Raw genomic sequence first — 84003 nt, forward strand, 5'->3', positions numbered from 1 at the left:
AACCAATTTCGCCATGCTGATCCCGCCCGCTGGTTTTGAGGGCTGGAAGGTCACCACCATTGGCGACGACATCGCCTGGATCAAGCCCAGCGCCGATGGCCGCCTGCGCGCCATCAACCCCGAGGCCGGCTACTTTGGCGTGGCCCCCGGCACCAACACCTTGACCAACCCCAATTGCATGGCCAGCTTGGACAAAGACGTGATCTTCACCAATGTGGCGCTGACCGACGACGGCGACGTATGGTGGGAGGGCATGAGTCAAGCCCCCGCCCACTGCATCGATTGGCAAGGCAAAGACTGGACACCTGCCATTGCCCGCGACACCGGCGCCAAAGCCGCCCACCCCAACGCCCGCTTCACCGTGGCCGCGACCAACAACCCCGCCCTGGACAGCGCTTGGGACGATCCCGCAGGTGTGGTGATTGACGCCTTTATCTTTGGTGGCCGCCGCTCGACCACCGTTCCCTTGGTGACCGAAGCGCGCAACTGGACCGAAGGCGTGTACATGGCTGCCACCATGGGCTCTGAGACCACTGCCGCCGCCGCCGGCCAACAAGGCGTGGTGCGGCGCGACCCGTTTGCCATGTTGCCCTTCATGGGCTACAACATGAGCGACTATTTCCAACATTGGCTGCAACTGGGAAAAAAGCTTTCAGCCAGCGGCGCCAAACTGCCAGCCATTTACTGCGTCAACTGGTTCCGCAAGGGCGAAGACGGCAAGTTTGTCTGGCCTGGTTATGGCGAGAACATGCGTGTCTTGAAGTGGATGATTGACCGCATCGAGGGCGGCGCCAAGGGCGCAGAAAACGTGTTTGGTATCAGCCCCAACTTCAATGAACTAAATTGGACAGGTCTGGCCTTTACACCCGAGCAGTTCCACACTGTTACCCACATCGACAAAGCCGCTTGGCAAACCGAGTTGGGTTTGCACGAGGCGTTGTTCCAGCAACTGGCTCACCACTTGCCACCTGAGTTACCCGCCACCAAGGCCGCGATTGCCAAGCGTCTAGGCGCTTAAGGCTTATGACCTGCTGGCGCTCACCTGCTGCGCCAATTGCACATACTCTGCCACCGACACTTCTTCGGCGCGCCGCTGCACATCAAAGTCAGCGGCCACACCGCGCTCTTGCAACCACTTGCCCAAGGTATGCCTTAGCAATTTGCGCCGCTGGCTGAATGCCACTTGCACCAATTCGCTCAGCAACGCCAAAGGCAGTGGCGCTGGCTGGGGGTGCGGGATCATGCGCACGACCGCGCTGTCCACGCGTGGGGGCGGCTCAAAGGCCATGGGGCCTACTTGCAGCACCATTTCCATGGCATAACGCCATTGCAGCATCACGCTCAAGCGCCCATAAGCTGCGCTTGAAGGCTTGGCCACCATGCGCTCGACCACCTCTTTTTGCAACATGAAGTGCTGGTCTTGAATGACTGCCACATGGTCGAGCAAGTGAAACAAAATAGGGGTGGAGATGTTGTAAGGCAAATTGCCCACCACCCGAAGACGCTGGGTACCCAGCGCAGCGGCCAAAGCTGAGATGTCCACCTTGAGCACATCCGCCTCGTGCACCGTCAGTTGAGCGTGTTGGCGCAAGCGTGCTGCCAAGTCACGGTCTAGCTCAATCACATGCAAATGCCCCACTCGCTCGACCAAGGGCTGGGTCATGGCCGCCAAGCCGGGGCCGATTTCCACCATCTCTTGCCCAGGATGCGGGTCGATGGTGTCGACAATTTCGCTGATCACGCCTTGATCGGTCAAAAAGTGCTGACCAAAACGCTTGCGTGCTTGGTGTTTCACTTATTGCGGGGTTTCGCGGTATTCGACAAAGGCGCGCCCACGTACTTCGCGTTCCCAGTTTTTATAGGCTTCCTCAAACTTTTTTTCACGCAAGATGTTGCGAGCCAAGTCTTGTTGTTCACGCAAACTCAGAGGCGCTTCTCGTCTCTCCAGCACCTCTATCAGGTGCACACCAAAGCGCGAAACAAGGGGGTCTCCGACTTGACCAGGGGCCAGCTTGGCCATGGCCTCTTCAAATTCGAGCACCATCATGCCGGGGTTGGCCCAGCCCAAGTCACCGCCTTGGTTAGCGCTACCGTCTTGCGAATGCTCTTTGGCGAGCGCTGCAAACTCTGCTTTGCCGAGTTCGATCTGGCGCTTAAAGCTGGCCAACTGAGCCCGCGCAGCGTCTTGGCTGAGGTTGCCGCCAGGGCGCAACAAAATATGCCGAGCATGGGTTTGCGTCACGGTGGCAGGCAGCGCGTCTGCGCTGCGCCTTTCCAACAGCTTTAAGACATGAAAGCCTGCAGCCGAGCGCAAAGGCCCTGCCAACTGACCTACAACGGTGTCTTTGGTGGCCTCGACAAACAAACTTGGGTAGCGACTGGGGGGGCGCAAGCCCAAGACGCCGCCATTGCTGCGGTCAGCTGCACTGGAAAACTGCGCAGCCAATTTTGAAAAATCTTCACCCGCCTTGAGTTTTCGCATCACCTCGTCGGCTTTTGTCATCTGCTTGGCGACTTCGTCGGCGCTGGCATTTTCTGCTAGGGCAAACAAAATATGAGCGATATTGATATCTGAATTAGGGTTGACAGCGTTATTTCGCTCTTGCAAAAAAGCATCGACTTCAAAATCTTGAATCTTGATGCGTGAATTGACCTCGCGCTCGCGCACCCTTTGGAGCAACATTTGTCGACGTACTTGGGTGCGGTATTGTTCCCAAGACAGACCTTGCTCTTGCAAGCGCTCCTGCAGCTGCTGGATGTTCAATTGATTGCGTTGCGCAGTTTTTTCGATGGCCTTGTCCAGCTCATCTGTGCTGATTTGCATTCCGTAGAGCTTGGAAACGCCTATTTGCGCCGCCTCGTCAATCAAGGTCTCCATGGCCTCTATTAACAAATTGCTGCGACCCAGCTTCGCCGCAGCTGGGTCGGCCATGGCGGCAAGACGAGTTACCTCTTGGTTGGTGATGGGCTCGTTATCGACCACCGCCACAATAAAGTCTGAAGCGCGCGAGACCTCCTTGGGGGCCAAGGATGGGGGCGGGGTTCGCACACTCAAACCAGCGCCGGCCCCTCCTGGCGAGGGCTTGAGGGTTTGTGACATGGCCACATAAGCGCCAGCACAGCAAAGGCCCACTGCCAGACTTCGCAAAATATTCGAAAAACGGGTCATAGAAATGTCAGTCATATTGGCCAAATCGGCTGGGTGTTTGATGCTGGTTTTCACGCAAGTTTTGGTAGCGCGGAATATTGTTTTTCAACGAGGACAAGGGGTTTATGCCTACGCGCGAAAAGTCATTGAACTCCAATTGAAACATCAAGCGACTGTTGGGACTGTCGATCAGGGACACCTGACTGCGCGAGACGACCACGCGCCCCACCCAACAACCAGCGTCGTACTCTAGGCCGGTCAGGGCTTCGATGAAACGCTTCTCTAGCATGCTGTAGTTACCCCGCCCCACGGTAAACCAGCGCTGCTCGCCCAAACCGCGTCCGCGTCTATCGTCGACACCACGGTCACCCCATAAGTCGTTAAGCGGCCACTGCCAAGCCACGTCCATGGAGGTGGCGACCGAGCGCTGGTATCGGTACGACGCTGTCACAACACGGTAGCTGCTGGGGGTGTAGCGCGTGCCCACCGATGAACGCTCGGAAATGGCAGTCTCGGGGTTGTACTGAACGATGCTGTCAAGCGTCCAGCGCGGCGTTAAATAGGTGCTGGCGCCGAGCAAGATGTCGCTGTAGCTGTCTGTCAAAGGGGTGTCGGTAGGTGTGAGCAAGACCTGTTGGTCTTTAAAGCGAAAACGCTGGGCCAGCGCAAACTTGGCGCCCTCTCCCCCGGTCTGCGGATTAATCAAGCGAGAGGTGGCACCCACGGTCAACGTCCGACTGTCTGAAACGCGGTCTTGTCCAGAAAAAGCGTTTTCAGAAAATATCGTGGCAAAGTTAAAGTCATTAAAGCCAGTGTCGTAATTGGGCAGGTCACTTTGTGCGCGATAGGGTGTGTTGACAAAATAGGCTCGCGGCTCCAAGGTCTGCGTCCAATCCGATCCAAACCATTGGCTGGGTCGCTCAAACACCACGCCACTGTCAATGCTAAAGGTGGGTACAGTGACGCTGGCGTTGTCACTGGCCGAACTCTTGCCATAAATGCCTTTATAGGTTTCGTCATACTGGTAATTGCGGGTTTGCAGCATCAGCTTAGGCGTGACGTAGCCATATGGCAGGTATTGGGGGGCGCTGACTTGGGTAAGCAAGACCAAGCGCTGCGCGTTAGGCTGTTTACAGACCGATGATGTCGAGTTCCCACTTTGAGCGCAATACCAAACCCTGTCGGCGCTAAAACGCGTCGCCTCAGCACCCACGGACATATCTAGACCACCCACATCGGCGCGCAAATAGTTGGCATTGATTTGTGGCAAGCGGTTAAAGGGCGGCGCAATCGGGGAAGTCACGTCTTGCAACGTCTGGTATTGGTTCACACTGGTAGACGTGGTGAATGTGCCGCGGCCCCATCCGAGCGAGGCTGAAGACGGCAACAAACGTTGCGTTAAAGGTCCACCCGATACGGTGGAGAAGTCTTTCCAATAATCAGCATCACTGACTCGGTTGATACTGAATCCAAACCCAATGGGCTGGCGAGTATCCGCCCAGCCATTGTGTTGGTGCGAATAGCCCCAGCGGTAATTGCTGCGCAAAGAGTCATAAGGCATCACATTGAGCCTGGCCACGCCATCAAAGGGGGGGTTGGGGGTTTTGCGCTCAAGGTAACGAAACTCACTGTCAAATCGCGTGCCGCGCTTGGCCATGGAGGTGGTTGTCACCGTCAAGTCGCGGTTGGGCGCCAAATTAGCGTAATAAGGCAAGCTCGCCTCGACACCACCTTTGTTGTCAATCGCAAAAGCCGGCGGCAAAAACCCTGATTTACGCTGCGCACTCAAAGGAAAACTGAAAGAGGGTATGGGAAGCAAAGGGACATTCATGAAGCGCAATACCCCATCTTCGGCCAAACCCTCATTCAAGTCATTGTCAAAATTGATTTTTTCAGCCTCGACCATCCAGTCAGGCAACCACGAGGGGCCGGGTTTACGGGTACAGGTGGTGTAGGTGGCTTTTTTCGCCACAGCGTGCTTGTCGTCGATGAAGTCTATGCGCTCGGCTTTCCCGTGGCCTTCTGAGCGCAAAAAAGTGTAAGACGGGTTGAGAAAAAATCCGCTGAAGGCGTCCACTTGTAAATCGAGCAAGCTTCCTTGGTAGCGATTGCCGCCACGGTTCATATACACGTTGCCACTGGCGCGTGCTCGGTCGTCAGGTTGGTAATAGTCAATACTGTCAGCCTGTATCAGGGTGTCTGCTTTACGCAGCACGCTATTGCCCTGCAAGGTCGTGTCCAGATCGGTTCGACCCGTTATAAAGTCGCTTTGCACATAAGTGGGCAATTGGTTGCGAATATGTGGCGCCAAGCGATCCATCAAACCCGTGCTGGGCTTGAGTTTGAGCGAGGGCTCCCCTTCTTGCGCAAAAACAGGCGAGCACAACAAGGCAGTGCAGAACCATAGGCTGGTGAACACTGACAATAGAAAATTCTGACGCATGAAAGAAGACCGGGCCGCCCGAGAGCGCTGTTTGTAGAATTTGGATTATCCATGAGCCCATCTCCCCTAGACTTTCCCGCCGATCAAAGCCTGAAATCGGCCATTCAACTGCTCGGTTGGCAAGAAGCTTCTCGTGCCCAAGCTTTCGCCCAATGGCTGGCGTCGGTGTCTTTGGCACACAAGCTCCATCCTGAAACCGTGCGCCCAGCCAGTGCAGACGCTAGTTTTCGGCGTTACTTTAGGGTTGACGCCCTTGCGGCAAGCTTGATCATCATGGACGCGCCCCCCGACAAGGAAAACAGCCAGCCATTTGTGGCCATTGCGTCTTTGATGCAAAAGGCGGGCTTGCTGGTGCCTGAGGTTTTGGCTTGGGACTCGGCCCAAGGCTTTATGCTGCTTGATGATCTAGGTCAAGACACCATGATGCAAGTGCTTGACGCCGCAAACCCCGATCACAATGCAGGCTTGTTTGGCAGGGCACTTGATGCTTTGCTGACTTGGCAGCAAGCCTCACGTCCTGAGGTATTGCCGCCATATAGCTCCTCATTGCTGCAACGTGAGTTGCAATTGTTTCCCGAATGGTATGTCGGTCAACACCGCGGCAAGACCTTGGACGCGGCCCAAGCGCAAGTTCTTCAAAGCAGCTTCTCCCTGCTGGTAGCGCACAACGTGTCCGCACCCATGGTGTTTGTGCACCGCGACTTTATGCCGCGCAACCTGATGATGCCGTGGGATGTCAATGAATCGCGCTTAGGTGTTTTAGATTTTCAAGATGCGGTCTACGGCCCAATTACCTACGACATTGCCAGTCTGATGCGCGACGCCTTTATCAGTTGGGAAGAAGACGTTTGTCTTGATGTAACGGTGCGCTACTGGGAAAAAGTGCGCGCCCTTGGGTTGCTCGACCATGAAAACTGGCACAGCGACTTTGGCGCTTTTTACAAAGCGGTGGAATGGATGGGTTTGCAAAGGCATTTGAAGGTGGCAGGTATTTTCGCTCGCTTAGGTTTGCGCGACGCAAAACCCAAGTACCTGGCCGATACACCCCGCTTCATCAACTATATACGCGCTACTTGCAGTCGCTACCGTGAACTCACCCCGCTGTTGCGCTTGATCGATGACATCGAAGAGCACCAAGCTGTCAGTGGTTTCGCCTACGGTCGGGTATAGCCTAGGTGCCACGCTTTTTCTGCGCAGACCCCTTGCATGCAGGCTTGTCTTTGGACTTACCTGCCGATACCAGCCGACACATCCAAGTCTTGCGCTTACAACCTGGTGCGGTCATCACCTTGTTCGATGGGCGCGGCGGTGAGTACGAGGCCTGCATTCTTCAAATGGGGCGTCACACGGTTACTGCACGCATAGACACGCACCGCGCAATTGAGCGCGAAAGTGCTGTCTTGAGCCATGTGGTGATAGGCATGCCTGCCAATGAGCGCATGGATTGGTTGGTTGAAAAAGCCACCGAACTCGGTGTTGCGCGTATCACCCCGCTGATGACAGCCCATGGCGTAGTGCGCCTGAGCGCTGATCGTGCCCTCAAACGCCAACATCACTGGCAAGGCATCGCACAAGCAGCTTGCGCTCAATCGGGGCGAAACACCCTGCCGCAAATCGATATCCCGCAAAGCTGGTCTGATTGGCTCCACACATTGGCAACAGATGATGGTCTATCTCGCTGGATACTGTCCTTGTCTGCGGCTTCTACACCTTTGGATGCCGTTGTTCAAAACCGACGTGTGCTTTTGCTCAGTGGCCCCGAAGGCGGCTTAAGCCGCGAAGAAGAGACACAAGCACTTGAGCAGGGTTTTGTAGCTGTGAGCTTAGGAGGGCGGGTGTTACGCGCAGAAACCGCACCGCTGGCGGTGCTGTCACGCTGGCTTTAGAGAGCGTAACGGTTGTCAAGCCAAGCCAACAGTTTGGCCAACACCATGGCTTTTTCAGGATCATTAAAGATCTCGTGGTACATCACATTGAAACAGTGCGACTGAACCACGTGTGCGGGAGCTAAACGAGCAAACTCTGCACTCGCTTGCGGCAGTACTAACTGATCTTGCCCTGCATACAGGAGCAAGGTAGGCATGGACCACGCACTGGCCTGGGCCACCGTTTGAGCACCTTCTTTCAATATCCAAGCCGCTAAGCCTGCTGAGATGTGTCGATGAACCAAGGGGTCTTCCACATAGGCGCGAACCACCTGTGCGTCACGCGCAACCCAAGTGGTCTTCACGCCATTGTCAACCCTGATATGGGGGAACAATTTGGGTAAGGTTGCGAGCAGAAATTTTTGAATCAAATTGGTTTGCGCGCCCAAAGCCGGCGAACTCATCACCAAAGCATCGATGTGCGGGAGGGAATTCGCTACTGCACGCGCGGCAATCAAGCCCCCCATGCTGTGGCCTAGCAGTACCAAGGGTGCGGATGACAGCGTACGAACATGTTCAATCACAAAACGCACATCGTCAAGCAACTGAGACGGGGAGAGTAAGTTGCCGCGCAACCCGCTGGACATGCCATGGCCATGGTGGTCATAGCCAAACACCCCATAGCCAGCGCTTTGCAAAGCGCTGGCTATGTGTCCGTAACGGCCCATATGTTCACCCAAACCATGTAACAGCAAAACGGTAGCGCGTGCGTTTTGGGGCGGCTGCGGCCACTCGTAAAAAGCCAGCGTTTGCTCGCCGTGGTCGAGCATGGAAACTTGAGGTTTTTGAGCCGCTTGGTCGGCAATTGAGGACATGGGAGCTTAGAGAGTGGGAGCGGCTAATTTGAACACAGCAGTTGCTGCTCTGGCGTTCGGCCACCAACGCACCATGCCTTCGTCTTGCAAACCAAACGCATCTTTGATGTTCATCTGATTTTTCTTTGCAAGCGCTAAAAAATCTGCAAAGGTGGCGACCCGAATATTGGGCGTGTCATACCACTGATAAGGCAACTTACGGGTCACTGGCATATAGCCCTGCAAAACACTTAAGCGGTTGGGCCAATGTGCAAAATTGGGGAAGGTGACAATTCCTAATCGACCCACACGCACCGTTTCTTGCAACATGGTTTGCGCGTTTCGCAGGTGTTGCAAGGTGTCAATTTGCAGCACCACATCAAAACTTTGATCGCCAAACATGGCCAAGCCTTGTTCTAGGTTCAGCTGAATAACGTTGACCCCTTGTTTGACACAGGCCAGTACATTGGCGTCATCTATTTCTACGCCATAGCCCGAGCAACCATGGTGCCGCTGTAAAAATGCCAGCATGGCGCCATCTCCACATCCCAGATCCAACACTCGACTGCCAAAGGGCACCATGCGTTGTATGGCGTCACGCAAGACAGGGTTCATACATTCCCCCCCAACTCAATGCGTTCAAAATAAGCTCTCACCAGCGATAAATAACGCGTGTCGTCCAACAAAAATGCATCGTGCCCGTGTGGCGCATCAATTTCGGCATAACTGACTTGGCGCTTGTTGGCGACCAAGGCTTGCACCATTTCTTGGCTGCGCGCGGGTGCAAAACGCCAATCGGTGGTGAAGCTGACCAATAGGAATTGAGCGCTGGCTCTAGCCAATGCCTGCGTGAGTTGACCATTAAAAGCGCTTGCTGGATCAAAATAATCCAAGGCCCGCGTGATCAGTAAATAGGTGTTGGCGTCAAAATATTCGCTGAACTTGTCGCCTTGGTAACGCAAATAACTTTCTATTTGAAATTCAATCTCTTGCGTGCTGTACTTGAATGTGTCTCCGGATTGCAACATGCGACCAAATTTGGTGTTCATCACATCATCACTGAGGTAAGTGATATGGCCCAGCATACGGGCAATGCGCAGACCCCGCCTAGGTACCACACCATGGGCATAAAAATGTCCGCCGTGAAAGTCGGGGTCGGTGGTGATGGCGCGACGCGCTACTTCATTAAATGCAATATTTTCTGCATTCAAATTGGGGGCGCTGGCAACGACGACGGCGTGCCTGACGCGCTCGGGGTACTGCAAACTCCAGCTCAAGGCTTGCATGCCGCCGAGACTGCCCCCCATCACCGCGGCCAATTGTGTAATGCCCAGATGATCCAGCAACCTGGCTTGTGAGGTAACCCAGTCTTCAACCGTTACCACCGGAAAATCCGCCCCGTAGATGCGATCGGTTTCTGGGTTGATGTGCATAGGCCCGGTCGAACCAAAACAAGAACCTAGGTTGTTTACACCAATCACAAAAAATGTGTTGGTGTCTACAGGCTTTCCTGGCCCAATCATGTTGTCCCACCAGCCTTCGCTTTTGTCTTGCCCCGCATAGCGACCTGCGACATGGTGAGAAGCGTTCAATGCATGACAGATCAAAACCGCGTTGCTGCGCTGGGCGTTGAGTTCGCCATAGGTTTCGTAGGTTAGTTCGTATTGTTGCAACACTCCTCCACTCTGCAGCTGCAGAGGCTGTTCAAACAACAGGGACTGAGGTGTGGCTATCAACGTCATCACAAAAAATCCGGCTACGCTAAAAACGAAGCCGGATACGCAGACGTCTTTAGCTGAACTTGTTAAAGCGCCCGCAAGCTGTGGCAAATCGGCGCAGTAAAAGTATAACCAAGCTTGCACGCCCTTCTTTTTTCTTTTGTTCTTTTGGGCTTTTCTTGATGCTGGGGCATGAACGTCCCCAAAAGCAAGAATATACATTGGTGTGAGTTTTGCTTTCTTTTGGTGCAAATCTGTTTTTTTCTTCTTTTTTGCACCTTCTTAGAACATAAAGCCCCTGGAGACATCATGGACGCACCCAAACAGGGCATAGACGCCTTGTTCATTCTTCTTGGCGCCATCATGGTTTTGGCCATGCATGCTGGTTTTGCTTTTTTAGAGCTTGGCACCGTTCGCAAAAAAAACCAAGTCAATGCTTTGGTGAAAATTTTGGTGGACTTCAGCATTTCCACCGTGGTTTATTTTGTTATCGGTTACAGCGTTGCTTACGGCACCTCGTTTTTCGTGGGGGCCGATGTCTTGGCTCAACACAACGGGTATGAGCTTGTGAAGTTTTTCTTCTTGCTCACCTTTGCCGCGGCCATTCCCGCGATTGTTTCTGGCGGAATTGCCGAACGTGCTCGCTTCTATCCTCAATTGATTGCAACGGCTGTTATCGTTGGGTTTATTTATCCCTTTTACGAAGGTATTGTTTGGAATCAGCATTTCGGTTTACAAGCTTGGCTCAAAGCCCTGACAGGCGAGGAATTTCATGATTTCGCTGGCTCGGTGGTGGTGCATGCTGTGGGTGGCTGGATAGCCTTGCCGGCTGTTCTTTTGCTTGGTGCGCGCAGCAACCGATACAAAAAAGATGGCGCCATTTCTGCACATCCGCCTTCAAGCATTCCATTTTTGGCTTTGGGTGCCTGGGTTTTGTGCGTGGGTTGGTTTGGCTTTAATGTCATGAGCGCTCAAACCATTGACAAAATTTCTGGCTTGGTTGCTGTCAACAGCCTCATGGCCATGGTGGGCGGCACCTTAACCGCTTTATGGCTTGGCAAAAACGACCCTGGTTTTGTTCACAACGGGCCTTTGGCGGGGTTGGTGGCCGTCTGCGCTGGATCAGACGTTATGCACCCCTTTGGGGCGTTGCTGGTGGGTGCTGTGGCAGGCGGTTTGTTTGTTGCCATGTTCACACTGACCCAAAACCGCTGGAAAATTGATGATGTTTTGGGTGTTTGGCCTTTGCATGGTATTTGTGGCACTTGGGGCGGTATTGCGGCTGGCGTTTTTGGCCTGCCATCCTTAGGCGGGTTAGGGGGCGTGAATGTCTGGGCTCAGCTTATGGGCACTCTCACTGGGGTCGTTTGGGCGGTTTGTTGTTCATTTCTTTTGTATGGCCTGCTCAAGGTCACCATGGGCTTGCGACTAAGCCAAGAAGAGGAGTTTGAAGGGGCAGACTTGACTATTCACAAGATCAATTCCAGCCCAGATCGTGAGGTAAGTTGGTAGTTTTTGTGGTTTTTTGATCTTTAAAATCGCAAATTGAGGATAAACACTTGGTTTTCTTCATGATATTTGTCTCATAATGGTTCGGACTGTGTTTTGCACTTGGGTGCGCGCGCAGCTTTCTGGTGATAGGTTAGTTTCGCTTCTTGACTTTCGTGGACAGGTGCAATCGGGACTCCGTCGCTTTTTTATATGTTTTTATGGAGTCCCTGAATGGGCAACAAACTGTACGTCGGCAATCTGCCATATTCCGTTCGCGATGGCGATTTGGAACAATCTTTTGGTCAATTTGGCACTGTCACCAGCGCCAAAGTCATGATGGAACGCGATACAGGTCGCTCCAAAGGCTTTGGTTTTGTTGAAATGGGCAGCGATGCTGAAGCCCAAGCAGCCATCAACGGTATGAACGGCCAACCACTTGGCGGTAGAAGCTTGGTGGTTAATGAAGCGCGTCCCATGGAGCCCCGCCCACCTCGTAGCGGTGGTGGAGGTTATGGCGGCGGCGGTGGCGGCGGTTATGGTGGCGGCGGTCGCGAAGGCGGCGGCGGTGGCGGTTATGGTGGCGGCGGTCGCGAAGGCGGCGGTGGTGGCTATGGCGGCGGCGGTGGTGGTGGTCGTCGCGAAGGCGGCGGCGGTTACGGTGGTGGCGGTCGTCGCGAAGGTGCAGCTGGCGGTAACGACGGCAATTTCCGCAGCCCCTATGGCGGCGGCGCACGCAACAGCAGCGGCTCTTCTGGCCGCAACGAGTATTGATCGCAGGCTCTAGAGCGTCTTGCTAAATCTAAGGGCTTGGAAATTCCAAGCCCTTTTTTATTGCTGCTTGCTTGGCACTAGCAACACCTTCACCTGGCCTTGTAATAAAAACCGCTGATTAAGGTTGTCAGCCTTCATACTGTTGGCTTGAAAACGGTTGTCCCCGCGCTCAATTTTGACTGGCGCATAAGTCACCAAACTGTCGGTGTTGGCAAACAAATGAATGAACTCGCTGCGCAGCGTCATGGCGGAATCTTGGTTACCCACGCCTTGCTTGTGCACCACGGCTTGACCCAACAGCTGTATTTCCGACCCGTCTTCATTGGACAAAGAGCGCTTAGCAACTGCTGTCGTCAAACGACCCGAACGGGAGACCGAATGCACCACAGGCCGCTCTATCAAATTGGTCAAGGTATCGGGAAAGTGCACAGAAGAAACGCCCTGCAAGTATGACTTCATGTCGCCTTGCAATGAATACGTCTTCAATATGAAATCGCGGGCAAAGTAATCTGGCTCATGCGAGGCCTTTGCCGAAACCGCCACCGAGAGCGCTTTAGGCGCATTGCGCACCAGCCACACACTGCCCCACAAAAGCATGGCCAATAAGACCATGGGCAATAAAGCCAAAAGCGTTTCTAATCGCTTGCGCCAACCCGATATTGGAACATGTGAAGGGAGTCTGGGCAGGCTGTTCATTTAAGTGCTTCTTGTAAAGCTGATTCATACAAACCCCTGCCAAGCAACAACAGATCGCACAAATCGCGCACAGCTCCGTTTCCGCCTGCCCGTGAACTAACCCAGTCGACGCGGGTAAGAACGTCTTCATGCGCATCGGGCGGTGCGGCCGAAAGACCTGCTGACATCAGCATGGGCAAGTCAGGCCAATCGTCGCCCATGGCCGCTACTTGAGGCCATTGCAACCCCAAAGAAGCCAGAAGTTCTTGTGCTGCCTTTTTTTTATCATGCACACCTGCATAAACACGGCTAATACCCAAGTCGGACAAACGCTTTCTTAAAGCCAAGCCATCACGCCCTGAGATGATGGCAACATGGACGTCATGTGCTTGCAATAGTTTCAAACCATGGCCATCAAGGGTATTGAAGGTTTTGGTTTGCTCGCCTTGGTCACTGTAATGCAAACCACCGTTGGTCAATACGCCGTCAACATCGAGCAGTAGCAGCTTGATGCGCTGCGCTTTTTCCAAAATTTCAGGGGAGTGCTGCATGGGTTTTGACATCAAATCACCTTGGCGCGCATCAAGTCGTTGCTGTTGAGAGCGCCACACAAGTGGTTCTCTTTATTCACCACCAACAATGAAGTGATGCGCAACTGCTCCATCAACTGCGCGGCCTCAGCCGCTAAAGCGTCTTGGGCAATGGTGGTAGGTTGCGCTCTCATCACGTCTTGCGCTTTTAAGGGCAGCACATTGATACCCTTTTCAATCAAGCGTCGCAAATCACCATCGGTGAATATGCCCAAAATATTTCCATCTTCATCAACCACAGCCGAAACCCCTAAGCCCTTTTGGCTCATCTCACGCATCAAGTCGGAAAAGTCGGTATCGGGCAAAACTTGGGGAACATCTTTGCCGCTTCTCATGACATCAGCGACATGGGTGAGAAGCCTTCTCCCCAAACTGCCCCCTGGGTGAGACAAGGCGAAGTCGCTAGACTTAAACCCGCGGGCGTCGAGTACCGCAACAGCCAAAGCGTCGCCCAGCGCCAACTGCGCGGTGGTGCTGGCGGTGGGTGCCAAGTTCATTGGGCAGGCTTCTTTTTCGACAGCACTGTCGAGCACAATCAACGCATGCTTTGCCAAAGTTGATTGAGCGTTTCCTGTCATTGCAATAAGCACAATGCCTTGACGCTTGATGATGGGCAGTATGGCTGACAACTCTTGACTTTCGCCACTGTTGGACAAAGCCAAAACCACGTCCTCTTTGGTGACCATGCCTAAGTCGCCATGGCTGGCTTCTGCAGGGTGTACAAAAAAGGCTGGCGTGCCTGTGGAGGCCAAAGTGGCCGCAATTTTTCGGCCTATGTGCCCGCTTTTGCCCATGCCCATGACAACTACGCGACCTTTAACGGCCAAGATGGCTTGCACCGCGGCGATGAAGTCTGCCCCCAGTCTTGATCGCAAGGCCAGCAACGCTTGGGCTTCCGTCGTCAGCACTTGCGCTGCAAGGTCTATCATTTTCTGGGTTTGGTGTATCAGGGCTTCTTTCATGGTGTTGATTATGCGGCGGCTTATTTGCCTATACAAAACCGTGAAAATATTTCACCCAGCAAGTCATCTGCGCTCATGTTGCCTGTCAAGCAAGAGAGTTGATGCTGTGCACAACGCAACTCTTCGGCTAACAAATCCAGCGCTGGGTTAGCTGCTTGCAGTACACCTAGCGCTTGTCCTAGATGTGTTTGTGCCTGTTCTAGGGCGTGTACATGCCTTTGCCGTGCTGAAAACACCCCCTCTTGATGCTCTGCTTGCCACCCTACACTTTTTAACAAATGAGCACGCAGCTCTTGCAGACCTTGGCCGGTTTTGGCAGAAATATAAAAAGCTGCTCGGTCTGACACAGATTGACTTTGCTTGGCGAGCAAATCCGTTTTGTTGAACACCTGCAGCAAAGGACTTTGGCTGTTTTTTTGCAGCATGATTTGATTTATCAAAGCTGTTTGGTCTTCTTCATAATTTGCGTCTTGTGTGCGGCTTAAATCATGTAACAGCACCACCACGTCGGCATCTGCTACCTGTGCCCATGCGCGTTCTATGCCAATTTTTTCAACCTCGTCTACGTAATTCGTGTCGCGCAATCCTGCCGTATCCACCACATGCACGGGAACGCCCTCCATAGAAATGGTTTGCGTCAGTACATCCCGCGTGGTACCGGCCACAGGTGTGACAATGGATGTGTCTTGCCCCGTCAACGCGTTTAGCAAAGAGCTCTTACCTGCATTGGGTTGACCTGCAATCACCATCTTCATACCGTCGCGCAACAAGGCGCCTTGGCGCGTTTTGGCGCACAACACATCGACTTCTTGCTGCATGGTTTGCACAAGTCCCGCGACATCGGCTTGGGTCACAAAATCGATGTCCTCTTCTGGAAAATCTAGACTGGCTTCGACCAACATACGTGCCCGTAAAAGCTGTTCTTGAAGCGTTTTAACGTGTTTGGAAAAGGCCCCCACCATAGAGCGGCCAGCGCTGCGAACCGCAGCTTGCGTTTGGGCATCAATCACATCGGACACCGCCTCGGCTTGGGCCAAGTCCATTTTGTGATTGAGGTAGGCGCGCTGTGTAAACTCCCCTGGTTGGGCTAGTCGCAGGCCTGCTAAGCCTACGTTTTTCTTTTGGGCAAACGCTAAGCAGCGCTCTACCAACATAGACATGACCACGGGTCCACCATGGCCTTGCAGCTCCAGAACATCTTCACCTGTATAGCTGTGTGGAGCTGGAAAAAACAGCGCCAAGACTTGGTCTACCATTTGCCCATTGTCATCACGAATATCAACCAAATATGCACGTCTAGGCTCTAAGCTTTGTTGACACAAGGCATTTGCAAACACATATAAACCTTTTGCGCTGATGCGCACCATGCCGACCGCGCCTTTGCCTGGTGGCGTGGCCACCGCGATGATGGGGGCATCGCGTTCACTGAGCATGGTTTAAGACTTGAAGCGCCGCTTGTCCGCGCTCATTATTGATGGAGAACGCCAAGCTGCTTGTTAATCATCCATTGCTGAGCGATGGACAAAATATTGTTAGACAACCAGTACAACACCAAGCCCGAAGGGAAAAAGAAAAACATGACACTAAAGGCCAAAGGCATGATCCACATCATCTTGGCTTGGATCGGGTCTGGCGGTGTAGGGTTGAGCCAGGTTTGTAAAAGCGAAGTAAGTGTCATCAATAAAGGCAATACAAACCAGGGGTCTGGTGCTGCCAAATCATGCACCCATCCAACCCAAGGCGCATTGCGCATTTCTACTGAAGACAACAGCACCCAATACAAGGCAATGAAGAAAGGAATTTGCACCGCAATGGGTAAGCACCCGCCTAGAGGGTTGACTTTTTCCTCGCGGTAAATTTTCATCATCTCCATTTGCATTTGCTGAGGGTTGTCTTTCAAACGCTCACGCATTTCCATGATTTTGGGATTGATGGCTTTCATCTTGCCCATGCTTTTATAAGCTTGTGAATTCAACCAGTAAAAGGCGATTTTTAAGACCACGACCAAGGCGACGATAGACCATCCCCAGTTACCAATAAAGCCAAATAGCTTGTCTAGCAACCAATACAAAGGCTTGGCCAATATGGTGAGCCAGCCGTAGTCCTTCACCAATTCCAATCCCGGGTAAAGGCCCTCCAAAAGCTTTTCCTCTTGAGGGCCGACAAACAACCGTGTTTGATGAATTTGTCTGCTTTCATTGGCCAATGCTGGCAGGGGTGCAACCATGCCGACCGAGTACAGGTTTGTATCAATTTTGCGTGCATACACATCACGCGCTTGGGCATCGTCCATCAACCACGCTGAAGCAAAATAATGCTGGACCATGGCCACATAACCTATGTCTGATTTTTTTTCAAAATCAATTTTATCCTTTTCAATGTCGGAGAACTCAATTTTTTGGTATTTTTTAGCGTTGGTAAACACCGCTGGTCCAGTGAAAGTTGAGTAGAAAGCTGACTCACCTTCTGGTTTGTTGCCATCTCTGACCAGCTGAACATAAATTTGGGGGGATACGGTTTCGCCTGATTGGTTCAGTATTTCGTGTTGAACCGCAATAACATAACTGTTTTTATTCACGGTATAGGTTTTGATGAGCTTAACGCCGCCCAATGTTTGCGACTCAAATCGTAAGACCAAGCTGTCTTCACCATCTTTAAAGCTACTTGGCGTGGTCAGACGCATGGGGCTTTTATGCGTGGGCCAACTCGCACCTGTAGGGCCGCCCACCAAGCCTGTTTGCGCCAAATAAACACGCTCTTTGGAGTTGTCCATCAAGGTGACATTGCTGCCGGGGCGATGCACGTCTTTGTGTTTGAGCAATTCCACATAGATCAAACTTGCGCCTTGCGTATCAAAACGCAGTTTTAAAAGCTTGGTCTGAACCTCAATTATTTCGGTTTTCGCTTGATTCGTGTCTGGTGCGCCTTCGCCTGGCACGGCGACTACCGCTTGTCTGGCAACAGGACTTGGCGCATCGTTTGTTAGTGTTGGCTCTATGGCCGCGACAGGTGGCGTTGTTGTTGGAAAAAATGTGGGTTTTTTCCCGTTATGTATTTGCCATTGGTCCCACAGCATGACCAAAGAAAAACCAAAAACAACCCAAAGTATGGTGCGGCGAATATCGTTCATGGTGTGTCTGCAATCGAAGGCGGTGTGGGTGAAAGAGTGGTGGTGCTGTACGGTTTGGGAACTGGGTCGTGTCCCCCGTCACACCATGGATGGCAACGACCCAAGCGACGCAAGGTTAAGTAACTTCCTTTTGCTGCACCGTGTAGATCTAGCGCGTCTAAAGCATAGGCGGAGCAGCTTGGGGTGAAGCGGCATGAAGAGCCCAGCCAGGGGCTGAGCACTAAGCGATAGCCTTTGACCAAGAAAACCAACAGTTTTTGCATCATGCTGCACTACCCTGTCGTATTAAAAGGTGCAATTCAGCTCTGACGGCATGACGAAGTTTTTCAGAACCAGCGCTGATGAAGCGCTTGGTGTCAAACGTTTTGCGCAAGCGAATGACGCGGTCCGCATCGGGCAAGTCTGTTGTCCAAGCTTCACGCCCCAAAGCGTGAATTTGTCTCTTGATCAGGTTTCTTGTCACTGCTTTACGCGCCCAGCGTTTGGGCACGACGGCGCCTAAGCGGCTTGTCGCGGCGCTGGTTTGCTGGTGCAAGGCAAAATGCGAGGTCACCGCTACGATGCCCGCAGACATGACCGCTTCAAAGTCTGCGCGCAGTGTCAGTTTGTCCACGTGGCGGGGCAAGCGACTCGCAAGCCTAGACGCAATCGCTTAAACAGCCAAACGTTTGCGGCCTTTGGCGCGACGTGCATTGATAACTGCACGCCCCCCGCGGGTTTTCATGCGCACCAAAAAACCATGGGTGCGAGCGCGGCGAGTTTTAGAGGGTTGGTATGTACGTTTCATGTGAGGTAGCCAAAAGCATATGGGAAATCTAAGATTATCCCTCAATTAAAGGCTATCACCAAGCTTTCTTCATGCATTGCTTGAAGTCAGGGATTTTTCTTTAACTTTTTTAATGGTCTGTGGATAAATTTTTGATAAACCAGCCTTAGCGGCCCTTAAAATGAAGCTTATCCACAGAATGGTCATGTTTTGAATAAGCTCACACCTACCCACGGTACGAACACGCCAAGTGCTGACGCAGGCCAGGCTTTGTGGCAAGCCTGTGTAGACCAATTGGCCCAAGAACTTCCTGAGCAGCAGTTCAATACCTGGATAAAACCACTGACCGCTTCGCTCTCGGACGATTTTTCCCGCATCCATATTGAAGTGGCAAACCGGTTCAAGCTTGACTGGATTCGAGCCCAATACGCCGGCCGTTTATCTGCACTGCTTCAGCAACTCTATGGCCAGGCCATTCACATCGATTTTCTTTTGGCGCCCAAAGAAGCGCCTTCTCGCCCCGTTGTAACTCGCGTTCTTAGCGAACCTGAAGATTTATCCCCTGCGCTAGGCGCTTCAGCAGACGCTGGCTTGCAAGGTTTTAAAAACCGCATCAATACCAGTCTGTGCTTTGATAATTTGGTTGAGGGCACGGCCAACCGTATGGCGCGTGCTGCGGCCATGCATGTGGCCAATGTGCCAGGTCAACTCTATAACCCTTTGTTTATTTATGGCGGTGTTGGCTTGGGCAAAACCCATTTGATGCACGCCGTGGGCAACCAACTGCTGGTTAACCGTCCCGACGCCAAGGTTTTATACATACACGCGGAGCAATTTGTCTCGGATGTGGTCAAAGCCTATCAGCGCAAGACATTCGATGAATTCAAACAGTATTACCACTCACTGGACTTGCTCTTGATCGACGATGTGCAGTTTTTTGCCAATAAAGACCGCACACAAGAAGAATTTTTCAACGCTTTTGAGGCCTTGCTCACAAAAAAGTCGCATATTGTGATGACCAGCGACACCTATCCCAAAGGTTTGACGGACATTCACGAGCGTTTAGTTTCGCGTTTTGACTCGGGCTTAACGGTGGCGATTGAACCCCCTGAACTCGAAATGCGAGTGGCCATTTTGATTGCCAAAGCGCGTAATGAAGGCGCCGAGATGCCTGAAGAAGTGGCTTTTTTTGTGGCTAAAAATGTGCGCTCCAACGTTCGGGAGTTGGAGGGGGCTTTGCGCAAAATATTGGCATATTCCCGATTTAACCAAAAAGATGTGTCAATTCAACTCGCCAGAGACGCACTTCGCGACTTGCTTTCCATTCAGAATCGGCAAATTTCTGTCGAAAACATTCAAAAAACCGTGGCAGACTATTACAAAATCAAAGTCGCGGACATGTATTCCAAGAAACGCCCCGCCTCGATTGCAAGACCTCGACAAATTGCCATGTATTTGGCCAAAGAGTTGACTCAAAAAAGCCTGCCTGAGATTGGTGAATTGTTTGGGGGCCGAGACCACACCACGGTTTTGCATGCGGTTAGGAAAATTTCTGCTGAAAGACAAACACTAAGCGACCTTAATCAGCAGCTGCATGTGCTTGAACAAACACTCAAAGGATAAAACCATTGACTTACCTTGCAAACCCTGTGCACAGTTTTGGCATAAACCATAGGTTATCCACAAGCTGGCTTCATTTCCAAAAGTTATCCCTTTCGGACGGTAAGAATTGGAAAGGGTTTCACACATGGTTTTATAATCATCAAGTCGTTGAAATAAAAGTGGAAAATACGCTTTTCCACAGAAACTGATGACCCTTATCTACTACTACTATTGAAATATAAAGAATTTAAAGAAGAGGATGACATGATTGTTTTGAAAGCGAGTCAAGAAAACATTGTTGCAGCTTTGCAATCGGTAGTGGGTATTGTTGAACGTCGTCACACCTTGCCTATCTTGGCCAATGTGATGATTCAAAAAACGCCGCAATCGGTTCAACTCACCAGCAGCGATTTGGAAATTCAAATCCGAACCGAAGCAGATTTGGGCGGCGACAATGCAAATTTCACCACCACGGTTGGTGCGCGCAAGTTGATGGACATTTTGCGCTCCATGCCCAGCGATCAAACGGTGAGTCTCGAGTCGCAACAAAACAAATTGATTCTCAAAAGTGGCAAGAGTCGTTTCACTTTACAAACTCTGCCTGCAGAAGACTTTCCTTTGGTACAAGAGTCGCCAAGTTTTGGTCCCTTGTTCAGTATTCCACAAAAGACATTGAAAGAGTTGTTGCATCAGGTGTCTTTTGCGATGGCTGTCCACGATATTCGCTACTATCTCAACGGCATTTTGTTCGTTGCTGAGGGCAAGCAACTGAGTCTGGTGGCAACTGACGGCCACCGCTTGGCTTATACCTCTGCCACACTTGAAACAGAAGTGCCTAAGCAAGAAGTGATTCTGCCGCGCAAAACAGTGCTGGAGTTGCTGCGTTTGCTCAGCGACAAAGAGGGCCTAATAGATATGCAGTTTGCCAACAACCAGGCAAAGTTCAAATTTGAAGGCAAGGAATTTGTAACGAAGTTGGTTGAAGGAAAGTTTCCCGACTACAACCGTGTTATTCCAAAAAATCACAAAAATGCAGTTTCCCTGGGCCGAGTGACTTTGCTCAACACACTTCAACGAACAGCTATTTTGACCAGCGATAAATTCAAGGGTGTGCGCATTAATCTTGAAACCGGTTTGTTACGCGTGGCTGCCAGCAATGCGGAGCAAGAGGAGGCTGTTGATGAAATTGAAGTGGACTACAACGGTGACAGCATAGAAATTGGTTTTAATGTCACCTACTTGATCGATGTTTTGACGAATATGTCACAAGACATGGTTCGCATGGATTTAGCTGACTCCAACAGCTCAGTTCTGGTCACCATGGCTGAAAACCCCAATTTCAAGTACGTTGTTATGCCCATGCGCATTTAATGCCTTATCCCTTTTGTGCTTTGTGCACAGTGAATTGAGTTATGAATCCCTCACAAGAATTACCAGAAGACGGCGTTAAGCCAGAGCAAGTCATGGGAGATCAATCCTATGGTGAAAGTTCAATCCAAATCCTCGAAGGTTTAGAAGCCGTACGCAAGCGCCCTGGCATGTACATCGGCGACACGTCGGACGGCACGGGTTTACACCATTTGGTGTTTGAGGTGGTCGACAACTCCATCGACGAGGCCTTGGCGGGTCATTGCGACGATATCGTGGTCACTATCCATTCGGACAACTCCATCAGCGTGACCGACAACGGCCGCGGCATCCCCACGGGCGTGAAGATGGACGACAAACACGAACCTAAACGCAGTGCCTCAGAAATTGCCCTCACCGAGCTGCATGCGGGTGGCAAGTTCAACCAAAACAGCTACAAGGTGTCTGGTGGTTTGCACGGCGTGGGTGTGTCGTGCGTGAACGCACTGTCCAAATGGCTTCGCTTGGTGGTGCGCCGCGAAGGCAAGGTCCACACCATTGAGTTTGCCAAAGGCTTTGTGCAAAACCGTTTACTGGAAATGGTCGATGGCGTGGAAGTCTCTCCCATGCGCATCACCGGCGAGACAGACAAGCGCGGCACAGAAGTGCATTTTTTGCCCGATACCGACATCTTTATCCAAAACCACGAGTTCCATTACGAGATTTTGAGCAAGCGCTTGCGCGAACTCAGCTACTTGAACAACGGTGTGCGCATCCGCTTGATGGACGAGCGCACCGGCAAAAACGATGACTACTCGGGCGCTGGTGGCGTGGCCGGTTTTGTGCAGTTCATCAATGCGGGTAAAAAAATTCTGCACCCCAATGCGTTTTATGCCGAGGGCGAGCGCCCTGCGGAAACCTATGGTGGTATCCCTGGCACCCACATTGGTGTGGAAGTGGCCATGCAATGGAACGAAAGCTACAACGAGAGCGTGCTGTGTTTCACCAACAACATTCCCCAGCGCGACGGAGGCACCCACCTCACTGGCTTGCGTGCGGCCATGACGCGGGTGATCAACAAATACATTGAAGAGCATGAGCTGGCCAAAAAAGCCAAGGTTGAGGTGACGGGTGACGACATGCGCGAAGGCCTGTGCTGTGTGCTGTCGGTCAAAGTGCCCGAGCCCAAATTCAGCAGCCAAACCAAAGACAAACTGGTGTCGAGCGAAGTGCGCGCACCCGTAGAAGACATTGTCGGCAAGGTGTTGGGCGACTATTTACAAGAGCGCCCCAACGACGCCAAGATGATTTGCGGCAAGATCATCGATGCCGCCCGCGCCCGCGAAGCGGCTCGCAAAGCACGTGAAATGACACGCCGCAAAGGCGTGCTCGACGGTATGGGCTTGCCCGGTAAGCTGGCCGACTGCCAAGAAAAAGACCCGGCGCTGTGTGAAATTTACATCGTCGAGGGCGACTCCGCGGGCGGTTCGGCCAAGCAAGGCCGCGACAGAAAGTTTCAAGCCATATTGCCCCTGCGCGGCAAAATTTTGAATGTGGAAAAAGCGCGTTACGAAAAGCTGCTCACCAGCAATGAAATTTTGACGCTGATCACCGCTTTAGGCACCGGCATTGGCAAGGTGAGCGCCGAGTCGGGCAAGTCAGGGACCGACGACTTCAACATCGACAAACTGCGTTACCACCGCATCATCATCATGACCGATGCCGACGTGGACGGCGCGCACATCCGCACGTTGCTTTTGACCTTCTTCTATCGCCAAATGCCCGAGTTGGTCGAGCGCGGCCACATCTATATTGCCCAACCGCCTTTGTACAAAGTGAAAGTAGGCAAGGAAGAGCAGTACTTGAAGGATCAGTTGGCTTTAGATCTGTTTTTGCTAAAGGTTGCTTTGAAGGACGCCAGTTTGCTGACGGGTGGCAACAACCCACAAACGCTTTCGGGGGACACCTTGGCCGAGTTGGCGCGCAAGCACCAAGTGGCAGAGGCTGTTATTGCCCGCTTGAGTAGCATCATGGACGCTGAGGCCTTGCGCGGCATGGCCGATGGCGTTGCTTTGAATTTGGACAGTTTGGACCAAGCCCAAGTGTCGGCGGCTGCCTTGCAAATCAAGTTGCGAGAACTCGGTAGCGGCTCTGAAGTTGCCGCAGAGTTTGATGTGCGCACCGACAAACCTATTCTGCGCTTAAGCCGCCATCACCATGGCAATGTGAAAAGCAGCGTCATCACCCAAGATTTTGTTCATGGTGCTGACTATGCAGCCTTGGCCGAAGCCGCGTCTACGTTTCGCGATTTGATCGGCGAGGGTGCGCGTATTGAGCGAGGCGATGGCGAGCGGCGCAAGGAAGAAAAAATTGGCGATTTCCGACAAGCCATGAAATGGTTGATTGGGCAAGCTGAAAACGCAACCTCACGCCAGCGTTACAAAGGTCTTGGTGAGATGAACCCAGCGCAACTGTGGGAAACCACCATGGATCCTACGGTGCGCCGTTTGTTGCGCGTGCAAATTGACGACGCCATCGAAGCCGATCGCGTCTTCACCATGTTGATGGGTGACGAGGTAGAGCCGCGACGTGTCTTTATTGAAACCAATGCGCTACGGGCGGGCAATATTGACGTTTAAGCGGCGCTGACGCCACGCATGCCGTGCCTGGCAATGCTTGTCTTAATGTCTGTTGCCTGCGCATCTAGAAATGTTTGAAGCCCTTCTTTGACAACGCTGCTGTGGCTGGGGTGACAGCCCATGGCTTGCGCAATGGCCATGAAAGGTGGGGAGAGCATTTGCAGTTGCGGGTGTTTCTTCACTTCTTCTGACATGGCGTGTTGGAGTCCTGCCGCCACCTCGTAGCCATTGGCTAAAAACACGGACATCACTTCTTGTGTGGATGCGGCTCGTATCAACTCGGCCTTTTGGATCTGCCGAGTCAAGAATAAATCGTAGGCGCTGCCAAGCCCCACGACGATGCGGTTGTTTCCTTGATCGATCTCTTGAGCGGTTTCTATGCCCTTGTTTTTTCTGACGACGTAACACGCATCGATATGCAAATAGGCTTGGGTGAATGCGATATCTTTGGCGCGTGTTGGGTCGATGGCAAAAAATCCGATGTCTGCGCGTTTGTTTGCGATAGCAGCAACCGATTCTTTTGCTGTTTGAACCATTTGCATTTCAAGTTCAACCCCAAGTTGTTTTGCCAATGCTTTCGCTATTTCCACGCTGATGCCCTGCGGTGCTTGGCTCTTTGGGTTGAGTTGTGCGAGCAAGGCGTTGCCTAGGTTGATGCAGACGCGCAGCGCGCCTGTGGGAGTAAGTTGCTGTGTCCAGACCATGGTGTTTGTGGATTTAAAAGCCCTTTTTGCCGTTGCCGACATTGGGCACGCATTGTGTCATTGAAGGCGGGCGCATAAAATCATTCGTTTTGTGCAAGGTGGCCATGGTTTATCCAGACAGTTTCGATGTGTTGGTGGTGGGTGGCGGACACGCAGGCACCGAAGCGGCGCTGGCGGCTGCACGCATGGGTTGCCGTACCTTGCTGCTTACCCACAAGATTGAAACCTTGGGTCAAATGAGTTGCAACCCCTCTATTGGCGGCATAGGCAAAGGCCATTTGGTGAAAGAGCTCGATGCCATGGGTGGTGCCATGGCTTTGGCGACTGACATGGCGGGCATTCAGTTTCGAGTCTTGAATCGCTCCAAAGGTCCTGCGGTTCGTGCCACCCGAGCCCAAGCAGACCGCATTCTTTACAAGGCCGCGATTCGCCACCGCTTGGAAAACCAACCCAATTTATGGCTTTTTCAACAAGCGGTAGATGACCTGATGCTAGAGGGCTCGAGGGTTGTTGGTGCAATCACGCAAGTGGGCATATGCTTTCGCGCAAAGTCAGTGGTTCTAACAGCGGGTACGTTTTTGGATGGGAAAATCCATGTGGGCTTGGACAACTATGCGGCTGGCCGCGCAGGAGACCCGCCTGCTGGCCGGCTTTCGGCGCGCTTGAAAGAGCTTCGCCTGCCACAAGGTCGCTTGAAGACCGGTACGCCACCCCGCATCGATGGTCGAAGCATTGATTTTTCCAAATGCAGCGAACAAGCTGGCGATGGAATGCTGGGCGGTGAGTCAGAGCAAATACCGGTTTTCAGTTTCATGGGTCGTGCTGAGATGCACCCCGAACAAAGGCCTTGTTGGATCACGCACACCAATGAGCGAACCCATGAGATCATTCGTTCCGGCTTTGACAGAAGTCCAATGTTCACCGGCAAGATTGACGGCGTTGGCCCCAGATATTGTCCCAGTGTGGAGGACAAGGTCAACCGTTTTGCCGATAAAGCCAGCCACCAAATTTTCCTTGAGCCCGAGGGCTTGACGACCGACGAGTACTACCCCAACGGCATATCCACCAGTTTGCCTTTTGATATTCAGCTCTCGTTGGTTCGCTCAATCGCTGGTTTAGAAAATGCCCATATCTTGCGCCCTGGGTATGCGATTGAATATGACTTTTTTGATCCGCGTGAACTCAAGCGCAGCTTTGAAACCAAGGCAATTGAGGGCCTGTTTTTCGCCGGACAAATCAATGGCACCACGGGTTATGAAGAGGCTGCAGCACAAGGCTTGTATGCGGGCGCGAATGCGGCCTTGCAATGCAAGGGGCTGCCCGCTTTGACGCTTGGTCGTGAAGAGGCTTACTTGGGTGTGTTGGTCGATGACTTGGTGAATCAAGGCGTCGTGGAGCCCTATCGGATGTTCACCAGCCGCGCAGAGTACCGCCTACGGCTAAGAGAAGACAACGCCGATATGCGCCTCACCGAGGCTGGGCGCAAAATCGGCCTGGTCGCTGACGAGCAATGGGATAAATTTAACCGCAAGCGGGACGCTGTTTCACGTGAAACAGAGCGCCTTCGCTCTTTGTGGGTGAGCCCCGCCAACCTTGCTGCGGCTGAGTCGGAGCGAGTTTTGGGCAAGGCCATCGACCATGAGTACAGCTTGGCCGACTTGCTGCGCAGGCCAGAAATTGCGTATGAAGACCTGATGGGGCTGGATGGCGGGCGCTTTGTCTCGGCCGATATTCTTGCCCTGGACGCTGTTTCACGTGAAACAGTGATCGAGCAAATCGACATTGCCGCCAAATACGCTGGTTATATCGACCGCCAGAACGATGAGGTAGAGCGAGCGGCGCATTACGAAAACATGGCATTACCCGAGAATCTCGATTATTTGGCTATTTCAGCGCTAAGTGTTGAGGTTAGGCAAAAGCTAGACAAGCACCGGCCAGAAACCTTGGGCCAAGCATCGCGACTTTCTGGCGTCACGCCAGCGGCTATCTCTTTGCTGTTGGTGTATTTGCGTCGCGCACGCATGGGCCAATTTGCAGGCGCTGGCAAGGCGGCGGCTTGAGTCTTGGCCTAGAGCCGCGCCTTCGTCAGGGGGCAGAGATTCTGGGTTTGCGCTTGACGGATGGCCAGTACCACCACCTCTTGCGCTATATGGACTTGTTGCAGAAATGGAATCGGGTCTACAACCTGACAGCCGTCAAGAACCCTGAAGATATGTTGACGCAGCATGTTTTGGACTGTTTGGCGGTGGTACGTCCCTTGAAAGAGGCCACGCCCATAGCCAAAAGCCTGTTAGACGTAGGCGCAGGCGGCGGCCTGCCCTCGGTGATTTTGGCCATTGCCTGTCCCGACCTCATGGTGTTGGCGGTCGACGCCGTTGCCAAAAAAACCGCCTTTATTCAAAGCACGGCCCATGCTTTGGGTTTGGCGAATCTTCAAGCGCAACACACAAGGGTTGAGTCATTGAGCCAGACATTTGATGTGGTGAGCTCCCGCGCTTATGCCTCCTTGAAGGACTTTGTTACAAGTTCGGGGGCGTGTTTGGCGCCCAATGGGCGCTGGATGGCCATGAAAGGCATTGTTCCAACGGAAGAAATCGCCCATTTACCAAGTGATGTCGAGGTGGTTCAAACACAGCTTTTGTCTGTTCCAGGCCTTGACGCGCAACGCTGCTTGGTCTGGATGCGCCCAAAACAAGGCGTCTAAATCCTCGCGGTTGGCGATTGTTTCACGTGAAACAGTCACATTCCGGCGCAAATCGGCAGGGCGTGCCTTACACTCTGCCCTCCCCGCAAAAGGATTCACCATGTTTGGTATTGCAGACTACCCCGCCTTTGTGCTGGCAGTCATTGTTTTCTTGGCTATTCCAGGCCCTGGTAATTTGGCCTTGTTGACTTCGACCGCCAAGGGCGGTTTGCGTGGCGGCTTGGCGGCCACCTTGGGCGTGATGGCTGGGGACCAAGTGTTGATGTGGGCGGCGGTGGCGGGCGTGGCAGCTGTTTTGGTCACCCAGCCTGAGTTTTTTCAGGCCCTACAATTGTTGGGCGCGGCCTATTTGTCTTACATAGGCTACAAAATGTGGACGGCCAAAGCGGGTGACGCGCCCATTATTAACATCACTGTTGGTCAATATTTTCGACAATCCCTTTGGATCACTTTACTCAACCCCAAGGCCATCATGTTTTACATGGCCTTTTTTCCCTTGTTCATAGACCCGCAGGCACACGCTGGCCTGAAGACCTTTGGCGTGATGGCTTTGACGGTGGCGGCATTGACGTTTTTGTATGGCCTGATCATCTGCGTATTGGCCCAACGCCTGTCAACCCGCCTTCAGCAGCGACCATGGATTGCCCGTGCTTTGCAAAAAATCGGCGGTGGCTTGTTGGTGGCTTTTGGTTTGAAACTAGTCTTGAGTAAATAAACATGGCCAAAATCTTTTGTATTGCCAACCAAAAAGGTGGCGTAGGCAAGACCACTACCACTGTGAATTTGTCAGCTGCGTTGGCCGCCATTGGTCAGCGTGTCCTGATGGTTGACTTGGACCCGCAAGGCAATGCCACCATGGGCTCGGGTGTCGATAAGCGACAGTTGACACACTCTGTTTACGATGTGTTGTTGGGTGAGAGCACCATTGCCCAAGCCCGCGTCAGCAGCCATTGGGGCGAGGCCGCCGCCAAGCCCAATGCAGCCAAATACCATGTCTTGGGCGCCAACCGCGAATTGGCCGGCGCTGAGGTGGAATTGGTCAGCTTAGAGCAGCGAGAGATGAGACTCAAACTTGCGTTGCAAGAAGTGGCGCAAGAGTACGACATTGTGCTTATAGACTGCCCGCCATCCCTGTCTTTGCTGACCCTTAATGGCCTGTGTTCTGCGCACGGCGTGATCGTGCCCATGCAGTGCGAATACTTTGCCCTCGAGGGACTTACCGATTTGGTCAACACCATTAAACAAGTACACGCCAACCTCAACCATGATTTGAAAATCATTGGTCTGTTGCGCGTGATGTTTGACCCACGTATCACTTTGCAAATGCAGGTAAGCGATCAACTCAAAGCGCATTTTGGCGACAAGGTGTTCAACACCTTGATACCTCGCAACGTGCGCTTGGCTGAAGCACCCAGCTATGGCTTGCCTTGCGTGGTGTTTGACCCCAGCGCCAAAGGCAGCCAAGCCTTTATCGACTTTGCCAAAGAGCTGGTCGTGCGTTTCGAAACTTTTTGACTCACAGGATAAGCATGGCGACCAAAAAAATCAAAGGACTGGGACGAGGACTGGAGGCCTTGTTGGGCCCCACTGCCACTGAAGCTGCAACTGCTTTAGACGATCGCCCACCTTCTTCCTTGGCATTGGACGTCATGGTGGCTGGCGTCTACCAGCCACGCACCCGCATGGATGAAGGCAGCTTGTACGAGCTGGCCGAGAGCATCAAAGCCCAAGGCATCATGCAGCCGATTTTGGTACGTATGGTTCATGTGGGCGCGAATGCGGGCAAGTACGAAATCATCGCAGGGGAGAGGCGTTTTCGCGCCGCCAAACTGGCCGGCTTAAGCGAGGTGCCGGTGTTGGTGCGTGACGTGCCAGACCAAGCCGCCGCCGCCATGGCCTTGATTGAAAACATGCAACGCGAAGACCTCAACCCTTTGGAAGAGGCGCAAGGTTTGCAGCGCCTGATCAAAGAGTTTGGCTTGACCCATGAGGATGCCGCTCAATCCGTGGGCCGCTCACGCAGTGCCGCCAGCAACCTGCTGCGCCTTTTGAATTTGGCCGATCCCGTGCAAACCATGTTGATGGCGGGGGACTTGGACATGGGCCACGCCAGAGCCTTGTTGTCCCTCGACAAGGCGGCTCAAATCACCGCGGCCAATCAAATCAGTGCTAAAAAACTCTCGGTCCGAGAGGCTGAAAGCTTGGCCAAAAAAATTGGCGCCGAGTTCTCTTTGGTATCCCAAAAACCCAAAAAAGAAAAGTCGCGAGACTTAAAGCGAGTGGAGGAGGAGTTGGCCGATTTGCTTACCGCCCAAGTGGAAATTCGCATCAAAAAAACCGTCAAACGCCATGGGCGGATGGAGGACATGGGCGAAGTCGCCATCTCATTTGGTTCTTTGGATGCGCTCAATGGCATCATCGACAAATTGCGTGTCACTTGAGTGCCAAAGAGGTTCAGCGTTTACCTCAGCAGACATGCCACGCTATTTCTAGAATAATCAACCTTGTTCCCAGTTGGAGAAGATAACCATGATGACCACCCTTGCTCGCCGCGCATTCACCGCCTGCGTGTTGGCCTTGCTCACACACAGCGTATTAGCCCAAGAAACTTTCAAAATCGGCATCGTCAGTTTTTTGTCTGGCCAAGCCGCTGAAAGCTTTGGCATACCCGCAGTCAATGGCGCCAAACTCTTGGTCGATGCCTTTAACAAAGGCCAAGCGCCCGCACCCTACAACAAGCCTGGTATTGGTGGCATGCCCATCGAGGTCATTTACGTTGACGAAGCCGGAGGAGCTACCAAGCAGGTGCAAGAGTTGCGCAACCTGTATGAGCGTGACAAAGTCGACGTGGTGGTGGGTTATGTGGGCTCTGGCGACTGCTTGGCGGTTGCCCCCGTCGCAGAAGAACTGAAGAAGTTTTTGATTTTGTACGACTGCGGCACCCCCCGCATTTTTGAAGACAACACTTTCCGTTACGTGTTTCGCACCGCCGCGCATGCCACCATGGACAACGTGTCCATGGCGCGGTATTTGAAGGCCCGCAATATCCCCGTCAAAACCTACAACCTCATCAACCAAGATTACGCTTGGGGCCAAGACTCACGCAAAGACTTTATGTTGTCGATGGCGAATTTATACCCCGAGGCCAAAGCTGGCGTTGACCAATTGCCCAAATTTGGCGCAGGTCAGTATGGCACCGAAATTTCAGCGCTCATGTCACAGCCCGCCGACTTGGTTCACTCCAGTTTATGGGGCGGCGATTTGCAAGCCTTTGTGTTGCAGGCCGGCCCGCGTGGCCTGTTTAAAAAATCGCAAGTGGTGTTGACCGCAGGCGACCACGTCTTGCCAGGCTTGGGCGAAAAAATGCCCGACGGCACCATTTTGGGTGCCCGCGGTGCGTATGGCTTGATGGCGCCACCCTCGCCTCTGAACACCTGGTTCTGGGACCTTTACAGCAAGGCCAATAATGTGTATCCCGTGCAAGCGCCTTACCGCATGGCGCAAGCCCTTATGGGTTTGAAATTGGCTGCAGAAAAGGCCATGGCCGCCAACAAGGGCAAAAAGCCATCTACCGAGGTGTTGGCCGCCTCCCTCAGGGGCAGCGAGTGGATGTCGCCTGGCGGCAAGATTCACATGGCGCTCTCCAACGGGCAGCAAGCCATTCAAGACTCAGCCATTGGCCGCACCCAATGGGATGCCACCAAAAAAATGGTGGTGCTCAACGACATCCAACGCTTTAACGCAGAGTGTGTGAATCCGCCGCTCAATGTCAAGTCTGAAGATTGGTTGAAATCGGGTTTTGCTGGCGCCAAGTGCGATGACAAAAAGCCCACCAAAAAATAAGCCACTGTGAATTTAGTGCTCACCATCGCCATAGATGGCGTGACCTATGCGTCATGGCTGTTCATCGTCGCCTTGGGCCTGACCTTGGTGTTTGGCGTCTTGAAAATCCTCAACATCGCCCATGGCAGTTTCTATGCTTTGGGGGCGTACGTTACCGCGACCTTGGTGTCCTTAGCCGCATCGATGGCGTTGCCACCTGTCATGTCCTTGGTGGCGATGCTGTTGGCCGCCGTGTTGGTGGCCGTTTTGGTCGCCCCTTTGACCGAGCGAGGGCTGTTGCGGTTTTTTTATGGCCGCGATGAGGTGTTGTTGGTGTTGGTCACCTACGCCATGTTTTTGATGATGGAAGACATCACCAAATTGATTTGGGGAGCCAATCCTTACTATGTGTCCGAGCCCTATGGCATGTTTGGCAACATCGATATCGGTAGCCAAACTTATGTGGGCTACGACTTTGTGTTGGTGGCCTTGGCGGTGGTGGTGGGTTTGGGTGTTTGGTGGGGCTTGAACCGCACCCGCTTTGGCAAGATCGTGACCGCCGTGATTCACAGTGCCGAGGTGGCCTCTAGCATGGGAATACAGGTGTCGCGTGTCTATATGTTGGCGTTTGCCGTGGGTATTTTTTTGGCCGCCTTGGGTGGGGCGTTCACTGCGCCCATGCTGTCGGTGCAACCCGGCTTGTCGGTGGGCGTGATCATCATCTCGTTTGCGGTGGTCATCATTGGCGGCTTGGGCAGCATCGAGGGTGCGGCCATAGGCGCATTGATTGTGGGCTTGGCCCGCGCATTGGCGGTCCATGTGTGGCCGGTGGCCGAGTTGTTCTCGGTGTATTTGGTCATGGCCTTGGTGTTGATGTTTCGCCCTCAAGGTTTGTTTCAGCGCATACAGGCACGAAAAATTTAAACCATGTCACTAAGCGCCCTGTTACTGCGAGCGTTGGTCGTGCTGCTGGTGTTGGCTGGCGTGGGTTATGCCCTTCCCTCGTGGATGCAATTCATGCTCACCATGGCCATGGCCAATGGCTTGGTGTCTTTAGGCATCGTCTTGCTCATGCGTGGCGGCGTGGTGGCTTTTGGCCAAGGCCTGATGTCGGCCATTGGTGGATATGCCGCTGCTTTGGTGTTTTTGCAATGGGGCGTCACGGATGCGGTTGTGCTTGCATTGCTTGGCGGCATGAGCGCCATGCTCATTACTGCACCATTTACGCCTTTGCTCGCGCGCTACCGAGGCATTTTCTTTTCCATGCTGACCTTGGCCCTGTCCATGGTTGGCTATGGCTTGTTGGTGAAAACCGAGTCCTTGGGCGGCTCGGATGGTTTCAATATGGGCCGTGTCACCCTTTTGGGTCAGACGCTGGCAGATGGCGATGTGCGTTTTGGTTTGTACGCCACCACTTTGGTGCTGTCATTGGTTTGCGCGGTGCTGGTGCGCATTTACTTTTTGTCCAGCCGAGGCTTGGTCACCCGCGCCGTGCGTGACAACGAATTGCGGGTGGAGTATTTGGGCGGCTCTGTCAGCCAAACCATGAGCTTGAACTTTGTCTTGTCAGCATTCTTGGGCGGCATGGGCGGCGCTTTGGCGGTGATGGCCTTGGGACACATCGACCCCAACTTCAGCTACTGGACCACCTCGGGCGAGTTTGTGTTTGTGGCCATCTTGGCGGGTAGCCAAAGCGTGGTGGCGGTGATGCTGTCGTCTTTGGTGCTGGAGATGGTGCGTTCTTTTTCCAGCGCATATTTTCCCAACACCTGGCAATTGGCCTTGGGTATTTTTCTGTTGCTGGTGATTCGGTTCATGCCATTGGGCTTGGGCTCTTTGTGGAGCAAGACCGAAAAACCATCGGAGAATGAGGCATGAGCGAAGCGCTTTTGTTACACGCCCAAGGCTTGAACAAACAATTTGGCGCCGTGGTTGCTGCGCAAGACGTGAATGTGCGCGTCAAGACCGGCGAGCGGGTCAGCTTGATCGGCAGCAATGGCGCAGGCAAGACCACATTTGTGAACATGATCACCGGCTATGTCCGCGCTGACAGCGGCAGCATAGCCTTGGGCGGCACCGACATCAGCAGCATGAATCCTCGTCAAATCACCCGCATGGGTGTGGCGCGTTCATTTCAAATACCGCAGCTCTGCGCGAGCATGACGGTGCTGGAAAACATGCTGGTGGCTTTGGCATGCCATGAAAACAGGTTGTCCACGTGGCTGCCAGCAGCATCGAGCCAGCGTGTTCAGCGCGCGCACGAGGTGTTGTCCCGCTTTAACCTGCTGAAATGCCGTGACCGTTTGGTGTCCGAATTGCCCGGGGGCCTTCGCAAACTCATTGACATCGCTTTGGCCATGACGGGCTCGCCACGCCTGTTGCTGTTGGACGAGCCCACCAGTGGCGTCGCAGCGCAAGAAAAATTCCCCATGATGGACACCATCATGCAGGCCTTGGAAGGTCAAGCCTTGACGGTGCTGTTTGTGGAACACGATATGGATATCGTCAACCGCTACTGCGACAGGGTGGTGGCGTTTTACAGCGGCCGCATCATCGCTGACGATGTGCCCTCTGTGGCATTGGCGCAAACTGATGTGCGCCGTTACGTCACCGGCGAGCGACTGCCAGAGGATACGCCCCATGCTTGAGCTTCGTGATGTGCATGTGGATATCGCCTCAGCGCAAGTTTTGCGCGGGCTGCGCTTGCAAGTTGCCAAGGGACAGATGGTCGGCTTGGTGGGGCGCAATGGCGCGGGAAAAACCAGCACGTTGCGCAGCATCATGGGGCATTTGATACCCCGCATAGGACAGATTCTTTTGGATGGTCAAGACGTGGTGCAGATGCCCGCCCATGTGCGAGCCGGCTTGGGCGTCGGCTATATGCCCGAAGACCGTGGCTTGGTGCCTGAACTCACCGTGGAAGAAAACATCGTTTTGCCGTTGTGGGTCAGTCCCACGCTCGATGTGAACCAGCGGTTAGCGTGGGTCTACGAGGTCTTGCCCGAGCTCAAAGCCATGTCAGATCGGCGTGCTTTATTGCTGTCGGGGGGTCAACAAAAACTCGTGGCGCTGGCCCGAGCCTTGGGCGTAGGCACACGTTTGTTGCTGCTGGACGAACCCTTCGAGGGTGTGGCGCCTGCTTTGTCCATGCGCTTGGCCGAGGTGATTGGACAGCTAAAGTCCACCGATTTGTCGGTCTTGATTGCCCAGTCTGATGTTAACCATGCCAACGATTTGCTGGACACGCAAGTGGTGATTGAGCGCGGCGCGAATCAGGCTTAGTACAAAAATACCTTGCCGGGGTTCATGATGTTTTTCGGGTCCAGCGCATGCTTGATGGTGCGCATCATGGCCACCGCACCTGCACCCGCTTCTGTGACCAAAAAATCCATTTTGTGCAAACCAATGCCGTGCTCGCCAGTGCAAGTGCCTTCTAAAGACAGGGCGCGGGCAACCAGCTTGTTGTTGAGGTCTTCGGCGGTGGCACGCTCTTGGGCGCTGTTGGGGTCGATCAAATAACCGAAGTGGAAGTTGCCGTCGCCCACATGACCAACCAAGAAATACGGGATGCCCGAGGCTTCAACCTCGGCGACAGAGTCCAGCAAGCAGTCGGCCAAGCGCGAAATGGGCACACAGGTGTCGGTGCTGATGGCGCGGCAACCTGGGCGGCTTTGAATACCCGCAAAGTAGGCGTTGTGCCTAGCGGTCCACAAGCGGGTGCGCTCTTCGGGGGTGGTGGCCCACTCAAAAGCATGGCCTTCGAACTCGCAAGCAATTTCCTGAACGGTTTCGGCCTGCTCTTTCACGCTCGCGGGTGAGCCGTGAAACTCCATCAACAGCATGGGTTGCTCGGGCAAAGTGAGCTTGGAATGGGCGTTCACCATGCGCACCGCATGGGCGTCGATCAACTCCACACGCGCAATGGGTATGCCCATTTGGATGATTTGAATCGTGGTTCGCACCGCTGCTTCTATGCTGGGGAAAGAGCAGGTAGCCGCAGAGACGGCTTCGGGCAAAGGGTAGAGCTTGACCGTGATTTCGGTGATGACACCCAGCGTGCCTTCGCTGCCCACCATCAAGCGCGTCAGGTCGTAGCCCGCAGAGGATTTTCGTGCCCGCGTGCCTGTGCGAATGACTTCACCGCTGGCGGTGACCACTTCGAGCCCCAAGACGTTTTCACGCATGGTGCCGTAGCGTACTGCGTTGGTGCCACTGGCGCGGGTGGCGCTCATGCCGCCAAGTGTGGCGTCGGCCCCTGGGTCGATGGGGAAAAACAAGCCCGTGCTTTTGATTTCCTCATTCAGCTGTTTGCGAGTGACGCCTGCTTGCACAGTCACTGTCAGGTCCTCGGGGTTGATGGACAGCACTTTGTTTAAGCGCCCTAAGTCGATGCTGATGCCGCCTTGTACCGCCAGCAAGTGGCCCTCTAGCGAGGTACCCACGCCAAAAGGAATAATGGGTACGTTGTAGGACGCAGCCATGCGCACGGTTTGCGAGACATCGTCGGTGGACTCGGCAAAGATCACCGCAGCAGGCGGAGGTACGGTGGTGTAGGCGGACTCATCGCGACCATGTTGTTCACGCACCACCAGCGCGGTGCTGCAGCGATCGCCAAAGTGGGCTTTGAGCTCAGCGATCAGCGCAGCGGGAACCTCGCGTTGGTTCACCTCGGGGATTAAATGTTGAACGGTGGTGGGTGCATTCATGACGGCTTCTCCTAGCGAATTTGCATTCTATGCAAGAAGCTTCGGCCGTTGTGTCTTCTAGGCGCGATGGGGCGCACTCAAGGCCATAAACCAATTTGTGCGCTCATTCGCAAGGAAATGGTGGTTTTGCCGCTCTCTTGAGGGATGGGCACTACTGGGGCCGCGCTGTCTGCCATCGCGCGGGCTGAGGCCATGGCCATGCGCATCACAGGCATGGCTTGGTTTTGTTGGCTGAAGTTAAGGCTTTTAATTTCATGGCGGCTAAAGCCAAAGGCGGTGGTGAGGTCCTTTGCTTTGCGTTGAAAGTTGGCCGCCAAATCGTCAAGCAGCATTTTTTCAGTCAAGGCCACTTTTGAAGCCGAGAGTCGGTAGCTGACGTGGTTGATTTGCATCACGTCGGTCAATTCTGAGGCTAGCTGGCTTAAAGCGTTCAGGTTGGTGGAGGTGAGCTCAAGCGAGGCCTGTGCGCTCCACAGCTTGGTTTTGCCATTCGGGCCCCAAATCGGCGAGGTGCTGATGTGACGAACCTTGCGCTCAATGTCAGCGTGTTGTTTGCTGCGTTCGACGGCACTGGTCAGCTTGCTCAAAACCTCTTGGGAAATTTGGCTGGCATTGCTGCCGTCTTTGCTGATGGACAAAACCACCAACATTTCGTCGTTGTCGACCTCCATGCTGGCGTCGGCGTCAAACTGCGTCAGCACTTCAGCGCCATGGGCCAGCGAGACGCACAGCAAAAACATACACACAATGGATTGAAACGATTGCAGCATGGTGCTTGAAAAAAAATTCTTAAGAATTCAATATTAACCCAACACGTATTTAAAAACCACTACTTAGTCGCTGGCAACGCAATCCCTGGAAATATCTTAATCACCGCACTGTCGTCCTCTTTGGCAAAACCGGCGGTGCTGGCTTGCATGAACATTTGGTGCGCGGTGCTGGAAAGCGGCAGGGGAAATTTACTTGCCCGCGCCATGTCCAGTACCAACCCCAAATCTTTGACAAAAATATCCACCGCTGACAGCGGTGTGTAGTCGCCTGCGAGCACATGGGCCATGCGGTTTTCGAACATCCAACTGTTGCCCGCGCTGTGGGTGATGACTTCGTACAAAGCTGCGGGGTCCACACCCTCGCGCAAGCCCAGCGCCATGGCTTCGGCGGCGGCGGCAATGTGAACACCTGCCAGCAGTTGGTTGATGATCTTCACTTTGCTGCCCGCGCCTGCGCTGTCGCCAAGCTTGTAGACCTTGGCGGCCATGGCGTTCAACAAGGGCTCAGCCAGCGCGTAGGCGGCGGGTTTGGCCGCGGTCATCATGGTCATCTCCCCGCTGGCGGCTTTGGCCGCGCCGCCAGAGATGGGCGCGTCCACATACAGCAGACCTAAAGCCTTCAGCCGTGCCTCCAGCGCCACCGACCAATTGGGGTCCACGGTCGAGCACATCACAAACACGCTGTCTGCTGCCATGGTGGCGGCGGCGCCTTGCGGGCCAAACAGCACCTCCTCGGTTTGCGCGGCATTCACCACCACGCTGACGATGACTTGGCAGGACTTGCCAACTTCTGCGGGCGAGGCGCAAGCCACGCCGCCAAGTGCAGCAAACGCCTCGGCCACACCAGGGCGGGCGTCGCACACATGGACCTCGTAGCCAGCACGGCGCAAACTACCTGCCATACCTTGGCCCATGGCGCCTAAACCAACCACCCCCACCTGCTTGACCGTCTGCATCTGCCACTCCTGAAAACCCCAAGCGTAGCCGACTTGTGCCAGTGCTGAGAGAATGTGGGCAACCTCAGGGACAGTAAACATGGCGAATCGACTTACACAAATTGCCACGCGCACCGGCGACGATGGCACCACCGGCTTGGGCGACAACCGCCGTGTCAGCAAAAACAGCCTGCGTGTGCATGCCATGGGCGAGGTCGATGAACTCAATTCGCATATCGGAGTTTTGCTGTGCGAAGACATGCCAGAGTCGCTGCGTGAACTGCTCGTCGAGGTACAGCACCAGTTGTTTAACTTGGGGGGCGAGCTCAGCATCCCTGGCTTCGAATTGCTTAAAAACGAGGCGGTACTGGCCTTGGACCAAGCGTTGACCCACCACAATGAGTCCTTGCCCAAGTTACAGGAATTCATCTTGCCTGCGGGCAGTCGGGCCGCGTCGCTGGCCCATGTGTGCCGCACCGTGGCGCGTCGTGCCGAGCGTGCGGTGGTGGCCTTGGGCGCCGAAGAGGCGCTGAACGACACGCCGCGCCAGTACCTCAACCGTTTATCCGACCTGATGTTTGTGCTCGCACGCGTGCTCAATCGCATGAACGGCGGCGACGATGTGTATTGGAAAAGCCAGCGCTTGGCCGCGGCTGACAAGCCCTGAAAGCCAAACCTTGTTGACCGAACTCAGCCTGTTATTGGCCATGGCCAACCCCGCCTCCGCCGCCTGTACCCAAGCCGGCGGCAAGTTAGAGATGGTGCGCACAGACCGTGGCGAGCAAGGCCTGTGCACCCTGCCCTCAGGCGTGGTCTGCGAAGAGTGGGAGTTTTTCAGGGGGGAATGCCCGCCTAAGAAAAAGATCAAGGAAAGTGACGAACCAGCCAAAGGCAAAAAAAGCACTTAGGACGGTGGCGTTTCTTTCATGGCCAAAATCCAATCCACCAGCAAACGAATTTCTTCTTTGCTTAGGTTTAAAAACGCCGGCATGAGGCTGCGCCCGCCGCCGCCCCACACACCTTTGCCGCCATTGCGGATTTTTTCCGATAGGTAGGCCACTGCACCTGGGTCGCCGCGGTATTTTTCAGCAATTTTTTGGTAAGACGGCACCGACATGGTGTGTTGGTCAATGCTGTGGCAGCCAAGGCAGGCTTTTTCTTTGGCCAACCGAATCGCATCGTCTTGTGCAAATACCCACAAGGGGCTTAGGCAAAGACCCAGAATGGCGAGCTTGAGCATGGGAAAATTTCCTTAAAAAAGCAGAATAATCACACGCCCAGCCAAAACATAAAAACCTCACAAATTAAAAGCTTGAAAGCTCGCGGGGATTTAACGCGGTGCCAGCACCGACAGCGTCAGGCGAGAAACACAAGACGTGCGGCCTTGGTCATCGGTCATGTCAATTTGCCACACCTGCGTGCTGCGCCCTATGTGAACCGGCCGCGCAATGCCATTGACCCAACCCTCGGCGACACCGCGAATATGGTTGGCGTTGATGTCCAAGCCCACGATGCGGTGACCAATGGGCGTGCAATAGTCCGCGCCGCACGAACCCAGCGTTTCAGCCAGCATGACGCTGGATCCACCGTGGATCACGCCATAAGGTTGCTTGGTGCGTTCGTCCACCGGAATGCGCCCGCGTATGAAGTCAGGGCCAATTTCGAGGAACTCGATGCCCAGCCGCTCAGCGGCAGTGGCAATGTGGGTGGAGGTCAGTATCGCGGTGCTGATGGGCTTGGTCCAAATTGCCATGACAATGCGGGTCTCATTCAAAACAAAGCCTCATCTTAGTAGCCATGAACACCACTGCAAGCACCTCGCCACCCTTTGTGCCGCAAATACGCCTTTACCAACAATGGTTGGCCGAACATCGCCAGTTGCAGTTTGATGATTACCAAGCCCTGTGGCAGTGGTCGGTAACCCACCTCGAGGACTTTTGGCAATCGGCCTGGGACTACCTTGAACTTCAATCGCCCACGCCGCACAGCTGTGTACTCGAGCGCAATGTCATGCCGGGTGCGCGTTGGTTTGTGGGCGCGCAGGTGAACTATGCCCAGCAGGTGTTGCGCCATGTGGACGCCGCCCACGCGGCGGGCATGCCTGCCATCATCAGCAGCAACGAACGCGGTGAGCGTCGCGAGCTGTCATGGCCCGAATTGAAGCGCCAAGTCGCAGCGCTGGCCCTGCACTTGCAAGCGCAAGGCGTGCAGCCAGGTGACCGTGTGGCAGCGTACTTGCCCAATATTGCCCAAACCATGGTGGCGTTTTTGGCGGTGACCAGCATCGGCGGCATTTGGAGCGTGTGTGCGCCCGACATGGGCACCAATGCGGTGTTGGACCGCTTCAAACAAATCAGCCCCAAGGTGTTGATCGCCATCGATGGCGTCACCTATGGCGGTAAAGACTTGGAGCGCCATGCAGTGGTGAGTGAATTACGCGCCGCTTTGCCAAGCGTGTCGCATGTGGTGATTTACCGCAATTTGGGTGGCGTGCCCGTGCCAGACAACAGCAGCGACTGGGGCCAGATCATGCAGCGCAATGACGCGGCAACCCAAGCGTTTGAACCCCTGTGGATGCCGTTCAACCACCCGCTGTGGATTGTCTATTCCAGCGGCACCACCGGTTTGCCCAAGCCCTTGGTGCATGACCATGGCGGCACCATGCTCAACGGCATGGCACACAAAAACCTGCACTACGACGTGTCCTGCAGCTACGAGCCTAATTCGTGGGGCGAGAAGTTTTTGTGGTACTCCTCTACCGGCTGGGTGATGTGGAATGCCCAACTCAGCGGCTTGCTCAGCGGCACCACCTGCGTGATTTACGACGGCAACCCAGGCGGCTCCAAAGAGCGGCCCGATTGGGGGGTGTTGTGGCGCTACGCCGCCAAAGAGGGCGTGACGTTTTTTGGCGGCGGTGCGGCATTTTTTGCCAACTGCATGAAGACCGGTCTGGACTTATCGACCATCAAGGGCTTGCACACGGTGCGTGCCTTGGGCACCACCGGCTCGCCTTTGAGCGCCGAGGTACAGCAGTGGGGCACCACGCAGTTTCAACAGGTGTATGCCAAATCGGGGGTGAGCAAGCCCGATATTTGGTGGTGCAATATTTCTGGTGGTACCGATGCGGGTGCTTATGTAGGCGGCCACCGAGAGCTGCCCATGGTGGCGGGTGAAATGCAGTGCCGATTGTTGGGCGTGTCGGTGCATGCCTTCAACGAGCAGGGTCAACCGGTGATTGACGAGGTGGGCGAGTTGGTGGTGACCCAACCCCTGCCTTGCATGCCCCCCTTCTTTTGGGGCGACACCGAAAACCAGCGTTATTTGGGCAGCTACTTTGACACCTATCCGCCAGGTCTGGGTCGTCACCCCGCAGGCGGTGATTTACCCGCCGAAGCTGGCGCGGTATGGCGGCACGGCGACTGGCTCAAGATCACGCCCGAGGGCCGCGCCATCATTTATGGCCGCAGCGACGCCACCATCAATCGCCACGGTTTGCGCATGGGCACCAGCGAGCTGTACAGCGCCGTCGAAGCCCTGCCCGAGGTGATGGACAGCATGGTGGTGGACTTGGAGTACTTAGGCAAAGACAGTTACATGCCCTTGTTCGTGGTGCTGCGCGAAGGCCTGACCTTGGACGACGCTTTGCGCCAACGCTTGAGCGACGCGATCCGCACCGCGCTCAGCCCCCGCTTTGTCCCTGACGAGATGTTTAAAGTGGCTGAAATCCCCCGCACCTTGTCGGGGAAAAAACAAGAGCTGCCCATCAAAAAGCTGATGCTGGGCCAGCCCTTGGAAAAAGTGCTGAACAAAGACGCCATGGCCAACCCTGGTTGCTTGGACTGGTATGTGGAGATGGCGAAAAGGCATTTGGCGAGGGTTTGAGCGTCATTGCGAGGGGCTTTGCCCCGAAGCAATCTCTTTAAGCTATCGCGGCCCGCTCGGCCACCGCTCGCTTATGTAAATTTGGGTAACGGTATTTCACCTGAACTGTTAGTGAATTTTCACCGCTTAAAAATGCACATTCAAAAATCTCTCAATACATCTACTTTCCAAGCATCAGTCATTGCAGCTGTAATCGTTGCAATATTTGAACAACCAAGACCGTTTGCTACTTTAAGAAAGATATGAGGAGCATGAAGAGCTAAGTGAGGTTTTCTTGGTGCACCTAATTTTTTCATTTCTTCAAGCAGGTCTGCATCGGTTAGAAGGGTTTTTGCAAGCGAAGGACGAGCTCCAGATGAATTTAGCGCCCCATTTAGAACTGAATAGTGGAACCGTATAAGAGTTGATTCTTCTGAAAGTTTCAATAATTTCCTCTCTGGTTGCTGTAACGAATAGATCAATCGAAAGAGAATAAGTTAGAAAATCATTTTGGCTTTCTTCATCCAGCATGTCGAAGGTTTTGCCGGCCAATTTCGGAATAGTTGATTTTCTTGAAAATCAGATATTGCTGTGCCTTTTCAGGCCAAACTCGTTATAAACTGTCCTAGTCCTATTTTGGGACTAAAATTCACAGATGCACATCGTCGCCTTGCGAAATTTGGAAAGATTTTGGCAACAACCCAAAGGGAAGGCGGCAGAGGGCGCTCTGAAAGCTTGGTTCGCTGAAGCCAAAGCCGCTAAGTGGACCTCACCGCAAAATGTAAAGAAACAGTATGCAAATGCCAGCGTGATCGCAAACAACCGCATCGTTTTCAATATCAAAGGTAACGACTACCGATTGATTGTCGCCATTGCCTACAAGGCGCAATACATCTACGTGAAGTTCATCGGCACGCATGCTGAGTATGACAAAGTAGACGCAGCCTTTATCGACCAGTTCTCAGGAGAATGAAGATGGAAATCAAAGCGATTCGCACCGAACAAGACTATCTCGCGGCCTTGCGTGAGGTATCGGCCTTGATCGACTTCGACCCTTCATTAGATACGCCGGAAGGTGAGCGACTCGATGTGCTGGGCACACTGGTGCAGGCCTACGAAGCCAAGCATTACCCCATTGACCCACCCGACCCTATTGATGCGATCAAATTTCGAATGGAGCAGTCCAACATGACGGTGAAAGACTTGGTGCCCTACATTGGCCCGCTCAACCGTGTGTATGAGGTCTTGAACTACAAACGATCTTTGTCGCTGAACATGATTCGCCGCCTCAGCGATGGGTTGCATATTCCCGCAGAAGTGTTGATTCGTGAAACTGAGAGAGATGCTGCATAAAGTCAAGTATCTGCTGGGTCGCGACATGCCGGTCGGGCTAGCCGCGAACATCAGCGCGAAGCGGTGGTGAGAGGCGCCCGAGCCGGCGTGGTGCGGCCCACACAGAGATTGCTTCGGCACTTTGTGCCTCGCAATGACGACACCTCGCAAAGACGAGCCAACGTTTAACATAGCCGGCTAAGCACACAGCAGCCAAACGGAGCATTCATGGCCAAGACAGCCTTTCACTGGGACGATCCCTTTTTATTGCAGCAGCAGCTCACCGAAGACGAGCGCATGATCGAAGAGGCCGCCCGCGCCTACTGCCAAGACAAACTGCTGCCCCGCGTCACCGAAGCCTTTCGCCATGAAAAAACCGATGTCGCCATTTTTCGTGAAATGGGTGAACTCGGTTTGCTTGGCCCCACCATCCCCACCGAATACGGCGGCCCGGGCCTGAGCTACGTGGCCTATGGCCTGATCGCCCGCGAGGTCGAGCGCGTCGACTCTGGCTACCGCTCCATGATGAGCGTGCAGTCGTCCTTGGTGATGCTGCCCATTTTTGAATTCGGCACCGAAGGCCAGCGCCAAAAATACCTGCCCAAACTCGCCACCGGCGAGTGGATTGGCTGCTTTGGTTTGACCGAACCCGACCACGGCTCCGACCCCGCCAGCATGGCCAGTCGTGCGCACAAAACGTCAGGTGGTTATAAATTGAGTGGCAACAAAATGTGGATCTCCAACTCGCCCATCGCGGACGTGTTTGTGGTCTGGGCCAAAGAGGTGAGCGAGTCCGGCGCGGTCGGCCCCATCCGTGGCTTTGTGCTGGAAAAAGGCATGAAGGGTTTGAGCGCACCGGCCATCCACAGCAAAGTGGGTTTGCGCGCCTCCATCACCGGAGAGATCGTCATGGACGGCGTGTTTGTGCCCGAAGAAAACGCCTTCCCCGAGGTGCAGGGTTTGAAAGGCCCGTTCACCTGTTTGAACAGCGCCCGCTACGGCATTGCTTGGGGCGCTTTGGGTGCCGCCGAAGACTGCTTTCACCGCGCCCGCCAATACACCTTGGACCGCCAGCAGTTTGGCCGCCCACTGGCGGCCAACCAGCTCATCCAAAAGAAACTGGCCGACATGCAAACTGAAATTTCACTCGGCCTGCAAGGCTGTTTGCGCTTGGGCCGCATGAAAGACGAGGGCACAGCCAGCGTGGAAATCACCTCCATTTTGAAGCGCAATTCGTGTGGCAAAGCGCTGGACATTGCCCGCATGGCGCGCGACATGATGGGTGGCAACGGCATCAGCGACGAGTTTGGTGTGGCACGCCACTTGGTCAACTTGGAGGTGGTCAACACCTACGAGGGCACGCACGACATCCACGCCCTGATCTTGGGCCGCGCCATCACCGGCATTGCGGCGTTTGCCAACTGAAGCGCCTTTGAAAAAACAGCGCATCGTGGTGGGTTTGAGCGGCGGCGTGGACTCTGCTGTCACGGCGATGTTGCTGAAACAACAAGGCCACGAGGTGATCGGCATCTTCATGAAGAACTGGGAAGATGACGACGACGATGAATACTGCTCCACCAAACAAGATTTCGTTGACGCGGCCGCCGTGGCCGATGTGATCGGCATAGAGATAGAGCACGTCAACTTCGCGTCCGACTACAAAGACCGTGTGTTCGCCGAGTTCTTGCGTGAATACCAAGCGGGGCGCACGCCCAACCCCGACATCTTGTGTAACGCAGAAATCAAGTTCAAAGCATTTTTAGACCACGCCCTGCGCCTAGGGGCCGACAAGATCGCAACTGGCCACTATGCACGGGTGCGCCACAACCCGCAAACGGGTTTGCATGAGTTGCTCAAAGGCGTGGACGCCAGCAAGGACCAAAGCTATTTTTTGCATCGTTTGACGCAATCGCAGTTGTCTCAAACCTTGTTTCCTTTAGGAGAGATTGAAAAAACCGAGGTGCGCCGCTTGGCCGATGTTGCGGGTTTGCCCAATGCCCGCAAAAAAGACTCCACCGGTATTTGCTTTATCGGTGAGCGCCCCTTCAGAGAGTTTCTAAACCGCTACATCGCCAAAGCACCCGGCCCCATCAAGACCGATGCGGGGCGAAAAATTGGGCAGCACCAAGGCCTGAGTTTTTACACGCTGGGTCAGCGCCAAGGCTTGGGCATTGGCGGCCTCAAAGACAAAGGCGCGCAACGCGGCGGCGGTGACCATGCGCCTTGGTTTGTGGCACGCAAAGACATGGCGAACAACACGCTGTGGGTGGTGCAAGGCCACAACCATCCGTGGTTGTTGTCTACCCAACTTCAAGCCGATGACCTGAGTTGGATTGCTGGCGCACCTCCCGCTGCAGGCCGTTTTCATGCCAAAACCCGTTATCGCCAGCAAGACGCCCTTTGCGATCTGTCTTGGCCCCAAGCGAACATGCAGCTTGATTTTCCCCAGGCGCAGTGGGCGGTCACGCCTGGGCAATCTGCGGTCTTGTATGACGGTGAGGTGTGCTTAGGCGGCGGCGTGATCAGTAGCCGCGAAACCAATTAAATGAATATTATTTAATTATTTATATATTGCTAGATGTACACTCAAGGGCTATAAACCGTGGGAGTACACGCCATGAATCGACGCGATTTTCAAACGTCAAGCTTTTTTCACATGTTTACTTTGCTGGCGTGCTCTCAAGCCGCCCACGCCATCAGCTTGAAAGACATCACGGGCGAAGATGCTTCCTCGGGTTTGAAAGCCGCCTTGGAAAAAGGTGCAATCTCCGCGGTGGGTCTGCTTGGCGCCGCCGATGGTTTCATGGGCAACGACAAAGTCCGAATAGCCTTGCCTGGCTATTTGAACGACGCGGCCAGTTGGCTGAAAAAACTAGGGCAGGGCAAAAAAGTCGATGAATTGATTTTGGCCATGAACCGCGCTGCTGAAGGCGCTGTTCCTATGGCCAAAGACATGCTGGTGGACGCGGTGAAGTCCATGAGCGTGGCTGACGCCAAAACCATTTTGCAAGGCGGCAGCACCGCCGCCACCAGCTACTTCAGCAGCAAAACCCGCGAGCCTTTGGGACAAAAGTTTTTGCCGGTCATCACCCAAGCCACGTCCAAGGTGGGCTTGGTCGACAAGTACAACGCGGTGGCGGGCAAGGCTTCGAAGCTGGGCTTGGTCAAACCACAAGATGCATCCTTGGAGCATTATGTCAATGGCAAAGCTTTGGATGGTTTGTTTCTGATGATTGGCGAGGAAGAAAAGAAGATCCGCCAAGACCCGATTGGCTCGGGTAGCGCATTGCTTAGCAAAGTGTTTGGTGCTTTGAAATAAAGCGTGTAACAAAAAAGCCCCGACCAGCGGGGCTTTTGCAAGGAGCGAAGCGATTTAAGCCGCTGTCAGCCAGTAGCCGGCGTTAAAAGGACTGCTCATGCGCAAGGCCAAGGGCGACACGTCCACGAGTTTGTCGGTGGGCATTTTTTCGCCTTCGCCTAAATCGATGCCAGCGGTTTGCGTGGGATCAGCAGGGCGGTCCAAGGCGGCAGCGCGTGCAACCGAGAAAGAATAAAAGCAACGGAAAGAGATTTTGCGCTCAGCCCAGAACTCGGCGGCCTCGCGGAAAACGTCCAACAATTGTTCGCGGGCTTCTTTGTCAAATTTGGCATGTGCAGGAATATGTTCTAAAACCAGCACAAAACCAGGCTGCGCACCAGATTTGTGCAAAGCATCGCTCATGTGGTCGAACAAAGCGTCAAAGTTCTTGCTTGCCAAGGCTGGAAAAGTGAACTGCAAAGCAGTCATGTCCAAAATGTCTTGCTTGCTTTGGGCGTCAGCCAAATTGGCATACAAAAAGTGGTAACCCAGTTGAGCGGCCGAAGATTGCAGGTCTGCCACGCTGAACGCGCGGATAGACTGAACAATATTGGTTTTGACAGTACGAAGAGGCAGGTCAGTTGCCACAGCAATCCCTTAAGTTGAGTAGGGGGAGTAGGCACATCCCCCGAGTTAACCCGAATGTTTAAGCGGTGAATTATCCGCCAAGACGGACAAATTTGCAAGGATTGACAGACTTGGCTACAGCGTTAGAAGGGTTAAAAACCAAAACCAAGTTAGTGACCGCACTTGCTATACGCCTTATTTCATAGAGTTTATATCGGCAACCGTGATGGCTGTCATGTTCACAATTCTTCTCACCGTGGTGCTGGCTGTCAAAATTTGCACCGGTTTGGCCGCCCCCAAGAGCACGGGGCCAATGGCGATATTGCCGCCGGCCGCTGTTTTGAGCAGGTTGTAAGCAATATTGGCCGAGTCTAAATTAGGCAAAACCAGCAAATTCGCGTAGCTGTGCAAAGTCGTGGAGGGCATGAGGTTGCGCCGCGCCGGGGTATCGATAGCGACATCGCCATGCATTTCGCCATCAATTTCCAACCAAGGTGCTTTGGCTTGCACCAGCGCCAAGGTTTTGCGCATTTTGACGGCGCTTTCATGGTTGCTGCTGCCAAAGTTGGAGTGCGACAGCAAGGCAGCCTTGGGCACAACGCCAAAGCGCTTCATTTCTTCGGCGGCCATGATGGTGATTTCAGCTAACTGTTCTGCGCTGGGGTCGTAGTTGATGTGGGTGTCGACCAAAAACACTTGGCGGTCTGGCAGCAACAGGGCGTTCATACAGGCGTAGGTGCTGATGCCTTTGCGAAGACCAATCACTTGATCAATGTAGTGCAAATGAGCGTCAGGCGTGGTCCAGGTGCCGCAGATCAAGCCATCGACTTCACCTTTGTGAAGCATCATCGCGCCAATCAGCGTTAGGCGTCTGCGCATATCAATTTTCGCCAACTGAGTCGTCACACCTTTGCGGGCCGTGAGTTGGTGGTAGGTCTGCCAAAAGTCCTTGTAGCGATGGTCTTCTTCCACATTGACCACTTCGTAATCGACACCTTCAGTTAGACGCAAGCCAAAGCGCTCAATGCGCTGCGCGATGATGGCGGGGCGGCCAATCAAGGTGGGCTTGGCCAAGCCTTCGTCCAACACGATTTGCGCGGCGCGAAGTACGCGTTCGTCCTCCCCTTCTGCAAAGCAAATACGCTTTTTCAGGCCGCGTTTGGCGGCGGCGAAAATGGGCTTCATGGCTGAACCCGAGGCATAGACCAGCGATTGCAATTTTTCGCGGTAAGCGTCCATGTCGGTGATGGGGCGTTGCGCTACGCCGCTGGCTACCGCGGCTTGCACCACTGCGGGTGCGATCTTCATCATCAAGCGCGGGTCAAACGGTTTGGGAATCAGGTATTCGGGGCCAAACGCCAAGGTTTCACCCGCATACGCGGCGGCGACCACCTCACTTTGCTCGGCTTGCGCCAGTTCAGCAATGGCGTGTACCGCTGCAATTTCCATCTCCGAGGTGATGGTGGAGGCACCTGCGTCTAAAGCGCCACGGAAGATATAGGGGAAGCACAAAACATTGTTCACCTGATTGGGGTAGTCGGTGCGACCGGTGGCCATGATGGCATCGTCGCGCACTTTCAAAACCTCTTCGGGCAAGATCTCCGGCGTGGGGTTGGCCAGTGCCATGATCAGTGGTCGCGCCGCCATTTTTATCACCATCTCGGGCTTTAAAACGCCGCCCGCAGACAGGCCTAAAAACACATCTGCGCCAGCTATGACTTCGGCCAATGTGCGCTTATCGGTTTTTTGCACGAACTGGATTTTGTCTTCGTCCATCAATTCGGTGCGGCCTTCATAAACAACGCCAGCCAAGTCGGTGACCCAGATGTTTTTGCGTGGCATGCCCAGCTTGACCAACATGCCTAAACACGCCAGTGCTGCGGCACCAGCGCCTGACGCCACCAACTTCACTTTTGAAATGTCTTTGCCTACCACCTTCAAGCCATTCAAAATCGCCGCACCCACCACGATGGCGGTACCGTGTTGGTCGTCATGGAAGACGGGAATCTTCATGCGTTCGCGCAATTTGCGCTCGATGTAAAAACAATCGGGCGCTTTGATGTCTTCCAAATTGATGCCGCCAAAGGTGGGCTCAAGCGCAGCAATGATATCGACCAATTTGTCGGGGTCTTTTTCGTTGACTTCAATGTCAAACACATCGATGCCAGCGAACTTTTTGAACAAAACTCCTTTGCCTTCCATCACCGGTTTGGCCGCCAAGGGGCCGATGTCGCCCAAACCTAAAACCGCAGTGCCGTTGGTGATGACGGCGACCAAATTGCCTCGGCTGGTGTATTTGTAGGCGTTGTTAGGGTCTTTGACGATTTCTTCGCAAGGTGCGGCCACGCCGGGTGAATAGGCCAGCGACAAATCGTGTTGGTTCAGCAGCTGCTTGGTGGCTTGAATCGCCACTTTACCGGGGTTGGGAAACTCGTGGTACTCAAGGGCGGCGCGGCGCAATTCGGCGCGGGCTTGCACGCTGGTGTGGTCGGTGGGGGGGACGGGTGGGCTGGCCATGCATAACTCCAAGGGCCGCCAGAAGCAGAGTGCCTGGCAAGCCTTGCCGATTCTAGGCTTGAAGCGGTATCAGAATTTGTAGGTGTACTCGGCGATCAAGGCATCGCTGTCACGCTTGCGGGTTTGCACATTCCATGCTCGCACAAAGCGAAACTCAATTTCATGGTGGGCGTCAAAGTCGTAGCTAGGGCCAAAACGAAATTTGTTCATGTCATGGCCAACCGTGCCGTCCAAGGTGCGTTGAAAACGCAAGCCCGCCATGAGGCCAAAAGCGCCGCGCTCGAAATGGATACCCGTGTCGACGTAGGTGTAGTTGAAGTTCTCAAACGTCGTGAGTTCTCGCCCCACCAAACCACGCACAAACAGCGCCCAAGACTCGTCAAGTTCAAAGTTTTTCCTCAAGCGCAAGGCCAGTTTTTTGACGTGGGTTTTTTCGTTCACGCCGTCTTCGATATTGTTTTCACGTTCACCTTCAATCAAGATGTCCACTTTGCTGATAAAGCCGTCTTCAAAGCTTAAAGCCGGCACCAAGGTGAGCGAATTGGCATGACCTGCACCGAAAGCCATTTTTTGGTGCTCGAATTCCAAGCCCAGCGAGGGCTTGCCGCCCCACAGTTCGGTATCAGCCCAAACAGGGTGCAGCAGTAAGAAGGGCAGCAGGGCGCCAAGGAAAAAGTGACTTAGACGAGGAAAAGTAGTCATAAAGCATCGGGAAATTTTCCCGATCATACGCCCAGGCGCCACATGAGGCGCCCAAAACTACTTTGCCATCAGGTCTTCTATCGCATCCACTTCAACGGGCACATCGCGGCTGATCAACTCGCAGCCGGTGGCGGTGACGATGGCGTCGTCTTCAATGCGAATGCCGATGTTCCAAAAAGCTTTGGGCACGTCGTTCGAGGGTCGTACATACAGGCCAGGTTCGAGCGTGAGCACCATGCCGGGATGCAAGACGCGGCTGGGGCGGGCTTGCACCATCAAGCCAGTGAGCGGATCGGCTTTGGCGGAGGCTGTGTTGGCCTCGCCAGGTTCCACATAGCTGCCGCAGTCGTGCACATCCATGCCTAGCCAATGGCTGGTGCGGTGCATATAAAAAGGAAAATAGGCTTTCTTCTCCAGCACATCGTCCAAACTGCCGTGCTTGGCAAGCGTGAGCAACCCCAAGTCCAGCAAGCCTTGCGACAAAACGCGTAACGCGGCCTCATGCGGGTCGTTGAAACGCGCACCCGTCTTGGTGGCCGCAACAGATGCGTGTTGTGCGGCCAGCACCACTTGGTAGAGGTCTTTTTGTGGGCCACTGAATTTACCGTTGGCAGGAAAGGTGCGGGTGATGTCGGAGGCATAGCCATCTAACTCGCAACCCGCGTCAATCAACACCAACTCGCCGTTACGAATCGGCGCGGTGTCGGCTCGGTAGTGAAGAACACAGGCGTTGGCACCCGCGGCGACGATGGAGGTGTAGGCCGGAAATTGCGAGCCGTGCTGGCGAAACTCGTGCAGCAACTCTGCCTCCAAATGGTATTCACGCACATCCTGACCAGCGCGCAACATGCGGGCGCTGGTTTGCATGGCGCGTACATGGGCATGGGCGCTGATGCGGGCAGCGCGGCGCATGGCGTCTTGCTCGTGCGCGTCTTTCACCAAGCGCATCTCGTCCAACAAATTGCACAGGTCTTGTTGCGCCCAAGGGCAAGACACACCCATGCGGACACGGGCGCGTACTTTAGTGAGCCAGCCGTCTACTTGCGCAGTCAAACCCTCGTGGGTGGCAAAGGGGAACCAGACGGTGGTTTGGTTTTCCAGCAACTTCGGGATTTCTTTATCGAGTTCACTCACCGAATATGCTTGGCTCACGCCCAAAGCAACAGGGGCGGCCTCAGGCCCCAAGCGGATGCCATCCCAAATCTCGCGCTCCAAATCTTTAGGCTTGCAAAACAAGGTGCTGTGGCCGTTGGCCGCAATGACCAACCAAGCGTTGGGCTCGGTAAAACCGGTCAGGTAATAAAAGTAGCTGTCATGACGGTAAGGGAAATCGCTGTCGCGGTTGCGGGCACGCTCCGGCGCGGTGGGGATGATGGCGACACCGCCAGCGCCCTTTTCACTGATGAGGGCGGCCAAAGCGGCTCGGCGTTGCGCGTAAATGGAAGTCATGGTGGGATTGTAGGAGGGGGTCCTTGCTCAGATGCTCAGGGGGTTATGGTTGGCCATGGCTTGGCGAATAGATGCTTGTGATGACATGGATAAAGCTTATATACGTATTAGGGGTTTGACACTTGCGCACGCAACTCCAACCCCAATGCGTTCATGACTTTCAAGATGGTGTCGAAACTGGGTGAACGTTCACCCGACAGCGCTTTGTAAAGGCTTTCGCGTGAAAGCCCTGCGTCCTTCGCCACTTGGCTCATACCCTTGGCGCGATCGATGTCCCGCCTGTCAAGCGGGTTGCTGTTTATTCAATTGCTCCAAACGCTCAGGCGTGCCCACATCGACCCACAGGCCTTCATACAGAGTGGCGCTGACCAAACCTTGGTCCATGGCGGCTCTGAGCATCGCGGCCAACGGTGCTTTCACGCCCTCGGGGTTGCCAGCGGGAATAGGGCACCAAGCTGCTTCGAAGAAAGCGCGTTTGTAAAGCGCGATGGTGCTGAAGGTGAAAAGCGCTGGGGCGGCAAAAGCAGGGGGTGTTGAGCCTTGAGCCGGATGGGCTTTAGGCAGATTGAGCGCCAAACCATCAGCCGACAAACCAAAGTCACCCCCGGCGTTGTGCTCGGGGTTGGGCACCAGCCAAATGTGCGCCAGATGTGGGCAGGCTTTGAAGCGCTCACAAGCCTCAGCAGAAAACGCAAAGTCGGGTGCGAACACATCGCCTGCCGCCACCCAAAACACATCTGCTAACTGGGGCAAGGCCCGCACAATGCCGCCTGCCGTCTCCAGTGCGCCGCCAAAATCGTGGCCCTCGTGGGAGTAAGACAAGCAGAGCGCCGCATTGTCGGGCGCCACAAACTGTTCACCAAAGTAAGCCGGAATTTGCTCGCCCAGCCACGCGGTGTTGATCATCACACGCCCCACTCCACCTGCTGCCAAGGCTTGCAAGGGGTACCAAAGCAAAGGCTTTTCCTGGACTTTCAGCAAGGGTTTGGGCGTGGTGTCGGTGAGCGGGCGCATGCGCTCGCCGCGACCTGCAGCCAGCAGCATGGCTTGGGCGCGCAAGTTCAAGTCAACCATGGGATTGTTCATGCAAAGCAGTTTAGCCAGCCGCATAGTCTTGGACAAAAAAGATTTGGTTAAAATCGCCGACCCTCTACCCACCCCACTGAAAAAACGGAGCTCCCATGGCCAATTCCCAGCAAATGGCCAGTGCAATTCGTGCACTGGCAATGGACGCTGTCCAGCAAGCCAACTCCGGTCACCCCGGCGCGCCCATGGGCATGGCCGATATCGCGGTCGCTTTGTGGGGCGAGCACCTGAAACACAATCCGCAGCACCCGCATTGGCCTGACCGCGACCGCTTTGTGCTCTCCAACGGTCACGGCTCCATGCTGATTTACGCGCTGTTGCACCTCACCGGCTACAACTTGCCCATGAGCGAGTTGAAAAACTTCCGCCAGTTGCACAGCAAAACCGCCGGCCACCCCGAGGTGGGCATTACCCCTGGCGTGGAAACCACTACCGGCCCCTTGGGCCAAGGCATCACCAATGCGGTGGGCATGGCGCTGGCTGAAAAGCTATTGGCCTCAGAGTTCAACCGCCGCAGCCACGCCATCGTCGACCACCACACCTATGTGTTCATGGGCGACGGTTGCATGATGGAAGGCATTAGCCACGAGGCCTGCGCCTTGGCGGGTGCTTGGAAGCTGAACAAACTCATCGCCTTGTATGACGACAACGGCATCTCGATTGACGGCAAGGTTACGCCTTGGTTCATTGATGACACTCCCGCTCGCTTCAAAGCCTATGGCTGGAGTGTCATCAGCGTGGACGGCCATGATGTGCAAGCAGTCAGCCGCGCTATTGCTACAGCCAAGCACAGCGCCGACAAGCCCACTTTGATTGCCTGCAAAACCCATATCGGTCAAGGCAGCCCGAATCGCGTGGACACCGCCAAAGCGCACGGCGAACCTTTGGGCGCAGAAGAGATTGCGCTCACCCGCGCAGCCATTGGCTGGCACCATGCACCCTTTGTGGTTCCCCCCGAGGTGTATGACGACTGGAACGCCAAAGACAAGGGCGCACAAGCCGAAGAACACTGGAACCACCAGTTCACTGCCTACGCTGCTGCGCACCCCGAATTGGCCGTGGAATTTAAGCGCCGCATGGCTGGCGACTTGCCAAAAAACTTCCACCAAACCGTGGTCGACGCGGTGGTTGCCGCCAACACCAAGGCTGAAACCGTGGCCAGCCGCAAGGCCAGCCAATTGGCTTTGGAGGCATTTACCGCTGCCATCCCCGAGTTGCTGGGCGGCAGCGCTGACCTGACAGGCTCCAACCTGACCAATACCAAGTCCACGCCCAATATGCGTTTTGACTTGGCAGGCGATGTTGCCAAAGACGAGCACGGCCACGGCGGTCGTCACATCAATTACGGCGTGCGCGAGTTTGGCATGGCCGCCATCATGAATGGCATCACCCTGCATGGCGGCTTTATCCCCTACGGCGGCACCTTCCTCACCTTCAGCGACTATTCACGCAACGCCATCCGCATGGCCGCCCTCATGAAGCAGCGTGTGGTGCATGTGTTCACCCACGACTCCATCGGTTTGGGCGAAGACGGCCCCACCCACCAGTCCATCGAACATGCAGCCTCTTTGCGTTTGATCCCTGGCTTGGATGTATGGCGACCAGCGGACACCGCAGAAACCACGGTTGCGTGGGCTGTGGCTTTGCAAAATGACAGCCGCCCCACCGCCTTGTTGCTCAGCCGCCAAAACCTGCCCTACTTGCCCAAAGGTGACAGCGCCGCCAAAGACGCCAGCGGCTTGGACGCCATCAACAAAGGCGCCTATGTGCTGGCCGAACCCTCTGAAGTGGGCATGAACAAAAAAGCCCAAGCGGTCATCATCGCTACGGGTTCTGAAGTGCAACTCGCCATGAAAGCACAAGCCTTGCTCGCCGAACACAAAGTGGCGGTGCGCGTGGTCTCCATGCCCAGCACCACCACCTTTGATCGCCAAAGCGTGGCCTACAAATCAGCCGTGTTGCCCAAAGGCATCCCCCGCATCGCGGTGGAAATGGGTTCCACCGATGGTTGGTGGAAATACGGCGTGTCCGCCGTGGTCGGCATCGACACCTACGGCGAAAGCGCACCCGCGCCTGTGCTGTTTGAGCACTTTGGCTTCACGCCCAAGAACGTGGCTGACACGGTGTTGAAGGTGCTGCAAAGCTAAACCCATTGACTCGAAAGTGCGAAATAACGCACCCCCCTTTTAAAACATGAATTAAGAAAGAGACAGATCATGGCCATCAAAGTAGGCATCAACGGATTTGGACGCATCGGTCGCATGGTGTTTCGCGCCGCAGTGCAAAACTTCAACGACATTGAAATCGTTGGCATCAACGACTTGCTAGAACCCGACTACTTGGCCTATATGCTCAAGTACGACAGCGTGCATGGCCGCTTCAAAGGCGATGTGTCGATTGAGGGCAATACCTTGGTGGTGAACGGCAAAAAAATCCGTTTGACTGCTGAGCGCGACCCAGCCAATTTGAAGTGGAACGAAGTCGGTGCCGATGTGGTCATCGAGTCCACCGGCCTCTTTTTGGACAAAGCCACCGCCGAAAAGCATTTGGCCGCTGGCGCTAAAAAGGTGCTGCTGTCTGCGCCCAGCAAAGACGACACGCCCATGTTTGTGTATGGCGTCAACCATGCCAGCTACGCGGGACAAACCATTGTGTCCAATGCCTCTTGCACCACCAACTGCTTGGCCCCTGTGGCCAAGGTGCTCAACGACAAATGGGGCATCAAGCGTGGTTTGATGACCACGGTGCACGCGGCTACCGCCACCCAAAAAACCGTCGACAGCCCCTCCAACAAAGACTGGCGCGGCGGCCGCGGCATTTTGGAAAACATCATCCCCTCCAGCACGGGTGCGGCCAAAGCCGTGGGTGTGGTCATTCCTGCTTTGAACAAAAAACTCACCGGCATGTCCTTTCGTGTGCCCACCTCCGATGTATCGGTGGTTGACTTGACCGTGGAACTCGAAAAGCCCGCCACCTATGCCGAGATCTGCGCCGAAATGAAAGCGCAGAGCCTTGGCGCATTGAAGGGCGTGCTGGGATACACCGAAGACAAAGTCGTGGCCAGCGACTTTCGTGGCGAGCCCTGCACCAGCGTGTTTGACGCCGACGCTGGCATCGCTTTGGACAGCACCTTTGTGAAGGTCGTGTCTTGGTACGACAACGAATGGGGCTACTCCAACAAGTGCTTGGAGATGGTGCGCGTCATCGCCAAGTGAGCCTGCCCACCTTTGACGATGTGCAAGCCGCCGCAAAACGGCTTGCCGGTGTGGCCCACCGCACGCCTGTGCTGCAGTCGTCCACCCTCAACCAAGAGTTGGAGGCCGAGGTTTTTTTCAAGTGCGAAAACCTCCAGCGCATGGGCGCATTCAAATTCCGCGGTGCTTTCAATGCGCTGTCGCAATTCACCCCCGCACAGCGACAAGCGGGTGTGGTCACGTATTCTTCGGGCAACCACGCCCAAGCCATTGCCTTGTCGGCGCAAATTCTGGGATTGCCTGCCACCATTGTCATGCCCCATGACGCGGTACCCCTGAAGTTGGCCGCCACCCTGGGCTATGGCGCAAAAGTGGTGGATTACGACCGTTACACCGAAGACGCCCAAGACATTGCCCAAGGCTTTTGTGAGCGTGATGGCATGGTGTTTATTCCGCCTTTCGACCATGCCGATGTGCTCAGCGGTCAAGGCACGGCAGCGTTGGAGCTGCTGCAAGACACCGGCCCTTTGGACAGCTTGTGGGTGTGTTTAGGTGGGGGTGGTTTGCTCAGCGGCAGCTTGCTGTCAGCCCATGCGTTGTCGCCGGGTTGCGCGGTGTTTGGCGTCGAGCCTGAGGCGGGCAACGATGTGCAGCAGTCTCTCGCCAAGGGTGAGCGTGTGCGCATTGCCACTCCGAAAACCATTGCCGATGGTGCGCAGTCGCCGCAGGTTGGCGTCATCACGTTTGAGATCATCCGCCGTCTGGTCAAAGCGGTGCATACCGTCAGCGACACCCAGTTGGTGGCGTGCATGCGTTGGTATGCCGAACGCATGAAGCTGGTAGTCGAACCCACCGGTTGCTTATCCTTGGCAGCGCTGTTACAGGCGGCTCCTCAAGTGCGTGGCCAACGCATCGGCGTCATCATCAGCGGCGGCAATATCGACAGCCAACGCATGGCGCAACTCTTGAACGGCTAACATCTTGTCTCTATGTCTTCCGTCATCGAACAATTTCAAGCGCAAATAAACCACGCTGTTGCCCAAGGGCAAACACTGCGCATTCAAGGCGGCAACAGCAAACACTTTTACGCCCAAGCCGCGCACAGCGACGCGGTGTTGGACACCTGTGCGCACAGCGGCATCGTCAGCTACGAGCCCAGCGAGTTGGTGGTCACCGTGCGCTGCGGCACGCCTTTGGCGGAGCTGGAAGCCGTGTTGGCCGAGCAAGGCCAATGCTTGGCGTTTGAGCCGCCTCACTTTTCCCCCAATGGACACAGTACCGCCACTGTCGGCGGCATGGTCGCTTGTGGCTTGGCGGGGCCGGCCCGTGCAGTGGCTGGCGGCGTGCGTGACCATGTGCTGGGCGTGCAAATGCTCAACGGCAAAGGCGAATGGCTCACCTTTGGTGGTCAGGTGATGAAAAACGTGGCCGGCTACGACGTGTCGCGTGTGCTGGCCGGCAGCATGGGTACCTTGGGTGTGATCACCGATGTGTCGCTCAAAGTCTTGCCCCAAGCACCTGCCGAAGTCACGCTGGCTTGCCATGTGCCGCAGGCAGACGCCTTGGTATTGCTGCACCGTTGGGGCGCACAACCCCTGCCACTAAATGCCAGTTGCTGGGTGCATGACACCACGGCACATCCCGTGCAAGAGATGCTGTTTGTGCGCTTGCGTGGCGCGGTGGCGGCGGTGGATGCCGCCGTGCCGCGCATGTGTGCTGATGTCCTTGCTTTGGGCGGGCAGGCCGCTGCCATGGCCCAGACACAGGCCTTGGCCGATTGGTCGGCGTGCCGCGATCAACGCCTGCCTTTTTTCACGCCTCCTGCGCCAGAGATGGCGCTGTGGCGCTTGAGCCTGCCGCAAACCGCGCCGGTGCTGGACCTGCCCTATTCACAGCTGATCGAATGGCACGGCGGTTTGCGTTGGTTGTGGGCGCCACTTTCAGCCGAGCCTGAACTGCGCGCACTTGCCGCCCAAGCGGGAGCGCACGCCACCTTGTTTCGCGCACCGCAAAGCTCGGTGGGCGAGATGCCCCCTGTGTTCTCGCCCCTGCCTGCCGCGCAACAACGCATCCAACGCGCCTTGCAACAACAATTTGACCCGCACGGTGTGTTCAACACCGCTCGACTGGGTCTGAGCTGACCACCATGCAAACCACCCTCGCCCCCGAATACCAACACACCGCCGACGGCCAAGAGGCCGAAGCGATTTTGCGCAAATGTGTGCACTGCGGTTTTTGCACAGCCACCTGCCCCACCTACCAGTTGCTGGGCGACGAGTTGGATGGGCCGCGTGGGCGCATCTACCTCATCAAACAAGTGCTCGAAGGCGTCGCGCCCACGCGTGACACGCAGCTGCATTTGGACCGTTGCCTGACCTGCCGCAACTGTGAAACCACCTGCCCCAGCGGCGTGCAGTACGGGCATTTGGTCGACATTGGCCGCAAGTTGGTGGACGAGAAAGTGCCTCGCCCTGCATCCGAGCAAGCCGTGCGTTGGGCCTTGAAAGAGGGCCTGTCCTCGTCCTTGTTTGCACCCGCCATGAAGCTGGGCCAAAGCGTGCGGGCTTTGTTGCCAAGCGCACTCAAAGCCAAGGTGCCTGAAGGCCGCAGCGCGGGTGCGTGGCCCACACGCACCCATGCACGCAAGGTATTGATGCTTGCGGGTTGTGTGCAGCCCGCCATGAGCCCCAACATCAACAGCGCCACCGCGCGGGTGCTCGATGCGTGTGGCATTCAAACCGTGGTCGAGCCGCTCGCTGGTTGCTGCGGCGGCGTGAAGTTCCATTTGAACGACCAAGATGCGGCCCATGTCCAAATGAAGAACAACATTGACGCTTGGTGGCCGCATGTGGCCCAAGGCGTGGAGGCGATTGTGATGAACGCCTCGGGTTGTGGCGTGACGGTGAAAGACTATGGCCATATTTTTCGCCACGATGCGGCGTATGCCGACAAAGCGGCCCGCATCAGCGAGCTGACCAAAGACCTGAGCGAGTTGCTGCCCCACTTGATGCCGAGCTTGCAGCAGCGCATTCAGCCTGAAAAAGCCCAAGCCCAAGGGCAACTCGCGTTTCACCCGCCGTGCACTTTGCAGCACGGCCAGCAACTCAAAGGCGGCGTGGAGACCCACATGAGCAGCTTGGGTTTTAAGGTGCGTGTGGCCAGCGTTGATGCGCATTTGTGCTGCGGCTCAGCGGGCACCTACAGCGTGTTGCAACCCACCATTGCCACCCAGCTGCGTGACCGCAAGCTGGGCAACTTGAGCGAGATGCAGCCCAGCGCTATTTTGAGCGCCAACATTGGCTGCATCACCCATTTGCAAAGCGGCACCCAAGTGCCGGTGCGGCATTGGGTGGAGATGGTGGACGCGGTGTTGTAGCGCTTAGCGTAAAGCCAACCTTCAAGTGATGAGGACGCCTTAAGCTTCTTGGGCCAAACGTTGTAAAAACGTCGCCGAGGTCAGGAGCTGCTCTTCAATCAAAGCGCACAGCTTGAAGCGGTCAAAAGGCTTGACCATCAAAGCATTGATGCCCGCATGCAGGCCGCGCAAATGGTCTTGGGCGTTGACATTGGCGGTGAGCAAAATCACGGGCACTTGTTGCATGGGTGGTTTCATGTGCTGACGGATATGCGCAGTGGCCTCGATCCCGTCCATCTCGGGCATGACCATGTCCATCAAGACCAAATCAAAACGTTCGCGGCGCAAACAAGCCAAGGCTTCTTCGCCTTGGCTGGCCTGACACAGATAGGCCTTGGGCCATTGCGCCTGCACGATATTGCACGCCAGCAAGCGGTTAACCGGATGGTCATCGACGACCAAAAACCGCAGTCGCATGTCTTGCCAATGTCGGTTGCTTTGTGCCGAGTCCAAGGCAGGCATGGGTGCTGGGGCCTCAAGCAAGGGCAAGCGCACCCAAAACATTGAGCCTTGGCCCAGTTGACTCTCTACCCCCATGGTGCCGCCTAAGCGGTGTACCAGTTGGTGGCAAATCGATAAACCCAAACCGTTGCCGCCGTACAAGCTGGCAGTTTGCACATTGGCTTGCTCAAAGCGTTCAAAAATTTTCTCGATACGGTCAGCGGCCACGCCAATGCCGGAGTCTTGCACCTCAAACATCAGCGATGCACCTTCGCGTCGCACCCGCAGGCTCACCGACCCCTTGTGCGTGAACTTAACGGCGTTGCCCAACAGATTCACCAATATTTGCGTCAAGCGGTGCCGGTCGGTGATGATGGTGATGGGCACATCGTCGGCTACACGCAAGCGGTAATCGATGTCCATGCTGTCGACTTTTTGCTCGAACAGTTTGAAGGCGCTGGTGACGGTAGTGCGCAGCTCAAAAGGCTCGGGGTTGATATTGAGATGTCCCATTTGCATTTGGGAAAAATCCAGCACATCGTTGATCACCGTCAGCAAGTGTTCGCCGGCCTGGTGTGAAAGCTTCACCAACGATAAAGCCTGGGGGTTGTTTTTCAAGGAACCCACCAGCAAATCGTTGAAACCTAAAATCGCATTCAATGGCGTACGCAATTCATGGCTGAGGGTAGAGATGAAGGAGTTTTTGAAGTTTTGCGAACGCAGCAAATCAGCCTGTAGCTTCAACAACTCTTGCTCATGGGCATGGGTGCGCTCAAGGGTGTTTTGAAACACCCGTTCAGACAACAGCGGCAAGCCCAGCATGATCAAGCAATTCATCAAGTAACTCAGACCGCTGTAGAGGTGAATAGCGCTGCTGGTGGTAAAGCTCTGCGGGAACAAGCCTTCGGCGGTGGCCCACCAAACACCTGCATAGCAAAGCAAGGAAACGATAAACCACGCCACCGCATGGGCCACACCGATGGCAAAAAGAGGCAGTAAAGGCAGCAATGCAAACCAGGCCATAGCTACTGAAAACATGCCGCCAGAATGGAAAGCCTCGTTGAGCAAATGCAAACTGCTGATCACCAAACCGATGTGTACCGCGACACTCACTGGCAAGCCAATGATGGCCGCTCCATTCAACACTAAAAATGCGCAAGCCGTGAGGCGCAAAGTTGTCTGCGAGGCCTCGTTGGGGCTGAGCAAAGACAGCAGCAACAGACCCGCAGAAATAGCCCACACGATGATCAAAAAAGGGCCTATGTGGGTGGTGCGAAATTTTTCAGGCAACCAAGCGGGCAGGACGATGTCCCACCACGTTGATTTGAAATTGGCGTCTTGTTTAGGCGACATGATCGACTTTGGCGTTCATGGCGGCATGCACCAAGCTGTTGACGGTGGCAGCCAAGCTAAGCTTGTCCATCGGTTTGGGCAAGACCTCATTCATCCCCGCTTCCAAACACAGTTGACGGTCTTGTGCGTGGGTGCTGGCGGTCAAGCCAATCACGGGAATATGGCAGATGGGTTCGTGCAACTGCTGGCGTATGGCTTGGCACGCTTGCGGGCCAGTCATGCCAGGCATGAACATATCCATCAACACCACATCGAAAGGCGACTGCTGGAGCAACTTAAGGCACTCAGTACCACTGGCGGTGTCAACAATGTGAGCCTGTGGCCAAATGCTTTGGCACACATAGCGTGCTACTTGCAGATTCACTGGGTTGTCGTCCACCACCAAGATGCGCAGCGCATAGTTACTTAGATCGGGCGCATGGGTGCTGAGTGCGTGTGAAGCAGGCGCTGAGCAGGCCACCAAAGGCACACGAAACCAAAACCTTGAACCTTGACCCAGCCTGCTTTCTAGGCCTATGCTGCCGCCAAACAATGCCACCAATTGCTTAGAGATAGCCAAGCCTAAACCGGTGCCGCCAAACTGGCGCAACGTGGCTTGGTCAGCATGCTCAAAACGCTTGAAGATGTGCTCTTGCAACGCTTCTGGGATGCCGCCGCCGCTGTCAATGACCTCAAACAGCAACTCATTTTCCTCCCGCGTCAAGCTTAGCCGCACCTCGCCTTGGGCGGTGAACTTGAAAGCGTTGTCAAGCAAATGGCACAGTACTTCTTTCAAGCGAGCAGCATCCAAGCTGACCCAGTCGGGAATGCTGGGGTCGAGTTCGGTGACCAAGCTGACTGCACTGTGCGGTGCAGGCGTGAAGTTGGCGCGACATTGCGCCAATGCATCGGACACCCGAACAGGTGCAGGGTTGAGCACCAAGCGACCGGCTTGGAGTTGGGAAAAATCCAAAATCTGGTTGACTAACTTCAGCAGCTTGTCAGTGGACTGGCGAATCAGCCGCACCGTTTCCAGCTCCTGCGGTCCAAGGTGCATGTTTTCAAGCAACACATCGTTGAAACCCAAAATAGCGTTCATCGGCGTGCGCAACTCATGACCGACCGCAGCTACAAATTCGTCTTTGTAGCCCTCTGATTTCAGCAAAGCCTGTCGGCTGCTCTCGAGTTCAAAGTTTCTTTCCTTCAGACGGATCAGTTGCTTTTTGTTTAAAACATAATAAAACACCGGTACCCAAAAAACATTGGCCGCTACACACATCAGTGAAATCGCCGCCCAATTGAGATGTTGTTCTTGGTAAGCGAAATCGCTGGGTAAAAAGCCAAAAAGTGTCAAGGCAAACAAGCTGCCAATGGCGCTCATCACCAACGCCAACCAAATAAAGGTTTCTTTGAAACCCATCAAGATCAAGCAGGGCAGGGCCAAAATGCCCAGCCACAGAATTTGCGGCGAGGCCAAACCACCGGTGTTCATACATGTGATGTAAATCAGGGAGAAGCACACCGCCAGCAAAGCGTGGGTGACCACTGCCACGGGCCAGTTGCGCCAGATATAGAAAGTGCTGATCAAGCACAGCAAGGCCATGCTCAGCAAACTGAGCGGAACTTGTTCAAAAGGGCCAGCAAGAAAGCAAAAGCCACCAATCGTCAGCAAGGCTACGCAGATATATCCGCGCAAAATAAAATGCCGCTGACTCGATAAATCATCGGGCCAGTGTCGGGCAAAAAATCCAGCCAAAGCATGCATGTCTGCATGATAACGATGGCCAGGGCAATTTAAAACCTAAAGTATTGCTCAGTATTTACAAAAAAGAGCTAAATAGCTAAAGCTTGTGCAATAGCTTGGCTGATTGAAGCCGGGGTGTCCATGGAGCCGTAACGTTTGACGGTCGTGCCGTTTTTGGCAATCAAAAATTTGGTGAAGTTCCATTTGATGCCTTCGCTGCCCAGCACGCCTGGCGCCTGGGTTTTAAGCCATTGGTACAGCGGATGCGCTTGAGCGCCATTGACTTCGGTTTTGGCCATCATGGGAAAAGACACGCCATAGTTTTTTTGGCAAAAAGTGCCGATTTCTTCATTGCTGCCAGGGTCTTGGCTGCCAAACTGGTTGCAGGGAAAGCCCAGCACCACCAAGCCTTGGTCGGCATAGTCTTGGTGCAGTTTTTCAAGTCCCGCAAACTGCGGCGTGAAGCCACAGGCACTGGCGGTGTTGACGATTAACAGCACTTTGCCTTGGTAGGCGCTCAGAGCCACGCTTTGGCCGTCGATGGTTTGCGCTTCAAAGTCATAAACAGATGCCATAGGTGTTCTCCGCGTATTAAGAGAAGCATTGTCGCTAATCTGGCTGTTTCTTGCTGGGCCAAGCCGCCAACGCCGCTGCCAGCACAATCAGCAAGCCGCCCACCAACTTGCGGGTACTCAACTCGGACGCGCCCAGCGCCACCGATGAAAGCGTGGCGAACACAATTTCCGACAACATCACCAAGGCCGTGGTGCTGGCAGCCAAACGTGCCGCCCCAAACTGCAAACTCAGGTTGGAGGCCAGCAGCAGCACTGCCAAACCCAAGGCATAGGGCCACCAAGTGGCGTCTTGCGGCCACACCACTAAACCAGACGGTGCACCCGCCAGTGCGGCCAAAGCGGTCAAGGCCATGCCTCCGCCAAACATGCCCGCCATGCGATCGGCCTCAGGCAGGTGAGAAAGCTTTTTCAGCATGGCATTGTTCAGGGCAAAACTGGCCCCGCCTAAAAGCGCCAGATAGTCCATGGCTGACGCGGGCCAAGGCCAGGCCATCTCGGGTGTTTTCAGCACCAGCGCCACACCGCACAAAGCCAGCGCCAAGCGCAGCAGCGACCAGCGCGTGGGGCGCTCATTCAACAGCAACCAAGCAAACAACACCGACCAAGCGGGCATGGTGTAGAACAACAGTACCACCCGGACCACATCGCCCAAGGTGACGGCCCAATTAAAGCCCAAATTGGTCAAGCCCGAGCCCAAAAACAGCCACCACAACGCGGGGTGCTTTACCATGCCGCGCCACGTGCGGGGACGCAGCACCGTGATGCAAACACAAGCGAAGCCGTACATGAAAGCGGTGGCCCACAAAGGGTGTAGGCCTAGCATCTGCATCTTGCGCAAAGGCCACCAACTCAGACCAAACACCAAGGCGTTGAACAGCAGACCCAGCACCGGCCCCCAAGTGGTGGTCATGGGTTCAATGCGAAGGGTCTTGGCGGGCGATGTCGAGCAAGCGCTCAACCTCGTGTGCGTGGTGCTTGCAGTTGCTTTGGTGCCAGCGCTGTATCAGCCACATATTGCCCGCCACAATAACGCCAAAACAAACAATGGCGTTAAACGGGCTCAAGCCCAGCGCAGAGGCTAGCGCATAAAGCCCGCCTAGCGCCAAGATACAGGCTTGCTCATTGAAGTTTTGCACTGCGATGGAGCGTCCTGCCCCCATCAGATTGTGACCGCGGTGTTGTAACAAGGCGTTCATGGGCACCACCAAAAACCCACCCAAACCACCCAGCAAGATGAAAAAAGGTGCAGCAACCCAAACGTTATCGATGAAATTCATCACCAGCACCAGCAAGCCCATGGCAATGCCTAAAAACATCAAACGAGGGGCATCGGTCAAGCGTGTTCGCATAGACGCCACTATCGCCCCCACAGCGGTGCCAATGGCGATGACGCCGACCAAGGATGACGCTTGCGTGGTGGTGTAGCCCAAGGCAACCGCGCTCCATGCCAGCACGATGTAGCGCAAATTGCCACTTGCGCCCCAAAATAAAGTCGTGGTTGCCAGAGAAATTTGCCCTAATTTGTCACGCCACAAGCGTTGGTTGCATCGCCAAAAATCGGGTACCAAGGCCAGCAAGTGGTAGGCCAAAGAATACTGCTGATGGGCCTTGAGCGGGATCAGGGCTACGCCAGTATCGGGAATGCGGGTGTTGAACCAAGCCGCTAGGGCGTATATGAAAACCAAAACACAAATAGCAGCCTCTGGCGAGGTGTCGATAGGGGTATCAATCAGTGGGAAATCAAAGCTCAGCAAAAAGCCTGCGATGTGCGGCCCGACCAATTGACCGCCCAGCAACACGCCCAAGATGATGGAGGCAATGGTCAGGCCCTCTATCCAGCCATTGGCTTTGACCAGCAAAGAAGGCGGCAACAGTTCGGTCAGGATGCCGTATTTGGCAGGCGAATACGCGGCAGCACCCAAGCCCACGATGGCGTAGGACAGCAGGGGGTGTGAGCCAAACAGCATCATCAAACAACCCAGCACCTTGATGCCGTTGCTCATGAACATGACCTGCCCCTTGGGGCGCGAGTCAGCAAAAGCGCCTACAAAAGGCGCCAGCACCACATAAAACAAGGCAAACATGGGCACCAAAGCGGCGCCTTGCCACTCGCCGCCGCCGCCTGCTTTGATCAACTCGACAGCCGCCACAAACAAGGCGTTGTCCGCCAGCGAGCTGAAAAATTGCGCCGCCATGATGGTGTAAAAACCGCGCTTCATAAGGACAGAGGAGAGTAGGTGAGGCGGTTCAAGAAAGAGTGCATGAAAGGAGAAACAGGGGCGAAAGCCCTGAGTGCTTGTGAGTTATATCATGCCGTTTGCGCTTATCTGAGCCTGCGACAATTGCCCCCATGCCTCGCCCTCTACATGCCGTTATTCACCCCCAAGCTCTGCAAAGCAACCTAGCTCGGGTGCGGCTTGCCGCAGCAGACGCCCGTGTTTGGGCGGTGGTCAAAGCCAATGCGTATGGTCATGGTGTGGCGCGGGTTTTTGAAGGCTTGCGCGGAGCCGATGGTTTTGCGGTGCTGGATTTGACCGAAGCACAAATTTTGCGTGATATGGGCTGGCGCGGCCCGCTGTTGTTGCTCGAAGGCGTGTTTGAGCCGCGCGATTTGGAGCTGTGTTCCCGTTTAGACCTGTGGCATGTGGTGCATAACGAAGTGCAAATCGATATGCTGAGCCGCCACAAAACCCAAGCGCCGCAGCGTGTATTTTTGAAAATGAACACGGGCATGAACCGCTTGGGCTTTGCGCCAGAGCGGTTTCGATCGGCTTGGGTGCGTTTGAACGCATTACCTCAGGTGGATGAAATTACCCTGATGACCCATTTCGCCCATGCCGATGACGACTTAGGCGTGAGCGAGCAACTGCAGGTGTTTCAGCACACCAGCCATGACCTTCAAGGTGAGCGCAGTTTGGCCAACAGCGCCGCTGTGTTGCGCCACGGCAGCGATGCAGTGGTGTTGGGTGATTGGGTGCGCCCAGGCATTGCGCTTTATGGCAGCGCGCCCGACCATCCCTTGCACAATGCTGCGCATTGGGGCTTGCTGCCAGCCATGAGTTTGCGTAGCCAACTCATCAGCGTGCAAGACTTAAAGGTGGGCGACGAAGTGGGTTATGGCGGCGTCTTCAAAGCGCCTCATGCCATGCGCATCGGCGTGGTGGCCTGTGGTTATGCCGATGGCTACCCCCGCCATGCGCCCAGTGGCACACCGGTGTTGGTTGGTGGCGTGCGCTGTTCAACGGTTGGGCGTGTCAGCATGGACATGTTGTGTGTAGAACTCTCAAGCGCACCCCAAGCCACGCTTGGCAGCGATGTCACTTTGTGGGGCAAAGCCAGCACCGGCGAGGTGCTCAGCATTGACGAGGTGGCTTTTGCTGCAGGCACTGTGGGCTATGAACTCATGTGTGCCTTAGCACCACGTGTGCCTGTCTCTCAAGAAAATTAATCATGGTCAAATTCAGATAAATAGGGCGGGTAAACGATGGTTAGATGTTGGGCAGACTGGATTTACATTGCTTGTACCAATTTGTTTCAGTTGTTCCCCCCTATGGAGAATTCAGGCATGCTGTCAATGTTCAAACCCACACTCAAAGCGGTCGCACTGGCCACCATGGTTCTGACGGGCGCTGCTGCGTTCGCCCAAAATTACGGCAAACCCCAAGTGGTAGTGGCACCCTCGGCATTCAAAGGCCCCAATGGTTTGACCATTGACAGCCAAGGCCGCTTACTGGTGGGCAGCGTGGTGGGCGCATCCATCACCCAAGTCGATATTAAGACCGGCAAAGGCACGAACTTGATCGCCTCGCCCGAGGGACAAGCCGACGACATCGCCATTGGTCCCAAAGGCGAAATGGCCTACACCTCTTTCTTGCAAGGCATCGTGCGCATCCGCGACAACGACAGCGCCCCCATTCGCATGTTGGCCAAAGACCTGCCCGGCATCAACTCGTTGGCATTCGACCAAAAAACTGGCAAGCTCTACGCCAGCCAAGTGTTCTTGGGCGACGCCTTGTGGGAAATCGATGTGTCTGGTGTTGCCGCGCCGCGTCTCATCAAAAAAGACATGGGAGGCTTGAACGGTTTTGAGGTTGGCGCCGATGGTTGGATCATGGGGCCATTGTGGTTCAAGGGACAAATCGTCAAGATCAACCCCGCCGATGGCGAGATGAAAGTCGTCAACAGCGAATTCAAAACACCCGCTGCGGCCAACTACGACAGCAAGGGAAATATTTGGGCAATCGACACCAAAGTGGGTGAGCTCTATCGCATCAACCCTGCTGACGGCAAACGCACCAAGGTGGCTCAACTCTCCACCGGCTTAGACAACTTGGCGCTGGACAAAGACGACAATATCTTTGTCAGCAACATGGTCGACAACGGCGTGCAAAAGGTGGACGCCAAGTCAGGCAAAGTCACGCAAATCACCAAAGGCGGTATGTCCGCACCTGGGGGCATCAAGCTGTCTGAAGACGGCAAAACCTTGTACGTGGCCCACTTGTTTGGCTTCCGTGCGGTGGACACCGCCACCGGTGCTTTGACTGATATCGGTCGTATGCAAGGCGATGTATTGGAATACCCATTTGCTGTGGGTTTGTCCAAAGACAACTACATTCTTTCCAGCTGGTTCACTGGCACCGTGCAGGTGATGAGCCGCAAAGACAAGAGCACCAAAGCCATTGCACATGGCTTGGGCGCACCCATGGATGCGGTCGAGATGCCTGATGGCAGCGTGCTGGTGTTGGAGTTGGCCGCTGGATCGGTTACGCAACTCAGCGGTAAAGATTTGCATGACAAAAAACAAGTGGTCACCGGCTTGCAAGGCCCCACTCAAATGATCATTGGCAAAGACGGCGCCTTGTACATCACCGAGTTGGCAGGTCGTTTGATTCGCGTGAACCCCGCCGATTGGAGCCAAAAAACCATCGCCGAAGGCTTGGCCGCACCCGAGGGTCTTGCGCAAACGCCTGCTGGCAAATTCATCGTAGCCGAAACCAAAACCCGTACCTTGACCGAGGTGGATCCTGCTAACGGTGCCAAGCGTGTGATTGCGTCGGATTTGCCGATTGGCTTTGAAGGCGGCCCTGGCTTGCCACCCCCTTACTTGACCACTGGTGTGGCTGTTGCAGCTGATGGCACGGTGTACTTCAGCGCGGACCGCGACAGCGGTATTTACAAAATCAAACCCAACTGAGTTTGCTTCACAGCCCGAGGTAGGCTTGCCTGACCTCAGGGTTGCTTCGCAAGTCGGCCGCATCCCCGCTCAAGGTGATGCGGCCGGTTTCCATCACATAGGCACGTTGCGCCAGTTGCAGCGCCAAGTCCACCCGCTGCTCGACCAACAAAATCGACATGCCTTGCGAGTGCAGCAAGCGGATGATGTCGGCCAAGGTGTCGACCACGATGGGTGCCAAGCCCAGCGAAGGCTCATCCAACATCAGCAAGCGAGGCCTGGCCATCAAGCCGCGTGCAATGGCTAGCATTTGTTGCTGCCCGCCCGACAAGGTGCCGGCCAGTTGCAGTTGCCGCTCCTCAAGGATGGGGAATAGCTTAAACATTTGTTGCAAGCTGTCGCGCAATCCTTGTGCTCCTAGCGGCGAACGCAGGTTGCCAAGTTGCAGGTGCGCCAGTACCGTCATGTCTTTGAAGAGCAAGCGACCTTCGGGCACGTGCGCCACCCCTTTGGCAAGTATCTGATGCGAACCCAGCCCATCGATGCGCTCACCATCCCACCATATCTCGCCGCCAGACAGGGGTAACAAGCCCGAGATGGCTTTGAGGGTGGTGGTTTTGCCAGCGCCATTACCACCCACCAAGGTGACAATTTCACCCGCCTGAACTTGCAACCTCACCTCGCTCACCGCTTGGCGTTTGCCGTAGTGGATGGACACTTGGCGCAGCTCAAGCATGAACCGCCTCACGACCCAAATAAACCCTGACCACTTCGGGGTGCTGCACAACTTCATGCGGTGAGCCTTCAGCGATTTTTTCGCCGCTGTTGATCACCACCACGCGGTCGCATACACCCATGACCACCCGCATATGGTGCTCAACCAACAACACCGCCATGCCTTGGTTACGCAAGCCGCGGATGAGTTGCACCAATTTCACTCCCTCTTCGGGGTTCATACCCGCGGCTGGCTCATCCAGCAGCAGCAAACGTGGTGAACAGGCCAAAGCGATGGCGATCTCTAGCTTGCGTTGCTCGCCATAAGGAAGCGATTGCGCCAGATCGTCTCTACGCTCTAGCAACTGGGCTTGGCGCAGCGCATCTTCGGTGCGCTGCTGCATCTGCGCTTGCTCGGCTTGGTAGCTGCGAGTTTGGAAAAAAGCCGAGACCCAAGAGGCATGTTGATGCCGATAAGTGGCAGCGAAGACGTTGTCCCACACGCTCAAACCCGCAAACACACTGGTGATTTGAAACGTTCGGGCCATGCCCCGCTGCGCCATTTGGTGTGCTGTTGCACCCGTGCAATCTTCACCATCAAAAAACAACTCGCCAGCACTTGGCGACATGCTGCCGGCCAGCATATTGAACAGGGTGGTTTTGCCAGCCCCATTCGGGCCAATCAAGCCCACCACTTCGCCAGCGGCCACGGTCATGTCAACGCCTTGCACCGCCTGCAAACCGCCAAAGCGTTTGCTCAAAGCTTTGACCTGTAACAGGGGTGCCTTCATGCCGCCGCCTCTTTGCGCCGCCGCCACAAGCTGACCAAGCCGCCAGGCAAAAACACCACGCTGGCAATCAACAAAGCGGCAAACACCACCATACGCCAAGCACCTGTTGAACGCAAAGCTTCCAACATGAAGGTATAGAGCAAAGCACCCAGCACCGGGCCATACAAGCTACCCTTGCCACCGATGACCACCATGATGAGCATGGCCGACATATACGTGAGCGACATCACATCGGGGGTGATGACACGCAAATAATGCGCATACAAGGCGCCCGTGAAACCGGCCAAGGCCGTGGCCACCACAAAACCCAAGAGCTTGGTGCGAAACACATGGATGCCTACGGAGGCTGCCAGTTCGGGGTTCTCACGAACGGACACAAAGGCCCTTCCTTGGCGACTGTGCTGCAACACATGGCAGCCATACAACGTGACGCCCAGCAGCAGCAAAGCCAAGGGGTACATATGCGCGGCGAGAGAAAAATCTAAACCCCAAGACGGCAAGGCAAACGCAGGTATTTGCGACAAGCCCATGGGGCCGCGTGTGACATCCACCCAGTAATTGGTAATCGTCAGCACGATGGCGCCAAACCCCAACGTCAAAATCGCAAACTGCGGCCCCACAATGCGCAGCGACACATAGCCAATTAGCCAGCCCAAGAGACCCGCCAGCGCGGCACCCGCCAAAGGTGCCAGCCATAACGGCCAATGCCACTGCATCACCAACAGCGCAGAGGTATAGGCCCCTACGCCAAAAAACGCCGCGTGGCCAAAGCTGAGCTCGCCCAAAAGGCCCACCACGATATTCAAGCTCAAGGCCAATAAGCTGTACAAGACCCACAGGGTGAGCATGTGCAACACATAGTCGTTGCCCATGGCCAGTGGCAACAGCAACAAGCCCACGGCCACGCCATGCAAGGGCTTGAGGCTGCTCAACGCCCCCCCCCCGGGGTGAACAAACCTTGGGGTCGCCAAAGCAAGACGGCAATGATGATGGCGTAGCCAATCGCATCTTTGAAGCCCATGGAGATGTAACTGCCACCCAAAGCCTCGGCAACGCCCAAGATCAAGCCTCCCAGCAGTGCACCAGTGATGCTGCCCAAGCCACCCATCACCACCACGATAAATCCTTTGAGGACCGCCCAGTCACCCACCGTGGGAAACAGCATGGTGGTGGGCCCTACCAAGGCGCCCGATAAGGCCGCCAAAGCGCAAGCCAGCGCAAAGGTGTAGCTGTGTACAAAACGGGTGTTGATACCCGTGAGCGCCGCCCCTTCGGGATGCTGCGCAGTGGCTTGCATCATTTGTCCCATGCGGGTGTAGCGTATGAAGGCATAGACCAGCAAGATCAACAGCGAGGCCACGCCAACGATGAGTAAGCGCTGCTCGGTGACGGTGATGTCGCCCCAGTCAAGTGTGGCATCGGCGTAAGGGGTGTCCAAGTATTTGGGGTCGGCGCCGAAGAGGGCCTCAGCGCTGTGCGCCAGCAGCAAAGCCAAGCCCAGACTGCTGAGCAAAATCGTGAACTCATGCTCTTTTTGCAGCGGCGCAAAAAAGAAATGGTTGGCCAGCAGTCCCAAGCCTGCTACCAGCAACGTGGCCAGCAACAGCGCTGGAATGTAGGACAGACCAGCCAGGCTCATAGCGTAATAAGTGGCATAGGCACCCAGCATATAAAACTCGCCGTGCGCAAAATTGACGATGCGCAAAACACCAAACACCAAGGTTAACCCCACAGCTATGAGCACATAGCCCATGCCATTGGCCAGTCCATTAATCAGTTGCTGCAAAAAAAGCATCAGAGACTGCGGCGAAGAGTTACTTCACACCGATGATTTTTTTGTCTTTCACTTGCACCAAGTAAATACTTTGCGCCGCCTGTCCCTTGTCGTCAAAGCTGATGTCGCCCAAGAGCGTGTCCCATTTTTGGCTGCGCAAAGTAGCCGAGATCTTGGCGTAGTTGCGAGCGTCGCCAGCTTTGTCGATGGCCGCTGCCAGCAACTCCACCGACTGCGCACCCAAAGCGCCAATGAAGGAGGGTTCGTTTTTGAACATCTGTGCATACTGGGTCATCCATTTGCGAGCCATGGGGCGTTGGCTGTCAGGCGCAAACAGCGACACCGAGTAAACGCCTTCGATGGAGGGGCCGGAGAGTTCGACCAATTTCGGGTTCATATTGCCTGCTGAAGCGATGACAGCACCACGGTAACCGACTTGCTTGAGTTGGCGGTAAATGGTGGCGCCTTGCGATGTGTTGATGGCAGAGACATAAATCGCCTGGGCACCTAGGCTTTTGATTGTGGTGAGGGCCGTGGTGAATTCATTGTCCGTGCGGTTATAAAACTCATTGCCTTTCACCTCTATGCCGCAAGCGCCCAGCAGCTTGGTGTAGTTTTCAACCTCCAAGCGACCGTAGTCGTCATTGATGGTGATGAAGGCGACTGACTTGGGCTTGATATGTTCGCAAATGAACTTGGAATAGCGCTCGGACATCATGCTCGAGGTGGCGTTCAAGCGAAACAGCAGCTTGTGGCCTTCCTCGGTCACCTTGGGGTGTTGGGACGAGGTCACGATGTGAATGATTTTGTCTCGGGTCACTTCTTTTTGACCCAGCGCCACGGCGCTGAACCACCCACCCACCAGCAAGTCCACCTTGTCTTGCTCAATGGCTCGCTTGGTAGCAGACACGCCTTCCTCAGGTGTGCCCTTGTCGTCATAGGTCACCAATTCCAACATGCGACCCCCCAGCACGCCGCCTTGGGCATTGATGATGGCGACCATGGCTTGCATGCCTTCGAGCGCCAATTGCCCGTCAAACGCACCCGCACCCGACAAAGGGTTTATGGCGGCGATACGCACCGGCGGTTTAGCTTGAGCCCAAGCGCTCAAAGGGTTCGCGCTGAGTGCGCTGAGCAAGACCAAAGATGACAAAAAGCCATTGAAAAAACGCATGATTCGAATCCGTTAAATACACAAAAAACCAGGCGCAATGGCCACCTTTCGATTGTGACCTTTGGGCTTGCCGCCACCCCATCGGGTAAACACTTAATCCTTGGTGTGGGTGCACAATAACTAGGGTTGCAAACAAAGCACAAGGAGTCGCATTGGGTTTGACGATGGTTGAGAAGATCTTGGCACGCACCAGTGGGCGCTCACAGGTGCGCGCTGGCGACAACATTGAGGCCAAGCCTGACTTTGTGGTGGCCTACGATTTCCCCGGTTACACCGATGTGATTTTTCAGCAAATGAAGAACGACTTTGGCATCGACAAAGTGGCCGAACCCAAGCGTTTTGCGCTGTTCATTGACCACATGGTGCCCGCCATTACCCCCCAAGAAGAGGACCTTCATCAAAATACCCGAGATTGGGGGGCGGCCAACCATGTGCCTGTGTTCGAGCGCAAGGGCATTGGTCATCAAGTGGCGGCCGAGTTGGGATACGCCACGCCCGGGGCGTTTGTGGTGCATTTCGATGGCCACATTTCGCAACTGGGCACGTTTGGAACACTGGCGCTAGGTGTGCGCAGGCATTTGCTCGAGGCTTTTGTGAACGACCGCATCCGATTGGCAGTGCCGCACACCACCCGCATTGACTTGGTAGGCAGCTTGCCCGCTGGCGTCATGGCACGAGATGTGTTTCACCACATCGTGCGGGTGCTGGGTGCGGCGAGTTGTCGCTTTCAGGTCTTGGAGTTTGGTGGCGAGGCGGTGCAGCAGATGAGCATTGATGCTCGCCAGACACTCACCTGCTTGGCCATGTTCACGGGTGCCATCAGCGCCATCATCAACCCCGATGCGCTGACCTTGGCCTATACCAAGGGGCGCTCTTTGCTGGATGTCGAGCCAGTGTATTCCGATGCCGATGCGGTGTATGCCGCAAGACACACCATCGACATCAGCTATTTACAGCCAGTGGTGGTGGTGCCACCCAGCCCCGCCAACACTCGCGATTTGTCGGACCACTTGGGGCTACCTGTGCAAGTAGGCTACTTGGGCTCATGCGCTTCGGGGCGTATCGAAGACTTGCGAGCTGCAGCGCAGGTGTTGCGAGGGCGGCAGGTACACCCTAGCTTTCAGCTGTATGTGGTGCCCACCAGCCAAGAGATCATGCGCCAAGCCGCGGCCGAGGGCATCCTCACCGACTTGGTCGCCGCCGGCGCTTTTGTCAGCTCGCCCTCTTGCGACTATTGCTTTGGGCGCATTGGCGTGATGTCGGCAGGGCAGCGTGCGGTGTCTACCGGCACCTTGAATGTCAAAGGCCGCATGGGCAGCCCCGACTCGGAAATTTACATTGTCAACGCCATGGCGGTGGCGGCGGCTGCCATTGAAGGGCACATCGCCGACCCGCGCAAGTACCTATGAGCGATTTGCCTTTGCCCGCCGTCAAAGGTCGTGTGGCTTTTGTGTTTGAAGAGGTGGATTTTGATGTTGACCAAATCATTGGCGTGGAAAACATCAAGTTGCGTGACCCTGCTGAACTGGCCGCGGTGGCCATGCAAAGCTATGACCCGCAGTTTGCCCAAGTGGTGCAAGCAGGCGATGTATTGGTGGGTGCAGCCAATTTTGGTTATGGCCATCCTCACTACCCGCCCATGATTGGGATGCGGTATTTGGGGATTTCAGCGGTGATTGCTGAGAGCTTTTCCCCTGGCTACTGGCGCGGCGAAATGGCCATGGGCTTTGTGCAAATTGCCTGTCCAGGCGTGCTGGCTTTTGTGCGCCGCTGGGATGTGTTGGAAGTGGATTGGACACGCCATGTGCTTCTCAACCACAGCCAGCAAGCCGAGCGCTCTTTCGAGGTGTATTCGCAGGGCGACAGAGACATGTTGGCCGCGGGTGGCATCATGGCTTATTTGAAACACACCCGACAAAAGGATAGCACATGACTTCTTACCGAGCAGATTTTGCCCATGCGGTGCGCAATGGCCACACCGTCTGGACCGCTGGCGTGTACGACGCGCTGTCGGCCAAGCTTGCGCAAGAGGCGGGTTTTAAAGCGGTGATGACTTCAGGCTTTGCGGTATCTGCCTCGCTCTTGGGCTTGCCCGATGTAGAGCTCTACACCATGACCGAAAACTTGGGCGTGGTGCGCAATGTTGCCAATGCGGTGACGGTGCCCGTGGTGGCCGATACCGATACGGGCTATGGCAACGCCATCAACGTCATGCGTACCGTGCGTGAGTTTGAACAAGCCGGTGCCAGTGCGGTGATTTTTGAAGACCAAGAGGTACCCAAGCGCTGCCCGTGCGTGGCGACCACCCTGAGCATATTGCCCCTTGAAGAGGGCGCGGCCAAGATCAAAGCGGCGGTGCATGCGCGGCGCGACCCCAATTTGGTGATCGTGGCACGCACCGACGCTGTGGATGTGCAAGACGCCATTACCCGCGCCCAAGCGTATGTGGCAGCTGGCGCCGACATCATTCAGCCTATCAGCCGATGCTTTACCAACTTGGCCGATTTGAAACGCTTGCGTGAGGCCTGCGGCGTACCCTTGTCATTGCAGTTGCTGGGTTGGTTGGAAAAAGACCTGACCCCCGCCGATATCCAAGCGATTGCAGGCTTGGCGGTATACCCCTTGGTGGGCTTGATGACGGTAACGCACAGCTTGCGACAAAACTTCCAAGCCCTGCATCAGCAGCACAGCACTGAGCATTTACCGTTGCCTGTCACCGACATGAATGACTTCAAAAAATTCATTGGCTTTGCCGAGGTCGAGGCCCTACAAAACCAGTTTTTGCTAGGTAAATAAAACGCAGCCCTGTCATCGCAAAGCGCCGACATTGCAAAGCGTTTTCATTACAAAAGGCCGTCATTGCGAGCGCAGCGAAGCAATCCCCAGACTGCTTCAGCCTTGGGCTTCGCAGTGAAGATCAATCCACCAAAGACTGCGCCACCAAAGCCTTCATCATGCGGCGGTAAACCACCCTTGAGGGACCGCTGGACTGGGTCATCAGCACGACGCAGGTCTGCTCCTTAGGATCGGCCCAAAAATAGGTACCCGCATAGCCCGCCCACATGAACTCTCCTGCGCTGCCATGCACGGCGGCGATGCCATCGGCTTGGCGTACCAAAAAGCCCAAACCAAAGGTGTAGCCGGGCGTGCCTAAGAGCAACTGTCCAGGCGACACAGGTGTGGCAATGGTGCTGCCCAAATGGTCCGAGGTCATGAGACGCACCGTGGTGCGCGACACAATGCGAGCGCCATCAAGTTGTCCGCCATCCAACATCGCTTGGCAAAAGCGCAGATAGTCACCCGCGGTGCTCAAACCACCTGCGCCACCCGAATCGTTGCCTGGGGCTTGGCTCACATCGATCAACTTCACCGCCGCACCCGTGGCGGGGTCTTTGGGGAAAGGCTCAGCCAAACGTGGGAGGTTGGCAGCGCTTACTGCAAAACCGGTGTCTTTCATCTTTAAAGGCTGAAACAGCCGCGCTTGCAAAAAGTCGCCCAAGCGTTGTCCGGTCACGGCCTCGATGATGCGTCCTTGCACATCCACCGACAAGCTGTATTCCCACACCGTGCCGGGCTGTTGGGCCAGTGGCGCTTTGCCCAAGCGGTCCACCATTTCGGCGCTGCTGGGGGTTCGGGCATCAAAGTCGATGCTGGGCTGGTAAATGCCGGCTTGCGTGTAAGCGTCTTTCACCAAGGTGTTTTTGGTCAGTTCACCGTAGGCCAGCCCCGAGGTGTGGCGCAGCAAATCTTGGACCGTGGGCTCTTTGTTGGCAGGCACCAGCTTGAAGCTCACGCCGTTGTAAGGCGCATCGAGTGAGGCAACGCTCACCATGGGGCTTTTGAACGTGGGCAGGTACTTGGACACCGGGTCGGTGAGTTGCACTTTGCCGTCTTCCACCAACATCATCAAAGCGGTAGAGACCAGCGGCTTGGTCATGGAGTAAATGCGAAACACCGAATCGAGTTGCATGGGTGCATCGCTGCCGTTGTTGAGCTTGCCAAAGGCTTGGGCATACACCAGCTTGCCTTTGCGCGCCACCATCACCACCGCGCCGGGCAAGCGTTTTTGCTCCACCTCGGCTTGCATGGCTTGCGAGATTTTTTCCAGACGCTTGCTCGAAACGCCCACCGACTCGGGCGTGGCCACAGGCAAGGCTTGCGACCATGCCCATCCTGCTTGCAATAACAAGGCGGCTGCAAGAAGGGTCAGGCGGCGGGTGGGGAAGGTTTGCAACATAGGTCTAGTCTCCTGAAGAATGAAAGCGACTGGCCAACCACACCAGCAGCAAAACGGGCACACCCAATAAAGCCGTACCCGTGAAAAACCAAGCATAGCCTGCGGCGTCCACCGCCAAGCCTGAAAAGCCCGCCAAAAACTTCGGCAACAGCAGCATCAGCGAACTAAACAGCGCGTACTGCGTGGCCGAGTACTGCACATTGGTTAGTGACGACAAATACGCAATGAAGGCGGCGGAGGCAATGCCACTGGCCAAGTTGTCGGCAGATACTACGCCGATCAAGGCATAGACATCATGGCCGTGCAAGGCCAGCCAAGCAAACAGCAGGTTGGTAAAGGCGCTGAGCACCGCGCCCAGCATCAGCACACGCATCACACCAAACCGCAGCACCATGGCACCACCTAAAAATGCGCCTACCAAGGTCATCACAACGCCATACAGTTTGGTGACGGTGGCCACCTCTTCTTTGGTGTAACCCATGTCCACATAAAACGGGTTGGCCATGATGCCCATGACGATGTCGCTGATACGGTAGGTACCTATCAAGGCCAACAGCAACACCGCGTGCCAACGGTAGCGACGCACAAACTCGCTAAAGGGAGCAACCACCGCTAGCTGCAGCCATTCTTGCAAGCTGTGCGCAGGGGGCAGCTCCGTATGGGCTGGCTCTTTAGAAAACAACACTGTGACCATGCCCACCGCCATCGACAAGGCCATGGCGATGTAGGCCACACTCCAAGCCGAGTCTTGGTAGGTGCCCGCTGGCAAACCGCCGACTTCGGCGCGGGCCGCTATCCAAAACACACCCGCACCCGCCCAAATCATGGCCAAGCGGTAGCCGGTTTGGTAGCTCGCAGCCAGCACGGCTTGCAATCGGGCTTGCGCCGACTCGATGCGAAAAGCATCCAGCGCAATGTCTTGGGTGGCCGAGCCCAAAGCCGCCAGCAGCGCAAAAGCCACCAAGGGCGTCAGTGAATCTTGCGGGTTGCTCCACGCCATGCCCAGCAGACCTGCCACCACAGCCACTTGCGCCAATAACAACCAACTGCGTCGCCGCCCCAGCAGCGGTGTCAACACCGGCAAAGGCAAGCGGTCCACCAAGGGTGCCCACGCCCATTTAAAACCATAAGCCAGCCCCACCCAGCTGAGAAAACCGATGGTGGCGCGGTCAATGCCCGCTTCGCGCAGCCTGAAACTCAGCGTCCCCAAAACCAGTAAAAGTGGCAAACCTGCCGAAAACCCCAAAGCCAACATGCGCAGGCTGGACGGGCTTAGGTAAATCAGCAAGGTGTCTTGCCAAGACGGCAGCTTGGAAGTGGCAGATAGGTTATCGTTCATACCCTTGTATTGTCATCTTCTAGACCGCAGCTTGAATTTATGTTGACCAAACGTGCTTTTTTCCATCACTGCGCCTTTTGCATGGCGGGTGTTTACAGCTTGGATGCGCTTGCCCGTGATGGGGTGGAGGTGGGCAAGCAGTCCAGCTTTGCGAAGTTGGTGCCCTCCACTGAAGTGGAAAACACTGCTTACACACAGTACAGCCAAATGCTTAAGCAGGCTTCAGAGAAAAACGCGTTGGCACCCGACGACCACCCACAGGTGGTTCGATTGCGTGCAATTGCTTTGAAGTTGATTCCGTTCAGCTACGAATGGAATCCGCGTGCCAAAGACTGGAATTGGCAGGTCAACCTGATTGGCTCAGACCAAATCAATGCGTTTTGTATGCCTGGGGGCAAGATTGCCTTCTTTCATGGCATCTTGAACAAGCTGAACCTCACCGACGACGAGGTCGCCATGGTCATGGGACACGAAATCGCCCACGCACTGCGAGAGCATGCAAGAGAGCGCATGGGTAAAAGCATGGCCACCAACACCTTGTCCAAAATTGGCGGCGCATTGGCCTCGGTGTATTTAGGGGTAGACCCACGTGTGACCGACGCAGTGGCCATGCAAGGCGCTAACCTGTTGACCCTGAAGTTCGGCCGCGAGGACGAAAGCGAGGCCGATTTGGTGGGTATGGAGTTGGCAGCGCGCGCCGGTTACAACCCGCGCGCGGGTGTCAGCCTTTGGCAAAAAATGGGTGCCGCCAACAAAGGTGCACCGCCGCAGTGGTTGAGCACCCATCCTTCAGGCAGCACCCGCATCAAAGACATCGAAGCGAATTTGCCCAAGGTCGAGCATTTGTACGAGCAAGCAGCCAAACCTTAGGCGCGGCGTGTCTTAGGTTCCACCCACATAAGGGTTGCTGCGCCGCTCGCGGCCAAAGGTGCTCTCGGGGCCGTGGCCTGGGATGAACACCGTGTCGTCGCCCATGGGCCATAAACGCTGGGTGATGCTGTCGAGCAAATCTTGGTGGTTACCTTGGGGAAAGTCGGTGCGGCCAATGCTGCCGGCAAACAGCACATCGCCGACAAACGCACGCTTGATATCGGGCGAATAAAACACCACGTGGCCAGGGGTATGCCCAGGACAATGGCGTACTTGCAAGGTGTGTGCACCCAAGGCTACCGTGTCGCCGTCGCTCAGCCACCGTGTGGGTGTGAAAGCGCGGGACGGTGTAAAGCCATAACTGGCCGCGGCGTCTTTCAGGCCATCAATCCAAAACTGGTCCCCTGGGTGCGGCCCAATGATGGGCAGTTGCAATTTGTCGGCTAACTCGGCGGTACCACCAGCGTGGTCAATGTGGGCATGGGTGATCCAAATGGCCACCAATGTGACGCCGAGTTGCTTGCAAGCGCTTTGCAGCACATCGAGGTCGCCGCCTGGGTCTATGATCGCCGCCGTCATGCCAACGTCTTCCCAAACCACAGAGCAGTTTTGTTGAAAAGGCGTGACGGGGATGGTTTCGTAATGGAGCATAGACGCCATTATGGAGCTCGACAAACAAGCAATAAATAATTAGCGTTATTTAAAACTAATTTTTAAGTTTAAAAAAATCATTAAAAATATTAAAAATGCAAAACAACTTCAATTTAGCCCAAGCCGTATGGTGGCACAGCCAAACGACGCCTGACGCCGTCGCCGTTGTTCATCAAGGGCAGTCGCTCAGTTATGCGCAGTTTGCCGGCCGAGCAATAGCAGTGGCCCAACGATTGGCGCTGTCGCCTGATTGGCCCAATCGCGCGATCAAGCCCGTCAAGGTGGGCGTCTTGGCTTGTCGCGGCACGGATGCCGCTGTCGCTATTTTGGGTGCTTGCTGGGCTGGCACAGCCTATGTGCCCTTGGGCTTAAAACTTCCCAAAGATAAACTTCTTGCTATTTTGGCGGCTTGCGAATTCAGCGCCATCATCGTCGACGCCGAGGGCGCCAAATTGCTCACCGATAGCGTATTGGCGGCTTGTCCCAAGTTGCTCATTCGTGTTGACCTAGAGGCTTCGCCGCAAGCCTTGGCTCAACAAAAGCCAGTCAATTTTCAAGAACCTGTCCAAGTCAATGCAGACGATCTCGCCTATGTGATTTTTACCTCTGGCACAACCGGTGCACCCAAAGGCGTGATGATTGCAGCAGGGTCTGTGCGCAATTACATTCAAACCGTTGCTCAAAAACTGAACTTGCAAGCAACAGACCGAGCTTTAGAAACCTGCGAAATCACTTTCGACGTATCTGTTCACAATATGTTCGCCACTTGGCAAGTGGGAGCTGCGGTTTATATTCTTCCTGCAAATTTAGTCATGAATGCGGTCAAGTTTGCCCAAACCGAACACCTGACCGTGTGGAACTCGGTTCCATCCTTGGTGGGTATGTTGCAACAGATCAAAGTCTTGGAGGCGGGTAGCTTGCCAGAGTTGCGGCTGTCGGTGTTTGGCGGAGAGGCTTTGCCAGAAAGTGCCGCGCTCCAGTGGCAGCAGGTGGCACCTAACTCAGAAATCGTTAATCTGTATGGGCCAACCGAGGCCACTGTTTTCTGCTTGGCCAAGGTTTTTGCACGCAATGAACCCATCACTTGCGGGCGGGGTTTTGTGTCGATTGGGACACCTCTTGGCGGATGCGAGGCGATGGTTGTGGATGGCACGGGCAAAGAACTGACAGACGGCGTGCCCGGCGAGTTGGTCATTGGTGGCGTGCAATTGGCCCTAGGCTACCTTGGCGCACCTGAGCTCAGCGCCAAAAAATTCCCCTTGTTCAATGGAAAGCGTTGGTACCTGACAGGTGACTCGGCTGTTCGGGACGCTTCAGGTGAGTTCCATTTTCTAGGCCGCATAGACAACCAGATCAAGGTCTCGGGCTACCGTATCGAATTGGAAGAAATTGACATTGCATTGCGCTTGGTTTGTGGCCGAGACCTTGTGGCTGCCGTGGCTTGGCCTATCGTTGACGGTGTGGCCAAAGGTATCGTCGGTTTTATGGCGGGTTCTGCGATGGACTATGGCGAATTGGTCGCAGGGCTAAAAAAGACATTGCAGCCCTATATGGTGCCCCACCGAGTGATTGCTTTGGAACATATGCCCTTGAATGCCAGCGGCAAAGTTGACCGCAAAGCCTTGGCCGAATTACTTAAAGAATCTGCAGAAGCGACCACATAAAAACCAAATGACATGAAAGTAATGAATGGAAAACAATCACAAACAAAAGATCAAAGCCTATTTGCTCGACACTTTAAAGCAACAAGGGGATAGCCACCCACTGAACGATAACGATTCACTCTTTGTGAGCGGCAGGCTCGATTCTGTGTCGATGATGATGCTGGTCGTATACCTTGAAAATGAATTTACAGTCAACTTTAAAGGCACTGATTTTGATGTCCATTTAATTGACTCGGTTCAAGAGATTGCGTTGCTCGTTGAGTCCCAAGTACCAGCTTGACCTCACAGAAGCTGAGGGCTACGAAGACAATATGAATGAAATAAAAGCTTCCCCTTCTAACGTGCAAGGGATGCGTTCGGTCTGGGCGATTGAAGAGCGTCAAGCGGTTGTTGAATGGGCGCAAACCCTGACAGGCAAGATGGCGATATTCATTTTGTCCTTTCTTGCACTATCGACTCATCAGGACTGGAAGGAGTCATTGTTCGTGCTAACGGCAATGGCTTTGTTTGCCTATTGCCCCCCTTGGCGTAGCGCTACCTTGTTCGTCTCAACCTATGTGGGAGCGTTTTTCTTTTCGCATGCGTCGATTGACGACGCCATCAATGAGGCAGTTGCACATGAAGGGCTTACCCAACTGTCTTTTGTTGGTCTAGGTTACGTTGCATTAATTGGTTTTATTTTCATGTCTTGGGGGCTTGTGGCCCTTGCTCGACATTACAAGCAGTCTTTGCTCGCAAAGCATCCCGTGCTTACATTGCTCGGTATAGAAATTTTCTTGTGCTTGCTGTCATACAGAGGTATGTTTAATGGCTACACCCGCTTGGCACTGTGGTCCTTGCTTTGTGTGCTGACAACGTATTTTTGGTTTTTGGCCTATGCACTGGTGGACCAGCGGTCCAAAGACCGAAGCAGCGACTTGTTTCAATTGGGCACATTCCATCGCCTGGGTGGCGGGACAAGCTCCACCCCCATAGGCAAGGGTGCGGCTTACTTACGCAAAGTGCTTGCTAAAAACGAAAATGAGATGGCGATCACCCAGATCAAAGGCTTGAAATTGCTCCTATGGGCAAACGTATTAATGGCGGCAAAAGCTGTGTTGAGGTGGCTTTGTGAGGATTACCTCCATATACCCAGCGTGTCCGACGCGATGGACGCCTCATTTCAAAACCATGCGTATTCAGTAGGCATGGAATGGGCCTCCTTGATTTGGTCTGTCGCCGCATATACCTTTCGAACAGCTATCTATGGGTGTTTCATTGTCGGCGTGGCTCGATTGGCCGGTTTTCGTTTGCATCGCTTAACCTGGCGACCACTGGAGTCGAGAACACTGATCGATTATTTCAACCGGTTTCATTACTATTTCAAGGAACTGTTGGTTGATTTTTTCTTCATACCTACTTTTTTTTCGGTTTTCAAAAAACACCCACGATTGCGCCTGTTCTTTGCGACATTCATGGCGGCGGGTATGGGAAATGCCTTGTTTCACTTTATGCGTGAAATAGATTTGATGGAATCGATCGGTTTCACGGGCGTTGTCGAGACTTTTTCCAGCTATCTGTTTTATTGTGTGGTTTTGGCGACAGGGATTGGCATTTCACAAGTTCGGGCCAATGCGGGATACAAACCATCGCCCACCATCTGGGGTCGCATTCAGTCCTTTTTTGTCGTTTGGGGGTTTGTCACGGTATTGCATATATTCAGTGATGAGTCTCGCAACCACACGCTTTTTGAGCGTATGCATTATTTGGCGGGCATGTTTCAGTTGCTTGCATAAGGTTTGCTATTCATCAAACCGACATAAAGCGCCATTAGCATCGACTTGAGTTGGCCCATTCTTTGGAGTGGCTCATAAAACCAACCTACAAAATTGATGCACTACAGAGCTGTATTTATTTCCGATCTGCACCTGGGAACTCCAGGCTGCCAAGCCGACGCCCTCCTAGACTTTCTCAAATCGCACTCCAGCGATTACTTGTATTTGGTGGGCGACATCATTGATGGGTGGCAATTGCGTCGCAAATGGTATTGGCCACAAGCGCATAACGATGTGGTGCAAAAAATCTTGCGTCGTGTGCGCAAGGGTTGCCATGTGGTTTATGTGCCTGGCAACCACGACGAGTTTGCTCGTGACTTTGTCGATCACCACTTTGGCGGCATCGAGGTGGTGGAAGAGGCCTCTCACACCATGCTTGATGGGCGCAAATTTTGGTTGGTGCATGGCGACTATTTCGATGCGGTGGTCAAGTACGCCAAATGGCTGGCCTACCTTGGCGACACTTTGTATGAAATGGCCTTACGCTTGAACCGGCATTTCAACCGTGTTCGCCGATACATGGGTTTGCCCTATTGGTCGCTGTCCGCATACTTAAAGAGCAAGGTCAAGAAAGCCTTGAACTTTGT

79 protein-coding genes and 2 pseudogenes (1 of these 81 running past the window's edge) are annotated in these 84003 nt (G+C 54.8%); 41 read left to right on the forward strand and 40 right to left on the reverse strand.

Annotated elements, in window-relative coordinates; all coding sequences use genetic code 11:
• Positions 1–1018, forward strand: partial view of a phosphoenolpyruvate carboxykinase (GTP) gene (locus AC9UEO_RS05330; protein WP_509530760.1) — the 3' portion only. 857 nt of this gene lie to the left of the window's left edge; only the last 1018 of its 1875 coding nucleotides appear in the window; its start codon lies off the left edge, out of view; the stop codon is at positions 1016–1018.
• A 3-nt stretch (positions 1019–1021) separates the two neighbouring features.
• Here the strand turns inward: AC9UEO_RS05330 and rsmA are convergent, their stop codons facing one another.
• Genes rsmA through AC9UEO_RS05345 form a run of 3 tightly spaced genes read right to left on the reverse strand, consistent with a single transcriptional unit; the run spans position 1022 to position 5537 of the window.
• On the reverse strand, positions 1022–1795 hold the full coding sequence (gene rsmA, locus AC9UEO_RS05335) for a 16S rRNA (adenine(1518)-N(6)/adenine(1519)-N(6))-dimethyltransferase RsmA (protein ID WP_509530762.1): 774 nt from the start codon (positions 1793–1795) through the stop codon (positions 1022–1024).
• Entirely contained in the window at positions 1796–3184 is a 1389-nt protein-coding gene (locus tag AC9UEO_RS05340) for a peptidylprolyl isomerase (protein ID WP_509530764.1), read from the reverse strand. It abuts the gene before it with no gap.
• Complete coding sequence (locus AC9UEO_RS05345) at positions 3177–5537, reverse strand: LPS-assembly protein LptD (RefSeq protein WP_509530766.1); 2361 nt, start codon at positions 5535–5537, stop codon at positions 3177–3179. The genes AC9UEO_RS05340 and AC9UEO_RS05345 overlap by 8 nt, the downstream gene beginning before the upstream one ends.
• 105 nt (positions 5538–5642) lie before the next feature.
• Here AC9UEO_RS05345 and AC9UEO_RS05350 point away from each other — a divergent pair, with 105 nt between their 5' ends.
• Together AC9UEO_RS05350 and AC9UEO_RS05355 are read left to right on the forward strand one after the other, a co-directional pair.
• Positions 5643–6761 carry an aminoglycoside phosphotransferase family protein gene (locus tag AC9UEO_RS05350; protein ID WP_509530768.1) on the forward strand — a complete coding sequence of 373 codons (1119 nt, stop codon included), beginning with the start codon at positions 5643–5645 and terminating at the stop codon, positions 6759–6761.
• 5 nt (positions 6762–6766) lie between these two features.
• Positions 6767–7477: a 16S rRNA (uracil(1498)-N(3))-methyltransferase gene (locus AC9UEO_RS05355; protein WP_509530770.1), complete on the forward strand. Its 711-nt coding sequence runs from the start codon at positions 6767–6769 to the stop codon at positions 7475–7477.
• Here the strand turns inward: AC9UEO_RS05355 and AC9UEO_RS05360 are convergent.
• From AC9UEO_RS05360 to metX, 3 genes are read right to left on the reverse strand one after another with little or no spacing between them, the layout of a single operon-like run.
• Positions 7474–8331: an alpha/beta hydrolase gene (locus AC9UEO_RS05360; RefSeq protein ID WP_509530772.1), complete on the reverse strand. Its 858-nt coding sequence runs from the start codon at positions 8329–8331 to the stop codon at positions 7474–7476. The genes AC9UEO_RS05355 and AC9UEO_RS05360 overlap by 4 nt on opposite strands.
• 6 nt (positions 8332–8337) lie before the next feature.
• Complete coding sequence (metW, locus tag AC9UEO_RS05365; RefSeq protein ID WP_509530774.1) at positions 8338–8925, reverse strand: methionine biosynthesis protein MetW; 588 nt, start codon at positions 8923–8925, stop codon at positions 8338–8340.
• Positions 8922–10052 carry a homoserine O-succinyltransferase MetX gene (metX, locus tag AC9UEO_RS05370; protein ID WP_509530776.1) on the reverse strand — a complete coding sequence of 377 codons (1131 nt, stop codon included), beginning with the start codon at positions 10050–10052 and terminating at the stop codon, positions 8922–8924. The genes metW and metX overlap by 4 nt, the downstream gene beginning before the upstream one ends.
• Positions 10053–10337: 285 nt before the next feature.
• Between metX and AC9UEO_RS05375 the strand changes: the two genes are divergently transcribed.
• Positions 10338–11540, forward strand: coding sequence for an ammonium transporter (locus AC9UEO_RS05375; RefSeq protein ID WP_509530778.1), 1203 nt, complete (start codon positions 10338–10340; stop codon positions 11538–11540).
• Between the two features lie 210 nt (positions 11541–11750).
• Positions 11751–12290 carry an RNA-binding regulator gene (gene rbp, locus AC9UEO_RS05380; protein WP_509530780.1) on the forward strand — a complete coding sequence of 180 codons (540 nt, stop codon included), beginning with the start codon at positions 11751–11753 and terminating at the stop codon, positions 12288–12290.
• A 57-nt stretch (positions 12291–12347) separates the two neighbouring features.
• On the opposite strand, the gene lptC is transcribed toward rbp, so the two are convergent.
• The 8 genes from lptC to rpmH are packed head-to-tail and all read right to left on the reverse strand — an operon-like array spanning position 12348 to position 18434.
• Positions 12348–12986, reverse strand: a complete 639-nt coding sequence (gene lptC, locus AC9UEO_RS05385) for an LPS export ABC transporter periplasmic protein LptC (RefSeq protein WP_509530782.1) — start codon at positions 12984–12986, stop codon at positions 12348–12350.
• Positions 12983–13528: a KdsC family phosphatase gene (locus AC9UEO_RS05390; RefSeq protein WP_509530784.1), complete on the reverse strand. Its 546-nt coding sequence runs from the start codon at positions 13526–13528 to the stop codon at positions 12983–12985. Before AC9UEO_RS05390 ends, lptC begins: the two co-directional genes overlap by 4 nt.
• Positions 13528–14517, reverse strand: a complete 990-nt coding sequence (locus tag AC9UEO_RS05395; RefSeq protein ID WP_509530786.1) for a KpsF/GutQ family sugar-phosphate isomerase — start codon at positions 14515–14517, stop codon at positions 13528–13530. The genes AC9UEO_RS05390 and AC9UEO_RS05395 overlap by 1 nt, the downstream gene beginning before the upstream one ends.
• 20 nt (positions 14518–14537) lie before the next feature.
• Entirely contained in the window at positions 14538–15950 is a 1413-nt protein-coding gene (mnmE, locus tag AC9UEO_RS05400; protein WP_509530788.1) for a tRNA uridine-5-carboxymethylaminomethyl(34) synthesis GTPase MnmE, read from the reverse strand.
• A gap of 35 nt (positions 15951–15985) precedes the next feature.
• Positions 15986–17647: a membrane protein insertase YidC gene (yidC, locus tag AC9UEO_RS05405; protein ID WP_509530790.1), complete on the reverse strand. Its 1662-nt coding sequence runs from the start codon at positions 17645–17647 to the stop codon at positions 15986–15988.
• Positions 17644–17913, reverse strand: coding sequence for a membrane protein insertion efficiency factor YidD (gene yidD, locus AC9UEO_RS05410; protein WP_509530792.1), 270 nt, complete (start codon positions 17911–17913; stop codon positions 17644–17646). Before yidD ends, yidC begins: the two co-directional genes overlap by 4 nt.
• Positions 17910–18260, reverse strand: coding sequence for a ribonuclease P protein component (gene rnpA / locus AC9UEO_RS05415; protein WP_509530794.1), 351 nt, complete (start codon positions 18258–18260; stop codon positions 17910–17912). The genes yidD and rnpA overlap by 4 nt, the downstream gene beginning before the upstream one ends.
• Before the next feature lie 39 nt (positions 18261–18299).
• Positions 18300–18434, reverse strand: coding sequence for a 50S ribosomal protein L34 (gene rpmH, locus AC9UEO_RS05420; RefSeq protein WP_005798102.1), 135 nt, complete (start codon positions 18432–18434; stop codon positions 18300–18302).
• A 189-nt stretch (positions 18435–18623) separates the two neighbouring features.
• Here rpmH and dnaA point away from each other — a divergent pair, with 189 nt between their 5' ends.
• The 3 genes from dnaA (at position 18624) to gyrB (ending at position 24001) form a co-directional block, all read left to right on the forward strand.
• A complete protein-coding gene (gene dnaA / locus AC9UEO_RS05425; RefSeq protein WP_509530797.1) occupies positions 18624–20036 on the forward strand; it encodes a chromosomal replication initiator protein DnaA in 1413 nt (470 codons plus the stop codon).
• Positions 20037–20279: 243 nt separating this feature from the next.
• Entirely contained in the window at positions 20280–21386 is a 1107-nt protein-coding gene (dnaN, locus tag AC9UEO_RS05430; RefSeq protein ID WP_509530799.1) for a DNA polymerase III subunit beta, read from the forward strand.
• Between the two features lie 92 nt (positions 21387–21478).
• A complete protein-coding gene (gyrB, locus tag AC9UEO_RS05435; RefSeq protein ID WP_509530950.1) occupies positions 21479–24001 on the forward strand; it encodes a DNA topoisomerase (ATP-hydrolyzing) subunit B in 2523 nt (840 codons plus the stop codon).
• On the opposite strand, the gene AC9UEO_RS05440 is transcribed toward gyrB, so the two are convergent.
• On the reverse strand, positions 23998–24705 hold the full coding sequence (locus AC9UEO_RS05440; protein ID WP_509530801.1) for a transporter substrate-binding domain-containing protein: 708 nt from the start codon (positions 24703–24705) through the stop codon (positions 23998–24000). The genes gyrB and AC9UEO_RS05440 overlap by 4 nt on opposite strands.
• Positions 24706–24809: 104 nt before the next feature.
• On the opposite strand from AC9UEO_RS05440, the gene mnmG reads away from it, so the two are divergent.
• The 10 genes from mnmG to AC9UEO_RS05490 all read left to right on the forward strand — a co-directional run bounded on the left by mnmG (position 24810) and on the right by AC9UEO_RS05490 (position 34513).
• The gene (mnmG, locus tag AC9UEO_RS05445) at positions 24810–26765 is read left to right on the forward strand and encodes a tRNA uridine-5-carboxymethylaminomethyl(34) synthesis enzyme MnmG (RefSeq protein WP_509530803.1); all 1956 of its coding nucleotides are present in this window, start codon (positions 24810–24812) and stop codon (positions 26763–26765) included.
• Positions 26762–27409 carry a 16S rRNA (guanine(527)-N(7))-methyltransferase RsmG gene (rsmG, locus tag AC9UEO_RS05450; protein ID WP_509530805.1) on the forward strand — a complete coding sequence of 216 codons (648 nt, stop codon included), beginning with the start codon at positions 26762–26764 and terminating at the stop codon, positions 27407–27409. Before mnmG ends, rsmG begins: the two co-directional genes overlap by 4 nt.
• Before the next feature lie 100 nt (positions 27410–27509).
• Positions 27510–28124: a LysE family translocator gene (locus AC9UEO_RS05455; protein WP_509530807.1), complete on the forward strand. Its 615-nt coding sequence runs from the start codon at positions 27510–27512 to the stop codon at positions 28122–28124.
• A 2-nt stretch (positions 28125–28126) separates the two neighbouring features.
• Positions 28127–28924: a ParA family protein gene (locus AC9UEO_RS05460; protein WP_509530809.1), complete on the forward strand. Its 798-nt coding sequence runs from the start codon at positions 28127–28129 to the stop codon at positions 28922–28924.
• Positions 28925–28938: 14 nt separating this feature from the next.
• The gene (locus tag AC9UEO_RS05465; RefSeq protein WP_509530811.1) at positions 28939–29850 is read left to right on the forward strand and encodes a ParB/RepB/Spo0J family partition protein; all 912 of its coding nucleotides are present in this window, start codon (positions 28939–28941) and stop codon (positions 29848–29850) included.
• 88 nt (positions 29851–29938) lie between these two features.
• Positions 29939–31252 (forward strand): ABC transporter substrate-binding protein, encoded by a 1314-nt coding sequence (locus AC9UEO_RS05470; RefSeq protein WP_509530813.1) that lies wholly within the window; start codon positions 29939–29941, stop codon positions 31250–31252.
• Between the two features lie 6 nt (positions 31253–31258).
• A complete protein-coding gene (locus AC9UEO_RS05475) occupies positions 31259–32155 on the forward strand; it encodes a branched-chain amino acid ABC transporter permease (protein ID WP_509530815.1) in 897 nt (298 codons plus the stop codon).
• A gap of 3 nt (positions 32156–32158) precedes the next feature.
• Positions 32159–33109, forward strand: a complete 951-nt coding sequence (locus AC9UEO_RS05480) for a branched-chain amino acid ABC transporter permease (RefSeq protein ID WP_509530817.1) — start codon at positions 32159–32161, stop codon at positions 33107–33109.
• Positions 33106–33879, forward strand: a complete 774-nt coding sequence (locus AC9UEO_RS05485; RefSeq protein WP_509530819.1) for an ABC transporter ATP-binding protein — start codon at positions 33106–33108, stop codon at positions 33877–33879. Before AC9UEO_RS05480 ends, AC9UEO_RS05485 begins: the two co-directional genes overlap by 4 nt.
• Positions 33872–34513, forward strand: coding sequence for an ABC transporter ATP-binding protein (locus AC9UEO_RS05490; RefSeq protein WP_509530821.1), 642 nt, complete (start codon positions 33872–33874; stop codon positions 34511–34513). The genes AC9UEO_RS05485 and AC9UEO_RS05490 overlap by 8 nt, the downstream gene beginning before the upstream one ends.
• Here AC9UEO_RS05490 and AC9UEO_RS05495 read toward each other — a convergent pair.
• The 3 genes from AC9UEO_RS05495 to ltnD form a co-directional block, all read right to left on the reverse strand.
• A complete protein-coding gene (locus AC9UEO_RS05495; RefSeq protein ID WP_509530823.1) occupies positions 34510–35937 on the reverse strand; it encodes an FAD-binding oxidoreductase in 1428 nt (475 codons plus the stop codon). The genes AC9UEO_RS05490 and AC9UEO_RS05495 overlap by 4 nt on opposite strands.
• A 77-nt stretch (positions 35938–36014) precedes the next feature.
• On the reverse strand, positions 36015–36707 hold the full coding sequence (locus AC9UEO_RS05500) for an SIMPL domain-containing protein (RefSeq protein ID WP_509530825.1): 693 nt from the start codon (positions 36705–36707) through the stop codon (positions 36015–36017).
• Between the two features lie 59 nt (positions 36708–36766).
• On the reverse strand, positions 36767–37663 hold the full coding sequence (ltnD, locus tag AC9UEO_RS05505; protein WP_509530952.1) for an L-threonate dehydrogenase: 897 nt from the start codon (positions 37661–37663) through the stop codon (positions 36767–36769).
• Between the two features lie 79 nt (positions 37664–37742).
• Here ltnD and AC9UEO_RS05510 point away from each other — a divergent pair, with 79 nt between their 5' ends.
• Positions 37743–38309, forward strand: coding sequence for a cob(I)yrinic acid a,c-diamide adenosyltransferase (locus AC9UEO_RS05510; protein ID WP_509530827.1), 567 nt, complete (start codon positions 37743–37745; stop codon positions 38307–38309).
• Between the two features lie 10 nt (positions 38310–38319).
• Positions 38320–38550, forward strand: a complete 231-nt coding sequence (locus AC9UEO_RS05515) for a putative hemolysin (protein WP_509530828.1) — start codon at positions 38320–38322, stop codon at positions 38548–38550.
• Here the strand turns inward: AC9UEO_RS05515 and AC9UEO_RS05520 are convergent.
• Complete coding sequence (locus AC9UEO_RS05520; protein WP_509530830.1) at positions 38547–38882, reverse strand: c-type cytochrome; 336 nt, start codon at positions 38880–38882, stop codon at positions 38547–38549. The two genes, AC9UEO_RS05515 and AC9UEO_RS05520, sit on opposite strands and share 4 nt — an antisense overlap.
• 90 nt (positions 38883–38972) lie before the next feature.
• A complete protein-coding gene (locus tag AC9UEO_RS05525; protein WP_509530954.1) occupies positions 38973–39395 on the reverse strand; it encodes a hotdog fold thioesterase in 423 nt (140 codons plus the stop codon).
• Between the two features lie 44 nt (positions 39396–39439).
• On the opposite strand from AC9UEO_RS05525, the gene AC9UEO_RS05530 reads away from it, so the two are divergent.
• Positions 39440–41524 carry an acetoacetate--CoA ligase gene (locus tag AC9UEO_RS05530; RefSeq protein ID WP_509530832.1) on the forward strand — a complete coding sequence of 695 codons (2085 nt, stop codon included), beginning with the start codon at positions 39440–39442 and terminating at the stop codon, positions 41522–41524.
• Between the two features lie 140 nt (positions 41525–41664).
• Here AC9UEO_RS05530 and AC9UEO_RS05535 read toward each other — a convergent pair whose 3' ends face one another.
• Positions 41665–41949 (reverse strand): hypothetical protein, encoded by a 285-nt coding sequence (locus AC9UEO_RS05535; RefSeq protein ID WP_509530834.1) that lies wholly within the window; start codon positions 41947–41949, stop codon positions 41665–41667.
• A gap of 209 nt (positions 41950–42158) precedes the next feature.
• Here AC9UEO_RS05535 and AC9UEO_RS05540 point away from each other — a divergent pair, with 209 nt between their 5' ends.
• The 5 genes from AC9UEO_RS05540 (at position 42159) to AC9UEO_RS05560 (ending at position 46154) form a co-directional block, all read left to right on the forward strand.
• The gene (locus AC9UEO_RS05540; RefSeq protein WP_509530836.1) at positions 42159–42476 is read left to right on the forward strand and encodes a type II toxin-antitoxin system HigB family toxin; all 318 of its coding nucleotides are present in this window, start codon (positions 42159–42161) and stop codon (positions 42474–42476) included.
• A gap of 2 nt (positions 42477–42478) precedes the next feature.
• Positions 42479–42856, forward strand: a complete 378-nt coding sequence (locus AC9UEO_RS05545) for a helix-turn-helix domain-containing protein (RefSeq protein WP_509530838.1) — start codon at positions 42479–42481, stop codon at positions 42854–42856.
• A 207-nt stretch (positions 42857–43063) separates the two neighbouring features.
• Positions 43064–44260: an acyl-CoA dehydrogenase gene (locus AC9UEO_RS05550; RefSeq protein WP_509530840.1), complete on the forward strand. Its 1197-nt coding sequence runs from the start codon at positions 43064–43066 to the stop codon at positions 44258–44260.
• A gap of 7 nt (positions 44261–44267) precedes the next feature.
• Positions 44268–45380 (forward strand): tRNA 2-thiouridine(34) synthase MnmA, encoded by a 1113-nt coding sequence (gene mnmA / locus AC9UEO_RS05555; RefSeq protein WP_509530842.1) that lies wholly within the window; start codon positions 44268–44270, stop codon positions 45378–45380.
• A 72-nt stretch (positions 45381–45452) separates the two neighbouring features.
• Positions 45453–46154 (forward strand): DUF4197 domain-containing protein, encoded by a 702-nt coding sequence (locus AC9UEO_RS05560; protein ID WP_509530844.1) that lies wholly within the window; start codon positions 45453–45455, stop codon positions 46152–46154.
• A gap of 225 nt (positions 46155–46379) precedes the next feature.
• Here the strand turns inward: AC9UEO_RS05560 and AC9UEO_RS05565 are convergent.
• The 6 genes and pseudogenes from AC9UEO_RS05565 to AC9UEO_RS05590 all read right to left on the reverse strand — a co-directional run.
• A pseudogene (locus tag AC9UEO_RS05565) lies at positions 46380–46787 on the reverse strand (barstar family protein); the annotation flags it as partial.
• 168 nt (positions 46788–46955) lie between these two features.
• A complete protein-coding gene (locus AC9UEO_RS05570) occupies positions 46956–49277 on the reverse strand; it encodes an NADP-dependent malic enzyme (RefSeq protein ID WP_509530846.1) in 2322 nt (773 codons plus the stop codon).
• A gap of 69 nt (positions 49278–49346) precedes the next feature.
• Positions 49347–49979: a hypothetical protein gene (locus AC9UEO_RS05575; RefSeq protein WP_509530848.1), complete on the reverse strand. Its 633-nt coding sequence runs from the start codon at positions 49977–49979 to the stop codon at positions 49347–49349.
• Between the two features lie 57 nt (positions 49980–50036).
• Positions 50037–51428, reverse strand: coding sequence for an aminopeptidase P N-terminal domain-containing protein (locus AC9UEO_RS05580; RefSeq protein ID WP_509530850.1), 1392 nt, complete (start codon positions 51426–51428; stop codon positions 50037–50039).
• Positions 51429–51535: 107 nt separating this feature from the next.
• Positions 51536–51703, reverse strand: a pseudogene (locus AC9UEO_RS05585) (addiction module antidote protein); the annotation flags it as partial.
• Positions 51704–51710: 7 nt separating this feature from the next.
• On the reverse strand, positions 51711–52502 hold the full coding sequence (locus tag AC9UEO_RS05590) for a nucleotidyltransferase family protein (RefSeq protein ID WP_509530852.1): 792 nt from the start codon (positions 52500–52502) through the stop codon (positions 51711–51713).
• Between the two features lie 107 nt (positions 52503–52609).
• Here AC9UEO_RS05590 and tkt point away from each other — a divergent pair, with 107 nt between their 5' ends.
• The 5 genes from tkt (at position 52610) to glcF (ending at position 59084) form a co-directional block, all read left to right on the forward strand.
• Positions 52610–54661, forward strand: coding sequence for a transketolase (tkt, locus tag AC9UEO_RS05595; protein WP_509530854.1), 2052 nt, complete (start codon positions 52610–52612; stop codon positions 54659–54661).
• A 69-nt stretch (positions 54662–54730) separates the two neighbouring features.
• Positions 54731–55729 (forward strand): type I glyceraldehyde-3-phosphate dehydrogenase, encoded by a 999-nt coding sequence (gene gap / locus AC9UEO_RS05600; protein ID WP_509530856.1) that lies wholly within the window; start codon positions 54731–54733, stop codon positions 55727–55729.
• Positions 55678–56685 carry a threo-3-hydroxy-L-aspartate ammonia-lyase gene (locus AC9UEO_RS05605; protein WP_509530858.1) on the forward strand — a complete coding sequence of 336 codons (1008 nt, stop codon included), beginning with the start codon at positions 55678–55680 and terminating at the stop codon, positions 56683–56685. The genes gap and AC9UEO_RS05605 overlap by 52 nt, the downstream gene beginning before the upstream one ends.
• A gap of 12 nt (positions 56686–56697) precedes the next feature.
• Positions 56698–57849 carry a glycolate oxidase subunit GlcE gene (gene glcE, locus AC9UEO_RS05610; protein ID WP_509530860.1) on the forward strand — a complete coding sequence of 384 codons (1152 nt, stop codon included), beginning with the start codon at positions 56698–56700 and terminating at the stop codon, positions 57847–57849.
• A 5-nt stretch (positions 57850–57854) separates the two neighbouring features.
• The gene (gene glcF, locus AC9UEO_RS05615; RefSeq protein ID WP_509530862.1) at positions 57855–59084 is read left to right on the forward strand and encodes a glycolate oxidase subunit GlcF; all 1230 of its coding nucleotides are present in this window, start codon (positions 57855–57857) and stop codon (positions 59082–59084) included.
• Between the two features lie 39 nt (positions 59085–59123).
• Here glcF and AC9UEO_RS05620 read toward each other — a convergent pair whose 3' ends face one another.
• The 5 genes from AC9UEO_RS05620 to lplT all read right to left on the reverse strand — a co-directional run bounded on the left by AC9UEO_RS05620 (position 59124) and on the right by lplT (position 65434).
• On the reverse strand, positions 59124–60917 hold the full coding sequence (locus tag AC9UEO_RS05620; protein WP_509530864.1) for an ATP-binding protein: 1794 nt from the start codon (positions 60915–60917) through the stop codon (positions 59124–59126).
• Positions 60907–62661 carry a hybrid sensor histidine kinase/response regulator gene (locus AC9UEO_RS05625; protein ID WP_509530866.1) on the reverse strand — a complete coding sequence of 585 codons (1755 nt, stop codon included), beginning with the start codon at positions 62659–62661 and terminating at the stop codon, positions 60907–60909. Before AC9UEO_RS05625 ends, AC9UEO_RS05620 begins: the two co-directional genes overlap by 11 nt.
• A 68-nt stretch (positions 62662–62729) precedes the next feature.
• Positions 62730–63215 (reverse strand): glutathione peroxidase, encoded by a 486-nt coding sequence (locus AC9UEO_RS05630; protein ID WP_509530868.1) that lies wholly within the window; start codon positions 63213–63215, stop codon positions 62730–62732.
• A gap of 34 nt (positions 63216–63249) precedes the next feature.
• Complete coding sequence (locus tag AC9UEO_RS05635; protein WP_509530870.1) at positions 63250–64125, reverse strand: DMT family transporter; 876 nt, start codon at positions 64123–64125, stop codon at positions 63250–63252.
• A 4-nt stretch (positions 64126–64129) separates the two neighbouring features.
• The gene (lplT, locus tag AC9UEO_RS05640; RefSeq protein ID WP_509530872.1) at positions 64130–65434 is read right to left on the reverse strand and encodes a lysophospholipid transporter LplT; all 1305 of its coding nucleotides are present in this window, start codon (positions 65432–65434) and stop codon (positions 64130–64132) included.
• 131 nt (positions 65435–65565) lie between these two features.
• On the opposite strand from lplT, the gene alr reads away from it, so the two are divergent.
• Positions 65566–66663, forward strand: coding sequence for an alanine racemase (gene alr / locus AC9UEO_RS05645; protein WP_509530874.1), 1098 nt, complete (start codon positions 65566–65568; stop codon positions 66661–66663).
• A gap of 117 nt (positions 66664–66780) precedes the next feature.
• Positions 66781–68409, forward strand: a complete 1629-nt coding sequence (locus AC9UEO_RS05650) for a Vgb family protein (RefSeq protein ID WP_509530876.1) — start codon at positions 66781–66783, stop codon at positions 68407–68409.
• Positions 68410–68416: 7 nt separating this feature from the next.
• On the opposite strand, the gene AC9UEO_RS05655 is transcribed toward AC9UEO_RS05650, so the two are convergent.
• The 5 genes from AC9UEO_RS05655 to AC9UEO_RS05675 are packed head-to-tail and all read right to left on the reverse strand — an operon-like array spanning position 68417 to position 72841.
• A complete protein-coding gene (locus AC9UEO_RS05655) occupies positions 68417–69124 on the reverse strand; it encodes an ABC transporter ATP-binding protein (protein WP_509530878.1) in 708 nt (235 codons plus the stop codon).
• A complete protein-coding gene (locus AC9UEO_RS05660; RefSeq protein WP_509530880.1) occupies positions 69117–69893 on the reverse strand; it encodes an ABC transporter ATP-binding protein in 777 nt (258 codons plus the stop codon). The genes AC9UEO_RS05655 and AC9UEO_RS05660 overlap by 8 nt, the downstream gene beginning before the upstream one ends.
• The gene (locus AC9UEO_RS05665) at positions 69890–70825 is read right to left on the reverse strand and encodes a branched-chain amino acid ABC transporter permease (RefSeq protein ID WP_509530882.1); all 936 of its coding nucleotides are present in this window, start codon (positions 70823–70825) and stop codon (positions 69890–69892) included. Before AC9UEO_RS05665 ends, AC9UEO_RS05660 begins: the two co-directional genes overlap by 4 nt.
• Positions 70822–71688: a branched-chain amino acid ABC transporter permease gene (locus AC9UEO_RS05670; protein ID WP_509530884.1), complete on the reverse strand. Its 867-nt coding sequence runs from the start codon at positions 71686–71688 to the stop codon at positions 70822–70824. The genes AC9UEO_RS05665 and AC9UEO_RS05670 overlap by 4 nt, the downstream gene beginning before the upstream one ends.
• A 19-nt stretch (positions 71689–71707) precedes the next feature.
• Positions 71708–72841 carry an ABC transporter substrate-binding protein gene (locus tag AC9UEO_RS05675; RefSeq protein WP_509530886.1) on the reverse strand — a complete coding sequence of 378 codons (1134 nt, stop codon included), beginning with the start codon at positions 72839–72841 and terminating at the stop codon, positions 71708–71710.
• Between the two features lie 164 nt (positions 72842–73005).
• Between AC9UEO_RS05675 and AC9UEO_RS05680 the strand changes: the two genes are divergently transcribed.
• The 3 genes from AC9UEO_RS05680 to AC9UEO_RS05690 are packed head-to-tail and all read left to right on the forward strand — an operon-like array spanning position 73006 to position 75637.
• Positions 73006–74250 carry a 3-isopropylmalate dehydratase large subunit gene (locus AC9UEO_RS05680; RefSeq protein WP_509530888.1) on the forward strand — a complete coding sequence of 415 codons (1245 nt, stop codon included), beginning with the start codon at positions 73006–73008 and terminating at the stop codon, positions 74248–74250.
• Positions 74247–74774 carry a 3-isopropylmalate dehydratase small subunit gene (locus AC9UEO_RS05685; RefSeq protein ID WP_509530890.1) on the forward strand — a complete coding sequence of 176 codons (528 nt, stop codon included), beginning with the start codon at positions 74247–74249 and terminating at the stop codon, positions 74772–74774. Before AC9UEO_RS05680 ends, AC9UEO_RS05685 begins: the two co-directional genes overlap by 4 nt.
• The gene (locus AC9UEO_RS05690; protein ID WP_509530892.1) at positions 74771–75637 is read left to right on the forward strand and encodes an isocitrate lyase/PEP mutase family protein; all 867 of its coding nucleotides are present in this window, start codon (positions 74771–74773) and stop codon (positions 75635–75637) included. Before AC9UEO_RS05685 ends, AC9UEO_RS05690 begins: the two co-directional genes overlap by 4 nt.
• A 121-nt stretch (positions 75638–75758) precedes the next feature.
• On the opposite strand, the gene AC9UEO_RS05695 is transcribed toward AC9UEO_RS05690, so the two are convergent.
• Both AC9UEO_RS05695 and AC9UEO_RS05700 read right to left on the reverse strand, forming a co-directional pair.
• A complete protein-coding gene (locus AC9UEO_RS05695) occupies positions 75759–77078 on the reverse strand; it encodes a serine hydrolase domain-containing protein (RefSeq protein WP_509530894.1) in 1320 nt (439 codons plus the stop codon).
• A 4-nt stretch (positions 77079–77082) separates the two neighbouring features.
• On the reverse strand, positions 77083–78417 hold the full coding sequence (locus AC9UEO_RS05700; protein ID WP_509530896.1) for an AmpG family muropeptide MFS transporter: 1335 nt from the start codon (positions 78415–78417) through the stop codon (positions 77083–77085).
• 39 nt (positions 78418–78456) lie between these two features.
• On the opposite strand from AC9UEO_RS05700, the gene AC9UEO_RS05705 reads away from it, so the two are divergent.
• A complete protein-coding gene (locus AC9UEO_RS05705; protein WP_509530898.1) occupies positions 78457–79287 on the forward strand; it encodes a M48 family metallopeptidase in 831 nt (276 codons plus the stop codon).
• 12 nt (positions 79288–79299) lie between these two features.
• On the opposite strand, the gene AC9UEO_RS05710 is transcribed toward AC9UEO_RS05705, so the two are convergent.
• A complete protein-coding gene (locus AC9UEO_RS05710) occupies positions 79300–79938 on the reverse strand; it encodes an MBL fold metallo-hydrolase (RefSeq protein WP_509530956.1) in 639 nt (212 codons plus the stop codon).
• Positions 79939–80033: 95 nt separating this feature from the next.
• Here AC9UEO_RS05710 and AC9UEO_RS05715 point away from each other — a divergent pair, with 95 nt between their 5' ends.
• From AC9UEO_RS05715 to AC9UEO_RS05730, 4 genes are all read left to right on the forward strand, one after another.
• A complete protein-coding gene (locus AC9UEO_RS05715) occupies positions 80034–81602 on the forward strand; it encodes an amino acid adenylation domain-containing protein (protein ID WP_509530900.1) in 1569 nt (522 codons plus the stop codon).
• A 25-nt stretch (positions 81603–81627) separates the two neighbouring features.
• Complete coding sequence (locus tag AC9UEO_RS05720; protein ID WP_509530902.1) at positions 81628–81882, forward strand: phosphopantetheine-binding protein; 255 nt, start codon at positions 81628–81630, stop codon at positions 81880–81882.
• 31 nt (positions 81883–81913) lie between these two features.
• On the forward strand, positions 81914–83377 hold the full coding sequence (locus AC9UEO_RS05725; protein ID WP_509530904.1) for a hypothetical protein: 1464 nt from the start codon (positions 81914–81916) through the stop codon (positions 83375–83377).
• Between the two features lie 96 nt (positions 83378–83473).
• On the forward strand, positions 83474–84003 hold a 530-nt coding region (locus AC9UEO_RS05730; RefSeq protein ID WP_509530906.1), incomplete at its 3' end, for a UDP-2,3-diacylglucosamine diphosphatase.

It is taken from the genome of Limnohabitans sp. (genome assembly GCF_040401495.1).
In the GTDB taxonomy this organism is placed as follows: Bacteria; Pseudomonadota; Gammaproteobacteria; order Burkholderiales; family Burkholderiaceae_C; genus Limnohabitans.

What these genes read in the sequence shown, in the direction of transcription:
- AC9UEO_RS05550 (WP_509530840.1), top strand. Translation starts at nt 43,064, where the DNA reads ATGGCCAAGACAGCCTTTCACTGGGACGATCCCTTTTTATTGCAGCAG.
- AC9UEO_RS05620 (WP_509530864.1), bottom strand. Translation starts at nt 60,917, where the DNA reads ATGTCGCCTAAACAAGACGCCAATTTCAAATCAACGTGGTGGGACATC.
- AC9UEO_RS05510 (WP_509530827.1), top strand. Translation starts at nt 37,743, where the DNA reads ATGGCGAATCGACTTACACAAATTGCCACGCGCACCGGCGACGATGGC.
- AC9UEO_RS05500 (WP_509530825.1), bottom strand. Translation starts at nt 36,707, where the DNA reads ATGCTGCAATCGTTTCAATCCATTGTGTGTATGTTTTTGCTGTGCGTC.
- AC9UEO_RS05340 (WP_509530764.1), bottom strand. Translation starts at nt 3,184, where the DNA reads ATGACTGACATTTCTATGACCCGTTTTTCGAATATTTTGCGAAGTCTG.
- AC9UEO_RS05455 (WP_509530807.1), top strand. Translation starts at nt 27,510, where the DNA reads ATGTTTGGTATTGCAGACTACCCCGCCTTTGTGCTGGCAGTCATTGTT.
- AC9UEO_RS05390 (WP_509530784.1), bottom strand. Translation starts at nt 13,528, where the DNA reads ATGTCAAAACCCATGCAGCACTCCCCTGAAATTTTGGAAAAAGCGCAG.
- AC9UEO_RS05720 (WP_509530902.1), top strand. Translation starts at nt 81,628, where the DNA reads ATGGAAAACAATCACAAACAAAAGATCAAAGCCTATTTGCTCGACACT.
- AC9UEO_RS05540 (WP_509530836.1), top strand. Translation starts at nt 42,159, where the DNA reads ATGCACATCGTCGCCTTGCGAAATTTGGAAAGATTTTGGCAACAACCC.
- AC9UEO_RS05570 (WP_509530846.1), bottom strand. Translation starts at nt 49,277, where the DNA reads ATGGCCAGCCCACCCGTCCCCCCCACCGACCACACCAGCGTGCAAGCC.
- dnaN (WP_509530799.1), top strand. Translation starts at nt 20,280, where the DNA reads ATGATTGTTTTGAAAGCGAGTCAAGAAAACATTGTTGCAGCTTTGCAA.
- AC9UEO_RS05545 (WP_509530838.1), top strand. Translation starts at nt 42,479, where the DNA reads ATGGAAATCAAAGCGATTCGCACCGAACAAGACTATCTCGCGGCCTTG.
- AC9UEO_RS05655 (WP_509530878.1), bottom strand. Translation starts at nt 69,124, where the DNA reads ATGCTTGAGCTGCGCCAAGTGTCCATCCACTACGGCAAACGCCAAGCG.
- AC9UEO_RS05680 (WP_509530888.1), top strand. Translation starts at nt 73,006, where the DNA reads ATGGTTGAGAAGATCTTGGCACGCACCAGTGGGCGCTCACAGGTGCGC.
- AC9UEO_RS05715 (WP_509530900.1), top strand. Translation starts at nt 80,034, where the DNA reads ATGCAAAACAACTTCAATTTAGCCCAAGCCGTATGGTGGCACAGCCAA.
- AC9UEO_RS05660 (WP_509530880.1), bottom strand. Translation starts at nt 69,893, where the DNA reads ATGAAGGCACCCCTGTTACAGGTCAAAGCTTTGAGCAAACGCTTTGGC.
- AC9UEO_RS05525 (WP_509530954.1), bottom strand. Translation starts at nt 39,395, where the DNA reads ATGGCAATTTGGACCAAGCCCATCAGCACCGCGATACTGACCTCCACC.
- AC9UEO_RS05580 (WP_509530850.1), bottom strand. Translation starts at nt 51,428, where the DNA reads ATGACTTCCATTTACGCGCAACGCCGAGCCGCTTTGGCCGCCCTCATC.
- AC9UEO_RS05375 (WP_509530778.1), top strand. Translation starts at nt 10,338, where the DNA reads ATGGACGCACCCAAACAGGGCATAGACGCCTTGTTCATTCTTCTTGGC.
- glcF (WP_509530862.1), top strand. Translation starts at nt 57,855, where the DNA reads ATGCAAACCACCCTCGCCCCCGAATACCAACACACCGCCGACGGCCAA.
- gap (WP_509530856.1), top strand. Translation starts at nt 54,731, where the DNA reads ATGGCCATCAAAGTAGGCATCAACGGATTTGGACGCATCGGTCGCATG.
- AC9UEO_RS05360 (WP_509530772.1), bottom strand. Translation starts at nt 8,331, where the DNA reads ATGTCCTCAATTGCCGACCAAGCGGCTCAAAAACCTCAAGTTTCCATG.
- tkt (WP_509530854.1), top strand. Translation starts at nt 52,610, where the DNA reads ATGGCCAATTCCCAGCAAATGGCCAGTGCAATTCGTGCACTGGCAATG.
- ltnD (WP_509530952.1), bottom strand. Translation starts at nt 37,663, where the DNA reads ATGCAGACGGTCAAGCAGGTGGGGGTGGTTGGTTTAGGCGCCATGGGC.
- AC9UEO_RS05575 (WP_509530848.1), bottom strand. Translation starts at nt 49,979, where the DNA reads ATGACTACTTTTCCTCGTCTAAGTCACTTTTTCCTTGGCGCCCTGCTG.
- lptC (WP_509530782.1), bottom strand. Translation starts at nt 12,986, where the DNA reads ATGAACAGCCTGCCCAGACTCCCTTCACATGTTCCAATATCGGGTTGG.
- mnmG (WP_509530803.1), top strand. Translation starts at nt 24,810, where the DNA reads ATGGTTTATCCAGACAGTTTCGATGTGTTGGTGGTGGGTGGCGGACAC.
- AC9UEO_RS05350 (WP_509530768.1), top strand. Translation starts at nt 5,643, where the DNA reads ATGAGCCCATCTCCCCTAGACTTTCCCGCCGATCAAAGCCTGAAATCG.
- AC9UEO_RS05630 (WP_509530868.1), bottom strand. Translation starts at nt 63,215, where the DNA reads ATGGCATCTGTTTATGACTTTGAAGCGCAAACCATCGACGGCCAAAGC.
- rpmH (WP_005798102.1), bottom strand. Translation starts at nt 18,434, where the DNA reads ATGAAACGTACATACCAACCCTCTAAAACTCGCCGCGCTCGCACCCAT.
- lplT (WP_509530872.1), bottom strand. Translation starts at nt 65,434, where the DNA reads ATGAAGCGCGGTTTTTACACCATCATGGCGGCGCAATTTTTCAGCTCG.
- AC9UEO_RS05395 (WP_509530786.1), bottom strand. Translation starts at nt 14,517, where the DNA reads ATGAAAGAAGCCCTGATACACCAAACCCAGAAAATGATAGACCTTGCA.
- AC9UEO_RS05675 (WP_509530886.1), bottom strand. Translation starts at nt 72,841, where the DNA reads ATGCGTTTTTTCAATGGCTTTTTGTCATCTTTGGTCTTGCTCAGCGCA.
- AC9UEO_RS05520 (WP_509530830.1), bottom strand. Translation starts at nt 38,882, where the DNA reads ATGCTCAAGCTCGCCATTCTGGGTCTTTGCCTAAGCCCCTTGTGGGTA.
- AC9UEO_RS05485 (WP_509530819.1), top strand. Translation starts at nt 33,106, where the DNA reads ATGAGCGAAGCGCTTTTGTTACACGCCCAAGGCTTGAACAAACAATTT.
- metW (WP_509530774.1), bottom strand. Translation starts at nt 8,925, where the DNA reads ATGAACCCTGTCTTGCGTGACGCCATACAACGCATGGTGCCCTTTGGC.
- AC9UEO_RS05490 (WP_509530821.1), top strand. Translation starts at nt 33,872, where the DNA reads ATGCTTGAGCTTCGTGATGTGCATGTGGATATCGCCTCAGCGCAAGTT.
- alr (WP_509530874.1), top strand. Translation starts at nt 65,566, where the DNA reads ATGCCTCGCCCTCTACATGCCGTTATTCACCCCCAAGCTCTGCAAAGC.
- AC9UEO_RS05530 (WP_509530832.1), top strand. Translation starts at nt 39,440, where the DNA reads ATGAACACCACTGCAAGCACCTCGCCACCCTTTGTGCCGCAAATACGC.
- AC9UEO_RS05705 (WP_509530898.1), top strand. Translation starts at nt 78,457, where the DNA reads ATGTTGACCAAACGTGCTTTTTTCCATCACTGCGCCTTTTGCATGGCG.
- AC9UEO_RS05440 (WP_509530801.1), bottom strand. Translation starts at nt 24,705, where the DNA reads ATGGTCTGGACACAGCAACTTACTCCCACAGGCGCGCTGCGCGTCTGC.
- AC9UEO_RS05670 (WP_509530884.1), bottom strand. Translation starts at nt 71,688, where the DNA reads ATGCTTTTTTTGCAGCAACTGATTAATGGACTGGCCAATGGCATGGGC.
- gyrB (WP_509530950.1), top strand. Translation starts at nt 21,479, where the DNA reads ATGGGAGATCAATCCTATGGTGAAAGTTCAATCCAAATCCTCGAAGGT.
- AC9UEO_RS05700 (WP_509530896.1), bottom strand. Translation starts at nt 78,417, where the DNA reads ATGAACGATAACCTATCTGCCACTTCCAAGCTGCCGTCTTGGCAAGAC.
- AC9UEO_RS05695 (WP_509530894.1), bottom strand. Translation starts at nt 77,078, where the DNA reads ATGTTGCAAACCTTCCCCACCCGCCGCCTGACCCTTCTTGCAGCCGCC.
- mnmE (WP_509530788.1), bottom strand. Translation starts at nt 15,950, where the DNA reads ATGCTCAGTGAACGCGATGCCCCCATCATCGCGGTGGCCACGCCACCA.
- AC9UEO_RS05605 (WP_509530858.1), top strand. Translation starts at nt 55,678, where the DNA reads ATGGGGCTACTCCAACAAGTGCTTGGAGATGGTGCGCGTCATCGCCAA.
- AC9UEO_RS05725 (WP_509530904.1), top strand. Translation starts at nt 81,914, where the DNA reads ATGAATGAAATAAAAGCTTCCCCTTCTAACGTGCAAGGGATGCGTTCG.
- metX (WP_509530776.1), bottom strand. Translation starts at nt 10,052, where the DNA reads ATGACGTTGATAGCCACACCTCAGTCCCTGTTGTTTGAACAGCCTCTG.
- AC9UEO_RS05480 (WP_509530817.1), top strand. Translation starts at nt 32,159, where the DNA reads ATGTCACTAAGCGCCCTGTTACTGCGAGCGTTGGTCGTGCTGCTGGTG.
- AC9UEO_RS05710 (WP_509530956.1), bottom strand. Translation starts at nt 79,938, where the DNA reads ATGCTCCATTACGAAACCATCCCCGTCACGCCTTTTCAACAAAACTGC.
- AC9UEO_RS05650 (WP_509530876.1), top strand. Translation starts at nt 66,781, where the DNA reads ATGCTGTCAATGTTCAAACCCACACTCAAAGCGGTCGCACTGGCCACC.
- glcE (WP_509530860.1), top strand. Translation starts at nt 56,698, where the DNA reads ATGTCTTCCGTCATCGAACAATTTCAAGCGCAAATAAACCACGCTGTT.
- AC9UEO_RS05495 (WP_509530823.1), bottom strand. Translation starts at nt 35,937, where the DNA reads ATGAATGCACCCACCACCGTTCAACATTTAATCCCCGAGGTGAACCAA.
- yidC (WP_509530790.1), bottom strand. Translation starts at nt 17,647, where the DNA reads ATGAACGATATTCGCCGCACCATACTTTGGGTTGTTTTTGGTTTTTCT.
- AC9UEO_RS05590 (WP_509530852.1), bottom strand. Translation starts at nt 52,502, where the DNA reads ATGGTTGACTTGAACTTGCGCGCCCAAGCCATGCTGCTGGCTGCAGGT.
- AC9UEO_RS05460 (WP_509530809.1), top strand. Translation starts at nt 28,127, where the DNA reads ATGGCCAAAATCTTTTGTATTGCCAACCAAAAAGGTGGCGTAGGCAAG.
- yidD (WP_509530792.1), bottom strand. Translation starts at nt 17,913, where the DNA reads ATGATGCAAAAACTGTTGGTTTTCTTGGTCAAAGGCTATCGCTTAGTG.
- AC9UEO_RS05625 (WP_509530866.1), bottom strand. Translation starts at nt 62,661, where the DNA reads ATGCATGCTTTGGCTGGATTTTTTGCCCGACACTGGCCCGATGATTTA.
- AC9UEO_RS05635 (WP_509530870.1), bottom strand. Translation starts at nt 64,125, where the DNA reads ATGACCACCACTTGGGGGCCGGTGCTGGGTCTGCTGTTCAACGCCTTG.
- AC9UEO_RS05685 (WP_509530890.1), top strand. Translation starts at nt 74,247, where the DNA reads ATGAGCGATTTGCCTTTGCCCGCCGTCAAAGGTCGTGTGGCTTTTGTG.
- AC9UEO_RS05465 (WP_509530811.1), top strand. Translation starts at nt 28,939, where the DNA reads ATGGCGACCAAAAAAATCAAAGGACTGGGACGAGGACTGGAGGCCTTG.
- AC9UEO_RS05470 (WP_509530813.1), top strand. Translation starts at nt 29,939, where the DNA reads ATGATGACCACCCTTGCTCGCCGCGCATTCACCGCCTGCGTGTTGGCC.
- AC9UEO_RS05560 (WP_509530844.1), top strand. Translation starts at nt 45,453, where the DNA reads ATGAATCGACGCGATTTTCAAACGTCAAGCTTTTTTCACATGTTTACT.
- rbp (WP_509530780.1), top strand. Translation starts at nt 11,751, where the DNA reads ATGGGCAACAAACTGTACGTCGGCAATCTGCCATATTCCGTTCGCGAT.
- AC9UEO_RS05690 (WP_509530892.1), top strand. Translation starts at nt 74,771, where the DNA reads ATGACTTCTTACCGAGCAGATTTTGCCCATGCGGTGCGCAATGGCCAC.